The 113,941-nt window shown below is 57.1% G+C and carries 105 protein-coding genes, 1 tRNA gene and 9 pseudogenes (2 of these 115 running past the window's edge); 43 read left to right on the plus strand and 72 right to left on the minus strand.

Going from position 1 to position 113,941, the window contains the following annotated elements; genetic code table 11:
- The 3 genes in view from F3I21_RS07125 to F3I21_RS07135 are tightly spaced (at most 42 nt apart) and all read left to right on the plus strand, a layout consistent with a single transcriptional unit that may run on beyond the window.
- Window positions 1-1,363, plus strand: the 3' end of a protein-coding gene (locus tag F3I21_RS07125; RefSeq protein WP_150058599.1) for a type I restriction endonuclease subunit R. It extends 1,886 nt beyond the left edge of the window; only the last 1,363 of its 3,249 coding nucleotides appear in the window; its start codon lies beyond the left edge, outside the window; the stop codon is at window positions 1,361-1,363.
- Between the two features lie 42 nt (window positions 1,364-1,405).
- A complete protein-coding gene (kwaA, locus tag F3I21_RS07130; RefSeq protein WP_058701661.1) occupies window positions 1,406-1,999 on the plus strand; it encodes an anti-phage protein KwaA in 594 nt (197 codons plus the stop codon).
- 10 nt (window positions 2,000-2,009) lie between these two features.
- Complete coding sequence (locus F3I21_RS07135; protein ID WP_150058600.1) at window positions 2,010-2,981, plus strand: Kiwa anti-phage protein KwaB-like domain-containing protein; 972 nt, start codon at window positions 2,010-2,012, stop codon at window positions 2,979-2,981.
- A gap of 73 nt (window positions 2,982-3,054) precedes the next feature.
- Here F3I21_RS07135 and F3I21_RS07140 read toward each other — a convergent pair whose 3' ends face one another.
- Entirely contained in the window at window positions 3,055-3,630 is a 576-nt protein-coding gene (locus F3I21_RS07140; protein WP_058701659.1) for a hypothetical protein, read from the minus strand.
- Between the two features lie 98 nt (window positions 3,631-3,728).
- On the minus strand, window positions 3,729-4,013 hold the full coding sequence (locus F3I21_RS07145) for a zinc ribbon domain-containing protein (protein WP_058701658.1): 285 nt from the start codon (window positions 4,011-4,013) through the stop codon (window positions 3,729-3,731).
- Between the two features lie 522 nt (window positions 4,014-4,535).
- Here F3I21_RS07145 and F3I21_RS23570 point away from each other — a divergent pair.
- On the plus strand, window positions 4,536-4,718 hold the full coding sequence (locus F3I21_RS23570; protein ID WP_150058601.1) for a PAAR domain-containing protein: 183 nt from the start codon (window positions 4,536-4,538) through the stop codon (window positions 4,716-4,718).
- Window positions 4,719-4,737: 19 nt separating this feature from the next.
- On the opposite strand, the gene F3I21_RS07155 is transcribed toward F3I21_RS23570, so the two are convergent.
- The 22 genes from F3I21_RS07155 to F3I21_RS23180 form a co-directional block, all read right to left on the minus strand.
- Window positions 4,738-5,289: a replication/maintenance protein RepL gene (locus F3I21_RS07155; RefSeq protein ID WP_150058602.1), complete on the minus strand. Its 552-nt coding sequence runs from the start codon at window positions 5,287-5,289 to the stop codon at window positions 4,738-4,740.
- Between the two features lie 1,368 nt (window positions 5,290-6,657).
- Complete coding sequence (locus tag F3I21_RS07160) at window positions 6,658-6,945, minus strand: hypothetical protein (protein ID WP_058701655.1); 288 nt, start codon at window positions 6,943-6,945, stop codon at window positions 6,658-6,660.
- 65 nt (window positions 6,946-7,010) lie between these two features.
- Window positions 7,011-7,280, minus strand: a complete 270-nt coding sequence (locus F3I21_RS07165; protein ID WP_150058603.1) for a hypothetical protein — start codon at window positions 7,278-7,280, stop codon at window positions 7,011-7,013.
- The gene (locus F3I21_RS07170) at window positions 7,273-7,515 is read right to left on the minus strand and encodes an AlpA family transcriptional regulator (RefSeq protein ID WP_058701653.1); all 243 of its coding nucleotides are present in this window, start codon (window positions 7,513-7,515) and stop codon (window positions 7,273-7,275) included. Before F3I21_RS07170 ends, F3I21_RS07165 begins: the two co-directional genes overlap by 8 nt.
- Before the next feature lie 116 nt (window positions 7,516-7,631).
- Window positions 7,632-8,489, minus strand: a complete 858-nt coding sequence (locus tag F3I21_RS07175; RefSeq protein WP_058701652.1) for a DUF6387 family protein — start codon at window positions 8,487-8,489, stop codon at window positions 7,632-7,634.
- Between the two features lie 339 nt (window positions 8,490-8,828).
- Window positions 8,829-9,506, minus strand: a complete 678-nt coding sequence (gene ybiX / locus F3I21_RS07180) for a PKHD-type hydroxylase YbiX (RefSeq protein WP_150058604.1) — start codon at window positions 9,504-9,506, stop codon at window positions 8,829-8,831.
- Between the two features lie 51 nt (window positions 9,507-9,557).
- The gene (locus tag F3I21_RS07185) at window positions 9,558-11,843 is read right to left on the minus strand and encodes a catecholate siderophore receptor Fiu (RefSeq protein ID WP_150058605.1); all 2,286 of its coding nucleotides are present in this window, start codon (window positions 11,841-11,843) and stop codon (window positions 9,558-9,560) included.
- A 348-nt stretch (window positions 11,844-12,191) separates the two neighbouring features.
- On the minus strand, window positions 12,192-12,359 hold the full coding sequence (locus tag F3I21_RS23175; RefSeq protein ID WP_021313248.1) for a hypothetical protein: 168 nt from the start codon (window positions 12,357-12,359) through the stop codon (window positions 12,192-12,194).
- A gap of 286 nt (window positions 12,360-12,645) precedes the next feature.
- Window positions 12,646-13,836 (minus strand): cytochrome c biogenesis protein/redoxin, encoded by a 1,191-nt coding sequence (locus tag F3I21_RS07190; RefSeq protein WP_150058606.1) that lies wholly within the window; start codon window positions 13,834-13,836, stop codon window positions 12,646-12,648.
- A 136-nt stretch (window positions 13,837-13,972) separates the two neighbouring features.
- Window positions 13,973-15,283, minus strand: a complete 1,311-nt coding sequence (locus F3I21_RS07195; RefSeq protein WP_150058607.1) for a HAMP domain-containing sensor histidine kinase — start codon at window positions 15,281-15,283, stop codon at window positions 13,973-13,975.
- Complete coding sequence (locus F3I21_RS07200; protein ID WP_021509836.1) at window positions 15,280-16,020, minus strand: response regulator; 741 nt, start codon at window positions 16,018-16,020, stop codon at window positions 15,280-15,282. The genes F3I21_RS07195 and F3I21_RS07200 overlap by 4 nt, the downstream gene beginning before the upstream one ends.
- A 73-nt stretch (window positions 16,021-16,093) precedes the next feature.
- The gene (locus F3I21_RS07205; RefSeq protein ID WP_150058608.1) at window positions 16,094-17,089 is read right to left on the minus strand and encodes an alpha/beta fold hydrolase; all 996 of its coding nucleotides are present in this window, start codon (window positions 17,087-17,089) and stop codon (window positions 16,094-16,096) included.
- A gap of 17 nt (window positions 17,090-17,106) precedes the next feature.
- Window positions 17,107-17,559 carry a DUF6130 family protein gene (locus F3I21_RS07210; RefSeq protein WP_021509834.1) on the minus strand — a complete coding sequence of 151 codons (453 nt, stop codon included), beginning with the start codon at window positions 17,557-17,559 and terminating at the stop codon, window positions 17,107-17,109.
- A 236-nt stretch (window positions 17,560-17,795) separates the two neighbouring features.
- On the minus strand, window positions 17,796-18,140 hold the full coding sequence (locus F3I21_RS07215) for an aspartate/glutamate racemase family protein (RefSeq protein ID WP_255467565.1): 345 nt from the start codon (window positions 18,138-18,140) through the stop codon (window positions 17,796-17,798).
- Between the two features lie 43 nt (window positions 18,141-18,183).
- A complete protein-coding gene (locus F3I21_RS07220) occupies window positions 18,184-18,534 on the minus strand; it encodes a hypothetical protein (protein WP_150058610.1) in 351 nt (116 codons plus the stop codon).
- Window positions 18,486-19,901: an EmmdR/YeeO family multidrug/toxin efflux MATE transporter gene (locus F3I21_RS07225; RefSeq protein ID WP_150058611.1), complete on the minus strand. Its 1,416-nt coding sequence runs from the start codon at window positions 19,899-19,901 to the stop codon at window positions 18,486-18,488. The genes F3I21_RS07220 and F3I21_RS07225 overlap by 49 nt, the downstream gene beginning before the upstream one ends.
- A gap of 120 nt (window positions 19,902-20,021) precedes the next feature.
- Window positions 20,022-20,771: an ABC transporter ATP-binding protein gene (locus F3I21_RS07230; RefSeq protein WP_150058612.1), complete on the minus strand. Its 750-nt coding sequence runs from the start codon at window positions 20,769-20,771 to the stop codon at window positions 20,022-20,024.
- On the minus strand, window positions 20,764-21,639 hold the full coding sequence (locus F3I21_RS07235; protein WP_021509824.1) for an ABC transporter ATP-binding protein: 876 nt from the start codon (window positions 21,637-21,639) through the stop codon (window positions 20,764-20,766). Before F3I21_RS07235 ends, F3I21_RS07230 begins: the two co-directional genes overlap by 8 nt.
- Window positions 21,632-22,915 (minus strand): high-affinity branched-chain amino acid ABC transporter permease LivM, encoded by a 1,284-nt coding sequence (gene livM, locus F3I21_RS07240; RefSeq protein ID WP_150058613.1) that lies wholly within the window; start codon window positions 22,913-22,915, stop codon window positions 21,632-21,634. The genes F3I21_RS07235 and livM overlap by 8 nt, the downstream gene beginning before the upstream one ends.
- A 10-nt stretch (window positions 22,916-22,925) precedes the next feature.
- A complete protein-coding gene (locus F3I21_RS07245) occupies window positions 22,926-23,840 on the minus strand; it encodes a branched-chain amino acid ABC transporter permease (RefSeq protein WP_021509822.1) in 915 nt (304 codons plus the stop codon).
- 81 nt (window positions 23,841-23,921) lie between these two features.
- A complete protein-coding gene (locus tag F3I21_RS07250) occupies window positions 23,922-24,980 on the minus strand; it encodes a branched-chain amino acid ABC transporter substrate-binding protein (RefSeq protein ID WP_190286084.1) in 1,059 nt (352 codons plus the stop codon).
- A gap of 162 nt (window positions 24,981-25,142) precedes the next feature.
- Window positions 25,143-25,304 carry a hypothetical protein gene (locus F3I21_RS23180; RefSeq protein WP_155519940.1) on the minus strand — a complete coding sequence of 54 codons (162 nt, stop codon included), beginning with the start codon at window positions 25,302-25,304 and terminating at the stop codon, window positions 25,143-25,145.
- Between the two features lie 74 nt (window positions 25,305-25,378).
- On the opposite strand from F3I21_RS23180, the gene F3I21_RS07255 reads away from it, so the two are divergent.
- Window positions 25,379-26,833, plus strand: coding sequence for an AMP nucleosidase (locus tag F3I21_RS07255; RefSeq protein ID WP_021509819.1), 1,455 nt, complete (start codon window positions 25,379-25,381; stop codon window positions 26,831-26,833).
- A gap of 46 nt (window positions 26,834-26,879) precedes the next feature.
- On the opposite strand, the gene F3I21_RS07260 is transcribed toward F3I21_RS07255, so the two are convergent.
- The gene (locus tag F3I21_RS07260) at window positions 26,880-27,254 is read right to left on the minus strand and encodes a hypothetical protein (protein ID WP_223815644.1); all 375 of its coding nucleotides are present in this window, start codon (window positions 27,252-27,254) and stop codon (window positions 26,880-26,882) included.
- 260 nt (window positions 27,255-27,514) lie between these two features.
- Window positions 27,515-28,813: an NCS2 family permease gene (locus F3I21_RS07265; RefSeq protein ID WP_021509817.1), complete on the minus strand. Its 1,299-nt coding sequence runs from the start codon at window positions 28,811-28,813 to the stop codon at window positions 27,515-27,517.
- A 454-nt stretch (window positions 28,814-29,267) separates the two neighbouring features.
- Between F3I21_RS07265 and F3I21_RS07270 the strand changes: the two genes are divergently transcribed.
- A complete protein-coding gene (locus F3I21_RS07270) occupies window positions 29,268-30,014 on the plus strand; it encodes a response regulator (RefSeq protein WP_021509816.1) in 747 nt (248 codons plus the stop codon).
- Here F3I21_RS07270 and F3I21_RS07275 read toward each other — a convergent pair.
- The 6 genes from F3I21_RS07275 to F3I21_RS07300 all read right to left on the minus strand — a co-directional run bounded on the left by F3I21_RS07275 (window position 29,951) and on the right by F3I21_RS07300 (window position 36,257).
- The gene (locus F3I21_RS07275) at window positions 29,951-31,003 is read right to left on the minus strand and encodes a carbohydrate kinase family protein (protein ID WP_150058615.1); all 1,053 of its coding nucleotides are present in this window, start codon (window positions 31,001-31,003) and stop codon (window positions 29,951-29,953) included. The two genes, F3I21_RS07270 and F3I21_RS07275, sit on opposite strands and share 64 nt — an antisense overlap.
- Window position 31,004: 1 nt before the next feature.
- A complete protein-coding gene (locus tag F3I21_RS07280) occupies window positions 31,005-31,865 on the minus strand; it encodes a ketose 1,6-bisphosphate aldolase (RefSeq protein WP_150058616.1) in 861 nt (286 codons plus the stop codon).
- A gap of 12 nt (window positions 31,866-31,877) precedes the next feature.
- On the minus strand, window positions 31,878-32,561 hold the full coding sequence (locus F3I21_RS07285; RefSeq protein WP_150058617.1) for a D-lyxose/D-mannose family sugar isomerase: 684 nt from the start codon (window positions 32,559-32,561) through the stop codon (window positions 31,878-31,880).
- 57 nt (window positions 32,562-32,618) lie between these two features.
- Window positions 32,619-33,557 (minus strand): ABC transporter substrate-binding protein, encoded by a 939-nt coding sequence (locus tag F3I21_RS07290; protein ID WP_150058618.1) that lies wholly within the window; start codon window positions 33,555-33,557, stop codon window positions 32,619-32,621.
- A 200-nt stretch (window positions 33,558-33,757) separates the two neighbouring features.
- Window positions 33,758-34,741 carry a COG4158 family protein gene (locus tag F3I21_RS07295; RefSeq protein WP_021509811.1) on the minus strand — a complete coding sequence of 328 codons (984 nt, stop codon included), beginning with the start codon at window positions 34,739-34,741 and terminating at the stop codon, window positions 33,758-33,760.
- A gap of 10 nt (window positions 34,742-34,751) precedes the next feature.
- Window positions 34,752-36,257 carry a sugar ABC transporter ATP-binding protein gene (locus F3I21_RS07300; RefSeq protein ID WP_150058619.1) on the minus strand — a complete coding sequence of 502 codons (1,506 nt, stop codon included), beginning with the start codon at window positions 36,255-36,257 and terminating at the stop codon, window positions 34,752-34,754.
- A gap of 144 nt (window positions 36,258-36,401) precedes the next feature.
- Here F3I21_RS07300 and F3I21_RS07305 point away from each other — a divergent pair.
- Window positions 36,402-38,988: pseudogene (locus F3I21_RS07305) on the plus strand (ATP-binding protein).
- Here the strand turns inward: F3I21_RS07305 and phnE (F3I21_RS07310) are convergent.
- The 14 genes from phnE (F3I21_RS07310) to phnF all read right to left on the minus strand — a co-directional run bounded on the left by phnE (F3I21_RS07310) (window position 38,942) and on the right by phnF (window position 50,388).
- Window positions 38,942-39,826 carry a phosphonate ABC transporter, permease protein PhnE gene (gene phnE / locus F3I21_RS07310; RefSeq protein WP_150058620.1) on the minus strand — a complete coding sequence of 295 codons (885 nt, stop codon included), beginning with the start codon at window positions 39,824-39,826 and terminating at the stop codon, window positions 38,942-38,944. The pseudogene F3I21_RS07305 and the gene phnE (F3I21_RS07310) overlap by 47 nt on opposite strands.
- Entirely contained in the window at window positions 39,823-40,686 is an 864-nt protein-coding gene (gene phnE / locus F3I21_RS07315) for a phosphonate ABC transporter, permease protein PhnE (RefSeq protein WP_058757354.1), read from the minus strand. Before phnE (F3I21_RS07315) ends, phnE (F3I21_RS07310) begins: the two co-directional genes overlap by 4 nt.
- A 127-nt stretch (window positions 40,687-40,813) precedes the next feature.
- A complete protein-coding gene (gene phnD, locus F3I21_RS07320) occupies window positions 40,814-41,743 on the minus strand; it encodes a phosphonate ABC transporter substrate-binding protein (protein WP_031280167.1) in 930 nt (309 codons plus the stop codon).
- Between the two features lie 26 nt (window positions 41,744-41,769).
- Window positions 41,770-42,597, minus strand: a complete 828-nt coding sequence (phnC, locus tag F3I21_RS07325; protein WP_021509805.1) for a phosphonate ABC transporter ATP-binding protein — start codon at window positions 42,595-42,597, stop codon at window positions 41,770-41,772.
- A gap of 80 nt (window positions 42,598-42,677) precedes the next feature.
- Window positions 42,678-43,448 carry a phosphonate metabolism protein PhnP gene (gene phnP, locus F3I21_RS07330; RefSeq protein ID WP_150058621.1) on the minus strand — a complete coding sequence of 257 codons (771 nt, stop codon included), beginning with the start codon at window positions 43,446-43,448 and terminating at the stop codon, window positions 42,678-42,680.
- Complete coding sequence (gene phnN, locus F3I21_RS07335) at window positions 43,445-43,981, minus strand: ribose 1,5-bisphosphokinase (protein WP_104188816.1); 537 nt, start codon at window positions 43,979-43,981, stop codon at window positions 43,445-43,447. Before phnN ends, phnP begins: the two co-directional genes overlap by 4 nt.
- The gene (gene phnM / locus F3I21_RS07340; protein WP_058774782.1) at window positions 43,981-45,117 is read right to left on the minus strand and encodes an alpha-D-ribose 1-methylphosphonate 5-triphosphate diphosphatase; all 1,137 of its coding nucleotides are present in this window, start codon (window positions 45,115-45,117) and stop codon (window positions 43,981-43,983) included. Before phnM ends, phnN begins: the two co-directional genes overlap by 1 nt.
- Window positions 45,114-45,818, minus strand: coding sequence for a phosphonate C-P lyase system protein PhnL (gene phnL, locus F3I21_RS07345; protein WP_021509801.1), 705 nt, complete (start codon window positions 45,816-45,818; stop codon window positions 45,114-45,116). Before phnL ends, phnM begins: the two co-directional genes overlap by 4 nt.
- A gap of 167 nt (window positions 45,819-45,985) precedes the next feature.
- Window positions 45,986-46,747, minus strand: coding sequence for a phosphonate C-P lyase system protein PhnK (phnK, locus tag F3I21_RS07350; protein WP_021509800.1), 762 nt, complete (start codon window positions 46,745-46,747; stop codon window positions 45,986-45,988).
- Complete coding sequence (locus F3I21_RS07355) at window positions 46,737-47,585, minus strand: alpha-D-ribose 1-methylphosphonate 5-phosphate C-P-lyase PhnJ (RefSeq protein ID WP_021509799.1); 849 nt, start codon at window positions 47,583-47,585, stop codon at window positions 46,737-46,739. The genes phnK and F3I21_RS07355 overlap by 11 nt, the downstream gene beginning before the upstream one ends.
- The gene (locus F3I21_RS07360) at window positions 47,578-48,654 is read right to left on the minus strand and encodes a carbon-phosphorus lyase complex subunit PhnI (RefSeq protein ID WP_150058622.1); all 1,077 of its coding nucleotides are present in this window, start codon (window positions 48,652-48,654) and stop codon (window positions 47,578-47,580) included. Before F3I21_RS07360 ends, F3I21_RS07355 begins: the two co-directional genes overlap by 8 nt.
- The gene (gene phnH, locus F3I21_RS07365) at window positions 48,654-49,229 is read right to left on the minus strand and encodes a phosphonate C-P lyase system protein PhnH (RefSeq protein ID WP_150058623.1); all 576 of its coding nucleotides are present in this window, start codon (window positions 49,227-49,229) and stop codon (window positions 48,654-48,656) included. Before phnH ends, F3I21_RS07360 begins: the two co-directional genes overlap by 1 nt.
- Window positions 49,226-49,675, minus strand: a complete 450-nt coding sequence (gene phnG / locus F3I21_RS07370) for a phosphonate C-P lyase system protein PhnG (RefSeq protein WP_150058624.1) — start codon at window positions 49,673-49,675, stop codon at window positions 49,226-49,228. The genes phnH and phnG overlap by 4 nt, the downstream gene beginning before the upstream one ends.
- A complete protein-coding gene (phnF, locus tag F3I21_RS07375; protein ID WP_150058625.1) occupies window positions 49,672-50,388 on the minus strand; it encodes a phosphonate metabolism transcriptional regulator PhnF in 717 nt (238 codons plus the stop codon). The genes phnG and phnF overlap by 4 nt, the downstream gene beginning before the upstream one ends.
- A gap of 312 nt (window positions 50,389-50,700) precedes the next feature.
- Here phnF and F3I21_RS07380 point away from each other — a divergent pair, with 312 nt between their 5' ends.
- Complete coding sequence (locus F3I21_RS07380; protein WP_150058626.1) at window positions 50,701-52,866, plus strand: bifunctional diguanylate cyclase/phosphodiesterase; 2,166 nt, start codon at window positions 50,701-50,703, stop codon at window positions 52,864-52,866.
- 185 nt (window positions 52,867-53,051) lie between these two features.
- Entirely contained in the window at window positions 53,052-53,498 is a 447-nt protein-coding gene (locus tag F3I21_RS07385) for a transposase (RefSeq protein WP_150058627.1), read from the plus strand.
- 681 nt (window positions 53,499-54,179) lie between these two features.
- On the opposite strand, the gene F3I21_RS07390 is transcribed toward F3I21_RS07385, so the two are convergent.
- The 4 genes from F3I21_RS07390 to nac form a co-directional block, all read right to left on the minus strand.
- On the minus strand, window positions 54,180-55,961 hold the full coding sequence (locus F3I21_RS07390) for a thiamine pyrophosphate-requiring protein (RefSeq protein ID WP_150058628.1): 1,782 nt from the start codon (window positions 55,959-55,961) through the stop codon (window positions 54,180-54,182).
- Between the two features lie 126 nt (window positions 55,962-56,087).
- Window positions 56,088-56,927 (minus strand): GNAT family N-acetyltransferase, encoded by an 840-nt coding sequence (locus F3I21_RS07395; protein WP_150058629.1) that lies wholly within the window; start codon window positions 56,925-56,927, stop codon window positions 56,088-56,090.
- Between the two features lie 93 nt (window positions 56,928-57,020).
- Complete coding sequence (gene cbl, locus F3I21_RS07400; RefSeq protein WP_021509789.1) at window positions 57,021-57,980, minus strand: HTH-type transcriptional regulator Cbl; 960 nt, start codon at window positions 57,978-57,980, stop codon at window positions 57,021-57,023.
- A 272-nt stretch (window positions 57,981-58,252) separates the two neighbouring features.
- Window positions 58,253-59,170, minus strand: coding sequence for a nitrogen assimilation transcriptional regulator NAC (gene nac / locus F3I21_RS07405; RefSeq protein ID WP_058757341.1), 918 nt, complete (start codon window positions 59,168-59,170; stop codon window positions 58,253-58,255).
- Between the two features lie 185 nt (window positions 59,171-59,355).
- Between nac and F3I21_RS23185 the strand changes: the two genes are divergently transcribed.
- Window positions 59,356-59,505, plus strand: coding sequence for a hypothetical protein (locus F3I21_RS23185; RefSeq protein WP_190286080.1), 150 nt, complete (start codon window positions 59,356-59,358; stop codon window positions 59,503-59,505).
- A gap of 122 nt (window positions 59,506-59,627) precedes the next feature.
- Here the strand turns inward: F3I21_RS23185 and F3I21_RS07410 are convergent, their stop codons facing one another.
- Genes F3I21_RS07410 through F3I21_RS07420 form a run of 3 tightly spaced genes read right to left on the minus strand, consistent with a single transcriptional unit; the run spans window position 59,628 to window position 63,114 of the window.
- Window positions 59,628-60,659 (minus strand): ABC transporter permease, encoded by a 1,032-nt coding sequence (locus F3I21_RS07410; protein WP_058777949.1) that lies wholly within the window; start codon window positions 60,657-60,659, stop codon window positions 59,628-59,630.
- Window positions 60,660-60,673: 14 nt separating this feature from the next.
- Entirely contained in the window at window positions 60,674-62,158 is a 1,485-nt protein-coding gene (locus tag F3I21_RS07415; protein WP_021509786.1) for a sugar ABC transporter ATP-binding protein, read from the minus strand.
- 32 nt (window positions 62,159-62,190) lie between these two features.
- Window positions 62,191-63,114, minus strand: a complete 924-nt coding sequence (locus F3I21_RS07420) for a sugar ABC transporter substrate-binding protein (protein ID WP_058782055.1) — start codon at window positions 63,112-63,114, stop codon at window positions 62,191-62,193.
- 507 nt (window positions 63,115-63,621) lie between these two features.
- On the opposite strand from F3I21_RS07420, the gene F3I21_RS07425 reads away from it, so the two are divergent.
- Together F3I21_RS07425 and F3I21_RS07430 are read left to right on the plus strand one after the other, a co-directional pair.
- Window positions 63,622-63,697, plus strand: a tRNA-Asn gene (locus tag F3I21_RS07425).
- A 169-nt stretch (window positions 63,698-63,866) separates the two neighbouring features.
- Window positions 63,867-64,104 (plus strand): annotated as a pseudogene (locus tag F3I21_RS07430) (Arm DNA-binding domain-containing protein); the annotation flags it as partial.
- 214 nt (window positions 64,105-64,318) lie between these two features.
- Here F3I21_RS07430 and F3I21_RS07435 read toward each other — a convergent pair.
- Window positions 64,319-65,236, minus strand: coding sequence for a LysR family transcriptional regulator (locus tag F3I21_RS07435; protein ID WP_047955833.1), 918 nt, complete (start codon window positions 65,234-65,236; stop codon window positions 64,319-64,321).
- Between the two features lie 146 nt (window positions 65,237-65,382).
- Between F3I21_RS07435 and F3I21_RS07440 the strand changes: the two genes are divergently transcribed.
- The 10 genes from F3I21_RS07440 (at window position 65,383) to F3I21_RS07485 (ending at window position 74,789) form a co-directional block, all read left to right on the plus strand.
- A complete protein-coding gene (locus tag F3I21_RS07440; RefSeq protein WP_200900453.1) occupies window positions 65,383-66,150 on the plus strand; it encodes a 5-oxoprolinase subunit PxpA in 768 nt (255 codons plus the stop codon).
- 29 nt (window positions 66,151-66,179) lie between these two features.
- Window positions 66,180-66,431 (plus strand): acetyl-CoA carboxylase, encoded by a 252-nt coding sequence (locus tag F3I21_RS07445; RefSeq protein WP_047063028.1) that lies wholly within the window; start codon window positions 66,180-66,182, stop codon window positions 66,429-66,431.
- Window positions 66,432-66,447: 16 nt separating this feature from the next.
- Complete coding sequence (locus tag F3I21_RS07450) at window positions 66,448-67,845, plus strand: acetyl-CoA carboxylase biotin carboxylase subunit (RefSeq protein ID WP_047955834.1); 1,398 nt, start codon at window positions 66,448-66,450, stop codon at window positions 67,843-67,845.
- Window positions 67,835-68,725: an allophanate hydrolase subunit 1 gene (locus F3I21_RS07455; protein WP_047063026.1), complete on the plus strand. Its 891-nt coding sequence runs from the start codon at window positions 67,835-67,837 to the stop codon at window positions 68,723-68,725. The genes F3I21_RS07450 and F3I21_RS07455 overlap by 11 nt, the downstream gene beginning before the upstream one ends.
- Complete coding sequence (locus F3I21_RS07460) at window positions 68,706-69,533, plus strand: biotin-dependent carboxyltransferase family protein (RefSeq protein ID WP_223812790.1); 828 nt, start codon at window positions 68,706-68,708, stop codon at window positions 69,531-69,533. The genes F3I21_RS07455 and F3I21_RS07460 overlap by 20 nt, the downstream gene beginning before the upstream one ends.
- Before the next feature lie 111 nt (window positions 69,534-69,644).
- Window positions 69,645-70,319: a TetR/AcrR family transcriptional regulator gene (locus tag F3I21_RS07465; RefSeq protein ID WP_047063024.1), complete on the plus strand. Its 675-nt coding sequence runs from the start codon at window positions 69,645-69,647 to the stop codon at window positions 70,317-70,319.
- A 52-nt stretch (window positions 70,320-70,371) separates the two neighbouring features.
- Window positions 70,372-71,616, plus strand: coding sequence for a S9 family peptidase (locus tag F3I21_RS07470; protein WP_080346974.1), 1,245 nt, complete (start codon window positions 70,372-70,374; stop codon window positions 71,614-71,616).
- Between the two features lie 54 nt (window positions 71,617-71,670).
- Window positions 71,671-72,540: an aldo/keto reductase gene (locus tag F3I21_RS07475; RefSeq protein WP_047063023.1), complete on the plus strand. Its 870-nt coding sequence runs from the start codon at window positions 71,671-71,673 to the stop codon at window positions 72,538-72,540.
- Window positions 72,485-73,834, plus strand: coding sequence for an alpha/beta fold hydrolase (locus tag F3I21_RS07480; protein WP_223812791.1), 1,350 nt, complete (start codon window positions 72,485-72,487; stop codon window positions 73,832-73,834). The genes F3I21_RS07475 and F3I21_RS07480 overlap by 56 nt, the downstream gene beginning before the upstream one ends.
- 25 nt (window positions 73,835-73,859) lie before the next feature.
- Complete coding sequence (locus F3I21_RS07485; RefSeq protein ID WP_047063021.1) at window positions 73,860-74,789, plus strand: NADP-dependent oxidoreductase; 930 nt, start codon at window positions 73,860-73,862, stop codon at window positions 74,787-74,789.
- Between the two features lie 371 nt (window positions 74,790-75,160).
- On the opposite strand, the gene F3I21_RS07490 is transcribed toward F3I21_RS07485, so the two are convergent.
- Complete coding sequence (locus tag F3I21_RS07490) at window positions 75,161-75,811, minus strand: TetR/AcrR family transcriptional regulator (protein ID WP_052768068.1); 651 nt, start codon at window positions 75,809-75,811, stop codon at window positions 75,161-75,163.
- A 27-nt stretch (window positions 75,812-75,838) separates the two neighbouring features.
- On the opposite strand from F3I21_RS07490, the gene F3I21_RS07495 reads away from it, so the two are divergent.
- From F3I21_RS07495 to F3I21_RS07530, 8 genes are all read left to right on the plus strand, one after another.
- Entirely contained in the window at window positions 75,839-77,308 is a 1,470-nt protein-coding gene (locus tag F3I21_RS07495; protein ID WP_080346975.1) for an efflux transporter outer membrane subunit, read from the plus strand.
- Window positions 77,309-77,322: 14 nt separating this feature from the next.
- A complete protein-coding gene (locus F3I21_RS07500) occupies window positions 77,323-78,483 on the plus strand; it encodes an HlyD family efflux transporter periplasmic adaptor subunit (protein ID WP_150058630.1) in 1,161 nt (386 codons plus the stop codon).
- A 20-nt stretch (window positions 78,484-78,503) separates the two neighbouring features.
- The gene (locus tag F3I21_RS07505; protein ID WP_072208238.1) at window positions 78,504-80,051 is read left to right on the plus strand and encodes a DHA2 family efflux MFS transporter permease subunit; all 1,548 of its coding nucleotides are present in this window, start codon (window positions 78,504-78,506) and stop codon (window positions 80,049-80,051) included.
- Between the two features lie 18 nt (window positions 80,052-80,069).
- Window positions 80,070-80,729, plus strand: a complete 660-nt coding sequence (locus F3I21_RS07510) for a paraquat-inducible protein A (RefSeq protein ID WP_047955835.1) — start codon at window positions 80,070-80,072, stop codon at window positions 80,727-80,729.
- On the plus strand, window positions 80,726-81,349 hold the full coding sequence (locus F3I21_RS07515; protein WP_047063016.1) for a paraquat-inducible protein A: 624 nt from the start codon (window positions 80,726-80,728) through the stop codon (window positions 81,347-81,349). Before F3I21_RS07510 ends, F3I21_RS07515 begins: the two co-directional genes overlap by 4 nt.
- Complete coding sequence (locus F3I21_RS07520; protein WP_047955836.1) at window positions 81,346-83,007, plus strand: intermembrane transport protein PqiB; 1,662 nt, start codon at window positions 81,346-81,348, stop codon at window positions 83,005-83,007. The genes F3I21_RS07515 and F3I21_RS07520 overlap by 4 nt, the downstream gene beginning before the upstream one ends.
- Window positions 83,004-83,621: a membrane integrity-associated transporter subunit PqiC gene (locus F3I21_RS07525; protein WP_047063014.1), complete on the plus strand. Its 618-nt coding sequence runs from the start codon at window positions 83,004-83,006 to the stop codon at window positions 83,619-83,621. The genes F3I21_RS07520 and F3I21_RS07525 overlap by 4 nt, the downstream gene beginning before the upstream one ends.
- Before the next feature lie 146 nt (window positions 83,622-83,767).
- Window positions 83,768-84,808, plus strand: coding sequence for a hypothetical protein (locus F3I21_RS07530; RefSeq protein WP_047063013.1), 1,041 nt, complete (start codon window positions 83,768-83,770; stop codon window positions 84,806-84,808).
- Between the two features lie 139 nt (window positions 84,809-84,947).
- Here F3I21_RS07530 and F3I21_RS07535 read toward each other — a convergent pair whose 3' ends face one another.
- The 5 genes and pseudogenes from F3I21_RS07535 to F3I21_RS07555 all read right to left on the minus strand — a co-directional run bounded on the left by F3I21_RS07535 (window position 84,948) and on the right by F3I21_RS07555 (window position 92,610).
- On the minus strand, window positions 84,948-85,910 hold the full coding sequence (locus F3I21_RS07535; RefSeq protein ID WP_047955838.1) for an MBL fold metallo-hydrolase: 963 nt from the start codon (window positions 85,908-85,910) through the stop codon (window positions 84,948-84,950).
- 171 nt (window positions 85,911-86,081) lie between these two features.
- Window positions 86,082-86,918: pseudogene (locus tag F3I21_RS07540) on the minus strand (MipA/OmpV family protein).
- A gap of 258 nt (window positions 86,919-87,176) precedes the next feature.
- A pseudogene (locus tag F3I21_RS07545) lies at window positions 87,177-90,260 on the minus strand (efflux RND transporter permease subunit).
- Window positions 90,257-91,387 carry an efflux RND transporter periplasmic adaptor subunit gene (locus F3I21_RS07550; protein WP_047063006.1) on the minus strand — a complete coding sequence of 377 codons (1,131 nt, stop codon included), beginning with the start codon at window positions 91,385-91,387 and terminating at the stop codon, window positions 90,257-90,259. The pseudogene F3I21_RS07545 and the gene F3I21_RS07550 overlap by 4 nt, the downstream one beginning before the upstream one ends.
- Before the next feature lie 632 nt (window positions 91,388-92,019).
- Complete coding sequence (locus F3I21_RS07555; RefSeq protein ID WP_047063004.1) at window positions 92,020-92,610, minus strand: TetR family transcriptional regulator; 591 nt, start codon at window positions 92,608-92,610, stop codon at window positions 92,020-92,022.
- Window positions 92,611-93,053: 443 nt separating this feature from the next.
- On the opposite strand from F3I21_RS07555, the gene F3I21_RS23330 reads away from it, so the two are divergent.
- Window positions 93,054-93,254 (plus strand): helix-turn-helix domain-containing protein, encoded by a 201-nt coding sequence (locus F3I21_RS23330; RefSeq protein ID WP_052768067.1) that lies wholly within the window; start codon window positions 93,054-93,056, stop codon window positions 93,252-93,254.
- Between the two features lie 317 nt (window positions 93,255-93,571).
- Here the strand turns inward: F3I21_RS23330 and F3I21_RS07565 are convergent.
- Both F3I21_RS07565 and F3I21_RS07570 read right to left on the minus strand, forming a co-directional pair.
- A pseudogene (locus tag F3I21_RS07565) lies at window positions 93,572-93,787 on the minus strand (LysR family transcriptional regulator); the annotation flags it as partial.
- Window positions 93,788-94,045: 258 nt separating this feature from the next.
- A pseudogene (locus tag F3I21_RS07570) lies at window positions 94,046-94,254 on the minus strand (recombinase family protein); the annotation flags it as partial.
- A gap of 147 nt (window positions 94,255-94,401) precedes the next feature.
- Here F3I21_RS07570 and F3I21_RS23190 point away from each other — a divergent pair.
- Window positions 94,402-94,650: a helix-turn-helix domain-containing protein gene (locus F3I21_RS23190; RefSeq protein WP_072057116.1), complete on the plus strand. Its 249-nt coding sequence runs from the start codon at window positions 94,402-94,404 to the stop codon at window positions 94,648-94,650.
- Between the two features lie 156 nt (window positions 94,651-94,806).
- On the opposite strand, the gene F3I21_RS23195 is transcribed toward F3I21_RS23190, so the two are convergent.
- A complete protein-coding gene (locus tag F3I21_RS23195) occupies window positions 94,807-94,953 on the minus strand; it encodes a hypothetical protein (protein WP_154400831.1) in 147 nt (48 codons plus the stop codon).
- A 338-nt stretch (window positions 94,954-95,291) separates the two neighbouring features.
- Between F3I21_RS23195 and F3I21_RS07580 the strand changes: the two are divergent.
- The 5 genes and pseudogenes from F3I21_RS07580 to F3I21_RS07600 all read left to right on the plus strand — a co-directional run.
- Window positions 95,292-95,607 (plus strand): annotated as a pseudogene (locus tag F3I21_RS07580) (IS110 family transposase); the annotation flags it as partial.
- Window positions 95,608-95,827: 220 nt separating this feature from the next.
- Complete coding sequence (locus F3I21_RS07585; protein WP_047955839.1) at window positions 95,828-97,180, plus strand: MFS transporter; 1,353 nt, start codon at window positions 95,828-95,830, stop codon at window positions 97,178-97,180.
- Window positions 97,158-98,501, plus strand: a complete 1,344-nt coding sequence (locus tag F3I21_RS07590; protein WP_047062999.1) for an enolase C-terminal domain-like protein — start codon at window positions 97,158-97,160, stop codon at window positions 98,499-98,501. The genes F3I21_RS07585 and F3I21_RS07590 overlap by 23 nt, the downstream gene beginning before the upstream one ends.
- Before the next feature lie 9 nt (window positions 98,502-98,510).
- Entirely contained in the window at window positions 98,511-98,642 is a 132-nt protein-coding gene (locus F3I21_RS23505) for a hypothetical protein (protein ID WP_255467567.1), read from the plus strand.
- Window positions 98,643-98,803: 161 nt separating this feature from the next.
- Window positions 98,804-99,855 (plus strand): annotated as a pseudogene (locus F3I21_RS07600) (IS3 family transposase).
- A 120-nt stretch (window positions 99,856-99,975) separates the two neighbouring features.
- On the opposite strand, the pseudogene F3I21_RS07605 reads toward F3I21_RS07600, so the two are convergent.
- Together F3I21_RS07605 and F3I21_RS07610 are read right to left on the minus strand one after the other, a co-directional pair.
- Window positions 99,976-101,090, minus strand: a pseudogene (locus F3I21_RS07605) (IS30 family transposase).
- A 496-nt stretch (window positions 101,091-101,586) separates the two neighbouring features.
- Entirely contained in the window at window positions 101,587-102,477 is an 891-nt protein-coding gene (locus F3I21_RS07610) for an SDR family oxidoreductase (protein ID WP_150058631.1), read from the minus strand.
- Between the two features lie 99 nt (window positions 102,478-102,576).
- Between F3I21_RS07610 and F3I21_RS07615 the strand changes: the two genes are divergently transcribed.
- Window positions 102,577-103,509, plus strand: a complete 933-nt coding sequence (locus F3I21_RS07615; protein ID WP_058757337.1) for an AraC family transcriptional regulator — start codon at window positions 102,577-102,579, stop codon at window positions 103,507-103,509.
- A 24-nt stretch (window positions 103,510-103,533) separates the two neighbouring features.
- Here F3I21_RS07615 and F3I21_RS07620 read toward each other — a convergent pair whose 3' ends face one another.
- From F3I21_RS07620 to F3I21_RS07635, 4 genes are all read right to left on the minus strand, one after another.
- Window positions 103,534-104,295 carry an SDR family oxidoreductase gene (locus F3I21_RS07620; protein ID WP_150058632.1) on the minus strand — a complete coding sequence of 254 codons (762 nt, stop codon included), beginning with the start codon at window positions 104,293-104,295 and terminating at the stop codon, window positions 103,534-103,536.
- Between the two features lie 171 nt (window positions 104,296-104,466).
- The gene (locus tag F3I21_RS07625; protein ID WP_150058633.1) at window positions 104,467-105,120 is read right to left on the minus strand and encodes a methionine ABC transporter permease; all 654 of its coding nucleotides are present in this window, start codon (window positions 105,118-105,120) and stop codon (window positions 104,467-104,469) included.
- Entirely contained in the window at window positions 105,101-106,225 is a 1,125-nt protein-coding gene (locus F3I21_RS07630; RefSeq protein WP_150058634.1) for a methionine ABC transporter ATP-binding protein, read from the minus strand. The genes F3I21_RS07625 and F3I21_RS07630 overlap by 20 nt, the downstream gene beginning before the upstream one ends.
- 11 nt (window positions 106,226-106,236) lie before the next feature.
- Window positions 106,237-107,064, minus strand: coding sequence for a MetQ/NlpA family ABC transporter substrate-binding protein (locus tag F3I21_RS07635; protein WP_150058635.1), 828 nt, complete (start codon window positions 107,062-107,064; stop codon window positions 106,237-106,239).
- 212 nt (window positions 107,065-107,276) lie between these two features.
- On the opposite strand from F3I21_RS07635, the gene F3I21_RS07640 reads away from it, so the two are divergent.
- From F3I21_RS07640 to F3I21_RS07650, 3 genes are all read left to right on the plus strand, one after another.
- On the plus strand, window positions 107,277-107,918 hold the full coding sequence (locus F3I21_RS07640) for a TetR family transcriptional regulator (protein WP_125310083.1): 642 nt from the start codon (window positions 107,277-107,279) through the stop codon (window positions 107,916-107,918).
- Between the two features lie 78 nt (window positions 107,919-107,996).
- On the plus strand, window positions 107,997-109,379 hold the full coding sequence (locus F3I21_RS07645) for a D-arabinono-1,4-lactone oxidase (RefSeq protein ID WP_150058636.1): 1,383 nt from the start codon (window positions 107,997-107,999) through the stop codon (window positions 109,377-109,379).
- Window positions 109,380-109,401: 22 nt separating this feature from the next.
- The gene (locus F3I21_RS07650; protein ID WP_150058637.1) at window positions 109,402-110,229 is read left to right on the plus strand and encodes a glycosyltransferase family 8 protein; all 828 of its coding nucleotides are present in this window, start codon (window positions 109,402-109,404) and stop codon (window positions 110,227-110,229) included.
- Window positions 110,230-110,413: 184 nt separating this feature from the next.
- On the opposite strand, the gene F3I21_RS07655 is transcribed toward F3I21_RS07650, so the two are convergent.
- From F3I21_RS07655 to F3I21_RS07665, 3 genes are all read right to left on the minus strand, one after another.
- Entirely contained in the window at window positions 110,414-110,824 is a 411-nt protein-coding gene (locus F3I21_RS07655) for a type II toxin-antitoxin system HicB family antitoxin (RefSeq protein WP_058781997.1), read from the minus strand.
- An 18-nt stretch (window positions 110,825-110,842) separates the two neighbouring features.
- Complete coding sequence (locus F3I21_RS07660) at window positions 110,843-111,031, minus strand: type II toxin-antitoxin system HicA family toxin (RefSeq protein WP_058771102.1); 189 nt, start codon at window positions 111,029-111,031, stop codon at window positions 110,843-110,845.
- A gap of 120 nt (window positions 111,032-111,151) precedes the next feature.
- A complete protein-coding gene (locus F3I21_RS07665; RefSeq protein ID WP_058757329.1) occupies window positions 111,152-112,174 on the minus strand; it encodes an LLM class flavin-dependent oxidoreductase in 1,023 nt (340 codons plus the stop codon).
- Window positions 112,175-112,391: 217 nt separating this feature from the next.
- Between F3I21_RS07665 and F3I21_RS07670 the strand changes: the two genes are divergently transcribed.
- Window positions 112,392-113,459, plus strand: a complete 1,068-nt coding sequence (locus F3I21_RS07670) for a fatty acid desaturase (RefSeq protein WP_150058638.1) — start codon at window positions 112,392-112,394, stop codon at window positions 113,457-113,459.
- Window positions 113,356-113,941: the 5' portion of a phosphate/phosphite/phosphonate ABC transporter substrate-binding protein gene (locus F3I21_RS07675; protein ID WP_223815647.1), read on the plus strand. 200 nt of this gene lie beyond the right edge of the window; only the first 586 of its 786 coding nucleotides appear in the window; the start codon lies at window positions 113,356-113,358; its stop codon lies beyond the right edge, outside the window. The genes F3I21_RS07670 and F3I21_RS07675 overlap by 104 nt, the downstream gene beginning before the upstream one ends.

The following is a 113,941-nucleotide window of genomic DNA, read 5'->3' on the forward strand; positions in this document are numbered from 1 at the left end:
AAGCGATGGCGTGATCAAAGTCGTGATGACATCTTCCGCTGCTGATGGACCAGAAATCGCTAAACACCACACCACAAAAAAAGAACGTCAGGTTCTGGCTAACCGAATGAAAGACGACGACGACAAGCTGAAACTGGTGATAGTGCGTGATATGTGGCTGACAGGCTTTGACGCTCCTAGCATGCATACCCTTTATATCGATAAACCGATGAAAGGCCATAACCTGATGCAGGCAATTGCCCGCGTCAACCGGGTTTACAAGGATAAAATCGGTGGTCTGGTGGTTGACTATCTCGGTATTGCTTCTGATTTAAAAGAAGCCCTGTCGTTCTACTCCGATGCCGGGGGACGGGGTGATCCAGCTGAGGTTCAGGAAGAAGCCGTGACGCTCATGCAGGAAAAACTGGAAATCCTGGAAGGCATGATGCATGGCTACGATTACAAAGCCTACTTTACTGCAACGACTTCACAGCGCCTGACGATTATCCTTGAATCAGAAAACCACATTTTAGGGCTGGATAATGGCAAAGGAAAAATGCGTTTCCTTGCCGCTGTTGCAGCCATGTCTCAGGCATTTGCGCTGGCAACGCCACATGATAAAGCTATGGAAGCAGCTCCCGAAGTCGCATTCTTTCAGGCAGTGAAGGCTCGCCTGAATAAATTCACTGAAAACCCAGACGGCTCAGAAGAGGAACATAATGACAGTCTGGAAGTGCGGGTAAAACAGACTATCGATCAGGCACTGGTCACGGATAAAGTCGTTGATATCTTTGACGCAGCGGGAATACAGAAGCCGGATATCTCTGTACTATCTGATGAGTTTCTTCAGGAAATGAAGGATTATCAGCACAGAAATATTGCTCTGGAAACGCTTAAAAAGTTGCTTGCTGATGAGATCAAGGTTCGCTCGAACCAAAGTATCACCCAAGGTAAAAAACTGATTGATATGCTGACCTCTGCAATCAACGGCTACCAGAACAAGGTACTGACCGCTGCGGAAGTGATCGATGAACTTATCAAGCTTGCCAAGACTATCCAAGAATCCGACAGTCTTGCCAGCCAGTTAAATCTCAGTACCTACGAATACGCCTTCTATTCTGCTGTTGCGGATAACGACAGCGCTCGTGAGCTGATGCAAAAGGAAAAGCTACGAGAACTGGCAGTCGTTCTGACGGAAGCTATCCGCAACAATGTCAGTTTGGACTGGACAGTGAAAGAAGCGGCAAGAGCGAAAATTCGCGTGGTGGTAAAACGTCTGCTTAAAAAATATGGTTATCCGCCTGATATGTCATTGCTGGCTACGGAAACTGTTTTAAAGCAGGCGGAGATATTGGCGGGAGAACTAGGAAAAGGATTTCCCTAATTTACTATATATCAACTATTTTAAGTTACACAGGAGAAGCTAATGGATAGTAGGCCATATCTTAAAACAGCGCTATATATATTATCTCTATGGCTTCTATTTTTATCTCTATTAATAATGTCTTATGACAAGGTATTAGTACATAATGTGTGGGACTACTTTTATACTGAAAACTTTCCTTTCCCAGCTTCGTCATTACGAGTTAGGAATATTGTTTTTATACTCAGCCTAGCTTTTATTATTATCGGCACGATTATTTTGTTCCTTCTTGCAAATAGTTTCGGTTCGGGCTGGTCTGTTGCGTGTACTGTATCAGATATTAGCAATGAAAATCATGAGCATTTAGAGTTTTTAACTACATATATTATGCCCTTAGTTTTTACTGATGTAGATAGTAAGCGAACCGTATTAAATTTAGGATTGATGATATTTGTTATCGGTGCGATATACGTAAAAACAAATAGATTTTATTCAAACCCATCACTTGCAATACTCGGGTTCAGAATATACAAAGCTAGCGTTCATGACAGAGGTGTTAAAAAATGCACAGTTATATGCAGAGGTGTTCTAAAAGAAACAGATAGTATAAAGTATATAAAAATTGACGATGAAACTTATTTGGTTAAAAAAATATAGAGATCACAATATGTTTACTGACATTGAAAATATTTTACAATCTCAAGGTATTTCTGGTGAAGCTTTTTTTGTTGCTGATATTCAAGGTGCAATAGATATATTTAAGGTTAATCTTGAAACTAATGCCGAAGTAGATCTGACCACTTCATTCTCCAAAAGTCTCAGGGATAATGTCATTGAACCTAACAGAGGTAAGGCCGCAATCCCACTTGTGTCAACATTACTGGAGCGAGACAAACAAGTTTTCGAATATGACCATTTAGCAATCAATCACCTCCCTGTTGAATTTACTAAGATGAACGATGTGTTAAATTTCGGGGTTAATGGAAATGCAAAACAGTTTAATTTTGCCACGCAAAGTCTTACGTCGGTAAAGGCAGTAATTTATCACCTTTGTGATGGTAATGGAAACAGCGTAGTAATTTACCAACATAAATACCCCGTCTCCTTACATAAGAAAACGAAAAAATCCTTCTTGAGTTTAAATGGCAGAACATTAGATAAGATAACTCATGACAGCATTGATATAAATGATACTGTTGACTTTTTCCTCTTCCAGAATAAATATTACGCATTGAATATCAAACTGCTTGAAAGAATGTACGGTTTAGAGAGTGTAATAGATAATCTTGCAAACATTTCGACGCCTTTAATAATAAATCTTGGTATTGTTAACATACAAGGCATGCAAGCACCGCTAGATATTTTCAAGGACATGTATAAAGACCGAGCATTTATGCGTAGACTTGCTATGGTTTCAAAAGGAAGCTTGGTAACAACGGGTGTTTCCATTCCTCAAATACAGCAAGTCATACAAAGGTTCCCTGTATTTCAACGGAACATTGATTTATCAGGAGGACTAATAAATCTTAATACAAAAGACCAAAAAAGATACTTCATACGACTACTTAATAACGAAGCATCATTTGCCGCACTTGACAACTCTCCCTTCCTTGCTGTTGAGAAGGATTCTGCCGCCTAAATTGAGAAAAATATTAGGAGAAGCATCCTCAACTTGTTTATGATAGGAGGATGCTTTTCATTGAAATTAAAACTTATCGTATTACTCCACCTTTCATTTTAACCACCTTCGCTGCCATATTGCCATTGTTATGCGTGTTGAACGTCCTGTCGCCAATGTCATAGACAACACCTGTAATCGTGATCTTTTGTCCTTTCCTGATTCTCAGGATATCATCATCTTGGCCTGCATAGTAAGACAGCAATACAGCACCACCACAGTAGTTGGTATCAGGCGTCTGGAAGATAATAGCGTAGGTTTTATGGTCTCGTTGCGCACCAAGATACTTCATTGTGTCGTAGGCTTCCTGTGCTTCCAGTACCGTGGCATTGCTGATGCTTATCTTCTTACCAATCCAGTTCTTTTTACCTGCCATCGCGTTGGCTTCATAATCACGGCAAATAATGCCTAAACCGTTAACGGTTTTCACAGGAAGATTATCAGAGGCAAGAGTTGTGCTATTACTGTTTGATGGGCTTAAAGCTCCGCCCAGAGAAGTTAAGGAAGAGTTGATTGACTCCCCTACTTTCCCGGTTGCGTCGGACAACTGTTGACAACCTGCGAGCGTAAAAGCGGCAGATGCTAATAAAGCCGTGATCGTTTTTTTCATTTTAAATAACCTGCAAAGGATTATAAAAAACTCACTGCCCTGAGTTTGTCATTCTGAACAGTGAGTGGTGGTATTTTTCCCTGGTGTCGGCAAAGCCATTAACGTGCGGTCGGACGAATCCAACTGACTTTATCTTTGGTTTTAAATTTCAGAATAAGCAATGGGCCAAGCATTAACGCGAGCAAAGTAATCACCATGACTGGCGTGGATTTGGTGAGATAGGCCATGACAAATCCCGCAGGAATGCCAATAATCGTTCCAACAACTACCAGCCCCTTAATGGTCTGCTGACTGACGTAGCCTTTTACCCTCTCTGCACCACATCCCCTGCACACCGACACATGCTCCTGCACTTCTGTACCGCAAAACGGACATTCTGACATGCTCTTTTCCTCGCCAGTTCAACTCTAAGTAATTGATATAATTGATCTGAACAAAGGCAGTGTCATATCGTTTTTATCGATCAAATCCACAACATATGATAGTTAAAGACTATCAAAAAAACATTATCGATCGATTTAGACAATTAATAATCGATCGATATAGCTTTATTGATAGATAAAAACTATCAAAATAGATTAATTGATCGATTTAACAGATCAATAAGTTAATGAAATTTGTGATTAATTGAATGCTTTGCACTCCGGGATGGCAGGCATTTACTTAACAAGCCAGCTTCTGAAAAGGTACTTGACTCATAACACGTACCATTCGTCAGCGGTGGACTGATTGAAGCTGTGGAGGATCGCCACAGGCGCACTTATGGTGACTACTATCGGTGCATCCTGTCTCGACATTGGTGTGCTGTTTGTCGGAGCCAGTATGGCGGTGGGATATTCTACTGGCGAACTGGCGAACTGGCAACCAAGGCCAGGGACAACATTGCGGATGTCGGGCCCGCCAGTATGGAGAAGGAAGGCGTTATTGCCACCTGCTCTCATAACGTGTTCATTAATGGCAGACCCTCCGCCCTTGCCACCGGCAGCATGGTGGAATGCGCCAAAGATGCTGGCTCACAGCAAATGGCCGAAGCCTCCATACGTATGTTTATTTACCGCTTGCCAGATGTTCATAAATGGCAAGTTTAACGATGTTAGATGCGGCTATTTAGCTTTTACTGCTTATCATCTTAGTTTGCTTCGATTCCGTTAAAATATAGGATTTAACAAATGACAGACGATCACCATTGAACATAAAATCAGGATTAATGAAGTAATAGTTCTGGATCATAGTTTCCGCGATGAATCTCTTTTCCACAAGTTCTTTCATACCTTTAAAATAAGTTGTTCTGGATATTTTAACAATCGTTTTATCTACAATATCATACGACATTAAAATTGTGTCGGTGTCCTTCTGCTCCTGCATTGCTCTGTACAATATTTCGAAAACCTTTGTCCCTGCCGAGGATAATTCAGTAATCGCTCTTACACCATTAACATAGAGTTTCAAAAATTGTGTTTTATCCACTTCCTGGTATTGAAAAAAACCAGCCCCACCTAAACATTCTCCTGTGTTTTCATTAACAACCATAAGTCTGTCTTTCCCTGTTGATATTCTTTTTACTCCTCCTTTTGTATTGTTGCTCGCAGACATTAAAAATGGGTTTTTAACATGGCGCTGCAATCCTCTTCTTGATTTGTTGAATATTTCTTGTGTCATTTTATCTTCCTTTTTATTATTGTTATTAGCTTCTAATTAACACATTAACTTCATTAGTCAACGCTTAAAGTACATTTATTTTTAAATAAATAGTATTTCAAGTATCAAAGACCGACACTTGAAGTATCAAAATATTATTTAAAAATGAACTCACAGATTTTAAATGAGAATAACAATCGATTATAGTCCCCAAATCACGGACTTTAAGTTCCCGGATCGCGAACTTTGTTTCAAGCTATATCTGGTCTGAGGGCAGTTTCCTTCTTCATTATTAATATATAGCGAAGCGTCAAATGATCGTCATTGTGTTTTATGAGGTAAAAATATTTTATGATCTTTGTTCATCTTATGTAACCCTACACGGATTTTACTCCGCGTCATTAGGTTTCATTTTTTAGTTAAAGAACCAGCGCAACTTTTAGGTTGCGTCATTGGGTTCAAAGGATTTAATCATAATTCTTCTTTAATTTAAGCACACATAGTCCCTGACTCATGCTTCTTTGCCCTTTAAGGGGGCAACCAGCGGGTCAGGACGTAACTATTATCTTTTCTTTTTAGCTTTACAGACCATATCGAGCAAGCCCTCGATATGGTTACTATATTAATTTTTTCATACAGCATATTCGCCTGCTCATATGCTGCTTTAAAAATAAAACCTTTGATAAGGAAGCTGTCTTGATTTCGCTGCTCGCTCAATCGCTATGCGCTCACGCGCACTGATAACTTAAATGACATTGGTTTCAAAATGAGACTATTTTCTTCATCGTGTGAAGACTTTTCTTCATTTTAAGGCCGAAAAATGAAGTAATCACTTCATCAGGTGAAGAAAAAAGTTTTTAAAGTTAAATCAAAAGGGCGAGAGCCTAGGTTTTAGCGATTGAGCGCATTAGCGAAATCAAGACCAGCCATTTATCCAAGGTTTTTAATTTTCGCCTAGTGCGAGCAAGCGAGCATGTAGCTCAGAAAAAACGTTACCAATAGCAATCAGCCCATACCGGCATTGCTGGTTGCCCTTTGGAGGCAAATAAGCAAATGCCCTGTTATGTTGTTTGTTACTGAATAAAGAAGAACATATATTCCGAATGAACCTCAATGGCACAACAGAAACTTGTGCAGGGTTCTGTACATAATAAATCCAAGCAAATAGTTTTCCATAATTATCAAATCTGGCGAAACATCCAGTTTAAGAAAATTTTTTCCAGCACTCGAATACCCTTTATAGCAGCCGTTTCCAGAATTTTTCTGTACTGATACAGGATATGAAATTCGTGGACCATGTTTTCACCTAGTATTCTTTAAATTTTCATAAACAAACGCCTGCACAAGGCGCTCGTCTATTTGTGTTCGCTTTTTTAATCCAGACCTGTATTACTCAATACGAAAACACGTTACTTTTACTATGTTGCCATACTCTTTCCGAATTGCTTTCCTTATACAATCGTTTAACTCATCCTGGAGATTTTTATCTGTATGGTAATCTGCATAAATCCGTTTTTTTGATAAAACAAACCCAGTCGTAGTTTTCTGTATAAATTCATGCACCACAAGCTCCACATTCTTCATCAAACTCATATTGTTTGAGAACGCCCTGCGAAATTCCGGGCTTAACACAAACTGAGTAAATACACGCATACTATCATTATTCATATTTTTCATAATCTATCCTGTTTTTCAAGTTAAGATGAACTTTATTAAAACCTAATATTAATTCTATTTTTATTTCATAACGGTGCACTGTAATCAAAAAATGCATCTGTTATTGTATCGCCATAAAACTCACGCAATAACACCTCAATTGCTGTATTCATGGCTGTCATAGCACCATTCTTGTCATTTAAAATATCCTTCCTTTTATAACCAGACTTGGTAAGCTCTTTTTCATAATAGAAATAATATTCTACAATTAAAGCTTCCATTTCTTTATATGTAGCTATTTCATTACTATTAGTCCCAGAGCTTCTTTTAAATTCAATTACGTTATCTTTACTCATAGCTATCTCCTGTGCTTTTGTGTTTTATTGCGGCTGCTTTATTACGTGATTTATTAATTAAGTTAATAAGCCATTCATCTATTTCACTTTCAATAAATGCAACAGACCTCGCACCAATCTTCACTTGCGATGGGAATCGCTTCTCATTTATAAGCTCATATATTGTGGTTTTACTGATACCCGTTCTTTTAATCACTTCCGGTAGACGAATAAGGTTTTCTTTTCTTTCAGACATGTTGATTTCTCCTCTGCTGTGTCAACGAGGAGAATTATATGGTGAGTGAAGGTCAGAAATGAGTGACGATCCGGACAGGGAGTGACTGCAATTTCCTGTCCGGGAGTTTACGGAAGTTAATCAGCTTCTGTTTCCGAGAGTTTCATGACGTCTGAAACTCTCCAGTTTTTCATCTCATTGTTTTTATTGATATATAGATTGAACTGACGCAAAAAATCGACCTTTACAGCTTTCATCGCCAGCGGTCTGTCCGTGTCCTTGATATGGTGTGCATGTCGGATTCGGTTGTCGTCGTCGTCATCTGTATAAAGTAACCGTGAGAGACGGTCATCTGCCATCCGCAGATTGTTTTTTGCGGCCCATATAATAATGTCCAGCATAGGTATGATTCGGTAGTTAATGAGCTTTTTAATGGTGCCATGACCAAAGCGAACCGGATCAGGTGGAGATTCAGGTATGCCTTTAAACCTTCTCCATTGCGGTAAAGCGGCTTTTATAGACTCCGTGATTTCCTCATCGGTCCCATTAGCCAGATCCACTTCAAGAAGTATGCTTGTTGGAAATTTATCTTCGAGCACCTCTGTTATCACCTTTCCTGAGTGAGCCAGATTGATACGGTACGTGTTATCTCCAATCCAGTAGTACATCTCATTCAGCATGGCTGTCACGCTGATTTGTGCCAGCCTTTCAGTTGTTGTGAAAAAGAAATGCGGTGGCTGGTAGAGACGCACATCAGGATTCATGTTTTTTACCATCTGGGGTGTCACCAGAAATGGTTTCCCTGACACGATGTTTCCATAAAACATGCCTAAAAGCCGTGTTTCCTCCTCATCCGGATTCTCTTTAAAGAAAAGTGTTCTCACCCAGATTTCATAGTACAACTCCTGCAACGTCAGGGAGTCAAACTTCCGGTAAGTATCTATATCCAGCCACTTCCTGATTTTTTTGTTAAATTCCGAAGACCAGTTCCTCATCAAAACCTCACTTATATATTGTTCTGCACAGATACTATCAGTGAGGTGGTCATTCAACTACCGCTGTAAACAATCGGTGCAATTTGACAGAAGGTGGTAAAAAGAGTATTAGTTCGATAGCGTTCGCCAGAGAACGGTGAAGTAAACAATTGATTAAATTTGACTTTTTATCCCTCACAGATAAAAATGATGGCATAAATGATGTAACAAAATAACTATATAAATAAATTATCATTATTAAACAGGAGATTAAATTAGTGTTCGAGTCCAGTCAGAGAGCCAGATTTAAAGAAGCCCGCTCAGGGAAACCTGAGCGGGCTTTTTGTTATTGCGTGACGGCTAAACCTCCGTCCAGCCGCGCAGCAGGTTGTGGTACATATTCAGCAGCGACAGCAGCTCTTCGCTGTCACCGTGGCGCGCTTTCAGGCTTTGAATGTTGCGGTCCAGTTCAAACAGCATCGCGCGTTGCTTATCATCGCGCACCATCGACTGAATCCATAAAAACGAGGCGACCCGCGCGCCGCGCGTGACTGGCGTGACGCAGTGCAGGCTGCTGGAAGGATAAAGCACCAGGTCGCCCGCCGGCAGTTTTACGCGGTGCTGACCGTAAGTATCCTCGATCACCAGTTCCCCGCCCTCGTAACTGTCGGGTTCACACAGAAACAGCGTGGCGGAGAGATCGGTACGCATCCAGCCGGCCGCGCCATTGTGGCGTACCGCACCATCAACGTGAAAACCGTAGGTTTCCCCCTGCTGATAACGGTTGAACAGCGGCGCAGAAAGCGTGCGCGGCAGCGCGGCGGCAAAGAATAGCGGATGGCTATTCAGTGCCTGAAGCACTGCAGCCTGCAGCCGATCGTAAAGTGGCGTACCGGTGTCAATCTGCTGGTTATTTTTTACGGTCGCGCCCTGGCTGCCGACCGTCGCCCGTCCGTCAACCCAGTCAGCCTGCTGCAGCTGGGTGGTAAAGTGCGCCAGCTGTTCAGCGTTGAGCACGGCAGGAATGTGATACATCATCGCGGAGTTCTCGCCATTAAGCGTGGAGCGCGAACGCCCCACGGTTGACCATCAGAAATGCACGTTAGCCGTCAACAGGAAGGTACGCGGCTCGCCCGGATGATAGCGGTAGCCACTCTTGTTGATCGATGCCACATAGTTAGTATCAAACAGGTTATACACGTTGAGCTGCAGGTCGAGGTTATTGTTGACCTTATACCCAAGCTTCGCGTCAGCCACCCAGTAGCCTTCGGTGTGATCCGGCGTGCCCACGGCCCCATCGCTGCCGCGACGCAGGCTGCCAACGTAACGTGCGCCCGCGCCCACCGACAACGCATCAGTGGCCTGATAGTTGGTCCACAGCGTAAAGGCGTGCTTCGGCGTATAGGCCAGTGCAGATGAGCCATCCTGCGCCACGCTGGCACCTTCACGCACCGACGCGTGCTGCATGGTGTAACCGGCAATGATTTCCCAGTCCGGCGTTATGTTGCCGGTTGCTGAGAGTTCATAGCCTTCCACGCGCTTCTTGCCGGTTTGCGAGTAAGTGCCGTCATCATTGGCATCGACCTCATTTTCGATGTCGGTGCGGAACAGCGCGGCGTTCAGCAGCAGTCGCTTGTCCAGCACCTGCCACTTGGTGCCCACTTCGCTGGATTTGGCCTTCTGCGGTTTAAAATCGGTACGGTTGGCGCTGTTGCCACTGCCACCCGCCGCCAGCGCGAAGCTGCTGCCACCCGGCGGCTGCTGGGAAATGGCGTAATTCACATACAGGTTGCCCTGTTCGGTCAGACGATAGAGCGCCCCCGCTTTCCAGTTCACCAGATTGCCGGATTTCGCCGTGTCCACCGTGGTCACCGGCGTATTACGCGCCACGCCCGCCGGACAAGCCAGCGCGCCGCGTCCGGTGCCGCCACAGGCCGTCGCGCTGTCGTACTCGGTATGGTAGTTGTCGAGACGAATACCGCCGTTCAGCTCAAAGTCAGGGGTAATCGCCAGCGTATCAAATGCATAGATGCCAAACGTGTCAGTCTGCCCGTTAGCGTTCGCACCGTTGCGGTCCAGACCGCCAATCGAAATGCTGCTGATGGGATGGTAGATATTCACCGCAGGTGGGGTCAGCGCGTTGACGCCATAGGTGGTCTGGTTTTCACGCGTGAACTCTACGCCCGCACTCACATCATGCCCGACGGAACCGGTGGCAAATTTCGAGGTGATATTGGTCTGGTTGGTGAGAATACGGTTGCTGATATCTTTGGTGTTTGCCAGGCGCGACCAGCGCCAGCTGCCAACATCGTTCGGGTTGGGTGCAGTAATGTTACTGGCTCCGCCCATCACCGCCGTCAGCAGATACTCCTGCTTCACCCGTGACCAGCGCGTGGTGTTGCGCAGCGTGGTGTTATCGCTCAAATCGTGTTCAAAGCGCAGCGTGGCACTGTCGGTAGTCGATTTGTCGAAATCAGAATCGGTGCCGTAGTAGTTGCTGGTGGCGACCTTGCCGGAATTGTTCAGCGCAGCATACGCGGCAGACGGTGCCGAATAGCCTGGCAGGCCAACGGTCGGAATACCGCCGTCCGGTGTGTTGTTCTGGTGGACGTGCAAATAGTTGACGTACAGCCGCGTTGCGGTGTCCAGCCCCAGCGCCAGCGAAGGCGCGACGCCATAACGCTCGTTCTGGATGTGATCACGCGCCGCATCATGGGTTTTCTCACCCATCAGGTTAAGGCGAAACGCCGCATTGTCGTTGATTGCCTGGTTGTAATCGAGCGTGCCGCGGCGCATCCACGCGCTGCCGGCGCTGACTGACGCGTCAAGCCCGGTGTCCAGCCGCGGTTGTTTGCTGATCATATTGATCGAGCCGGATGGTGCGCTGCGACCATAGTCGGTGCCGGAAGGCCCTTTGATCACTTCCACCTGCTGCGTGTTGAAGGTGTCACGCGTGACGCTGGCGATGTCGCGAATGCCATCCACGTAAATACTGTTGGAGGTATCGACACCGCGCATGTACACCGCATCGCCGGTGGTTGAGCTGCCGTTTTCCCCGGCATAAAACGCCCCGACGCCCGGCACGTTTTTCAGCGCGTCGGTCAGATTGGTGACACCCTGATCTTTAATGACCTGATCCGGAATCACCGTCATGGTGCGGGTGGTATCCACCAGCGGACGGGTAAATTTGGGATCGGCCGAGGCATTTGGCGCGTACAGCGACGGCGTGCGCGCTTCAACCACTAATGTATCATCAGATTTTTTGCCGGAGTTATCGGCACCCAGCGCCGCAGCCGGCGAAATACCAATACAAAGCCCGGTGAACAGGGTCAGCGAATTGAAGCTACCAAACGGCAGCTGGCGATTTTTATCCATGTTAAAAGGTGAGTTTCTTATCGTTATTAACGCACTCATTGTCTTAACCGCACCTGCCATTCAGGCATAGCACTGAATCAACACGGTTTTCCCAGACAACACCTAAATGATAACGCCAATGGTTATCATTTACTTTTATATTCTTACACGCGCGCTGCCGCTTGGGAATACTTTTCTTTACGTTAAAATTACGAAATCAATACAATTGAACAAACCGGCGGGACGTTACGGCAATTTTTTCATCAGGCGGGTAAACAGCATAAAAAAACCCGCTCGGCGTGAGCGGGTTTTTAGTCTGGCGTGCACAGTTCATTCCAGTAGCAATAGCGCATGCGCTGGTGGCGGCGGTTATCGTTCATAGTAGCGATACACGGAAGGATGAAACTCCACGCCGTACAGCTGGCTGATCGGGATCAGCAGATCGATATGCTCACCGGGGTCGAATTCGCGCCCGTCAGGGGTGGCGGCTTTGCTGGCTGCCAGACGCGCCAGCCACTGCTGCAGGATCTTCTTCATTGTCAGCTTCTCCAAAAAAGGTTAACGCTGACAGTAAACCCCAGCCTGGACGCGGAACCAAACGACAAGTTATGCGTTGGATTACTGCATTTTGCATATCGGGGTGGTAAGGGGGGCTGCGCCATGACGGTCACCCTGAAGAGTGACCTACGGGCTGGGAGGTCCTGGCAATGCCGCACGCTGTTTACCTGATAGTCCCTGTGTCACCCCCGGCTTCCAAAGTCGTACCCCGCGAACCACAACCTAAATGAGAAGCAGTGGCGGCCCGGGCGGGCCGCCTGACCTGTCATGCACGCGCCTCTTTCAGCAACTGCTGAATTACCCTCTCCTGCTCTTCATAGTTGCCTTCACCAAACGCGGTGTAGCGCAGCTGGCCGTGTGCATCAAAGATGTAGTGCGCGGGCCAGTACTGATTACCAAAACGGTTACAGATGCTGTAATGGTTATCCGCCACTACGGTGTAGGGCAGCTGCCAGCGCGTAATCGCGCGCTTCAGCGCCTTTTCATCGCGCTCCCACGGGTACTCCGGCGTGTGCACACCCACAACGACCAGCCCGTCACGTTGATACTTACTGGCCCAGTCGCGCACGTATGGCAGCGTATGCTGGCAATTAATGCAATCCCAGGTCCAGAAATCGACCAGTACCACTTTGCCCTTTAACGTGGCAGGCGTCACCGGTGCCCCGTTCAGCCACGCTGTGCCCCCCTCCAGCGACGGCAACGCGCTGCTGGTTTGCGGCAGGCTAACCGGCTCCAGGCGCACTTTGGGTGCCGGCGTGGTCAGCCACTGGCTCAGCTGCTGCTCCAGCTTCAGGGCAAAAGCGGGCGCTGCCTGCAGCTGGCTCTGTGAGCCGGTAACAATCACGCCCACCGAGGCAAGCATCAGCACGCCCGCCGCCTGACGCAGCCGCGCACTCATCGCCAGCCCCGGACGCAGTCGCGCTACCAGCGAGCGTCCGGCGAAATAGAGCAGCGCCAGCATCAGCGCGGCACCGCTGCCATACGCCAGCAGCAACACGCCAACCGACAGTGGATGATCGCCCACGACGGCCAGGCTGAGGATCGCGCCCAGCACCGGTCCGGCACAGGGCGACCACAGCAGACCGGTTGCCAGGCCCGCCAGCAGCGCGGCGAGCACCCCGCTACGCCGCTGGCTGGCATCGTTGAGGCGGTTACCCAGCGCGACAAACGGCCGGGTAACGCGTTGGGCGATGCGCGTGGAGATTAACGTCAGTGCGACTATCGCCAGGAACAGCAGCGCCAGGTCGCGACCAATGCTGGTGACCTGACTGACCCAGTGGCTGGTAAGTGATACCAGCAGTGCCACCAGCGTGAACATCAGGACCATGCCGCTCAGCAGCGCCAGCAGCTGTCCGCGACGGCCGCGGACGCTGGCAAATACAAAAGGAATAATCGGTAAGGTACAGGGGCTGAGCAGCGTCAGCATCCCGGCGAGAAAAGCGATAAGCAGTGTCATAGGGAACCTCATACGGTGGATAAACGTCTGCGCGTCCGGCAGTACGTCTATTACATCCACCGCATGTGTTCAGGCTGTGTCGGGGAAACGCCGTTTTGTCGGGTTATGTATGTAGCGGACAGGCAGATACATCAGGTTACACATCCTGCTGCTGCAGGATGATGCACGCTTCCAGCCCACCAGCTGCCCGGTTACGCAACTGCAGGCTGCCCGCCATCTGGCTCACCAGCTGGGTGGCGATCGCCAGGCCGAGCCCGGTCCCGCCGGTGTGACGATTGCGCGAACTCTCAACGCGATAGAAGGGCTCCAGCACCGCCTGTAACGCCTCCTCCGGGATGCCGGGCCCATTATCACGCACCCGAATCTCTACGCTGTCACCCTGGGGTGAACAGAGTTCAACCTCCGCTTCGCCGCCAAACTTGAGCGCATTGTCGATCAGGTTGGTCATGATGCGCCGGAGTGCCTGCGGCCGCACGGCGAAGGTGTCATGGCCGGTGCACGGCACAAAGTTCACCGCTTTACCGACATCCTGATAGTCACAGACTATGCTATCCAGCAGCGCGTTGAGGCTGACGCTCTGGCGCTTCTCCTCCAGCACTTCCGATGAGCGGGCATAGGCGATGCCCTCGCGCACCAGACGGCTCATGTTATCGAGATCGCTCAGCAGTTTGTCGCGCAGCTCAGGCTGCTCCGCCATCTCCACCCGCAGCTTCATGCGCGTGATCGGGGTTTGCAGATCGTGGGAGATGGCCGCGAGGATTTGCGCACGCGCTTTGAGGTGATCCTGAATCCGCAGCTGCATAGCGTTAAACGCACGCGCCGCCTGCTGCACTTCATCCGGGCCGTTCTCTGCCATCAGCTGTGCGTGGCTGGCGGCCGGTTTGAGCGCATCCACCGCCTGGGTAAAGCGCACAAACGGTCGCACTACCTGCCGCACCGCCAGCCATGCGCAGCACAGCAACAGCAGCAGCTGACCCATTAGTACCAGCGGCAGCCAGCGCGCAATCGCCGGCATGCGCGGCCAGAGATCGAGCGTGAGCGGCGCGCCGTCATGCAGCGTCAGATGCACCTGAATATGCTCCCGCGGCCCCGGAATCGCATGAATGCTCATCTGATAGCGCCCGCCAAGCGTCTCCTGCAGTGAACGTACCGCGTCGCGCGTGCGCCAGCCGGAGGGATACGGCCCCGCTTCGCCCGGCGACAGACTGTAGCGATAGTTGCCGCGCGCCAGCTTCGCCAGCCAGCCCGGACGCTCGTCCGCCGGCAGACGATCGAGGATTGCCACGCTGGTCGCCACATCGTACTCCAGGTTGCCCAGCATCACGCTTTTAGCGCTGCTCATGCGCTCAATCAGCAGGCTTGCCAGCGTGAGAGTATTTGCCAGCAGCAGCCCGCCCAACACGATAATCAGCAGGCGTGACAGCAGCGATCGCGGCCATAGCCTCATTGATGCGCCTCTTTGATCACCACCGTGCTCGCCAGTACGTAACCTTCGCTGCGTACCGTTTTGATGTAGGCCGGTTCACGGGCATCTTCGCGTAACCGCTGGCGCAGCCGGCTAACCAGCAGATCGATCGAGCGCTCAAACAGCTCCGCGTCGCGGCCCTGCGTCAGGTTGAGCAGCTGATCGCGATTCAGCACGCGCTGCGGATGGTCGAGAAACACGCGCAGCAGGCGGTACTCTGCGCCACTCAGCGCCACAATCACGCCGTCGCTGTCCAGCAGATGGCGCGCGGAGGTGTCCAGCTGCCACTCGCCAAAGGCAATGATGCGGCCGGCCCCGGTAATATGTAAATTTGGCGGCAGCGCACGGGTACGGCGCAGGATCGCTTTGATGCGCGCCAGCAGCTCACGCGCCACAAAGGGTTTGATCAGGTAATCATCCGCCCCCATCTCCAGCCCGAGAATGCGATCGGTCTCTTCGCTGCGGGCAGTAAGCATCAGTACCGGCAGGTTCTGCCGGGGATCGCTGCGCAGCTGACGGCACAGCGTCAGGCCATCGTCACCCGGCATCATGATATCCAGCACCACCAGATCCACCAGGCTGCTGCTCAGCACGGCGCGCATCTCGCGGCCATTGGCCGCACCGGTGGCGCGGTAACCGGACTTAATCAGATAGTCGGTTATCAGTTCGCGGATATCCCGGTCATCATCCACCACCAGAATGTGATCAACGTGCTCCAAAACAGCCTCCTGTCAGCCACTTATGCAAAAAAGACCGGCACGCGATGGCCGGTCAGGGTCGTGAATTACTCCGCTACAGTGCGGCCGCATCCTCAACGGCTTGCACAAACGCCTGCGGTGCTTCCGCTGGCGGATTGTGTCCGATATTGCCCGTGAAGGTGCGATGCTGGTACCCGGCGCTGAACCTGGTGCGGTACGTCTCCGGTGCCGGGTGCGGCGCCCCGTTATTATCCCCTTCGATGGTGATGGTGGGGACGCGAATTGTCGGTAACGTGGCTAATGTTTTCTCATAAGCGGCATATTTTTGCTCACCTTTTTCCAGGCCCAGGCGCCAGCGGTAGTTGCTGATAGTGATCGCTACCTGATCCGGATTATCCAGCGCTTTGGCGCTCTGATTAAAGGTGGCATCGCTGAATTTCCAGCCGGGCGATGCCTGCTGCCAGATCAGTTTCGCAAAGTCGTGGGTATGGGCGGCATACCCCTGCTGACCGCGCTCAGTGGCGAAATAGAACTGATACCACCACTGCTGTTCGGCCTGTGGCGGCAGCGGTTTTTTACCCAGCTGCTGGCTACTGATCAGATAGCCGCTGACCGACACCAGCGATTTTACCCGTTCCGGCCATAGCGCCGCGACGATGTCCGCCGTGCGTGCGCCCCAGTCAAAGCCGCCCAGCACGGCCTGTTTGATATTGAGCGCATCCATCAGCGCCACGACGTCCGCTGCGATTGCCGAAGGCTGGCCGTTACGCGGCGTTTTATCCGACAGGAAGCGCGTGCTGCCGAAGCCGCGCAGATACGGCACGATCACCCGATACCCTTTTGCCGCCAGCGCCGGTGCCACCTGAGCATAGCTCTGGATATCGTACGGCCAGCCGTGCAGCAAAATCACCGCCTGACCATCACGCGGACCGATGTCCACATAGCCGGTGTTCAGTACGCCCGCGTTGATCTGCTGCACGTGGCTGAAGTCAGCAGCGTAATCGTGTGAGGCCGGGGTGGCGGCAAACGCGGTGCCTGCCGCCGTGATAACCAGCGTTGCCAACAGAGTCTGACGTAACAGTGTTTTCATAATTTATCTCCGGGTCATCAGTGCGGTGCAATCTGTACGGGCACGTTAAAGGTGATGGTTTTGCTGTCGATCGGTTTATGCGTGGGATCGGCAAGAATAAGGGTGACCTTGTGCGGCCCGACAGGCAGACCGACCAGAATCACCGGCTCACCGCTGGTGTCCGCCCAGTGCCACGGGTTGTCATCGACGATGACGTGAATGTGGCCGATGCGCGGCGTGATTTTCAGCGCTTCCTGACCAAACACTGGCTCAATGCGCAGGTTTTCTGCCCGGTACTGGATAAACACCGCGCCCTTGCGCAGCGGTCCGGCCAGCGGGGCATCGACAATTAATCGCGCAGGCGGCTGGGGATGATCCAGTGGCGCCACGGCCGCCGGGCCGAGCACGTCAGCAGCGCTCAGTCGCTCCGCCCAGGCGCAGGTCGCAGAGGCGCCCATCAGTAACGTTGAAATAAACAGTCGGGTTAACATCGTGGTATCTCCATGTATTCAGTTGATGCGTACAGAAGACCACGGCGATGTATAGCGGATATGTACAGACTGGCGGGTTATGCAACGGCGTGTGTGCTGTGTGGCGGCAGATACAGTGTGATACAAATTGGTGTTTACCCCGCCCGGGGGAAAATCAAAGCAGGATTTTCACAGGCCCGGGGGCGGGAAAATTAATGAGATAAGAGGCCCTTCGTCGTTGAAATAATTCGTCCGCCTTAATCACGCAGGCGGCGAAATGATATGGCGCGCAAAGCGGCACGCGCGAGAGCTTCGCTCGAATCAATTAACGTCATTTCCTGCCAGATCGCGCTGTGTTTTAGCAAACTCAACTCTGTGCAAGCCAGAATATTGTGCGTAGCACCCTGTTGCTTCCAGCTATTTACAGCGTCCGCTAGCTGCCGCATTGAGAGTTCAGACACGCTTTTTGTGGCTTTTATCTCGTTAATGCAGCGTGTCACTAGCTGTTGGGTGGATGCAGCGACATTGACGATCTCGGCGTACTGTTGCGTAAGCGCATCCTGATACAGCCTGCTCTGGTACAACATTTGCGAACCGAGCACAACGACCCGCTTGCCCTGAGGCGCAATATGCTCAAGTGTGGCATCAATAATCGCGCTGAATCATCGTAGCTGGATGTATAAGCGCCACGATGAAGGCAAGCTTTGTGTACTGTATTGCCCGGCCCGCCTGCGTATGCGTGGCAAGGCGTACAGTTGTCGCATCACGTTCGAATGCACGAAAGCGCTGAGTTAGGTTGCCAGCGGAAAGGCAGCGGTCAGCACGAAAATAGCCGTGCGGCTTGAGGCGGGGCCGGGTATGGCAGGCATAGGGTGCGATCTGTTTTTGCTGGCGCAATAACCCGATCATAAAACCCTGTGCCTGTCTTTTTGTGGGATTTCTCAGCCCTATGGGCCACTGCTCTTCGCGAGCATTTTGCGGTAATTGTTCAGCCATTTGCCGCTGGTTAAACGCCACCAGAAGCAGACACCGCGCACCGTCCAGTCGAGGAACATGCCGAGCCAGACGCCAATCACCCCCATGCCCAGCACAATGCCGAGCAGATAACCGGCCACCACGCGCGCGCCCCACATACTGAACATTGATACATACATGGTATACCGTGCGTCGCGCGCGCCTTTTAGCCCGGCCGGCAGCACCCAGGAGGCGGTCCAGATAGGCATAAAGGCAGCATTCAGCCAGATCAGGTGTTTGGTTACCTCAATCACCTGCGGATCGCGGGTGTAGAATCGCGCCAGCGTGCCCGCCAGCGGCACGGTGATAAACGCCAGCGTGCACAGCCCAATCATCGCCAGCCAGAATACGTGCTTGATCTGCCGCTCCGCCTGCATCACCTGATTTTTCCCTAAGCGTCTGCCGGTGATAATGGTCGACGCCGAACCCAGCGCGTTGCCCGGCAGGTTGATCAGCGTGGCGATGGAGAAGGCAATAAAATTACCGGCGATCTCATTGGTGCCCATGCCGGCGACAAAAATCTGCGTCAGCAGTTTGCCGCCGTTAAACAGCACTGATTCGATACTGGCCGGTACGCCAATCCCCAGCACTTCCATCAGGATGTTGCGATCCCAGCGGCGGAAATAGCTGGCCAGCGTGATTTTCAGCGCCGGGCTGATGCCGCGATACAGCACGTAAATGGCCGCCGCCGCGCCGATATAGCGTGAAATGGTTAATCCCAGCCCGGCACCGACAAATCCCATCCCTTCCCAGCCGAGCGCACCGTAGATCAGCACGCTACTGATGATGATATTCAGGATATTCATGCCGCCGTTGATCAGCATCGGAATTTTAGTGTTGCCGGCACCACGCAACGCGCCGCTGCCTATCAGCGCAATCGCCGCTGCCGGGTAGCTCCACGCGGAGGTTTGCAGATAGCTGAGCGCCAGCTCTTTGACCTGCGGCTCGGCGTTACCGGCAATGACATACACGATCAGATGCCCCCAGAACTCGATAGCGATGACCAGCACAAACGCCAGCACCGTCATCAATCCCAGCGACTGCCGCGTCGCCGCACGCGCACGCTTGCCGTTGCGTTTGGCCAGGCTGAACGCCACCACCACCGTGGTGCCGAGATCGATGGCGGCAAAAAAGGAGATGATCACCATGTTGAAGCTGTCGGCCAGCCCCACGCCCGCCATCGCCTCTTTGCCCAGCCAGCTCACCAGAAAGGTACTGAGAACCCCCATCAGCATCACGCACAGGTTCTCAATAAAGATGGGCACCACCAGTGGGGTGATTTCACGCCACAACAGCGTGCGATAAGCACGGCGTTTGGGATACCACGCCGTGTTTCTGATCGCCCGCATTACTGCTACGCCAGGATTTTGCAAGGGAGTACCAAATCACTTTGGTTAAGAAGTAGAGTAATAATGATGATAGGCTGCTAACGATTATGCAAAGTGTTTCCCGTCACCATTTAATCATTATTACAAACTTTTTGCTGACTCCCCGCCCGCGCCGACGCTGCCGCCCAGATAGGCGCTGCGCACCTCTTCGTTGTGCAACAGTTCGCTGCCGCTGCCGCTCAGACGAATTTCGCCATTGACCATCACATACCCGCGATCCGCCAGTTGCAGCGCGTGGCGCGCGTTCTGCTCCACCAGAAACAGCGTTATGCCCTGCTGCGTCAGCTCGCGCAGGATGCTGAAAATCTGCTTTACCACCAGCGGGGCCAGACCGAGGCTGGGTTCATCCAGCAGCAGCAGACGCGGCCGGCTCATCAGCGCGCGGGCGATCGCCAGCATTTGCTGCTCGCCGCCGGAGAGCGTCATTGCCCGCTGTTTTCGCCGCTCCAGCAGGCGTGGAAACAGCGTGTACATGCGTTCTTTATCCTGCTTCATGTAGCGCTCGCCGATGGCGATGGAGCCCATCAGCAGGTTCTCTTCCACCGTCATATCCGGAAAGATGCGCCGTCCTTCCGGCGCCTGGGCAATACCGCTGGCGGCGATAAAATGGGTCGACCGCTGGCTGATGGCTTCTCCGCGCAGGCGAATTTCACCGCTGGCAATGCGCGGCTGACCAAAAATCGACATCAGCAGCGTGGATTTTCCCGCACCGTTGGCCCCAATCAGCGCCACGGTTTCCCCTTCCGCCACGGTCAGCGACACCTGCTTCAGCGCCTGCACCGGGCCGTAAAACACATCCACCTGTTCAAACGCCAGCATTGCTTCAGCCATGCTCGCTCTCCTCTTCCGCGCCGAGATAAGCGGCGATCACCTTCGCATCGTGTCGAATCTGCTGCGGCGTGCCCTGGGCGATCACGTCACCGTGATCCAGCACGACGATGTGATCGGAAATGCGCATCACCATCGGCATATCGTGTTCAATCAACAGCACGCTGATGCGATGATCGGCGCGCAGCTGATGCAGAATCTGGCTCAGCGCCTCGGTTTCGACCGGATTAAGCCCCGCTGCGGGCTCATCCAGGCAGATCAGCTCCGGCCGGGTGCACATGGCGCGCGCAATCTCCAGCCGGCGCTGCTGGCCGTAAGAGAGCGTACCGGCCAGCCGGTTGGCACTGCTGACCAGATCAACGCGCTCCAGCCAGTAAAAAGCGCGATCGAGCGCGCGACTCTCCGCTGCCCGATAGCCGCGGGTATTGAGGATGCCGGCCAGCAGCTGACGGTTGACCTGCATATGCTGCGCCACCAGCAGGTTCTCCACCACCGACATCTCGCGAAACAGGCGGATGTTCTGAAAGGTACGCGCCAGACCGGCGCGGTTGACCAGATGTGCGCCGCCAAACATCTTGTACCAGATACGCGAGCCCAGCCGCGCCGGCCGCAGCCAGTCACCCGGCTGAATCTTCTGGCCCAGCACCTGGATCACATCGGTGCTGCGCTGATGGGCATTGAGCACAATGCGCCCGCCGCTGGCGCGATAAAATCCCGTCAGGCAGTTAAATACCGTGGTTTTGCCCGCGCCGTTGGGGCCAATCAGCGCGGTGACCGAGCCGCGCTCCACGCGCAGGCTGACATCATTCAGCGCTTTGATGCCGCCAAAGCGCATCATCAGGTTATCCACCTGCAGGATGGCATCACTCATGGCGTACTCCTTTTCTCAGCGGCACCCCAACGCGTGCGGTGCGCACCAGGCCGCGCGGACGCCAGATCATCATCAGCACCATCAACATGCCAAACAGCAGCACGCGGTACTCGGCAAAGCTGCGCAGCAGCTCGGGCGCCACCGTCAGCACAAACGCGGCCAGCACTACGCCGAGCGTCGAGCCCATTCCGCCCAGCACCACGATGGCCAGAATCAGCGCGGACTCAAAAAAGGTAAACGAGGTGGGATTAACGAACCCCTGATAGCTGGCGAAAAATACCCCGGCGATACCGGCGGTTGAGGCGCCGAGCATAAACGCCGACAGCTTCACCAGCACGTGATTCAGCCCCATGGCGCGACAGGCAATTTCATCTTCACGCAACGCTTCCCACGCCCGGCCAATCGGCATGCGCGTCAGCCGGTGCTTGATAAACAGCACCAGCAGCACCACCATTACCAGCACCACGTAGATAAAGATGAACTTCATGTTGGGGTTGTAATCGAGATGCAGAAACTGGTGGTACGGTATGCCGCCCTCCTTTGCCCGGCGGGCGAATTCAAGGCCGAGAAAGGTCGGTGACGGCACCGAGACGCCGTTCGGCCCCCCGGTGAACGACAGCCAGTTGTTCAGCACCAGCCGGATAATTTCACCGAAGCCGAGCGTGACGATAGCCAGATAGTCACCGTGCATGCGCAGCACCGGAAAGCCGAGCAGCGCACCAGCCAATGCCGCCAGCAGCGCAGCGATGGGGATCATGCTCCAGAAACCCAGCCCGAGATACTGATAGCCCAGCGCCAGCCCGTAAGCACCAATGGCGTAAAACGCCACATAGCCCAGATCGAGCAGCCCGGCGAGGCCGACCACGATATTGAGCCCGAGTCCCAGCAGCACGTAGATCAGCCCGAGAATCGCCACCGTCAGCAGATACTTGCTGGAGAGAAACGGAAACGCCAGGGCCACAACCAGCAGCAGCGGTATTATCCAGCGCAGGCGCGAACGGTAACCGGGTTCACGCACATATACGCCGTCATCGTTGCCCTCAAAGTTGCGCAGAAAACGGCGCCCCGCGGCGGTATGCAGAAACAGCCCCAGCAGTAAACGTCCTGCCATCACCACCGCCACCAGCAGCGCTACGCGCAGCGGCGACAGCGTAAAGCTATAGCCGCTGAGCACCACGCCCACCACCGGGCCGAACACCACCAGCGCGACGGCACCGGCCAGCAGCGTGTCGAGCAGCACCTGACGGATGCCGCTTGTTTGCGTCATTGCCTTCATTCTGGCTTCCTCACACTTTGGCGACCAGCGGCCGGCCCAGCAGTCCCTGCGGACGGAAGATTAAAATCACCACCAGCAGCGAAAACGAGAACACATCTTTGTAATCGGAGTTCACCAGCCCGGCGAACTGCGCTTCAGCCACGCCCAGCAGTAAACCGCCCAGCATCGCACCGGGCAGCGAACCGATGCCCCCCAGCACCGCCGCGGTGAAGGCTTTGATGCCGATAATGAAGCCGGCGTAGAAATCAAACGTGCCGTAGTTCATGGTAACCAGCACCCCGGCCAGCCCGGCCATCGCCGCGCCGATGACAAACACCAGCGAAATCACCCGGTCGGTATTGATACCGAGAATCGACGCCATGCGCCGATCCTGCTGGACCGCACGGCAGATACGGCCCAGTTTGGTGTACTGGATAATCCAGGTCAGCAGCGCCATCCCGCACAGCGCTGCCACCAGGATAAACACTTTGGTCCAGGTGATTTGCACCACGCCGCCGTCGATCTCCATACGCAGCACGCCACTGAGCAGAGTAGGAATGCCCTGCTGATTCGGTCCCTGACTGAGCTGCACATAGTTTTGCAGGATCAGCGACATGCCAATGGCAGAGATCAGCGGTGCCAGCCGGGTGGAATTGCGCAGCGGACGATAGGCAATGCGCTCAATGGCCCAGCCGTAAGCGGCGGTGACCACGATGGTGAACAACAGCGTGCCAAAGATCAGCAGTGGAAAGGAGTGAATGCCAAAGTAGCTGAGCAGCGCCAGCCCGATCGCACACAGATAAGCAGAGATCATGTACACCTCGCCGTGGGCGAAGTTGATCATGCCGATAATGCCGTAAACCATGGTGTAGCCGATGGCGATCAGCCCGTAGACCGCGCCCAGCGTCAGGCCGTTAATCAGCTGCTGTATAAAGAAGGCGTCCATATTGTCTCTCGCAGGTGGAAGGCGTGCACAGGACACGCTCAGATGCGAACGGCCCCGCTGCGCGCGGGGCCGCAGAGCGAATTACAGCTGGTGATATTTGCCTTTGTCATCCCACTGATAGACCACGTAATCCGAGACTTTAAGGTCGCCTTTTTCGTCCCACGCCTTCTTGCCCATCACGGTGTCAACGCTGTTGGCCTTCAGCCAGTCGCTGGCTTTGGCATTGTCTTTACCTGCCGCTTTGTAGGCGGCGGCCAGAGCCTGAATGGAGGCGTAGGCGTACAGCGTATACCCTTCCGGCTCAAAACCGCTGGCGCGGAATTTTTCAATCACCGCTTTGCCATCCGCGATGGTGCGCGGATCATTGCCGAAGGTCATGTACACGCCTTTAGTGAACTGCGGACCGCCGGCGGCAGTCACCAGTTCTTCCGTCACGATGCAGTCGCCGGAGAAGAAAGCCGCATTGACGCCCTGCTCGCGCATCTGACGCACCAGCGGACCCGCCTCCGGATGACAGCCACCGAAATAGACCACATCCGGTTTCACCGCGCCGATTTTGGTGACCAGCGCGTTAAAGTCTTTTTCACCGCGCGACACCCCCTCATACAGCACCTCTTTGACGCCGCGTTTCTCCAGCGCCGCTTTGGTGGCATCCGCCAGCCCCTGACCGTAAGTATCTTTATCGTGGATCACCGCCACCTTCTTCGCTTTCAACGTATCGAGAATATAGTTAGCGGCAATTGTCCCCTGCTGGTCATCCCGCCCGCACATTCGGAACAGGGTCTTCATGCCGCGCTCGGTGATTTGTGGATTAGTTGAACCGGGCGTAATCGCCAGTACGCCCGCCTCGTCATACACCTCTGAGGCTGGCATGGTCGAGGACGAGCAGAAATGGCCCACCACCGCCATCACTTTGTCCTGATCCACCAGCCGGTTGGCAACGGCCACCGCCTGCTTGGGTTCGCAGGCGTCATCGCCCTGCACCAGCACAATTTTTTCACCGTTTATGCCGCCCGCCGCGTTAATGTCCGCCGCAGCCTGGCTGGCGCCCTTCCAGTATTGTGTACCGTACGTAGCATTCGGTCCGGTAAACGGACCGGCCACGCCAATCTTTATGTCAGCCTGCGCGTAGAACGCCATGCTTAAACAACCTGCCATCACCACCTTCAATGGGTGTTTTATGAATTTCAAAGACATGCTTTCAATCCTCAACGGGTCAGGAACGGAGCCATACCACGGCCTGGGAGAAATCAATCTGAAACACTTCGAGAGCAGTGTGGCCTGTGCGACCACGGTTGAAATTTAAGCAAAAAGCTCGCCAGAGAAGACAATCGGTGACAATTTTTTTGCAGCGGCATCGCAGCCGGGCGGAAAACGTGCGATGTGGCCTCCCTGCACCTGATAAACATAGCCAGCCTTTTGCCGCCTACCAGCACCGTGATGGTGCAGAATGCGGTCGATCACAGATTCTTCATCGTGATGAGAGGTTTATCCGCTATGCTCTGGTCAAATCGGTCCAAATTGCTGAAGGAGAATCTATGAATACGCAACGGAACGGATTGACCACTGAGCAGGCGCTGGATCAACTGGAGCGTCTGTATGACGACGCGGTTGAAGCGCTGCGCAACGCCATTCGCACGTTCACTGCCAGCGGCACACTGCCGGACGCCGGACTGCGCCAGCAGGGGCTGTTTGTCTATCCGGAGCTGCGCATCACCTGGCAGGGTGAAGGCCCGCAGCAAAATCGCACCCGCGCCTGGGGGCGTTTTACCCACACTGGCCGCTACAGCACGACCATCACGCGCCCGGCGTTGCTGCGTCACTATCTCAGCGAACAGTTGCAGATGATCGAAAAAGAGTACGACGTGCTGATTGAGGTGGGCCCGTCACAGCAGGAAATCCCTTATCCCTATGTGATTGATGGCTCCGACCTGTCGCTGGACCGCTCCATGAGCGCCAGTATTGCGCGCCATTTCCCGACGACCGAACTATCGCAGATTGGCGATGAAACCGCTGATGGCCTGTTCAACGCCGACGCGCTGTTCCCGCTGTCGCATTTCGACGCGCTGCGCACCGATTTCTCCCTGGCGCGCCTGCGTCACTACACCGGCACCGCGGTAGAACACTTCCAGCCGTTTGTGCTGTTCACCAACTACACGCGCTACGTCGATGAGTTCGTGCGCTGGGCGATTGAGCAGGTGCAGGATCCCAGCACGCCGTACGACAGTCTCGCCTGCGCCGGCGATGTGGTGATCACGGCGGAGACGCAGGACCCAACGGCGATGATGTCGGATCTGGCGTGGAAGAAGCATCAGATGCCCGCCTGGCATTTAACCTCGCCCAACCGTCGCGGCATCACGCTGGTGAATATTGGCGTCGGTCCGTCGAACGCCAAAACCATCTGCGATCACCTCGCGGTGGTGCGCCCACATGCGTGGCTGATGATTGGTCACTGCGGTGGCCTGCGTGAAAGCCAGAGCATCGGCGATTACGTGCTGGCACACGCCTATCTGCGTGACGACCACGTGCTGGACAGCGTATTACCGCCGGATATCCCGATCCCGAGCATTGCAGAGGTGCAGCGTGCCCTGTACGACGCCACCAAAGCAGTCAGTGGTATGCCCGGCGAAGAGGTGAAGCAGCGCCTGCGCACCGGTACGGTTGTCACCACAGACGACCGCAACTGGGAGCTGCGCTACTCCGCATCTGCGTTACGCTTCAACCTGAGCCGCGCAGTGGCGGTGGATATGGAGAGCGCCACCATTGCCGCACAGGGCTATCGTTTCCGCGTACCGTACGGCACCCTGCTGTGCGTCTCGGATAAACCGCTGCACGGTGAGATCAAGCTGCCCGGCCAGGCCAACCGTTTCTATGAGGGCGCGATCTCGGAACATCTGCAGATTGGCATCTGCGCCGTTGAGCTGCTGCGCGCCGAGGGTGACAAACTGCACTCCAGGAAACTACGTACCTTCAACGAACCGCCCTTCCGCTAAATCCGCTGTTCCGGCCCATGGACGGGCCGGATTTCTGCTGGCAACCTTAAATTTTAAGCACCGCCACTTTTACCAACCATGCCAGTACGGCGAGGATAGCCGGCAACATGAGGGTCCAGATCAGTCTGTCATTTAACCGTTCGAACTTTTTATCGATGCGTTTCTCCACCTGACCGATCTCATTCATCAGTTGATTGCACATCAGCCCCTGTTCGGTACGCACGCGTTCCACGTCCGCTCTGGTGGCAAGGTTTTCAAAACGCGCGGTCAGGACCGCAACATCCTGCTGTAACAGCTGGGTGGTGTTCGCAAGCTGTTCTACGTGTTGGGTTAATCGTACCATTAGCGGTGCTCCCTGATTTCTTAACGCCAGAAGGCGAGGCGGCAACCGATGCGGCAGCGTGCAAACGGGATAATCCATTATCTTGTCCTTCTTCAACAACCTTGTGTCATCGCCTCACTCCACCGCTATTTAAGCAGAGCGGCAGCGATTAAACATTCCACGATCCCGCCACAGCAGGCAAAAAATTTGCGCATGGCAGAATTTACGGAAAGACAGTAAACAACAGGCCTGAAAGTGAAAAGTGGCGACGGGCAGGAATTGCGAGACATCACGCAAACAATCATTACGCGAATGTAACAACTTACACGGAAGCCCGGGCGGGCTTCCGTTACACAGCATCAGGCACTCAGCCAGCCGAGTTTAATCACAAACAGAATCGACAGAATCACCAGCGCCGCATTGACCTCTTTGGTGCGGCCACTCAGCAGTTTCACCACCGTCCAGGTAATAAAACCAAAGGCGATACCGTTGGCGATCGAGTATGTCAACGGCATGGTCAGCGCGGTCACGGTGACCGGTGCCGCCGTGGTGACATCTTTCCAGTCAATTTCTGCCAGACCGGAGGCCATCAGCACCGCGACGAACAGCAGCGCTGGCGCCGTGGCGTAGACCGGCACGCTACCCGCCAGTGGCGAGAAGAACAGGCTGAGCAGGAACAGAATGGCGACCACAATCGCCGTCAGACCGGTACGACCGCCGGCGCTGACGCCCGCAGCGGACTCCACATAGCTGGTGGTGGTTGAGGTACCCAGCAGTGAACCGAACAGCGCAGCGGCGCTATCGGCGATCAGCGCACGGCCCATTTTCGGCACGTTGCCCTGCTCATCGGCCAGACCGGCGCGTTTCGTCACGCCCAGCAGCGTGCCGGTGTTATCAAACACGTCGACAAACAGGAACGCAAAGATCACGCTCACCAGGCCAACGTTGAACGCGCCGGCGATATCCAGCTGCATAAAGGTCGGCGCAATCGACGGCGGCGCAGAGAACACGCCCGCGAACGGCGTCAGGCCAATGCCCATCGAGATAAAGGTAACAACCAGAATGCCGATCAGTACGGCTCCGGTCACGCGACGCGCTTCCAGCACCACAATGATAAAGAAGCCCAGCAGCGCCAGCAGCGGACCCGGTTTGGTCAGGTCGCCCAGACCGACCAGCGTAGCCGGGTTATCCACCACGATGCCCGCCCCTTCCAGCGCAATCAGTGCGAGGAACAGGCCAATGCCTGCCGCAATCCCGGCACGCAGCGGCAGCGGAATGCTGGCAATAATCCATTCGCGAATTTTAAAAATCGACAGTGCAAAGAAGATCACCGCCGAGAGGAACACCGCACCCAGCGCGATCTGCCAGGTGTAGCCCATATGCAGCACCACGGTGTAGGTGAAGAAGGCGTTCAGGCCCATGCCCGGTGCCAGCGCGATCGGATAGTTGGCGATCAGGCCCATCAGAATCGAACCGATGGCCGCGGCCAGACAGGTGGCGACAAACACCGAGCCTTTATCCATACCGGTCGCCCCGAGGATGCTGGGGTTCACAAACAGGATGTAGGCCATTGCCAGAAAGGTCGTGATACCGGCAATGATTTCGGTGCGCACCGTGGTGTGGTGAGCTTTTAACTTAAAAAGTTTTTCTAACATCATCATCTCTCATCAGCGGAGACGGCCCGCAGGCCTGCTCTCTCTTGCCAAGGCGTTTTCCCGCTATTCCGCGCGTGGTGGCTAAGCTGACGCGGAAAAAGTGAGGAAAATTATTTTTTTATGCCGACGTTTTGCCACCGCTGGCAGCAGAACGTCGTGTGCTATCCCCTGTCCACATAGCAATTGCTATGCCACTCCCTGACGCAATCGTTTCCGTTTCAGCGTGCCGTTGCGGCTAAGAAAATTCTGAACCAGAACGAGGCGCGATTATGGTGCATTGCACCACCTGCGCGCAAACGTTTTCCCGCCGTGCGCAGCCGGGGGTGAAATATTGCGGTAACGCACGCTTTCACACTCTGCCAGGCGATGGCGCTCACGTTTCTGCTGCGCGTTTCAGCAGCTTAAAAACGCCGGGTTACACTGCGTTTAACCCTTTCGCAACAAAAGAGGCAGTGCAATGAAGCCCGCGATTCTGGTCGTTGATGATGATCGTGCCATCTGCGAATTGCTGCACGATGTGCTGAGCGAACATGTGTTTACCGTTTATAGCTGTCATCAGGGGCGCGACGCCCTGGCGCTGCTGGCGCAGCATCCGGAAATCTCCCTGGTGATGCTGGATATGATGCTGCCCGATACCAACGGCCTGCTGGTATTACAGCAGATGCAGCGTCAGCGCCCTGAGCTGCTGGTGATCATGCTGACCGGCATGGGATCGGAAGCCGATATGGTGGTTGGGCTGGAGATGGGCGCCGACGACTATATCGCCAAACCCTTTAATCCCCGTGTGGTGGTGGCGCGGGCCCGTGCGGCGCTGCGCCGCTGCGGGCGACTGGCGCAGCCGGAAACGGTGATTGATGAGGGCTGGCAGTTTAATGGCTGGCGGCTGGATGATGTGCGTTGTCAGCTGTTCAATCCGCAGCGTGAAAGCGTGCCGCTCACTCAGGGCGAATACAGTCTGCTGCGCGCGCTGGTCGGCCACGCGCGTAAAGTCCTGACGCGCGACCAGCTGCTGGAGCTGACCCACAGCGAGAGCCTCGACGTGTTCGATCGCACCATTGATGTGCTGATTATGCGCCTCAGACGCAAAATCGAGGCTAATCCGCATCAGCCCATCCTGATCCGCACCATTCGCGGACTGGGCTATGTTTTTTCCGCCGATGTGATGCGCCCGTCCGCCGCGGCGCGCGAAACGCAAATCGCCTGATCCATCCAGCGCTGCATCTCGCTCAGTGGCCGGATGCCGTCCAGCGCGTTGGCCGCATGCAGATTAAAGCTGGCGCAGGTATGGGCCAGCTTTAACGTCTGTTGCAGGCTGTAGTTCTGATGGCTGGCGTACAGCACGCCGGCGCAGAAGGCATCGCCCGCCCCAACGCTGCCGACAATCTCCTCTGCCGCTAAGCACCAGGCGGGCTGCCACAGGCCGTCGCCCGCTGGCTGCTGGCCCCAGGCACCTTCCGGTGCATGAATCACCACGCGCTGGCGCACACCCTGCGCCAGCAGCCAGCGTGCCGCCGCAGCAAACGCCGCCGGTGACGCCAGCGTGCCACTGCTGCGCAGCTCGATGCCGGTGAGCGCCTGCGCTTCCAGTTCGTTAATCACCAGATAATCGAGCCAGCGCAGTGCCGGCTTCACCAGCGCCTGATACTCGCCGGCGCGCGAAACCAGATCGAGCGAGGTGAGATAGCCGCGCTGCTGCATCTCCGCCAGCAGCCGGGCGCTGCGGGTACCGTACTGCGCATCGGGCTGGTCGAGCTTATCCAGTAACAGCAGATAGCCGAGGTGGAAGATGCGGTGCGCGGTGGCGAGGTGAGCGAAGTGCGCCACATCGAGCTGCGCATTAGCCCCGCGCGCGTGAAAAAAGGTGCGCTGACCGTCCGGCGCGGTCATCACCTGCGTCATCGCCGTGGCTGCCGCACCGGTACGCTGTACGTGCTGACGATCCACATGATGTTCATCCAGCAGCTGCAGCAGGTAATCGCCGTCGCTGTCCTCGCCCAGCATCCCCACGGCGGCCAGCGGCAGATCGACCTGCATGCGCGCCAGGGTAAACAGCACATTCAGTGCCGCACCGCCGCTGCATTTCTCGCTGTGGCTAATCTCCGCCAGCCAGCCCTGTTCTGGCCAGTGGCTGATGCGCTGCACGTGATCCACCAGCATGTTACCCGCCGCCAGAATGCCGTTGCGTGCTGCCATGTCAGGCCCTCCCGGCGCTGCCAAACACCTGCATCTGCTGGGCCACAACGCTGGCGATGTCGCGTTCAACCGCCATTAACAGTTCGGCGAACGAGTCGTAGCGCGCGTCGCGCTGGGTGATTTGCGTTTCAATCGCCCCGAGCGCCGCCTGCGACATACCGGTGTAGAAGTTGATTTTGTGGATGCCGAGGCTGATGGCGCGGCGGAAATCGGCGTCGCTGATGCCGGAACCACCGTGCAGCACCAGCGGAATGCCGGCCGCTGCGCGAATTGCCGCCAGACGGTCAAAATCAAGCCTGGGCTCGCCTTTGTATTTGCCGTGCGCGTTGCCGATGGCCACGGCGAGGCAGTCGATGCCGGTTGCCTGGACAAATTCCGCCGCCAGCGCCGGGTCGGTGAATTTATTGCTGTCCGCTTCGCCAAACAGCGCGCCCCCCTCATCGCCGCCCACGGCGCCCAGCTCAGCCTCGACCGAAATGCCCAGCGCGTGACACATTTTCACCACTTCCCGCGTCTGGCGAATGTTCTCGTCATAGCTCAGGGTTGAACCATCGAACATTACCGAGGTGAAGCCGAGGCGAATTGCCCGCATCACTGCATCAAAATGCAGGCCGTGATCGAGGTTGAGCACCACCGGGATGGCGTGCAGCGCCGCTTCGGCACGGATAGCGGCGATCAGCGGTTCCAGGCTGACGTATTTAAAATGCACCTCGGCAATGTTGATGATAAACGGCGAACGCTGCTGTTCCGCCGCATGGAACAGCGCGCGCAGAAAGTGGGTGTCGAGAACGTTGAACGCGCCGAGCGCGTAACCGTGCTGCTGCGCATGGGCGAGGCCCTGCGCCAGAGAGATCAGTGCCATGGAACACTCCTGTTATGCCAGCCAGCGGTGATATTCGTTACACAGCAGCCAGCGCGGCGCTTCATCCTCATCAATCGGATTAAAGCGCGCCAGCGGGGTAAGAAAGACGTTGTCGTGCTCATCGTCATTGGGCATGGAGACTTCGCCCACCAGCACATCGCCGTAGCCGGTTTCGCCCCAGAAGCTGTGCCAGACACCGGGCAGTAACGTGACGCTCTCGCCGGGTGACAGCCGCAGCTGGGAACCGGCGGCATGGGTCTGGCAGATGCCATCCAGCGTGACCTGTACCGGCGAATCCGCCAGCCGATCGCCGTCGCGATTGTGTAGCGTGACAATCAGGTTGCCACCGCCGCGGTTGATAATGTCTTCCATTTTTTGCGGATGATAATGCATCGGCGTCACCTGCCCTTCGCGCACGTGCATGATCTTCTCCGCATACGGTTTGCCCCACGGCTGTCCGCCGCGTGAACCGTTGCGCAGGGTAAACAGCGTCAGGCCGGTCTGGCTGAAATCATCGGCACCAAAACTGGTGACATCCCAGCCGAGATGCAGCGCCAGCAGTTCGGCAGCGGCTGAGGTGTCCAGCTCGCGCCACTGGCTGAGACCGTAATCGGCCCACGGCGGCAGATGCACATCCTGCCGCAGAAAGAATTCGCGGGTCAGTTGCAAAATCGCGTTAACTTCGGAACGTTGCATAGCTGCGTCTCCGGCGGGCGTCGCGGCGCGCAGTGTGCACCGCGACGCCCGTGTGGCTTATTTCACCGTCCAGCCTTTGTAGCTGCTGACATTGTTACGATCGATCAGCGTTACCGGAATCAGCACCGGCTTATCCGGCGCTGGCTTGCCCTGCAGGATGTCATAGCCAATCTCAACTGCTTTGGCCGCCATCACCTGCGGATCCTGGGCTGGCGTTGCGACAAACAGCGAGCCTTTGCGCTTCAGCGCCTCTTCGCCGTCTGGCGATCCATCGACGCCGACGATAAAGAATTCGCTACGCTGCGCCTGTTTCGCCGCCAGATCGGCACCGATAGCGGTAGGATCGTTGATGGCGAACACGGCATCAATCTTCGGATTGGCCGACAGCAGACCGGTCATCACTTCCAGTCCGCCTTCGCGACTGCCTTTGGCGTTCTGGTTGTAAGAGAGCAGTTTGATATCCGGGTGGGTTTTCAGCTCATTCATGCAGCCTTCCACGCGGTTCTGCACCGCTGACACCGGTGGTCCGTTGATGATGACCACGTTGCCTTTGGCTTTCAGGCGGTCGGAGATGTATTTACAGGCCATGGCCCCGGCCTGGGTGTTGTCAGAGGTGATGGTGGCATTGGCACCGTCCGCGGCCACGTCCACCGCTACTACCACGATGCCGGCATCACGCGCCCGCTTCACCGCCGGCGCGATGCCTTTGGAGTCGGCGGCGTTGAGGATGATCATGTCCACTTTAGCGGCAATGAAGTTGTCAATCTGCGCCACCTGCTGGCCAAGATCATAGCCGCTGGAGACCAGCGTCACGTTGACCTTATCGCCCGCCAGCTGACGCGCCTTGAGCTCCGCCCCTTTGGTGATCTGGACGAAGAACGGGTTAGCCAGATCGCCCACCGTCACGCCGATGGATTTCAGTTCTTTGGCCTGCACAAATGGCGCACTTAACAGTGTCGCGGCCAGCAGTCCGGTGATAATCGGATTAAAACGCATAGTCGATGTTCTCCTGCTTTTTTGGTTTTATGCCCTGATTGCCTTTGCCCTCACCCTGGCCCTCTCCCGCCCGCGAGAGAGGGAACCGTTCTGCGTGGTGTTCAGGTGAAGCACTTGTTTTCTAAATCTTCTCTCCGGACAGCCCCCTCTCCCGCGAGCGGGAGAGGGTTGGGGTGAGGGCCAGGGCCAGCGCCCGCCACTCACCCCACGTGATGCCGTGTACGGTACTTATCGATCAGCACCGCAATAATGATCACCCCGCCCTTAATCACCAGCTGCCAGAAGTACGACACGCCCATCAGCGTCATGCCGTTGTTCAGCGTGGCGATAATCAGCGCGCCAATCAGCGTGCCGGTAATGGTGCCAATGCCGCCGACAAAGCTGGTCCCGCCCAGAATCACCGCGGCGATCGCGTCCAGCTCATAGCCCACGCCAAGGTTGCCGTTAGCGCTGTACAACCGCGATGCGCTCATCAGGCCACCCAGCCCGGACAGCAGGCCGCTCATGGCGTAGACAAACACCAGCACCGCACCGACTTTGATGCCGGTCAGGCGCGCTGCCTGCATGTTGCCGCCCACCGCATAGATGTGCACGCCAAGCGTGGTGCGACGCAAAATAAACCAGCACAGCGCAATCACCGCAAACGCAATGATAATCAGCCACGGGATCGGTCCGAGATAACCGTTGCCTATCCACTCAAAGTTGATGTCTGAATTGATTACCGTGGTGCCGTTAGCCAGCAGATAGGCCGCCCCGCGCAGCGCGGTATAGGTGCCCAGCGTGACGATAAACGGCGGCAGGCCCGCCCAGGCGACCAGAATGCCGTTGAACAGCCCCATGATCAGCCCGGCTCCGAGCGCGGCGGGGATGGTCAGCCCGGCAAACGCCGGATCGAGCGACACCACCATCGCCACCACCGCCGTGGTGCCCAGCATTGAGCCAACCGACAGGTCAATACCGCCGGTGAGAATGACAAACGTCATGCCCGCCGCCAGCACAATGTTGATGGAGGCCTGACGCGTGATATTCAGCAGGTTAGCTTCGGTAAAAAAGTTCGGAGCGACAAAGCCAAATACCGCCACGATCAGGATCAGAATCGGCAAGATACCCACGGTTTGCAGCAGGTCACTCATCAACGCACGTTTTAGCGTTGGACTTTTTACGCGTGCGGTTTCACTGGTCATTCCCGTCTCCTCAGGCCTGGACCGGCTGCGCGCCGGTGGCCAGTGTCATTATGTTTTCCTGGCTAATCTGCTCGCCGCTCAGCTCGCCGGCGATGGTGCCTTCGCGCATCACGTATACGCGGTCACTCATGCCCACCACTTCCGGCAGCTCGCTGGAGATCATCAAAATCGCCACGCCCTGCTGCGCCATCTGGTTCATCATGCGGTAGATTTCACTCTTGGCGCCGACATCTACGCCGCGCGTCGGCTCATCCAGAATCAGGATGCGCGGCGCTATCGAAACCCAGCGCGAAATCAGCAGCTTCTGCTGGTTGCCGCCGGATAAGCCGCCAGCGCGCACCTGGGCGTGCGGCACGCGGATATTCAGTGATTGAATCGCCTCGCTGGCGATCTTCTGCCCTTTGCGCCGGTTAAGCAGGCCGTAGCTGGCATCGCGCTCAAGCGTGGCCATCACGATGTTTTCCTGCGCCTCCAGTTCCAGAAACAGCCCCTGCTCTTTGCGGTTTTCGGTCAGGAAACCGATGCCGCGCGCAATCGCGTCTCGCGGCGAGTGAATCTGCACTTTTTCACCGTCGATCCAGATTTCCCCGCCGGCTGGCTGATGCACGCCAAAAATCAGCTGCGCCAGCTCGCTGCGGCCGGCACCGACCAGTCCGGCCAGTCCGACGATCTCCCCGGCGCGCACCGCGAGGCTGCTGGGATGCACTTTGCGGTTGTCGGTCAGATGATTTACCGCCAGGCGAATTTCGCCGAAGGTAATGGCGCGATCTTTGTTGAACAGATCGCTGAGCGGACGGCCGACCATCATGCGCACCAGTTCGCTGGCGTTCAGCTGTTCGCGCGTCAGGCTGCCGACGTACTGGCCGTCGCGCAGCACGCTGACGCGATCGGAGAGTTCATACACCTCCGCCATGCGGTGGCTGATGTAGATGATCGCCATGCCTTCGCTGCGCAGGCGTTTGATCAGCGCAAACAGCTGTTCGGTTTCGCGATTCGAGAGCGCAGCGGTGGGTTCGTCCATCACCAGGATGCGGCTGTTGCGATGCAGCGCGCGGGCAATTTCCACCTGCTGCTGTTCGGCGATGCTCAGGCGACTCACCAGATCGGTGGCGCTGAACTGCGCGCCAAGGCGGTTAATCACCTGCTGCGCTTCTTCCGCCATCTGGCGACGCTTCACCAGCCCGCCACGGGAAATTTCACTGCCGAGAAAGATGTTTTCCGCCACCGTCAGATTCGGTGCCAGGTTGATTTCCTGATAAATCAGGGTGATCCCTGCCGCCAGCGCCTCTTTCGGGCCCCGGATGGCGTAGGGTTGACCATCGATAAGAATTTCCCCGCTGCTGGCGGTATACGCGCCGGCCAGAATCTTCATTAAGGTACTTTTACCGGCACCGTTTTCGCCCATCAGCGCGTGCACTTCACCCGGCCAGACGGTCAGGTCGACGCCTTTCAGCGCATAGAAGCTGCCGAAGCGCCGGGTAATTGCCCGCATTTCTAATATCGGTGTCGCCGCCATCTTCAGGCTCCTGCTGCCAGTGGATAGCCGCGAGTTAAGCAACGCCAGATAAATGGAAAATGTCAGACGCCGTTCATATTTGTCATATTGCGCCCCGGCCGCGCTTCTATACTCGCCGGAGTTGAGCGGTGAGGAGCGGCAGCAATGAGTCACAGTCTGCACTGGCACGCCGGCGCGCGCGGGCGCCTGCTGATGTTTAACCTGCTGGTGGTGAGCGTTACGCTGGCGGTGAGCCTGGTGGCTATTTTCGGTTTTCGCCACGCCGGTCACATTCAGGAGCAGGCGCAGGCACAAACGCTGGCCGATATGAACGGCAGCCTGGCGCTGGCGCGTGATACGGCCAATGTCGCCATCGCCGCGGTGCGGCTGGCGCAGGTGGTGGGCGCGCTCGAATACCAGAGCGAGTCGGCGCGTCTGCAGCAGACCCAGCAGGCGCTGCAGCAGTCGCTGAGCCAGCTGGCCAGCGCGCCGCTGGCCGCACAGCAGCCGGCGCTGCTGGCACGCATCCGCGAGCGCAGCCAGATGCTGGAGCAAAGCATCAGCCAGCTGCTGCTGGAGGGGCATCAGCGCCATTTACAGCGTAACGTGATGCTCAGCGGCCTGTGGCAGGCGCAGCTGCTGCTCAACCGTATCGACCTGCTGGCCAGCGACGGCGCGTTTCTGCCGCTGCGCCAGCAGACGGCCGCGCTGTTAACCGTGGCAATTCAGTCCGCCACGCCGCAGGCCGCAGTGCAACAGCTCAACAGCGTGCTGCCGATCTGGTCTGCGCTGCCGCTGCAGGGCGTGCTGGCGATGCAGCGCGCGCGGCTGGTCAGCACCTGCCAGCAGCTGCTGCCGGTGGCCGATCAGCTGGAGCAGAGTGATATCGCCATCGCCTACGCCACGTATCGCATCAAGGCGCTGGTGGCGATGCTCAACGAAGACATCACCCACTACGTTCAGCTGGTGGCGCAGCAGAGCGATGCGCGCAGCGCCACCGCTCATCAGGAACTGGATTCGATCATCGGTTTCATCGGTCTGTTTATGCTACTGGCGCTGCTGATTACCGGTTACGCCGGTTACTACATCTACCGCAATCTCGGTTCCAGCCTTACCGCCATCGCGCACGCCATGACGCGGCTGGCGCAGGGGGAGAAAAGCGTCAGCGTGCCCGGCCTGGCACGGCGCGATGAGCTGGGCGATCTGGCGCGCGCCTTTAACGTGTTCGCCCGCAACACCGCTTCGCTGGCGCACACCTCGCAGCTGCTGAAAGAGAAAAGCAACCAGCTGGAATCGACCTTCCTCGCCATGCGCGACGGCTTCGCGCTGTTTGATAACAGCGGGCAGCTGGTGGTGCGAAGCCCAGCAGTACGCCGAACTGCTGGGCTTCGCACCGCGCGAGCTGCATCGCGGCATGCACTATCAGCGTTTGCTCGATCGCGTCGATGTGCAGCTCAGCAGCCTGCACGACGCGCAGGAAGTGAGGTTACCGGATGGCCGCACGCTGGAACTGCGCTTCAGCCCGGTGCCGCGGCGCGGCATGGTCAACACGGTGCTGGAGCGCACCTCGCGTAAGGCGCTGGAAGCGGCACTGCTGCACAGCCAGAAGATGAAAGCGGTCGGTCAGCTAACTGGCGGCCTGGCGCACGATTTCAATAATTTGCTGGCGGTGATCATCGGCAGCCTGGCGCTGACCGTCGATCAGCTGCCGCCCGGCACGCTGGCCAGCCGCATTGAGCGCGCGCGGCTGGCCGCCGATCGTGCCGCTCAGCTGACGCAGCGTCTGCTGGCCTTCTCACGCAAGCAGGCGCTTTATCCGCGTGCCGTTGCGGTGGTGGAGCTGGTGGAAAATCTGCAGTCGCTGCTGCAGCACTCCCTGCTGCCCGGCCAGCATCTGGTGGTGGATGCGCAGCGCCCCGGCTGGCCGGCGTGGATTGATGCCGGCCAGCTGGAGAACGCCCTGATGAATCTGGTGGTGAACGCGCGCGATGCCATGGAGCGCCAGAGCGGCGAGATCCGCCTGCGCATCTGGAATCAGCGAATTCAGGAGGCTGATGGCAAGCGCGACCGCGTCACCATTGAAGTGATTGACCACGGCTGCGGCATGTCCGCCGAGGTGCGGGAACAGGTGTTTGAACCCTTCTTTACCACCAAAGCCACCGGCAGCGGCAGCGGGCTGGGGCTGTCGATGGTGTACGGATTTGTGCGCCAGTCCGGCGGACAGATCGAACTGGAGACCGCGCCGGGCCAGGGCACCACGGTGCGGCTGCTGCTGCCGCGTGCGCCGGAAGCCGCGCAGCCGCTGGTGAGCGCGCCGGTGCTGACGCCACGTGCCAGCCGCGATCGGCTGATCCTGGTGCTGGATGACGAGCCGGCGGTGCGACAGACGCTGTGCGAACATCTGCATCAGCTGGGTTATCTGACGCTGGAGTGTGCTGACGGCGAGAGTGCGCTGACGCTGCTGCGCCAGACGCCGGATATCGATTTGCTGATCAGTGACCTGATGCTGCCGGGTGCCCTGAACGGTGCGGATGTGATTCGTCAGGCGCAGCAGCAGTGGCCACAGCTGGCCACCCTGCTGATCAGCGGTCAGGATCTGCGCCAGACGCCGGTGACGCTGCCGCTGTGTGAACGGCTGGCGAAACCCTGGCAGCAGGCGCAGCTGGTGCAGGCGCTGGAGCGCGCCTGGCAGCGCAGTGAACGGCTCAGTCGCGCGCGGCAGGCTGCCACAGCGGCACCCCTTTCCCGGTGATGTAGCGTTTACGCAGCCGGCTGGAAATGGCGTCCATCACCATCACCACGACCACCAGAATCACGGTCAGGAACATCACCACATCCCAGTTCCACAGGCGCATGTTTTCGGCGTAGACCAGCCCGACGCCACCGGCGCCGACAAAGCCCAGCACCGCCGCCGAGCGGGTGTTGGACTCAATCTGATACAGACTCAGCGCGAGAAAGGTGGGAAACGATTGGGTAAAAATGCCGTAACGGTGTTTTTGCAGGCTGTTGGCCCCCACTGCGCTCAGGCCGCGACTGGGTGAGCGTTCAACCGCTTCATGCCCTTCGGCATACAGCTTGCCCAGCAGGCCGATGTCCTGCATCACAATCGCCAGCACCCCGGCCAGCGGCCCCATGCCTACCGCCCGCACGAAGATCAATCCCCAGATGGCCATGTCGATGCCGCGCAGCACATCCAGCAGCCGGCGCACCAGCAGCGATATCGGCCGCGTCAGCGGATCGTGCATCACATTGCGCGCCGCCAGAAAGGAGACCGGCAGCGCGATGGCGGTGGCGGTGAGCGTGCCGGCAAACACGATAGCCAGCGTGATGCCGACCTGCGAGAAATAGTAGCCAAACGGCCAGTTGACGAAATCCTGCCAGACGAACATGCGCAGGAAATAGCGTCCGAGCTGCTGGCAGCCGATGGCAAAGCGCTGCCAGTCGATGCCGAACACGCTGAAGAAGAACAGATAGTAGAGCACCAGCGCCAGCGCAATCAGCGCGATGCGGCGCAGATAACGGTTTTGCGCGGCAAACAGTGCAGCGTGCTGCTGTTTCAGTTTCGCCACGTCGGGCGCTAAGGCGATCATTTTACGTCTCCTTCTACCACACGGCGGCGCAGCCAGCCGGATAGCGTATCCAGCAGCGACACCACCACGATGATCAGCAGCAGCGTCATGCTGACCTGATCGTAGCGATCCAGTTTGATGTTGGTCATCAGCTCCTGACCGATGCCACCCGCGCCCACCAGCCCGAGGATGGTGGAGGAGCGGAAGTTAATTTCCAGCCGCATAAAGCTGTAGGAGAGAAAGGTCGGTTTCACCTGCGGCCAGAAGGCGAAGCGCATACGCTGCAGCTTGCTGGCACCACAGGCGGCGAGACCGCGCACCGGTTTATCGGAGGCGCTCTCAATTGATTCGTAGAACAGTTTGGTCAGACTGCCGATGGTGTGCAGCGCCAGCGCCAGAAAGCCGGGGATGGCACCGATGCCGAACGCCATCACGAACATGACCGCCCACGCCAGCTCCGGCATGGTGCGCAGGAAGGCAACAAAGGCGCGAATCGCCATGCGCAGGCTGCGCGGCGTCTGGGTGTTATCAGCGGCGAAAAACGCCAGCACGGCGGCGATCAGTACCGCAATCAGGGTGGAGGACAGCGCCAGCTGCAGGGTTTCCCAGATCAGCGGCAGCTGAAAGTGCAGGCGATAGCCCCAGTAAGCCAGCGAACCCTCGGTTTTGACGTCCGCGAACAGCAGCGGCAGGTGCAGCACCGGCAGCGTCGCGCCGATGTAGTCAAAGAAGTGAGGCAGCGATTGCCAGACCGTGACCAGGTTGAATTCCGCCACGTTGCCGGCCGCGAGATAGAGCGCCACCAGCAGCAGCGACCACAGCAGCGTGTCGCGCTTTTGCTGGCGGCGAATACGTTGGTAGTAGTGTTCGAAATCGGTCAAGGGAGAGATCCTTTGTTGATGCCAGCAGGGTAATCAGGTCGCCATAAATGGCGACCCTACAATATTGTCTGCATGGCGTCGTAGGGTGCGCATTGATGCGCACCTTGCCACGCGTTGCCCTGAGCGGTTACCCGCGAGCACCCTTCATCAGGTCGCGCTTCATATCGATGATATTCTGGTAATCCGCGACGCTGGCGGCGCCGATGTGCTGGGCGCCGCCCACCGCTTTAACAAAGCAGCTGTGATCTTCTTTATCCAGCTTTTTGATCGCGGCCACCACTTTCGCTTTGAAGTCAGCGGGCAGGTTATTACTCACCAGAATCGGGCCGTTAGGAATCAGCGGCGACTGCCAGATGATGCGGATCTGCTTCATCAGATCCGGGTGATCCATACGAATCAGACGACCAAAGGCCCCCGAGGTATAACCACTGTTGTAATCGCCAATCAGCGACGTCCAGGTCACCGCGCCGTCGAACTGGCCGTTCAGCACGCCGAGGATGTCCTGCTCGTGGCCACCGGAAAACGTCACGCTGGAGAAGGTGTTGTTGTACTTATCATCCACCGTACCGCCAAACTCTTTCTTAAAGGCCTGATTCGGCATCAGGAAGCCGGAGGTGGAATCCGGATCGGCCATGCCAAACGATTTACCTTTCAGATCTTCCAGCTTCTTATACGGGCTGTCGGCTTTGACGATCACCACCGAGTGGTAACCTTTCGAGCCATCTTTGTCATCCACCACGATACCGACGATATCCACGGCCTTCGGGTTTTGCAGATAGACCGAGGCGTAAGACGCCGGCGACATGCTCAGCACCATATCGATCTTGTTGCCCAGCAGTCCCTGAATCACGCCGGCATAGTCAGACGAGTTGCGCAGTTGCGTATCCACGCCCAGTTCTTTGTCGAAGAAGGTTTTCACACACTGGTTATCGCCAATCTGCTGGGTGGCGTTCTGCCCGCCCAGAATTCCCAGGTTCAGCTGTTTCGGTGCATCCGCTGCGTTAACGCCAAAAGCCATCAGAGCGCCTGTCAGTAAAGCTAAAGCAGTCAGTTTCATTGTGAGATTTTCTCTTGCCGTGGGAGTTAGTGGAGCTGGTTAATTTCGTCGCCGTACAGCGCATGCAGCAGGCTGTCGGTCAACTGAGCGGGATGGCCGTCAAACAGCACTTTGCCGCGCTGGATGCCGATCACCCGGGTGCAATACTGCTGCACAAGTTCAATTGAGTGCAGGTTGACCATCACGCTGATGCCCTGCTCGCTCACCTGGCGCAGCACATCCATGATGCGTTTGGTATTTTTGGGATCGAGTGACGCCACCGGCTCGTCGGCCAGCAGGATTTTCGGGCGCTGCATCAGCGCGCGGCAGATGGCGACGCGCTGCATCTGGCCGCCGGACAGATTCTCCGCCCGCTGCAGCGCCTGCGGCAGCATGTTCATCCACTGCAGCAGTTCAATCGCCTGCGCACGGTCGGTGTCGGAGAAGATTTTGAAAAAGGATTTCAGCGTTGAAGTCTGGCTGAGCCGGCCCAGCAGCACGTTGGTCAGCACGTCGAGGCGCGGCACCAGGCAGAAGTCCTGAAAGATCATGCCGCACTCGCTGCGCCATTCGCGCATCTGCCGGCTGTTGAGCGTCACCACATCGCGGTCCGCCTCGCCGTGACGCATGCTGAGAATCGCGCCTTCGCTGCTGGCAATGGTGCCGTTCAGCATATGCAGCAGGGTCGATTTGCCTGCGCCCGAGCGGCCGATTACCGCCACCAGCTCGCCCGCATGCAGATCGAAACTGACATCATCCAGCACGCGGTTATCACCGAAGGCTTTGCACAGCCCCTGCACCGACAGCACCTTGTCGCCATGGCGCTGGGCAGGATGTGCATTGTCGACGACGGTTTTGAGTAGTGCCTGTGCCATGTTGCGCTCCATCTCTTCTGAGGTGTTGATTGCCCGTTATTACGGACACTGGCGATGAAGGTCTGATGACAGAACCATGATTAAACGGTGACAGCGTCGCGCAAACCGACAGCAAACTGCTGGCCATCGAACGGTAGGCTGACGTTTTCCGGTAACCCATTGTCCAGCAACCAGTTATCCATCTCATGTGACAGGTGCACCAGCCATGCCTGGCGCGGAGCCAGCCGGGCCACGATGTCCAGTGCGCGGGTAACGTCGTTGTGATTACCCGCCGCGGCGCGCGGCGCATCGTTACAATCGATCACCAGCTGATCAAGCGGCTGGCCCTGCAGGAAATCGGCGGTGTCCGGCGGCAAACCACAGGTGTCGCACAGCCACGCCAGCCGCGTGCCATGCCAGTCGAACAGGTAGCCGTAAGTCAGCCGCGAATGCTGCAGTGGCAGCGCCGTCACCTGCAGGGTGCCGAAGCTGTGCGCGACAAAAGGCGTCAGCGCCGGGCGAAACGCCAGCAGGCCGGGATGCTTAAACAGATCGTCGCAGCCCTTTTCATCCGGTGGCGCCCACACCGGAATCGGCGCGCCCCGGCCCCAGCGCAGACTGAACAGGCCGGCCACGTGATCCATATGGAAATGCGTCAGCAGAATGCGGTTCAGCTCACCGGGCTGGAAGCGCTGATGCAGATCGGGCAGACCGGCATCGAGCAGGATGCGCTCGCGACCGGTGTCGATCAGCGCGCTGGTGGCGTGACGCGCATAGCGTGGCTGCTGCCGGGCGCGTTCACAGGCGCGACAGTCGCAGCCGAACAGCGGCGCGGCCTGCACGCCGCCCGTACCGAGAAAGGTCAGATTCATGGCGGATGCTCCAGTAACTGGCGCAGCTGATGGAGCGTGTCGATCAGCGCGCCGTCGTTGTTGAGCGCGTGGCAGTGGGCGGGCAGCGGTTCTGCCGCACGCGCCAGCCGTCGCTGAATGTCAGCTTCACTTTCGCGTCCGCGCTGGCGCAGCCGTGCCGCCAGCACGGCCGGCGAGACCTGCAGCACCAGCGGCAGCAGCTGCTCGCCGTAGTGCTGACGCACGACTGGCAGATGCAGACGTGAACCGTTGACCAGCACGTTGAGACCGCGCGCCAGCCAGTGGTCAATCTCCTCGCCGAGCGCGTAGCTCAGGCCGTGTGCGCGCCAGCTGATGGCAAACAGGCCGAGCGCTTCACGCCGGCGGAATTCGGCTTCGCTCAGCGCCACGTGGTTTTCACCGCCGGCATCAGCCGGCCGCGTGATATAGCGATGGGCGATCACCAGCTTGTCCGGCGGCGCCTCGCGCAGCGCGTTCAGCAGGCTGTCTTTACCCGAGCCCGAGGGCCCGGTCAGCCAGATGAGGCGCGCCATCAGAACACCAGCCTGCCCTGTGACCAGACGTGGCGAATGTGCACATGACCGTGATCGGTGTGTGCCAGCACCAGGTCGGCGCGCAGCCCTTCCGCAATCGTGCCGCGATCGTGCAGGCCAATCGCCTGTGCCGGGTTGCGCGTGACCAGCGCCGCCGCCTGCGGTAGCGTCAGCGCATTACGCTCGTCGGCCACCAGGCGGAATACCGCATCCAGCAGGCTGGCCGGATAGTAATCCGACGAGAGGATGTCCAGCAGGCCGTGGCTGGCCAGCTGCCACGCCGCGACATTGCCGGAGTGCGATCCGCCGCGCACAATGTTGGGCGCGCCCATCAGCACCCGCATGCCGCAGTCGCGCGAGGCGCGAGCCGCTTCAAGCGTGGTGGGAAACTCGGCAATGGCGCTGCCCACCGCGTGTGACTCCGCGACATGCGCCGCCGTGGCATCATCGTGGCTGGCAACCGGAATACCGCGCGCCTGGCACAGGCCAGCGATGGCGTTGCGGTTCGGCGTGGAGAATTCGGCAGCCAGCGCCAGCTGTTCGCGCTCAAACTGATCCATCTGCTCATCGTTGAGCTGATATTTGCCCTGATAGTAGGTGCGGTACATCTCCAGCGACGCATACTGGCGCTGACCCGGCGAATGATCCATCAGCGACACCAGCGACAGCTCCGGGGTGCTCATCAGCGCTTCGAACAGCGGCAGCGTGGTGTGGTGCGGCAGCTCACAGCGCAGGTGCAGCTGGTGGTCGGCGCGGTTAATGCCCTTGCGGTTGCTGTCCTGAATCGCCGTAATCATTTTGCTCAGGTTTTCAAGGCGATGACCGCCGTCGCGCACGTCACCGACGCCGATGGCATCCAGCACCGTGGTGATGCCGCTGGCGACCATCAGTGCATCGTGGCTGCTCATCGCCGAATGCGCCGGCCAGTCGACTTTAGGCCGTGGCGTAAAGAATTTATCGAGGTTGTCGGTATGCAGCTCGACCAGCCCCGGCAGCAAAAACGCGTTCCCGCCGTCCAGTGCGCCCGGCTGCTGACTGCCGCTGTCGCTGAAGCTGGCGATCCGGTCGCCGCGCATCTCCAGCGATCCGCTGACGACCTCATTTTCCAGCACCAGCCGGACATTATTCACGATCATGCCTGTTCTCCTGTGTGCAGCGGCTGCATGACGTGCAGGCGGTCGGCCACCCGGGCGCGCACCGCTTCGTCATGGAAAATACCTACGATAGCGGCGCCGCGGGCGCGCGCCTGTTCAATCAGCTCCACCACCGCCGCGCTGTTAGCGCTGTCGAGTGACGCCGTGGGTTCATCCAGCAGCAGCACCGGATAGTCAGCGATAAAGCCGCGTGCGATGTTGACGCGCTGCTGTTCCCCGCCGGAGAAGGTCGAGGGGGCCAGCGACCACAGGCGCTGCGGCACGTTAAGACGCGTCAGCAGTTCGCGGGCGCGCTGTTCACAGCGGGCGCGTTCGACGCCGCGCTCCAGCAGCGGCTGCATCACGATCTCCAGCGTCGGTACGCGCGGAATCACGCGCAGAAACTGGCTGACCCAGCCGACGGTGTCACGGCGGATCGCCAGCATCTGACGCGCCGGTGCCTGTGCCAGATCGACCCACTGGCCGTGATGCTGCAGCCAGATGTGGCCGCTGTTGGCCTGATAGTTACCGTACAGCGCACGCAGCAGCGTGGATTTACCGCTGCCGGAACGCCCGTGCAGCACCACGCATTCGCCGGCGGCCACCTCAAGGCTGGCGTGCTGCAGCACCGGCAGCTCGGCGCTGTTCTGGTTGTGCAGCACAAAGGTTTTGCTGAGATTCTCTACGCGCAAAATGGGTTGCATGTTGATGTCCTGATAATGATTCGTGCAGCCGCACGTAACCGTAGCGGCGCGATTTATCGCGCATTTAACAGCAACGCTCGCTGTTCAACTGAGCGCAATAAATTGCGCCGCTACGATTGGTGCACACCTCATGAGTAGTGCGCATTAATGCGCACCGCCAGCGTGTTCTATGCCAGCACCGATGAAACCAGCAGCTGGGTGTACGGATGGTGCGGATCGTCGAGCACCCGGTCGGTGAGCCCGCTCTCCACCACTTTGCCCTGCTTCATTACCAGCAGGCGGTGCGCCAGCAGACGCGCGACGCCCAGATCGTGGGTGACGATAATCACCGCCAGATTCAGCTCGCGCACCAACGTGCGCAGCAGATCCAGCAGGCGCGCCTGCACCGAGACATCCAGCCCGCCGGTCGGCTCATCCATAAACACCAGCGTCGGCTGCGTCACCAGGTTGCGCGCAATCTGCAAACGCTGCTGCATACCGCCGGAAAAGGTGGTGGGCAGATCGTCGATGCGGTTAGCCGGGATTTCGACGTCCTGCAGCCAGCGCAGCGCCTCGTTGCGGATGTCGCCGTAATGGCGCTGTCCAATCGCCATCAGACGCTCACCAATATTGCCGCCCGCCGTCACCTGCGGACGCAGGCCATCCAGCGGATGCTGATGCACCACGCCCCACTCGGTGCGCAGTAACCGCCGGCGCTCGCTCTCGCTGAGCTGATACAGATCGCGGCCGCGGTAAAGAATGTTGCCCTGCTGGGGCGCCAGACGCGCCGACAGGCTGCGCAGCAGCGTGGTTTTCCCCGAGCCGGATTCACCGACAATCCCCAGCACCTCTCCGGGATAGAGCGCAAAACTGACGTCTTCAAAACCTTTGCCCGGCGCGTAGAGGTGCGTCAGGTTATTGACCGCGAGCAGCGGCTGTTCACTGTGCATGCTGTTGTTCCTGCTGCTGGTGGCAAAAATCGGTATCGGAGCAAACAAACATGCGCGTACCGGCATCATCCATCACCACTTCGTCGAGATAGCTGTGGCGCGAACCGCACAGCGCACAGGGTTGTTCCCAGCTCTGCACGCTGAACGGATGATCGTCGAAATCAAGACTTTCCACTTTGGTGTAGGGCGGCAGCGCATAAATGCGTTTTTCACGTCCGGCACCAAACAGCTGCAGTGCCGGCATCATGTGCATCTTCGGGTTGTCGAATTTGGGAATCGGCGACGGATCCATCACGTAGCGATCGTTAACCTTCACCGGATAGGCATAGGTGGTGGCGATATGGCCGTAGCGGGCGATATCTTCATACAGCTTGACCTGCATGATGCCGTACTCCTCCAGCGCGTGCATGGTGCGGGTTTCGGTCTCACGCGGCTCAATAAAGCGCAGCGGCTCCGGGATCGGCACCTGGAAAATCAGCACCTGATCCTCTTCAAGCGGCGTCTCCGGAATGCGGTGCCGCGTCTGGATCAGCGTGGCGTCCTTAGTGGCTTCGGTGGTTGCCGCCCCGCTGACGCGCTGGAAGAAGCGCCGGATAGAGACCGCGTTGGTGGTGTCATCCGCGCCCTGATCGATCACTTTCAGCACGTCGCTGTCGCCAATAATGCTGGCAGTGATTTGAATGCCGCCGGTGCCCCAGCCATACGGCATCGGCATTTCGCGGCCGGCAAACGGCACCTGATAGCCGGGGATCGCGACCGCTTTCAGAATGGCGCGGCGGATGGTGCGTTTAGTCTGCTCATCCAAGTAGCCGTTGTTGTAGCCGGTTAACTCACTCATCATTCTGCTCCTGATGCTGTTGGCGCAGCCGCTGTAGCAGCTCCAGCTCCGCCTGGAAATCCACGTAGTGCGGCAGTTTCAGGTGCGAGACAAAGCCGGCGGCTTCGACGTTATCGGCGTGCGACAGCACGAACTCTTCGTCCTGTGCCGGCCCGGCAATGCGCTCCTGATACTCGGGTGCCTGCAGCGCACGGTCCACCAGCGCCATCGCCATCGCCTTACGCTCTGCGCGTCCGAACACCAGACCATAGCCGCGGGTAAAGTGTGGCGCGCTGTCGCCCTGGGTGGTGAAGCCGTTGACCATTTCGCATTCGGTCAGCAGGATCTCGCCGATTTCAATCTCAAAACCCAGCTCTTCGGGGCAGATCGACACGCTGAGATAGCCGGTGCGGATTTCACCGGCAAACGGATGGTTGCGGCCATAGCCGCGCTGGGTCGAATAGCCAAGCGCCAGCAGAAACCCCTCGTCGCCGCGCACCAGCTGCTGTAAGCGGGCGGCGCGTGACGCCGGATAACCGGGCGGCTGGCGCGTGATGTCGCACGGCTCGCTGCCGTCATCCTCTTCACGCGCTGCCAGCCCTTCACGCATCATCATGCTGAACACATGCGGGCAACGCTGCGCCAGCGCCTGATCGTCACGCGCGGCGGCCGGCGTTTCGCCGTTGGCCAGCAGGGTAAAATCCAGCAGGCGGTGGCTGTAGTCATAGGTCGGGCCCAGCACCTGGCCACCGGGCAGATCTTTGTATACTGCCGAGATGCGGCGCTCGATGCGCATTTCCGCGGTTTCCAGCGCCAGGCTGTCCGCGAGGCGCGGCAGCGTGGTGCGGTAGGCGCGCAGCAGGAAAATCGCCTCGACCAAATCACCACTGGCCTGTTTGATGGCTAAGGCCGCCAGCTGTGTGTCAAAGATGCCGCCTTCGGTCATCACCCGGTCCACCGCCAGCCCCAGCTGTTGCGCCACCTGGTCGCAGCCCAGCTCCGCCACGCTGCGATCGCCACGGCGCAGATCGGCCTGCAGCTGATGGGCGCTGGCAATCGCCTTTTCGCCCCCTTTCACGGCTACATACATCAGCACACCTCCACGTCGGTGGTGCGTGGCAGCGCCATCATCGCTTCACCGCAGGTGAAAATCAGATCCACCCCCTGCGGGAACGGATGCGGGCGCTCACGCAGGTAGGTCATAATGGCGGCCGGCAGCTGCGGCGCGATGGCGCGCGGCTCACGCAGGCCGGGCCCGGAGAGGCGCAGCGTCAGCCCGCCGTTGAGCGACGGCACTTCGACAATCAGCGTGGTGCTCTTCTCAGGGGACAGATTGTCACCGGCGGCGAAGCAGGCGGGATCGGGATTGGCCGCCGCGTGGGTCAGCGCAAACGGGGCATCGCGCTCATCGACAATCGGTACGCCGGTGTGAAAGCGCAGGTTGCTGCGCACGATATCGCTGTCCACACGGCGATCCAGCCACAGCGCGCTCTCCTGATCGACCAGCGTCAGCAGCACCGCCGTTGCGGCCGGGGAGAGATCGCCCCAGCCCTGCGCCAGCGGCAGCGAGACCATCACGCCCGGGTCGCTCATCGCTTTGAGAATGCGGCGGAAGGCGCGCTGGGCGTCGGCAACCGGATGGTTAAAGCTTGCCAGTAATGTCATTCGTTATCTCCGCGAACCAGCGTAAAGAAATCCACTTTGGAGCTGGCGATTTCCCGTGCGCGCAGCTGGCGCTGCTCTTCACGCAGTGCCGCCAGCGGGGCAATAATTTTTTCCTGCAGCAGCGCCTGGGTTTCCGGCTTTTGCAGCAGCGCATCAATCAGCGCGCAGCGTTCGGCATGCGCCTTATCGCGCCCCAGCACATAGCTAAAACCCAGCGTGCCATCGTGCAGTCTGATCACCGCGCGGGTGACGGTGGCATCGCCCATGACGAAGCGTTTCCCGCTGCCGCCCATGCGCGCCTGCAGACGGGTTAAACCGGTTTCCGCCGGGCGCAGGCGCTCGAAGGCGGGTGTAAGCTGTAGCGACTGCCAGTGGCTGGCCAGCGCGCTGGCTTCACTGTGCGCCAGCACCGAAAGCCAGTGCTGACGGGCGGTTTGCTGTTTCATTGGTGCTCCAGGGTGAGTTCAATCATGTCGCCACGCGTCAGGCTGACGGAGTACTCCGCCACCTGACCGTCCGGCTGTGTATTCAGGGTGCGCACGCACAGCAGCGGCGCGTGCAGCGTAATCTCCAGCTGTTTGCACTCTTTGGCCTGTGCGCGGCGGGTACTGATGCGGGTCTGACGGCGGCTCAGCTGCAGGCCGAGCTGCTGCTGCATGAAGTCGTGCAGGGAACCGTGCTGGAACGTCTGCAGCGCCGGCCACCAGCGCAGGTCGGGCAGATAGTGGTTGATCACGCACACTGGCACGCCGTTGACGCGGCGCAGGGTGCGTAAATGAATGACGCTGGCGCCCTCGTCACTGCCCAGCGCGGCAGCCACGTCGCTGCTGGCCGGACGCAGTACCGCCAGCAGCCGTTCGCTGGTGGGATGACTGCCCTGCTCCAGCAGGTTCTGGCTAAAGCGCGCCTGGGCATGCAGCGGGTAGTCGTACGGGCGCATCAGCACCAGGATGCCGACGCCATGGCGCCGCTGCAGCAGGCCTTTGTTCACCAGCTCATCCACGGCCCGGCGCAGCGTGTGGCGATTGACGGCATAGTAATCGGCCAGCTGCTGTTCAGACGGCAGATAATCGCCGCAGCGATAGCGCTCCTGCAGCGCCTGCTCCAGCTGGGCGGCAACCGCCTGATAGACAGTGGTCGGATGTCTGGATATCTCCATCACGCTCAATACCTCATTCGCTTCAGGTTGAGGGGCGCAGCAAAAGAGGCTGCGGAATGGCGACTACAGTGCGGGAGACAGATGACAGTGCCGTGACGGCTCAGTGACGTGCGGATGAATTTGCTTTAAGGCAGCAGGATGGCAGCCAGACGGCGACCAATTCAATAAAATCCACTTAACTGTTGCCTGTGTGACTATGCGCAAAAAAATTGCGTGCAGTTTCACGCCTTTAACGCTTCCCTTACCGGATGCAGGCTGCGTAAATTCTGCTAATTTAATCAGTAAGCCCTGCCCGGAGCGCGAAACCTTAAAATGATAAACACCTTCAAACTTTCGCACGGTTTTCGCCGCAATTTTTTGCGCGAAGTGATCCTGCCGCTGGTGGCGATTTTGCTGCTGACTTTTCTCGGTGCCGGTTTTGGCCTGTTCTGGAGCACCTCGGCCACCAACCATGAGGCGCGCGAGCAGCAGCAGCGGATGATCGCCGCCTCGTTCAATCAGAGCCTGAGTGAACATCTGCGCCAGCTGCGCAGCCTGACGCGCTGGTCCCCACTCGCCGATCAACTGGCGCAGCCGCAGACGGACAGCGACTGGCTGAATCAAAACGTCGGTAGCTGGCTGTACGATATGTTTGATCATCAGCTGATTGTGCTGCTTGACCGCACCAATCAGCCGACCGCCGTGTGGCGCAACGGCCAGCCGGTGGCGGATCTGCGCATCGGGCCGTACCTGCGCGATCTGTTGCAGACGCCACTGGTGCAAAGCAGTGATGAGGTACCCGGTCCGGCCGACCGCGCGGATTTTGTGCGCATCGGCCAGCGTGCGGCAGCGCTGGCGGTGGGCGATATCAGCAGCACGCGCGAGGCCGGGCGCTACCGGCTGGTGAGTATTAAGTTTCTTGATGATGGCTATCTGCGCAACCTGTCTGAACGCAGTCAGCTGCGGCAGCTCTTCTTTAGCGATGGCGTACCGCAGAACGAACACAAAGCGCGCTATTCGCTGACCTCGCGTCAGGGCGATATCGTCGGCTACCTCAGCTGGGATCCGGACAAGCCGGGCGCGCAGATGTTGCGTACCCTCGGCCCTTCCACGCTGATTTCGGTGCTGCTGATCACCCTGCTGTGTCTGTTTATGGTGCGGCGCATCTGGACTTCCTCGCTCGATTTATCGCAGTCGCTGCTGAAGCTCGGGGCCAGCGAGGCGCAGGCGCAGCATCTGGCGTTTCACGATGTGCTGACCGGACTGCCGAACCGGGCGCTGGTTGAGGATCGGCTGACTCAGGCACTGGCCGCCGCGACCCGTCACGACCAGCGCGTGGCGTTGCTGCTGCTGGATCTGGACCGCTTCAAAATCATTAACGATACCTGGGGCCATCACGCCGGCGATGATCTGATTATCGAGGTGGCGCGCCGCCTGAGCCACCTGGTGCGCGCCAGCGATACCGTCGGGCGTATTGGCGGCGATGAATTTATCATCGTGATGCCGGAGGTAGAGAATATCGGTCAGGTGCAGGCGCTGGCGCAGCGCATCATCGCCGCGCTGGGCGAGCCGTATCAGCTGGTGGGCAACGAGCTGTGGGTTGGCGTCAGCATTGGCCTGGCGCTGGCACCCCGCGATGGCATTGACCGGCTGGAGCTGATGCGCAAAGCCGACATAGCGCTGTACGAGGCGAAAAATGGCGGACGCGGCCAGTATCGCCAGTTTGAAAAGGTGATGGATGAATCGCTGCGCACGCGGCAGCAGATAGCGGCGGATCTGCGTCAGGCGCTGGTCACGTACGACGGTCTGGCGGTGTGGTATCAGCCGCTGATGGAGATCAGCGGCCAGCAGATTGTCGGACTGGAAGCGCTGCTGCGCTGGCATCATCCGCAGCGCGGCGATGTTTCGCCTGCGGACTTTATCGCCATCGCCGAAGAGACCGGCATGATTATTCCGCTGGGCGAATGGGTGCTGCGCGAGGCCTGCAAAACCGCCCTGAAGTTACCGCAGGTGATTGTGGCGGTGAACGTTTCGCCGGTGCAGTTCCGCGCCAGCGGGTTTGTCGAACGCATCATTGAGATTGTGCAGTCGGAAGGTGCCGATCCGCAGCGGCTGGAGCTGGAAATCACCGAAGGCGTGTTGATTGAGGATGAACACGAAGCGCGCAACAGTATCATCGCGCTGCGCGACGCCGGGTTCCGTATCGCGCTGGATGATTTCGGTACCGGTTATTCGAGCCTGAATTATCTCAGCACGTTTCCGGTCGACAAGATTAAAATCGACCGGTCGTTTACCCAGTCGCTGGGCGTGGCGGAGAACTCCACCGCGATTGTTGAATCCGTGGTGCGCCTCGGCCACGCCATGGGCCTGACCGTCACCGCCGAAGGCGTCGAAACCGAGGGCCAGAAAAACGCGCTGGCCGATGCCGGGTGTAATGAGCTGCAGGGATATTTGTTCAGCCGGGCAGTGCCGTTGAGCGAGATTGAGCGGATGGTGTGAGGATGCAGAAGAGACGCGATAAACTGCGTCGCTACGATTTGTACGGGAATGTATTTACGTGCAGATCTATGACGGACATCGTAGCGGCGTTATTTGTCGCGCTTTTCTGAATCTGGATCGGAGAAGTTAAAAAACAATCTGAAAAATCGATTCGGATAGCAGATGCTGTGTGAAAGGAGGCTGTTATGCAATTCAGAAAACAATTACGACTGTTGCATTACGATTACGCTGCAGCGGGAGCTTATTTCATTACCCTCGTTACGCGACAACGGTTATGTCTGTTTGGCCGAATCAGGCAGGCGCAACTGATTCCCAGTAAAACAGGGAATGTTGTATATCAGGAATGGCTTAATCTGTCGTTACGTGTTCCAGGATTGATGACAGATGCATTTGTTGTGATGCCAAATCACCTACACGGCATTTTGTGGCTGTGTGGCGAGAACAATAATTCCTTAAGCAGAATCGTAGCTGGTTATAAGGCAGGCGTTAGTCGGGTTATCGCAAACAGAGTGTGGCAACACAATTTTTATGAGCGGGTTATACGCAATGAAAAAGAGCTGTTTTTCGCACGGCAATATATTGAGCAAAACCCGTTGAGGTGGGAGCTGGATCATTATTATCAACAAGAGTGATGCCGATTATAAAGCGCAATAAATTGCGCCGCTACGATTCGTGCGGCATTGTAGTTCTGCACTACCATCCTGCACACATTGTAGCGGCGCGATTTATCGCGCTGAGTGAAACACTGCACTGCTGCCCGGATGCGCAATAAATTGCGCCGCTACGATTCGTGCAACATATTATTTCTGCACCGCCATCCTGCACACGTTGTAGCGACGCGATTTATCGCGCTGAGTTAAACACTGCACAGCTGACCGAATGCGCAATGAATTGCGCCGCTACGATTCGTGCAACATTTTATTTCTGCACCGCCATTCTGCACACATTGTAGCGGCGCGATTTATCGCGCTGAGTGAAACACTGCACAACTGCCGGAATGCGCAATGAATTGCGCCGCTACGATTCGTGCGGGATTGAATTTTTGCACTACCATCCTGCACACATTGTAGCGGCGCGATTTATCGCGCTAAGTTAACCATTGCACAGCTGCCCGAATGCGCAATGAATTGCGCCGCTACGATTCGTGCGGGATTGAATTTTTGCACTACCATCCTGCACACATTGTAGCGGCGCGATTTATCGCGCTGAGTGAAAGATTGCACAGCTGCCAGAATGCGCAATGAATTGCGCCGTTACGATTCGTGCGGCATTGAATTTTTGCACCCCCATCCTGCACACATTGTAGCAGCGCGCTAACCCTTGCTGTGCAGCAACTGACTGGCGGTGTCGCTAATCACCTGCGCCATGCCGCGGTCTCCCTTCGCCATTGACGACATAAAAGCTTTGGCCTGCTTAAGTGTGATATGCGGCGGCAGCGGGGCCACTTCCGGATCGGTTTTCACCTCCAGCACTACCGGTCGGGTGGCGCTGAGCGCCTGCTGCCACGCCGCCGCCAGGTCTTCGGGCCGGTCGACATAGATGCCCTGCAAACCGAGGCTGTCGGCAAAGCGCGCATACTGCACATCCGGCAGCTGCTGCGAAGCTTCAAAGCGCGGATTGCCTTCCATCACCCGCTGTTCCCAGGTGACCTGATTGAGATCCTGATTATTGAACACGCAGACAATCAGGCGCGGATCGGCCCACTGCTGCCAGTATTTCTGAATGGTGATCAGCTCGGCCAGGTTGTTCATCTGCATCGCCCCGTCGCCCACCAGCGCCACCACTGGCTGAGTGGGAAAGGCAAATTTCGCGGCGATGGCAAACGGGACGGCGGCACCCATGCAAGCCAGCCCACCCGACAGCGTGGCGCGCTGGCCCTGCTTCACCCGATAATCGCGCGCAAACCAGTTGGCGCAGGAGCCCGAGTCCGAGGTGACAATCGCATCTTCCGGCAGCTGCGGGGACATCTCCCACACCACGCGCTGCGGATTGACCGGGTTAGCGGGCGCCATGGCGCGCTGTTCCATCAACGTCCACCAGTCGCGCACCTGCACCGCGATCTCCTCCTGCCAGTGGCGATCCGCTTTATGGGTCAGTAACGGCAGCAGCGCGCGCAGGGTTTCTGCCGCGTCGCCGTGCAGGTTGACCTCGCACGGATAGCGCAGCCCCAGCATCGCCGGATCGATATCGATTTGTACCGCGCGCACTTTGCCTTCCGGCGGCAGAAATTCGGTCCACGGAAAACCGCTGCCAATCATCAGTAAAGTATCGCAATTCTGCATCAGCTCCCACGACGGTTTGGTGCCGAGCAGGCCGATCGAACCGGTGACAAAAGGTGCATCGTCCGGCAGCACGTCTTTGCCCAGCAGCGCTTTGGCCACGCCCGCGCCGAGCACATTGGCAATTTGCACCACTTCGACCGCAGCACCGCGTGCACCGGCACCAATCAGTACCGCAACTTTTTTGCCGGCGTTAAGCACCTCTGCGGCGCGGCGCAAATCCTCGTCGTAGGGCACAATCTTCGGCCGCTGATAGCCCGGTCCGGAATGGGTAAATCCGTGCGCATGCTGCGGTGGCTGCCAGTTTTCATCCTGCAGATCTTTCGGCAGGATGATCACCGCGACGCCGTTCTGCGCTTTGGCAATGCGCACGCCGCGATCGACCAGATGCTGGACCTGCGCCGGGGCTGCCGCTTCCTGCACAAAGTTCGCCACATCGGCGAAGATGCGGTCTAAATTCATCTCCTGCTGGTAGCTGGCGCCGCGCGCAGTAGTTTCTGCCTGGCCGGCAATCGCCAGCACCGGCGCGTGATCCATTTTGGCATCGTACAGGCCGGTAAGCAGATGGGTGGCGCCAGGCCCACCGGTCGACAGACAGACGCCGAGCTCACCGGTAAATTTGGCGTGACCGGCAGCCATAAAGGCCGCCATCTCTTCATGTCGCACCTGAATAAATTCGATGCCTGCACCGGCTTTATTGGCCCGCTGAATAGCGCCCAGCACGCCGTTGATGCCATCGCCCGGATAGCCATAAATGCGCGTGATGCCCCATGCCTGCAGGCGTTCAACAAAGAAATCGCTGGTTTTCTTGCTCATGACGGGCTCTCCCTTAGACGTTTGCAATAAACGTTAAGGGTAGCCGACGAAATGGAATGTGACAGATTACGCCTGTTCGGCGACGTTCGCCGCGTCTGGCTTAGAAATCGCCGCCGTTACGCTTAGTTAACCCAGCGCAGGCGAGACCAGCGCAAAGGTCTGCGGCCCGTTCGGTGCCGCCCGCCACGCTGTGCCGTGTACCATCGTGAAAGGCGCATCGACCTGCGCCAGCCCAAGGTTGAGCAGCCACGCGCCGAGCCGGGCATCGGGCGTGTCCAGCCGGACAAACTGCTGCGTCAGATCCTGCATCAGCTGCGACACCAACGCCTGCGCCGCCGCAACATCGTCAGCAATCACCGGGCCGATGGTCCAGCCGTGCCCAAAGCGGCGGCGACTGGCAAACCCCTGCAACGCGCCCTGTGCATCCTGCAGCACCACGCTTTGCGCCAGCAGCTGCTGGTGCAGACGCGTTCGCCGCAGCCCGTTCGCCTGATAATCCAGTGCGTCGATGGCGGCGGCATCCGCTTCAACGGTCAGCCGCAGCGTCATGCCATCCGGTACGATTACCGCAGGCTGCTGCGCCAGCGCGCGCGTCTGGTGCTGCGCCACGCGATCGCAGGCCTGGAAGCCGAGCTTCTCATACAGCACCTGCCCCATATCGGTGGCGTGCAGCCGCACGTTGCAGCCGGAGAATTTTTCCAGCATTGCCTGCATCACCTGGCGGCCAATACCGCGTCCGCGCGCCTGTTCGCTCACAATCACCAGACCAATAGTGGCGGCATCCGGCCCCCAGCGCCAGCCAATCGCCCCGCCGAGATAGTCGCCCTGCGCCTCAATCACCACGCCTTCACCCAGGGCGATGAGCTGCTGCCAGTCTTCGCGGCGGTGCGCCCAGCCCAGTTGCTGAGTCAGGCGATAACCCGCTTCGGCGTCCGCGAGGGTCATGGCGCGCAATATCGTATTCATGCGGTTCTCCCTGAAAAACATTGTGCCCGCCAGCTTGCCACGTCCGTTTGGGGAAGCAAATAAAAAAGGCCCGCACCGGGCCAGAGAGGAAACTCAGATTTGGAAATCGATGGCGGGTTCGTCGTCGGTTTCGTAAGAGAGCGCCTGCCGTTTGATCTCTTCCAGTGACAGGTTAGCGTTACACAGTTCAAGGAACTGCCAGACGTAGTTGCGCTGGAGCTGGCCGCGCTTCAGCCCGAGCCACACGGTGTTGGCATCAAACAGATGGTGAGCATCGATCTTCACCAGGTCTTCGCCATCGTAAATATCGCACGCCTGATCGGCGAGGATACCGACGCCCAGCCCGAGTTCGACATAGGTTTTCACCACGTCAGAATCCTGCGCGCTGAGCACGATATCCGGGCGGAGGCCAGCAGCCTGGAAGGCGCGGTCCACGCGCGAGCGACCGGTAATCCCCTGACGATAGGTGATCAGCGGATGGCGGCTGAGGCTGGCGAGCGTGACCGGCTGATTCGCCAGCAGTTCGTGATCGTGCGGCACCAGCAGCGAGTGGTGCCAGCTGAACCATGGGAATGCCGCCAGGCTGGTGTTATTCACCAGCTGCTCCGAGGCGATGCCGACATCGGCCTCACCGGCCAGCAGCATGGCGACGATCTCCTGCGGTGAACCCTGATTGAGTTCCAGCCGCACGTTGGGATAGAGCTGGCGAAACGCTTTGATGACGCGCGGCAGGCTATAGCGCGCCTGGGTGTGCGTGGTGGCGATGGTCAGCACGCCGCTGGTCTCATTGGTAAACACATCCGCCAGCCGGCGCACTTTGCCGGCCTCATCAAGGATGCGTTCAGCAATGGTCAGCAGCGCTTTGCCCGGTTCGGTCATGCCTAACAGCCGCTTGCCACGACGAATGAAGATTTCCACGCCCAGTTCATCTTCCAGATCGCGAATATGCCGGCTCACCCCCGATTGCGAGGTAAACAACGTATTGGCGACTTCTGTCAGGTTGAATTCGCAACGGGCCGCTTCGCGTATAATTTTAAGTTGCTGGAAATTCACACCCTTTTCTCCTGTTTCCTGCCCCTGTTTCGTCCATGTTATGAAGTTGGTGTGATTGCAACAAATAATAAAAAACGGTGTGTTATGCGGAATAGTAATAAGCGTGAGGTTGGGGATGGGTGCGCTTTGCCGCCCTCACCCCGGCCCTCTCCCATAGGGAGAGGGAGCGGATCGCGCGAGATTGAGATGGCGTACCGGGATGGATGGCTGCGCCAGACGGTTCCCTCTCCCGCGGGCGGGAGAGGGTTAGGGTGAGGGAAAAAACCTCTCTATCAACCCACTAACATCAGCTCGCGCTCTTCCACCATCGGCTTATTCAGCAGCGACAGCAGGATATTTTTGACCGCCTGCGCCGATGGCGACAGCGGCAGGCGCGCTGAGACGTTCAGCGACAGCGGCAGATTCAGCGACGGACTGTTAATGCGTGCCATCCACGCATGCGTTGAACTCACCAGCGCGCGTGCTGCCGACTCCGGCAGTACGGTAACGCCCATGCCGCTCGACACCGCCGCGGTCAGGGTTGAGATCGACTCAATTTCACCGATGATTTTCGCGCTCAGACGACGCAGCGAAAACGCTTCGTCCACGCGTTTGCGCACGGCGCTGTAGTCACGCGGCAGGAACAGGTTCATCTGCGCCACGTCAGCCAGATCCACCGTAGCACCCGGACAGGCCGTCGCCCCTACCAGATACAGCTCCTCTTTCATCAGCGGAATGCTGTTGATACCGGCAGTCGGCGCGCGATCGTACAGCACGGCCATATCCAGCTGGCCATTCATCACTTTCTCATTGAGTGAAGTGCCGCTGTTCTCATGCAGATAGACCAGCACATCAGGATATTGCTCGCGCACCGTTTGCAGCAGCGGCATGGTGAGCGAAGAGGCCGCCGTGCCCGGCGCGAGGCCAATCGATACCTGACCATTAAGCGCCTGGCCAGCGTTGATCACCGCTGTCTGCGCCTGTTCGCACTGGCGCAGGATGGTGCGTGCGTGAGCATAAAGAATTTTACCGGCTTCGGTTGGCGTTACGCCGCGCTTGGTGCGGATCAGCAACTGCTGGTCGAGTTCGTTCTCCAGCGTCGCCACCTGTTGGCTGAGTGCAGGTTGTGCGATATGCAGGACTTCTGCTGCCTGCGTCAGGCTGCCGATATCGACGATTTTTACAAAGTATTTCAGTCGTCTTAAGTTCATATTGCCTCCGTCACGGATCCCCGAATGCCCAAATGATGAGTTCTCAGCCTGCTGGCTTGTGACAAAGAAATTGCAATATGCAGGCCAGGTTTGATCTTTACCCGGCGGGCACTGACCAGAATTTTCCTAACGAACGGGAAAATAAGCGTTTCTGATTACCCCGAATGGGTTAATAAGTGCCACACATGACCCATAACGTTTATCCGCTGGCGATGACGCACCCTGATGGTGCAACATTTGCGAGGCAGATGTGCAAAAAAGTGATGACTCCGCGTGCTGCAGTGGTGCAAAACTGGCAGAAAATGTACGGATTGCGGGGGCAGAAAGGAGAATAAAGAGAAATTGCGCGGTGGCTATCAGTGGGAAAACTTATTGTGTCTGACGATGCCGGCAGCCCGGCAGCGTGCAATTACCGCCTTAACCCTGCTCCTCTCCCGAAAGAGAGGAGCAGAACGGGTTAGCGTTTTTTGCGGTTGCGGTGCATATCAATTGAAACCGCCGCGACGATGATCATCCCTTTGATGATGTCCTGCACGTAAGCATCGACGCCAACAAAGGTAAAGCCACTTTTGATTAAACCGAGGATCACTGCGCCGATCAGCGTGCCGGTAATCCGCCCGACGCCGCCCATCAGGCTGCTGCCACCGATAACTGCGGCGGCGATGGCGTCGAGTTCATACGCCATGCCCATGCTCGACTGGCCGCTGCTGACGCGCGCCGCCAGCACCACTCCCGCCAGACCCGAGAGCGCCCCGGCGATGGTATACACGATGATCAGGTATTTATTAACGTTAATGCCCGACACTTTGGCAGAGGTCATGTTGCCGCCAATCGCATAGACATATTTGCCGTAGCGGGTGTGTTTGAGTGCGATGTGGAACAGGAAGGCGACCACCAGGAAGATAATCACCGGCATCGCGCCCTGACCGATGGAGGTGAAACCGTCCGACAGGAAGCTGATCGGGTTGCCCTGGGTATAATATTGTGCCAGACCGCGCGCCGACACCATCATACCGAGCGTGGCGATAAATGGCGGAATGCCGGTTTTGGTGATGAGCACGCCGTTGACCACGCCGCACAGCAGGCCGACGCCGATGCCGGCGACGATTGGGATGGCGGCAGGCAGATTGACCAGCGACGGATACATCGGCGACAGGCTGTCAGACGTCTGCGCCAGGCTGGCGGCAACCACCGCCGTCAGGGCGATAACCGAACCGGACGACAGGTCGATACCGGTCGTAATAATCACCTGGGTGACGCCGACGGCGATGATACCGATGATCGCCACTTGCAGCACAATCAGCACTAAACGGTTGGTGTTGAGCAGAAATGACTGGTCACGCACGTACCAGCCGGCTATTTCAAAGATCAGCGCAATGCCCAACATCACGACAAAGATGCCGGTGTCTTTCGGCAGTTTATGGCGCAGATTGCCGAAGAAAGAACTCTGTTCGGTGGCCTGCGGGGCCGTTACTTTTACGTTACTCATAGGGGTCTCGTGCCTCACTCGGATGCCAACGACAAAATGGTTTCCTGGTCGGCCTCTTCTTTATCGAGGATGCCGGTTATACGTCCGCCGTGCATCACCATCACCCGGTCGCTCATGCCGAGAATCTCCGGCAGCTCAGAGGACACCATGATGATGGCCACGCCACGGTTAGCCAGTTCACTGATCAGGCGGTAGATTTCGGCTTTGGCGCCAACATCAATGCCGCGGGTTGGTTCATCGAGGATCAGAATCTTCGGTTGCGCCAGCAGCCAGCGCGCAATCAGCACCTTCTGCTGGTTACCGCCGCTGAGGTTATTGATGATCTGATCCATGGTCGGCGTTTTAATATTGAGTTTGCGGATCTGCTCCATGCAGTCCTGCGCCATCTTCATGTGGCTAACGAAACCGCTTTTGCCGATGTAATCGGGCATGTTGACGATGCTCATGTTCTCCAGCACCGACAACACCAGAAACAGCCCGGACTTTTTGCGGTCTTCGGTGAGAAACGCCATGCCCTTCTCAATCGCCGTTGACGGCGAATCGATTTTCACCGGCACACCATCAATCAGCACTTCACCGCTGTCGAAGCTTTCCATGCCGAACAGGCTCTCCATCACCTCGCTGCGTCCGGCACCCACCAGCCCGGCCACGCCGAGGATCTCGCCTTTGCGCACGCTGAAGCTGACATCGGTAAAGCGGTCTTTGCAGGTCAGATTGCGCACCGTCAGCACTTCTTCCCCGATGGCACTGTTGAATTTAGGGAACAGCTGCGTCAGTTCGCGTCCCACCATCTGGGTGATTAGCGACTGACGGGTAAAGGCGGTGGTGCTGTTACTGCCGACCCAGGTGCCGTCGCGGAAGATGCTGATCTCATCGGTGATGGCGAAAATTTCATCCATTTTATGGCTGATATAGATGATGGCTTTGCCCTGGGCACGCAGGTCACGGATGATGGTGAACAGATGCGCCACTTCAGTTTCCGTCAGCGCCGAGGTCGGTTCATCCATAATCACGATGTCGGAGTTCCACGACACCGCTTTGGCAATTTCCACCATCTGCTGGGACGCAATGCTGAGCTCGCCGACCAGCCGATCGGCTTTCAGACGGATATTCAGCTTGTTAAGCAGTTCCTGCGTCTGCTGATTGAGCTTGCCGTGATCGACAAAGCCGTATTTCATCGGTTCACGACCGAGCCAGATATTCTCCGCCACGGTCATGTAAGGCACCAGATTCAGCTCCTGGTGAATCATGGAAATGCCGGAACGCAGCGCGTCCATGGTGTCCTGAAACTGCACCGGCTCCCCTTTAATGCGGATGGTGCCCTTATCGGGACGATACATCCCGATAAGGCATTTCATTAAAGTGGATTTGCCCGCGCCATTTTCACCCATCAGGGCATGTACCGACCCCGGCTTAATACGCAGTGAGACATTGTCGAGTGCCTTCACTCCGGGGAAGAACTTGCTGATGCCTTCGGCTTCAAGCGCAAAAGCGGTCATACATCACCTCCGTACGGCTTAAGGGGGAGCGATTATTTCTGGTTACGGTTTTCGAACTGCGCCATGTTGTCTTTGGTGATCAGCTGGTAAGGGATGTTGATGATTTTTTCCACTTTTTCGCCGTTCGCCAGTTTCACCGCAGTCTGTACGGCACCTTCGCCCTGACCTTTCGCATCCTGGAATACAGTGGCAACCATTTTGCCATTCTTCAGCATTTGCAGCGCATCAGGCGTACCGTCCACGCCGGCAATCAGGATGTGGTTCGGGTTTTTACCCAGCGCCTGCAGCGCACCAATCGCCATTTCATCGTTGTTTGAGGCAATGGCCTGGATATCGTCACCGGCGGTCATCCAGTTGCTCACCACGTCTACCGCATCGTTACGCGTAAACTTCGCGGTTTGCTTCTGTACCACCTTAATGCCCGGATATTTGGCGACCACCGCTTCGACGCCTTTAGTACGGTCACGGGTTGATTCGTTCGCCAGGTCGCCCATCAGGATCGCCACGTTGCCTTTGCCGTTCATCGCTTTGGCCAGTGCTTCCATCTGCAGACGGCCCGCCAGTTCAGAGTCGGAGCCGACGTACGCCATCTTGTCGGTCAGCTGACCCGCCGGTTTGCGGTTGACAAATACCAGTGGAATACCGGCTTTGGTCGCGGCATCCATGATCGGTTTCACCGCGTTAGTATCGACCGGGTTAACGACGATGGCGTCGACTCCCTGGCCGATGAAGTTTTGTACCTGCTGCAGCTGCTGAGAGACGTCGCCTTTGGCATCTTCCACCTGGCCTTTCACGTTGTCTTTTTGCATCTCTTTTTGCATGGCTGTGCGCAGGATAGTGAGGAAGTTGTCATCAAACAGCGCCATAGAAACGCCCAGCTGGATATCTTTTGCCATCACAGCGGCAGGTAACATGCAAGCTAACAGGGAAGTCACTAACGCTTTTTTGAATTTCATAGGTAACCCTTCTTATTTGTTAACGTGCTCAGGTTGGCTGAGTCCGCGAATGAAAAATATCTTTTACATTCACTCAACGTCGCTGGCGTTTTTTTTCTGTTCGTAGAGGTAAGGCTTCTGGTCTGACGCTATCGGTACCGTGCTGCTCCTTTTTTCAACATCTTCCTTATCAATATGTTACTTTCGAAAGAAGCGTTGAGCGGACAAAACTCGTTTCGGGCGTGATGATAAGCAGTTCATTTGTTTCATCATCTCTTCTTTTGAAATTTTCATCATAAAAGCACTGAAACGATTGTTTTAAAATCGGCAAATAACAAAACTTTGACACGCATCTAACATCTCAAAGGAAATGCGTTTAAAGTGAGATCTTGCTGGCAGTTTGAAATCTGCCCATTCAAGGCAGAAAAGCAGCAATCCGCTGCTTTTACGCGCACTTAAACCAGAAGTGTGCGATCGGGCTTTGACAACGGGGATCGGCATCGCTAATATTCGCCTCGTTCCAACGATTCCTCTGTAGTTCAGTCGGTAGAACGGCGGACTGTTAATCCGTATGTCACTGGTTCGAGTCCAGTCAGAGGAGCCAATTTCCTGTTTTCATGCCTCCTTGCGAATCTTTATCTGATACTGATTCAAGAGGTTAGCGTGAAAATTCTTCCCGGTGTATTTTGATTTAATCCTCCGCATCGGGAAAAATTGGTGGTCAAATCTGGGGTCAGGTTAGTTCGATTGTGGAGTGATCGCCAAATGCCCCCCTTAACGACACGAAAACCCGCAGCCTCAAACCTTCTTGTAAAGCCTCTGATTGGTCTGTAGCTGCGTGTCCATCCAGACGGTTCACGTCTTTGGTATCCCAAATACCGTATCAACGGTAAAGCATCCCGTCCTGGCTTAAGTGCTTACCCTGTTATGTCGCTGGCTGGTGCCCGACAGCAACGCGAGGGGATCCGTAAGTTACTGGCTCGGAACATTAATCCCGCTCAACAACGCATTTTCGGCCACGGAATAACTACGTTCGATTATCTGGCGGACAGCCTCTTCTTAATTCGGGAGTAAAACGCGGTGTACCCATAGATTTCTTCAGTGCTCAAACTACAGGGCAGATTTGTCTACGGCTCGGGGCGCTCCAGTCTTGTCCATTTCTCAAATGCCAAAACTTTTGGTTATTAATAGGGAAAGGTTTACTCACGTCGGGCGCAGAGAGGTGTTAACGTCGCACCATATTGATTTGCTGCGTCACGAATGCGCTGCGGAAATACTCGCGCAGCGCCGCCATCGCCGGGGTTAAGTGGGCGTCATGACGCCATGCCAGGCCGACGCTCATCGGGTGCACATGGTTCACCAGCGAACGGGTCTCAATGCGCCGCCCTTCCAGCGACCACGGGCGATAAACCAGGTCCGATAAGATAGCAATCCCCGAACCATTAGCCACCATGCTGCGCACCGCCTCGACCGAACTGGTGCGCAGGATGACGCTCGGGCTGGCTCCGGCCTCTTCCCAGTAGCGCATGGCACTGTCTGCGGCTTCATCCACCGTGAGCATAATGAAAGGTTCCCCGGCCACATCCTCCAGCGTCACGTGCGATTTTTCACATAACGGATGCCGCGATGGCAGCCACAAGCGGCGCGTAGAATTAAACAGGGTTTCGGCATAAATCGACTGATGGCGTAAATTGCCAGTCAGCACCAGTGCCATATCCAGCTTCTGGTCAACCAATCCTTGTTCAATATCCTGCCGCTCATACTCAAACAACTGGATATCAATGTGCGGGTAATCCTGCGCCAGCCGTTGCAGATGGAACGGCAGAAAATAGCCAATCACCGTGTAACTTGCCGCCAGGCGCAGCGTGCCTCGCACACCCGTGTCATTAACCGGCATACTACGCACGGCATTATCCACGGTCTGTAACACGGTATAGGCATGGTTAAGAAAATGGTTCCCGTAGTCGGTCAGCATCATGCCGTGCACCGAGCGGGTAAACAGCTTCTTGCCCAATAGCTGCTCCAGCTCCTGAATCGCCCCGGTGACCGCCGACTGAGAAATATTGAGATGCAAGGCCGCCAGCGAGATCTGCCCCATTTCGGCGGTGGCAACAAAATAACGAACCTGGCGTAATGTCAGCATCTCTGCCCCTCTTTTTATTTAAGCAAAATGTTTGCCCATGAGCGTTCTGTTTTTCTGATATCAGACTATCTAAAAATAATACTTTTCGGATACAAATAAATCTTCATATAGTGAATTGACGTCCCCAACGGAAATAAGAAATTATTATGATGAAAACGGTCGATATCAACTCCGATATAGGAGAAAGTTTTGGCTCATGGATAATTGGCGATGATGTTGATAATGAACTTATGACGATAATCAGCTCCGACAATATTGCCACCGGGTTTCACGCTGGTGATCCCAGTATTATGCGAAAAACTGTCGAGTCGGCCAGAAAAAATGGCGTAGCCATTGGCGCACATCCGGGATTTAATGATTTACAAGGATTTGGTCGCCGCCATTTATCTATTCCGATGGACGAACTGGTTAACGACATTATTTACCAACTGGGTGCATTGCGGGAATTCGCACGTTTATACTCCTTGCCATTACAGCATATTAAACCGCACGGCGCGTTATATATGCACCTGGCGCGGGATGAAACGGCAGCGCAATGTTTTGTTGCCGCCCTGCATCAACTCGACGCCGGCCTCTATCTTTACTGCATGGCGGGCTCCGCCGTCTGGCAGGCAGCGCAGCGGCTGGAGCATCCGGTAGTCACCGAGTTTTACGCCGACAGAGAGTATGACGATCAAGGGCTTATTGTCTTCACCCGCAGTACCGGACGTCTTAATGTGCAGGCGATCACCGAGAAAGTGTTAATGGCCTGTCTGGAGGGGAAAGTCAAAACCGTTACCGGCAATACCATCCCGATTCGTTTCGATTCTATTTGTATCCACAGTGATACGCCCGGCGCACTGGAAATTATCAGCTCGGTAAAAATGGCGCTCATTAATGCAGGTATAAACGTCTGCTCACCGGGTATGGTTTAATCATTCCCGCTTATCTGGAGAGAAATACGATGTCTGATATTGAAATTTTTTCGCCATTGCCAGGTATTTTTTACCGGCAACCCTCACCGGAGGCTGCACCTTTTGTTAAGGATGGCGATAAAGTCGAACCCGATACCATTATTGGTTTAATTGAAGTGATGAAGCAGTTCAGTGAAATATTCGCCGAGACTCGCGGCATAATAAGCGCCATCACCATACAAAATGGTGATGCCGTCGAACCCGGACAGGTGATCGCCATAATAAAAACCGATAACGAATAATCACTGCGGAGGATTTATGACGGGGAAAATAAAAAAATTATTGGTCGCTAACCGTGGGGAAATAGCGGTGCGTATTATTCGTGCTGCGCAAACACTGGGGATCCCAACGGTGGCGGCATGCAGCGAGGCGGACAGCGAAAGCCTTGCGGCAAAACTGGCCGATGAGGTGTGCATTATCGGCCCGGCACCTGCCGCGCGCAGTTATCTCAACATTAATGCCTTACTGGATGCCGCCGCGCAAACCGGTGCAAATGCGATCCACCCTGGCTACGGTTTTCTGTCGGAAAATGCCCAGTTCGCCGAGCGGGTTGAACAGGCCGGGTATATTTTCGTCGGCCCCGACGCGCAAACCATTCGCGTGATGGGCGATAAAGCCGCAGCCCGCCGCACAGCAGCAGAAGCCGGTGTGCCGGTCGTTCCCGGCTCCCGGGTGCTGGAAACGGTACAGGCAGCGCAAGTTCGCGCCAGCCAGATCGGTTATCCCTGCCTGATTAAAGCCGCAGCCGGTGGCGGTGGTCGTGGTATCCGCGTGGTAGAAAATGATGAGGCACTGGCGCGGGAATTCCCCGTTGCCCAGAGCGAATCGAAAGCCGCTTTTGGCTCAAGCGCAGTCTATCTCGAGCGTTTTATCGCCCGCGCCCGTCATGTTGAAGTGCAGATCCTCGGCGATGGCGAGCGGGTGATCCACCTGTTCGACCGCGAGTGCTCGTTACAGCGCCGTCGGCAGAAAATCTTTGAGGAAGCGCCCTCGCCTGCCCTGAGTCCTGCCCAGCGGGCCGCGCTCTGCGACAGCGCAGTGCAACTGGCGCGGCACCTACGCTACCGCGGGGCAGGCACGCTGGAATACCTGTTTGATGAAACGCGCGGCGAGTTCTGGTTCATTGAAATGAATACCCGTATCCAGGTGGAACACCCGGTAACCGAGATGGTAACGGGCATCGATCTGGTGCAGTGGATGTTACGCATTGCCAACGGTGAACCGCTAACGTTGGCGCAGTCGGATGTGCACCTGAGCGGCAGCGCTTGCGAAATGCGCATTAACGCCGAAGACCCCGACAAGAACTTCTTCCCTTGCCCTGGCCGGATAGACGCAGTGGTGTGGCCGGGTGGCGAAGGGATCCGTGTCGACAGCCATGTCTTCAGCGGTTACAGCGTTCCCCCGTGGTATGACTCCTTGCTGGCGAAGGTAATTGCCTGGGGCCCCGATCGCGCCGACGCGCTGGCCCGCGCCCGCCAGGCACTCGGCGGGCTTGAACTACGTGGCATCAAAACCACCGCCCCGCTGCATCAATGGCTGCTGCAACACCCGCAATTGCAGGCGGGAGAATTTACCACCACCACCCTTGAGCAGTGGCTGGCGGAGCGCGACAGTGCAGCCACGCCGCCGCTACAGGAGAGGCGCTATGGCCAATAATCCGATTCGCTACTCGTTTGGCGGAGATGAGCATCTTTTTGCCGAAATTGACCAGTCAATGTCGTTAAATGCTTTTTTCCACGGCCTGACACTGACACGGGCACTGGAGGCATGCCAGCTCCCCGGTGTGCTGGATATTTGCCTGGCGAACGCCTCTTTCCAGGTACGCTTTAACCCGGACGTGCTGGCACCGCAAACGCTGCTCGACAAGTTGCAGGCGCTGGAAGCCGATAGCGAAGCCGACGCAACGCTGGCGACACGCATTATTGAGGTGCCGGTGCTGTACAACGATCCGTGGACACACGAGACGTTAATGCGTTTTCGCGATCGCCATCAGGCACCGGAAGGCAGCGACCTCGACTATGCCGCACACATCAACGGTTATGCGGATAAAGACGACTTTATTGCCGCGCACAGCGGTACGCCGTGGTTCGTGTCGATGGTGGGTTTTGTCGCCGGATTGCCGTTTATGTACCAGATGGTCGGGCATGACAAACAGCTCCAGGTACCGAAATACCTGCGCCCGCGTACCGATACGCCCGGGTTATCCCTCGGTCATGGCGGCTGCTTCGGCTGTATCTACTCGGTGCGTGGCGCTGGCGGTTATCAGCTGTTTGGTATCACGCCAATGCCGATCTATGATCCGGCGCAACGTCTGCCGTATCTGCAAAGCGAAATGGTGTTCTTCAAAGCGGGCGACATTGTGCAGTTCCGCGCCATCGATCATCAGACTTATGACGACATCAGCGAACAGGTGAAAAAAGGCATATTTTCCCCGCGCATTCGCGATGTGACATTTGTGCTTGCAGACTTTGTCGCCGATCCGCAGGGCTATCCTCAGTTATTGAAAAGGGGGTTGTATGACCATCAATGTGATTAAGCCTGGCCTTGCCACCACGGTACAGGATGCAGGGCGTGAAGGCTATTACCACCTGGGCATTCCCCCCTCCGGCGCATTGGATCCGTATTCAATGCAGATGGCGAACCTGCTGGTGGGTAACGCAGCCGATGATGCGGTGCTGGAGATGACGCTGCTCGGCCCGGAGTTACATTTTTCCACCGATGCGCTGATCGCGGTGTGCGGCGCGGCGATGACGCCGATCGTTGACAATCAACCTGCTGCTGCGCACAGCGCGCTGTATATCCACGCCGGGCAACATCTGCGCTTTGCCCCGGCCCGCCAGGGATGCCGTGGCTATCTGGCGATTGCTGGCGGCCTTGATGTGCCGCGCGTCCTGGGAAGCGGCTCGACCTATACGCTGGGGGCGCTGGGGGGCTTTCAGGGGCGGCGACTGGCAGCGGATGATGTGTTGAACGTGCATCCAGTAAACGCAGATCGCTTCCGCCGCGAGGGGAACACTGTTCCTGAGGCATTACTGCCGGTGCTGGAGAAATCCGTCACTCTGCGACTGGTACCGGGCCTCTATATCCACCGACTGACGGATGCCGCGGTCGATACCTTCTTTGCCGACGACTGGTATGTCAGTACCGAAGCCGACCGCACGGGCTACCGTCTGAAAGGCGGGCAGCCGCTGGCGTTTAACCCACGGACGCCACCGTTTGGCGCAGGCTCTGATCCCTCCAATATTGTCGATGCCTGCTACCCCATTGGTTCCGTTCAGGCACCGGGTGGGCTTGAGCCAATTGTCCTGCTGCGCGATGCGGTGGGCATTGCATTCACTGCCTGACAGTCTGATTGCGCTCTTACTCCTTCCAAAATCTTGCGCTTTGCCATTTGAACTGCTGCTATTTGTACTGTATAGTACAGTACAAATATCTATCCAGACCGGAAGAATAAAATGGTAGCTGACGAAAGAACCTCCGCTCCTAAGCACAGAACTGCCAGAGGAGCCCAACGTGTCCGTGACCTGACTGAGGCCGCCGCCGAGTTGTTCCTTGAACGGGGCTTTGATGCAGTCGCTGTTGATGACTTGATTGCGCGTGTTGGTGGATCACGAAGCACCATTTACAGCCACTTTGGAGGAAAAGAAGGTCTTTTCAGGCATGCAATGATCGACCTCTGTACCGAGGTTGCCAGGCCGCTGGAGCAACTGAACATCGCGGACGGAGAGCCAGGCGAGGTGCTGCCAGTTCTTGGCCGGCAACTACTGAGATCTGCCCTGTCTTCACGCACCCTTGCGTTGCATCGACTTCTGGTCAATGAAGGCCGGCGCTTTCCGGACGTTGCCAGAGCTATGTGGGACGTCAGCTACGGTAAAGCCATCCAAATTCTTTCAGTCTGGATTGCCGCTCAACAGCAGCCGGGAAAAGGATTAGGCCGCGACGTCCCCGCCAAAGCGCTGGCGGAACATTTTGTCAGTCTGGTGGCCGCTAACACCAAGCTTCAGGCTGCGTCTGGACTTCGATCACCAACATTGACTGATGCTGAAATCGAGGAAATCGTTGGTCATGCTGTACAAATTTTTCTTCATGGCGCAGCGGGTGGGCAAACGGACGAAGACAGTAAGAAATGAAACATTTTTTTAACCACGTAGCAACCAGCAAGAAGAATGGAGGTAGAAATGTATGAATACTCAAAGTAGTCAGTCCGGAAAAGAGCAGGCTAATACGAATGCGGCCAATGTAAAAGTTGCCAGCCCGGAAAAAAAACACTGGGCACAACCGAGTTTCTTTAACGACAACGTGCTGCTCGATGCGCTGATCAAGCACATCCTGGGCCTGATGCCCTATGGCATGACCGACTTCGGCGAGGTCATGGACGTGGTGCACCAGCTCAGGGGCAGCGACGAAGAGACCTGGGTCAGTGCCTGGGCCGCGCTGGCGACCCGGCTGCAAGACAGGGCCGAAGATGCGGACAGAAATAACAGGTCTGTCACCGCGGCCAGTGCCTACCTTCGCGCTTCGACGTACTGGCGCTGCGCGTTGCTTTATTTCAGCGACTTCGGGGACAAGCGTATGAAGGAGTACGCAGTCGCCAGCGCATCGTGCTACGAGCGACACATCTCTCTGTCCGGCTATCCCGCCGAACGCATCGAAATCCCCTACGAAGGCAGCTTCCTTCCCGGCTATTTCTACAGATCACCTCATGCTGACGAGAAAGCCCCGCTACTCATCGTCACACCGGGCCGGGATACCTGGGCCGAGGACACCCGGTGGGTTTGCGAAGGTGCGCTTCAGCGGGGCATTCACTGCCTGACCTACGATGGCCCTGGCCAGGGGTTCGCGCTGCGTCTGAACAACCTGACCTTCCGCCCCGACTGGGAGAAGGTTGTCAGCCCGCTGATTGACTTCGCGCTGGAGAAGTTTACGGAGATAGACGCCTCCAATATCGCGCTGATGGGCCTGAGCTTCGGTGGCTATCTGGTGCCTCGCGTGGCTGCGTTCGACAAACGTATCAAGCTCTGCATCACTGATCCGGGCAACATCAGTTGGGGACGTCAAATCATCGCGCAGCTGGAGCGTTTCGCCGACCGGCCGCTGGCCGAGCTTCCTGATCAGTTACGGAATCTGGTGAGTGATTACGCCTGGAAGCATGGCGTGCCCAACTCGATCAAAGATGTAGTGCAGGCCCTCCAGCCCTATGACAACTCAGCCATCCTGGACCAGGTGACCTGTGAAACGCTGGTGCTGGATGGAACCGGCGAGGTCTTCCACGGTGCCAGGCCGTTCTTCGACGCCTTGAATTGCCCCAAGGAGTATCTGTTGTTCGATGAGTCTTCGACGGCGCAGTCGCACTGCCAGATAGGAGGCTATGCCACGGCCACCGAATTCATCTTCGACCGGATTGCAGACCGGCTTGGGCGCGGGTAAATCGCGCGTCTCGCTGAACCTTGTGGTCTTCTCAAATTTTCCCAGGAGCATGACATGGACTCATCCGCTACCCCCTCCCCTGAATTCCGTCTCGGCGGGGATCTGTCGATCAACCGGCTCGGCTTTGGCGCCATGCGCCTGCCTTGCAATGGTTTCCGCGGTCCGGCTCGCGATCCGGAGACCGGCCGCGCGGTGCTGCGCCGCGTGGTTGAACTTGGCGTCAACCTGATCGACACGGCCGATTTCTACCAAAGCTCCGATGGTGTAGTACGAGCCAATGCGCTCATTCGTGAAGCGCTGCATCCCTATCCTTCAAATTTGGTGATTGCAACCAAGGTCGGTGTTGTATTCAACCCGGATGGCAGCCACCGGCCCGCCACGGGCGGAGACATGCGTAAGCTTGTCGAGGAGAACCTGGCAAGCCTCGGCGTGAACCGCCTCGACCTGGTGTACCTGCGCATCGGTGAGATGACGGTACCGCACGGCGAGTCGCTTGCAGAGCGCTTCGGGGCGTTGGCCGCACTTCGCGAAGAAGGCCTGATTCGCCACCTCGGCATCAGCAATGTCGATATCGGGCATTTCAATGAGGCCCGCGCCATCGCTCCGGTCGTGGCCGTGCAGAACAACTTTCACTTCGCCCGGCGCGAGGATCGGAGCCTGTTGCAGACCTGCGAAGAATCCGGCATCGCCTTCTGCCCGTTTTTCCCGCTTGGCGGAGGTGTGGGCGAGATCGACGACGGGCGGCTTACCCGAGTGGCAAAGCGGCACGGTGCCACGCCTGTTCAGGCCGCGCTGGCCTGGTTACTGGCGTCCTCACCGGCCATGCTGGCAATCCCTGGCACAGGGTCGGTCAGGCATCTTGAAGAGAATGTCGCCGCTGGCGGCATCCGGCTCACTGAAGAAGATCATGCCGAACTCGCGTGAAGCGGTTTGCCGCACGATACCGGGCCACCCGAGGCACCGTTTTATACTGATCGCAGCGACCCTTGTTACAGCGGGCATATTGACCGGCTGCGCCAGCGTAAAACTGAGCGCCCCGCCCGCTGCAGCAGTGAGCTTCGAGGACTATCGACGCGAAACAATCCAACATATACAGGCTGGTCGCCATTTTCAGCTTGCCGACCACGATGCCGAACTGACGTGGAATACACCTCAGGAGTGGCGACCCGCGTCGTCGGAGAAAGGAAGTTATCCCCGCAAAGGGATCCTGCTCGTGCATGGCCTGGGCGACTCGCCGTGGTCATTCCGGGACCTTGGCCAGCCGCTGGCAATGCAAGGGTTTCTCGTGCGAACGGTGCTTCTCCCCGGACACGGAACCCGCCCCGAGGATCTGTTGCAAACCACAGCAGAGCAATGGCAGCAGGTCGTGTGGGAACAGGCCAACGCACTGCAGAAGGATGTCGAAGGACCAGTCTACCTGGGGGGCTTCTCCACGGGCGCCAATCTGGCTCTCGACTACGCTTACTCCCATCCAGAAATCGCAGGGCTGGTGCTGTTTTCGCCAGGGTTCAAGAGCATGCCATTCGACTGGCTTGCGCCACTGGCAGCCCGTATCAGGCCCTGGCTCATCACACCGGACGGCAACGTTCCGATGCAGAATGCCGTCAAATACTTCAATGTACCGGCCAACGGTTTCGCACAATTCTACCGGACCAGCGCCAACGCGCGCCGGCTATTGCGAGAGCGGGCCTATGACAGGCCGGTATTCATGGCGGTCGCCGGGCATGACTCGGTGCTGGATACTGGTTATCTGCTCGACGTTTTCCAGCGGCGCTTCACACACCCGGACAGCCGCCTGATCTGGTACGGCAAGGCACCGGACAGTCTGGTGGATATGCAACGCGTTCTAGTTCGTCCCGACAGGCTCCCCGCATGGCGCATCAGTCAGTTTTCGCACATGAGCCTGACATTTGCCCCGGCCAACCCCGTGTATGGCGAAGGCGGAATTATTCGTATCTGCCTGAATGGCTTTAGTGCAAAAGACACGCAGGCCTGCGAGCAAGGCGTACCGGTCTGGTATTCGGACTGGGGCCACCGTGAGCAGGGAAAAGTCCACGCGCGGCTGACTTTCAATCCCTATTTCAACTGGCAGAACTCGGTTATGGCGACCGTTCTGGGCAGGTCGCAGACAGCTGATGCCTCTGCCGAAAGGCCGGCGGCTGCCAGCGTCAAAGACATCGACATCAATACTCCGCCGCGCGACGCGGTGACGTTCTAAATCCCATTGTCATTACGAGGCATCCATGAAGAGAGTCCAGTTCAGCCGCTACGGCGGCCCCGAAGAAATGTCGCTTGCAGAATATTCGCTGCCAGCCCTTGAACCCCGGCGAGTCCGCGTGCGCGTAAAGGCCGCAGCAATCAACCCGCTCGACTGGAAGATTCGCCGTGGCGTCATGAAGTTCGTTACTGGCAACCGGTTTCCCCAGGGCATGGGCTCTGACTTTGCAGGCATTGTCGACGAGGTTGGCACCGCCGTGACAGACGTCCGGGTTGGCGATGAGGTGTTCGGCACGGTAGAAATCAAAAGGCAGGGTGCGTTTGCCGAGGTCGTCGATGCTGACGCGAGGCTGGTTGCCCCCAAGCCCGCCGCGCTGTCATTCAGTGAAGCTGCGTGCTTACCCATTCCATTCGCCACCGCCTGGGCGGCCATTGTGGGCGCAGCGCGTGCTGGCAGCGAGTCGCGGATATTCATTCACGGCTGCAGCGGCGCGGTCGGCAGCAGTGCTGTGCAACTGGCTCAGGCCTGTGGAGCACAGGTTTCCGGCGCCTGCGGCGAAGCCTCGCTGGCAAGCGTGGAGCTGGCCGGTGTCCGCCCGGCCTTTACCTACCCGGACAAAACGTCCTTCGCCGCTTATGGCCCGTACGACGCGGTGTTCGACACGCTCGGCACGCTCGACGTCGCCGAGGGTCTGGCGATGCTGAAGTCCGGGGGACGCTTCATCGACATTAATCCGACACCTGGCAGAATGCTGCGCGGCTTTATTTCAGGGCGCTACCGGATGGTGTTCGCAACAGGGGGATTCAGGAACCTGCGGGAGATAGCCCGACTGGCCTGTGAAGGCAAAATCCATGTATCCATTGGACTGGAAGCGCCGTTCACCGACGCGCTGACTGTCATCAGGAACGCAGAACTCGGCCGGCGGCCTGCCGGGCGGATTGTGCTGATCATGTAATCAGCGACGGACCTGTCTCAGGAACCCGGCAATGGCAGAAAACGGCCATTGCCGAACATGATATCAACTGAAACTCAGTGGCGATCATGACGGGACATGGCGACTCTGGTTAAACAAGATTGTTCATGTATAGCTATGCCACAGCAATATCGCATGGACTGAAGCAACGAAACGACTCCAGCCTAGCCCGGGCGGCAAGGTACACGGATCGCCAGTGGTGCACGAGAATACGGGTTTTACAGCGACACAGGTATCAGTGCCTCCTGCTTTGCCGTGACGAAGGAGCCGGGCAGCATGTTGCCGGTGGTGACCTGTGCTCCATCGCTCTGGATTTGGACTTTGCGATGAGAAGGTCAGACCGAGAACAATAGTTACTGTCCCCCGCCGTTGCTGACATAAGCCCGAAGGAACGCATCGACCGCTGTTGCTACAGCTTCCTTTGGCGTAAACCAGGGTTGAGCACCAAATAACAACGGTTCAATAAATCCGATTTCGAGCAAACCCTTTAGATGCGCCGCGGCAACGCGGGCGTCTACCGGACGAATCACACCATTCTCCTGCTGACGGGCAATATAGTTTGTCATATGTTCCCACGCCCGCCCGGCCCCCATCTCGTAGAGCGTGGCTCCCAGCGTAGAACTTGCGCCTTCGGCAATGGCAGCTCGCATGATGGCAAGCGTATCTGCAGAAGTCAGCAAAGCAAGCAGGGCCTCACCAAAACGCCGAAGTGCCAGTGAAACATCCGGCTCGGACAGATCAAGCAGTCCCATAATCTCATCTGCTTGTTCTTCCATCACTGCCATCATGGCAGCAGCGAATAACGCTTCCTTGGATTTGAAGTAGCCATACAGGGTGCCTTTCGATCCTCCGATCCGCGCTGAGATCATCGCCATGCTGGCGCGCGCATAACCGACATCGCGAAATACCTCGATTGCCACATCAAGGATCGCCTTACGCCGATCGTCTGTCTTTACTCTCATTCGAAACCTCACTTTTTCATACAGCACTGTACGATTTTGCATTGACACCTGCAAGAACATATATCTAAAATGACCGTACAGTATGGTTATGTAGGGCATGTTATGGGGTCATCAAATTTCCAATGGCGGACCACGGCGTCGGGAGGTGTCACCGCCTTTGTGGTTGTGCTCATGCTAAGCAGCTGTGCTCCCCTGCCACAAAAAAATGACGTGGTGCCTGCAGGACCAGAAAGCTTCGCGAGTGCTACAAGCTTTTCCGCACCCGGGAGGGCCTGGCCCTCGGATCGCTGGTGGGAAGAATTTGGCGACGCCCAGCTCAATGCACTGATCACCGAGGGGTTGAAGGGAGCGACCGATTTGCGCGTGGCTTCAGCACGTTTTGCCCGTGCCGAAGCACTGGTTCAGGAGACCCGGAGCAGGTTGCTTCCCGCCATCACAGCAAATGGTGAGGTCGGATCGACCAAGCAAAGCTACAACTATCTTTCCCCGGCAAGTGGGCTGCCCGAGGGCTGGCGTGATTATGGTCAGACAACCCTCAATCTTACCTGGGAGCTCGACTTCTGGGGCCGCAACCGGGCGGCATTAGCAGCAGCGCGTTCACAAGCCGAAGCAACAGGTGCCGAAGCTGCGGCCACTCGTCTGGCTGTGTCAGCAGGCATCGCCAGCGCCTACGGAGATCTGGCCGGAGATTACGCCGAACATGATGCCGCCGAACATGCTATTAAAGTGCGTAAGCGCACACTGGAACTGATAGAGGGTCGTAATAAGCAAGGGCTGGAAAATAAAGGTGCGGTTGAGCGCGCCCGTTCAGCACTCGCCACAGCTCAGGGCGATCTGGCTGAACAGAATGAATCCCTCTCCCTCACTCGTCACCGGATTGCAGCACTGATTGGGGCTGGCCCTGATCGCGGACTGACTATAGCGCGTCCGGGCGCGACCATTACTGGCAGCTTCGGCCTGCCAGCCAATCTACCGGCCGAATTAATCGGACGACGCCCTGACATCATTGCCGCACGGCTCCGGGCAGAAGCTGCTGCGAGCCAGATCAAGGAAGCCAGGGCGGCCTTCTATCCAAACGTCAATCTGACAGGTCTGATTGGCCTGCAGGCTCTCGGCATCGGAAATGTGTTTGAGTCAGGGTCCGATTTTGGAACAGTCGGCCCGGCCATCAGCTTGCCGATCTTCGACGGCGCGCGTTTGCGCGGACAGTACCGTGCCGCCGAAGCCGATTACCGGGTGGCCGTCGCCCAATATGACGGCGCATTAACGCAGGCGCTGCGAGATGTGGCTGATGCAGCCACAAGCACACGCGCGCTGGACCTGCGGCTTGAACACGCACAGGAAGCAGAGCGCTCTGCCAGTGCCGCATGGTTCGTTGCCAGCAATCGTTATCGCGGCGGCCTTGCGACCTATCTTGATGTGCTGGCTGCCGAAGACGCCCTCATCAGCACCCGCCGCACGGTCGCGTCTCTGAAAAGCCGCGCCCTTGTCCTCAAGATCGCCCTCATCCGTGCGCTCGGTGGCGGCTATCGCGCATAAAGGAAATCCGAGCCATGTCTGAATCCACCAATACCATTGAACAAGATGTTCCCGTTGCCAACAATACTGCTGCGGATAGCAGAGCGCAAAACGCCAGGCGAAAGCGGCTATTTCTGGCCCTGCTGGCGAGCGTCGCTACGCTCGGGGGTGGCTATTACGCATATGATCTTTTCGTCGCATCCCGCCATGCTGAAACCGACAATGCCTACGTCGGGGCTAATATCGCTCAGGTGACCCCTCTGATTGGGGGGCCTGTGCGCGAAGTCCTGGTGGATGATGCGCTGCACGTGAAACAGGGGGATGTTCTCGTTCGACTGGACGATACGGATGCCAGGATAGCGCTAAAGCGCGCCGAAGCTGAGCTGGCGTTGACTGAACGCCGCGTGCGCGGTCTTATCGCCACGGATGGCGGTCTTGACGCGCAAATAGCGGCACGGGCTGCCGACGAAGTGCGCGCCCAGGCGCAGGTCTCTTCTGCACAGGCTGATCTTGCCAGAGCGAAAATCGATCTTGACCGCCGCAACGCCCTGGCTGAGTCGGGCTCCGTCTCAGGCGAAGAGTTGACCACAGCGCGCAATGCCTACAGCACTGCGCTCGCCAGTCTGAGAGTTGCTGAAGCAGCCCGTACGCAGGCCGCGGCCAATCGTGCCACTGCCATCGGGAGCCGTGACGCCAACCGGGCACTTATAGACAAGAGTACACCTGACACCAATCCCGAGGTGCTGGCAGCACGTGCTGCACGGGAGCAGGCTCAGGTCGACCTCGAACGCACCATTCTTCGTGCACCCGTTGATGGGATCATCTCCCGTCGCCAGGTGCAGGTTGGTCAGCGTGTGCAGCCTAGCGCAATGCTGATGGTCGTGGTCCCGATCCACGCCAGCTATGTGGACGCCAACTTCAAGGAGGGTCAACTCAGGAAGGTTAAGCCAGGCCAGTCGGTTAAGCTCACCTCAGACCTCTACGGTAATAGCGTTAAGTATGACGGCAAAGTCGTCGGTTTCTCCGGCGGTACCGGCTCGGCCTTTTCTGTAGTGCCGGCGCAAAACGCAACCGGCAACTGGATCAAGGTCGTCCAGCGCCTGCCAGTAAGGATTGCACTCGATCCCCAACAGCTTGCAGAGCATCCTCTTCGTGTCGGTCTGTCTATGACCGCCGATATCGACGTCTCCAACTGATTGTGAGGAACCAGACGATAATGGTTGATTCCATCTCTCAGCATGAAAATCCAGCCGCCCGGTCATTAAGGGGCGGGAAACTCATCCTCGCCGCTATCCTGATCGGGCTGGGCAATTTTTTGGTCGTGCTGGATACCACTATCGCCAACGTCTCGATCCCCCATATCGCCGGCGGGTTAGGGGTCTCGTCCAGCCAGGCAAGCTGGGTTATCACCTCCTACGCAGTGGCCGAAGCGATCACTGTGCCGCTTACCGGGTGGCTCATGCGCCGCTTCGGTGGTTATCGTGTGTTCATTACCTCTTATCTGGCCTTCGGCGTGCTCTCGCTAGTGTGTGGCCTGTCGGGCACGCTTGGCATGCTCGTCGCCGGGCGCATATTCCTGGGTTTGGCCGGTGGCACGATCATTCCCCTTTCGCAGACCCTTCTGCTGCGTATCTTCCCACCTGAGAAGGCGACAATCGCGACAATCATATGGGCGATGACAACCACAGTCGCACCGATCGCCGGTCCCATTCTTGGCGGCACGATCTCCGATAACGTCGGGTGGGAGTGGATATTCTTCATCAATGTGCCAATTGCTGCCGCCGGTGGCCTAGGACTTCTGTACCTGATGCGAGGCCAGCAGGAAACGGTCACCCGGTCTCCGATTGATGTAGTGGGTCTTGGCCTGCTTATTGTGTGGGTCGGTGCGCTCCAAATCATGCTTGATGAAGGCCGCAACCATGACTGGTTCGCTGCAACAGAAATCCGCGTGCTTGCAGTGATTGCAGTAATCGGCTTTGTCGCCTTCCTGATGTGGGAACTGACCGAAAAGAATCCCATCGTTAATCTGCACGTGTTTCGCCATCGCGGCTTCGTTGCGGCTTCCATTACCTACTCGGTTGCGTTTGGTGCGTTCTTCGCCAGTATTGTTCTGATCCCGCTCTGGCTGCAGCAGAACATGGGCTACACCGCCACGTGGGCAGGATATGCCACCGGGATCATGGGGATTCTCGCAGTAATTAGTTCCCCCATCATCGGTCAGGTAGCGGCAAGGCTCGATCCACGGCTGATTGTATCGGTCGGATTGCTGGGACTTGGTGGCATATCTGCGTGGCGGGTGGGATTCACGCCGGATATTACCTTCATTCAGATGGCCTGGCCGATGCTGCTGACGGGCCCATTCCTGATGATGTTTTTCATCCCTGTAACCGGTCTGTGTATGGCGAGCGTCACAACAGCAGAACAGGCCGACGCGGCCGGGATCTCAAATTTCATGCGAACGCTCGCCGGCGCGTTTGCGACTTCAATAGTTCAGACCGGGTGGGCCAACGCGACACGTGAGAACCAGACTGAACTGGCAAGCGCGATGACTCAGGGACAAACCACCCTCGACAGCATGATGGCCAGTGGAATGTCGAGAGAGGTTGCCACATCTACGCTGAGCAGCATCGTTGAGGGCCAGAGCGTCATGCTCGCAACACTCAACATGTTCGCTGCGATTGCTTTCTGCTTCGCCTTCGCCGCCGCATTAATCTGGTTCTCTCCAAAACCAAAGGGACCCATCGACATGAGCGGCGGTCACTAAACAACAGGGCATAAAACCATGGCAAAGAAACTGAGTCTCTCCGCTAAACTCATCGTGTTTCCAGACCTCGTTGTCTGCGAGCACTGCGACAGGGTGTACCGGCGCATCGCGCTGGCCCCGGGCGAGGTTGCACGCTGCGAGCAATGTACTGCCATCCTCTATCGCGCCAACCGTCTGGATGTCGATCGTTGGCTGGCGCTGACCGTCGCCGCAGCAATCGTGTTCGTGATCGCCAACGTCTGCCCGGTCGTTCGCATCAGTATGCAGGGGTTGCACAACGAGACCACGCTCTGGCAGTCGACGGCGGCGCTCGCCTACGGACCTGGCGCTCCCATTGCAGTACCAACTGCAATATCAATCATCGTGGCACCACTTCTACAGATCACTCTGCTGGCCTGGGTGCTGGCTTTTGCCCGCACTGGTCGGCGTGCGCCAGGCTTCGCGCAGGCGATGCGGATGCTGGTCGCGTTGCGCCCCTGGAGCATGATTGAGGTCGGTCTGCTCGGCATTCTGGTGGCGGTCATCAAACTGTCAAGTTTCCTCCAGGTAGCACCCGGACCGGGGATCTGGGCCACGGCCGTGTTAGTGCTGCTGATTACGCTGATCGCGAGCCGCGATATCCACTGGCTGTGGGAGCTGACCGAATACAACCAGCAACGGCAGGCGGGCCGCACATGAATCTGCCTCCCCGCGCGTGCCACCTGGGTGTCATCGGCTGCCATATCTGTAGACTCGTTTGCCAGGACAAGCTCGACGAAACGAAGCACGTACACTGCCCTCGCTGCGGCGCATCACTGCATCGTCGGCGCCCCGACAGCATTGTGCGGGCCTGGGCCTTGTTGATCGCTGGCTTGATTTTCTACATTCCGGCCAACGTGCTGCCGGTTATGTATACCAGCCTACTCGGCAGTGGCAGCGGTAGCACCATCATGAACGGCGCTATCGAGTTCTGGAAATCCGGGTCTTATGGCATCGCTCTGGTGATTTTCATTGCCAGCGTGGCAGTTCCCTGCACCAAGTTTCTTGTCCTCACACTGCTGCTGATAACTTCACAACGACGCAGTAACTGGGCGAGACGCGAGCGAGCCAGACTCTACCGGCTCGTTGAGGTGATCGGCTACTGGTCAATGCTCGACGTACTGGTGGTGGCTGTAGTTGCCGCGCTGGTCAAGTTCCAGGGCCTGAGTGATATCGAGCCACGAGTTGGCATCTTCTTCTTTGGCGTGGTGGTGATCCTTACCATGCTCTCAGCTATGACCTTCGACCCCCGTCTGATATGGGATGATAAACCGGAATGAATAACGAACCCGAACATATCCACCAGCCCGGCAATCCTGCAGTGGCCCGCCGTCGCTGGCGTATTTCCCTGGTATGGCTGGTACCAGCCATCGCTGCACTGGTCGGGCTGTCAATGCTGGCGCATACCTGGCTGTCAGCTGGTCCTGAAATCACTATAGCTTTCCGTACAGCGGCAGGACTGGAGGCAGGCAAAACACCGGTCAAGTACAAGGACGTGACCGTGGGCACAGTAACGGCAATCACACTCAGCGACGACGGCTCGCACGTTGCCGCCACGGTCTCGTTGGCCAGGAGCGCGGAAAGTCTGACCCGCAGCGACACGCGGTTCTGGGTCGTGCGCCCGCGTATTGGCACCGGCGGTATATCAGGCATCGACACACTTCTCTCCGGCGCCTATATTGCGGCGGATGCTGGATCGGAACATGCATCCAGCAAAGTCTTTACTGGCCTTGAAACGCCGCCAACGGTTATTGGTGGTATGCCCGGAAAGTCATTTGTCCTGCATACCGAAGATCTGGGGTCGCTGGATGTTGGCTCGCCGGTCTACTTCCGGCGTATCCAGGTGGGCCGGGTAGCCTCCTACAAGCTTGATGATGATGGTAATCACGTCAGCCTGCAGGTCTTCATCGACAAACCCTACGACAGCTTTGTCACTACCGATACCCGATTCTGGAATGCCAGTGGGATGGATGTTTCGCTGGGTGCTGACGGACTCAAGCTCAAAACGCAATCCGTGGCCACAATTGTGGCGGGAGGAATTGCTTTCGCCGCCTCTGCACGCGGCAAAGATCACACGCAAAAGGCACCTGAAAATACCCAGTTCAGTCTTGCACCGGATCAAGCCAGCGCCATGGCTGAACCCGACGGGCCGGAGCAGTTCGTCCAGCTACGCTTCGACCAGGCACTACGCGGTTTATCTGTAGGTGCTCCGGTTCAATTCTCGGGGATGGATCTGGGCAGGGTGGTATCAATAAACCTCGACTACGATCCAAGTACGCTCCGATTCCCCACAACCGTTGGCATCGTGGTGTATCCACAACGTCTTGGGCGTCTGTTGGATAAATTGCCTGGTACAAATACAGAGCAACAAGCCGCTCAATTTCTGAGAGAACTGGTCGAACATGGCCTGCGCGCGCAGGCGAGATCAGGAAATCTGCTGACCGGACAGCTCTATGTTTCGCTGGAATTTGTTCCGGATGCACCGAAAAGAACCATAGACATATCGGCACGCCCACTAAGCGTTCCCACAATCAACGGCAGTTTCGATCAGTTGCAGGGGCAGGTGGCCAGCATCGTCGGCAAGATAGAGAAGATGCCCCTCGACTCAATCGGGCGAAACCTCGACAGCACATTAGCAGAACTTGACAAGACCCTTAAGCAAGTCAACAGCCAGACGTTACCGCAAACCACGCAGACCCTGCTGCAGGCCCGGCAGGCCTTTGGTGCGGCACAAGGTGTGCTGGCCGAAGATGCGCCATTACAGCAAAACCTGGGCCAGACGCTACAGGAAGTTCAGCGGGTATCTCGCTCACTACGGGTGCTGACAGACATGCTTGGCCGGCATCCTGAATCACTGTTGCGCGGACGCCCGGAATCTCCCTCGCCTCCTGCCACAGGAAAAGACAACACAGTAAGTCAACAGGAATCGCATCAATGAAAAGTTACCGTTTTTCTGGGCTTCTCGTGCCGGTCTTCTTTCTGAATGCCTGCGCGTCTCCGCCAGTACATTACTACTCACTTCTCGCACCGTCCGGGGAAACAATAACGACGAAGCCACCGGCCCCCTTCATGGTTGATGTATTGCCGGTCGGTATCCCGTCACAGAACGATCAGTCACAACTGGTCGTACGACAGGGCGCCGCTGGTGCCGTTGTCCTTGATAACGAGCGCTGGACTGGCCCGCTGGATGACGAAATTCGTAGTGCCTTATCGTCAGTACTGACGCATGAGTTGGCCACCCAGGATGTGGCCGGGCTGCCACAGACCTCTGCCAGGCCTGTACTCAGAATCAAACTCCAGTTGCGTCGGTTTGATGCCTGGCCCGGACAACGGGTTCAGCTTGATGCCGACTGGAGTTTGGGATTCGCGAATGAGGCGGGAAAGCCACGGCTGGTCTGCCGGGGCTATCTGGATGAGCCCGCGCCAGGAGGCTATCCGGAAATGGTTCAGGCCCAACAACGACTGGTCGCTGCGTTAGCCAGGAGGATAGCGACAGATGCACGAGCCTGGGCACATTCTCGTCAGGCAGCTTGCGTGGACCCACAGGAGTAACCCCGGGAGTATTGCGCGTCCTGCCCGTGATCGACGGAGGATGTGATCGGGAGTCCGACGATAGTAGATTGATAGACAGCATCCGCAATCGCGAGAGGGTGGACCTCGCCTTCTTGAACCACCTCCCCATAAACATTGAGGGTTGAATGACAATGGATACACCCAAGAACCTGACAAACGGTGCAACGCAGGTAGCGCCGGTGGGATCAATCGAAGCCTCTGAAGACCTGACTGGAATTCCAGGCACGCATTGGCTGATCGTGAGCGTGAGAGCGTTGGCACCCGATGGCGAAGGGCGACTGGATTTGGTGAACACATCCACGCATGCAATCCGTGCCCTTTATCCCTCTCCGGAGGCGCAGGTACGCTTCGACGCGCACACCTTTCACGGCCAGCCCGACCGGCCGCCAGAGCGCTTCAATCCACACGGACTCACCATTCGTCGTGGCGCGAACGGTGTCCACCAGCTCCTCGTCGTGCATCACGGCGTCCGCGAATCCGTGGAGATTTTCACTGTCGATACCCGTGACGTTCTGCCCCGCATCCACTGGCGGGGTTGCGTGCTTACACCGGGTTCTGTGACCGGCAACGGGGTCGCACCAATGCCCGACGGATTCGTGATGACGCAGACCACGCTGCCCATCCCCAAGAAGGGAGGTCGTGCGCTGAATTTCGAGGAAATCGAGGGTGGGCGCAGCATCGGTGAGGTGCTGGCCTGGAGTTCCCGTTCCGGATGGAGCAAGGTCGATACCGGAGGCGACCTGATGCCGAACGGAATCGAAACGTCGGCTGACGGAGAATGGCTCTACTACGCAGATTCTGTCCGCCAGACCTTTAACCGCTTTTCGTTCAGAGCCGGTGCCGCGAAGAAACATGTAATTCAAACCGGTTTCCACAGCGACAATGTACACTGGGCGCCGGACGGTAGTCTTTTGCTCGCGGGCCAGCAAGGCACCCTACGGGAAATCGTTGAGTATTTCTCCGGGAAGGAAGGTGCTGCGTGCGGGAATGCGCGCGTGCTACGCATTGACCCACAAACAATGAGCGTGCAGCCGCTGGTTGACTGCGCGGATTTTCCTCTGGCGAGCGGCGCAGTCGAAATTCAGGGCACCCTGTGGCTGGGACGCATCAGGGGGACAATCGGCCGGGTGGATTTACGTCAGGTGCATACCGCATTGCCAGACTAGCGTGGGACGCCAGGGCTTGCAGGATCCACCCAGGCTTCCGCCAAGAAAGCGTGGGGACCGGGCTGCCAGCGGAAATCGTCAAGGCCTTACTCATTTTCTGTCTGTACGACAATGCGCTGACTGCCCGGCGGGTATGAGATTAGTCATTCGGATAACGCCACACGTCCGCGGTTTCGCCAACGGCAAGAACCCGCTTTTCCGATGCGGGAAGTCCAAGGCGCTCCCACTCTGCTGCCAGGCGAACCGGCGGTTCGTCTAGCGGCTCGTAGGTCAGCTTGAAAGTCCCCCAGTGCATGGCGAAGAAGCACCCGGCACCAAGATCCCTGTAGGCCCGGGCAGCCTCCTCGGGGTTCATGTGCTGGCGGCGCATGAACCAGGACGGCTCATAGGCGCCGATGGGCAAAAGTGCAGCATCGATCACCGGGAAACGGCGGCCGATTTCCCGGAACCCGTCAAAGTAGCCCGTATCGCCCGAATGGTAGATGCAGGCGGAAGCTCCCTCGAGAATGAATCCGCCCCACAGCGTTTCGTTTACGTCGGTCAAGCCGCGACGGCTGTAGTGCTGGGCGGGCACGAAAGTCACCCTCACGGGGCCGATGTCGATGGACTGCCACCAGTCCAACTCGCTTGCGGAAATCCCTTTTTTTGCGAGGAACGACGCCATGCCCAGGCCGGCGATCACCGGGGCATCGACGCTCTTCACGGATGGAAGGTCGAGATGGTCGTAGTGGTTGTGACTGATCAGCACCGCGTCGATGGATGGCAGATCCTCGGGGCGCAGGCCAGCCGGAACATTCCGCCCCCCTGGCCCCAGGGCAAGCTCACCGAAGACCGGATCGACGAGGAACGACTTCCCTTCGATCTGCACCAGCCAGCTCGCATGCCCGATCCAGGTCAGGCGCGCGCCTTCACCCGTGCCCGGTGGAGTGGCGATCGCGACGAGATCGGGCACCACACACGGCACCGAAGCCTTTCTCGGTACACCACGGCCCCGGCCTGCAAGACTATCGACGACCAGCATCCGAAATGCCGGCACCACGGTGCCGGGAGCTTCGCTCCCGTCAAGATTCCTGAAACGTCTGGATTTGCCGAAAATTGCCATAGCCACCCCTTCCACATTGACGATGAGGATGAACGCCTATGGCATGAGTCGCTCGATGAACACACCAATCGGTGTTCCAGAAGACCTTCCCAATACGTTGCATCCCCCTCATTTCGAGTCGAATGCGATACCCGGCAAACGCCAACAACGGGCGATGCCATCAATCGCTTCTCAGAACCGATAGAGGTAGCCGAGACCAAGGCCATACTGCGTGCTCTTTTCCACCAGCGGGCTGTTGCGGATCGAGCTGCCCATGTGCTTGGCGCCCATGTCGAGGAACATGGTGTGACTGGACACGGGCTGCCAGTCCACGCGAAGCCCGATTTCGGTATTGAGCGCGGAACTACCGCCGTAGGCCGGGCGCCAGCTCCGTGCCTCGTCTGACCTTACGCCGTATTAATAGTCCACGTACTCGCCATCCACCCACTCGGCCGCCAGCCGCGGGGCCAGCCCGATTGTGCCTGCGGTAAATCGCCTGTCGATCTGCAGCGTCGTCCGCATCCCCCCGCTGTTGCTCATGGCATCCGTGAGCACTTCAGCAGAGAAATTGGCAATGCCGGTACGCCAGATGGCGGCGGCGCCGAGCCAGAAACTGGAGTCTCGATCGCGCATGCCCGCGAAATATGGGGAATCGCCCGAATCGAAGCCTTCCCCGATGTACCGACCACGCAGCCTGAATGACACCGGCCCGACCGACGGAAGCTTGACGTCCAGGACAGGCCCGGCCACCTGAATCCATTTGTTCTCATAGGTAATCATTGGCAAGCCTCGAACGCGGTCGTCGAAGTCGCGGTAGACGCGGTACTGTATGCCACCGGCAACGCCAATCCCCCACGTCGGTTCACTGCGTCCGGCTTCGGGCATCGCCTGACCTCTCGCCGACTTATTCGTATCGTCGGTCTGAGCCCATGCAACGGGTGTTGAAAAAATGCCAGCGACCAGGATCGGTAGCGCAGCGTAAGACGGCTGCCGGCGCAGGCGGACTGCGCATTGAGGACGAGATGACATGATTGATCCCTTTTAAGGAAAACGTGAAAATGCCTCCCCTGTACTGGGGAATGGCAGCTCGCGGACCACGCCATCGGGCCATCTCGATGAGTTCGCGGACCATCACCAGCAGACGGCCGCACTGCACCGTCTGCCTGATTTCCATACCGTCCGGACGACACTGGGTCGTCCCGCACGGGTCAGTGCAGGCGCTGCGCATCAAGTTTCGATGTGACGAGTGAATTGCAGGACTGTTGAGTCGTGACGAGGTTAGTTGCGTCATCGCTCAACCTCGTCAGCGGTAGCGCGTACGGTGTGTCGAAAAAAACCAAGCGATGCCAGCCATTTCTCGATCCTGTCCACATACAGGAACACGGCTGGCACGACCAGCAGGCTCAAGGCAGTCGATGTGATAAGGCCGCCGATAACCGCCATGGCCATCGGCCGGCGGAAGCTAGAATCCGCACCTAACCCCAGCGCGATAGGCAACATGCCGGCGATCATCGCGATGGTGGTCATCACGATGGGACGGGCACGCTTGTGGCACGCATCCAGCAGCGCCTCGTGAACAGGCAATCCGCGCTCGCGTATACCGATAACCGCGTACTCGACGAGCAGGATGGAGTTCTTGGTGACGATACCCATAAGCATCACCAGACCGATCATCGAAGGCACACTCAACTAGCTGCGCGTGACCAGAAGCGCGAGGAACGCGCCACCTATGGACAGAGGAATGGCAGAGAGGATGGTGATGGGCTGAAGGAAATCCCTGAACAGCAGCACCAGAACGCAGTAGATGCACAAAACACCGACCACGAGCGCCATGGCAAAGCCCCCGCCGAGTTCGGCAACGATCTCCGCGTCGCCGGCCTCAATCACCTTCACACTGGACGGAAGGGACTTGATCGAAGTCAGGTTGGCCACAGCCGCCTGCGCCGTCCCGAGCGCGGTACCTCCCAAATCGGCCGAAATGGTGACGTTGCGAAGACGGTCATGGCGGTCGATCTGCGCGGGGCCACTTTGCACAGTCAGGCTGGCGACACTTGCCAGCGGCACCGACCCGTCGCGCCCCGGCACGCGCATGTTGCCGAGCGTGTCGATGTCCTGCCGCGCGGCATCGGGAATGCGCGCGCGGATATAGACCTGGCGGTTGTCGAGGTTCAGGCGCGCCACCTGAGCGTCGAAATCGCCTCTGGTTGCCACCCGCACTACGTCCCCGATCGCCTCGGTCGTCACGCCGCGCTCGGCGGCGCGCTCCGGGTCGGGACGGATGATGATCTCCGGGCGCTCCAGGCTGGCCGTCGAGGCAATGCCAGTAAGGCCCTTGACGTCGCGCAGTTCGGCTTCCACCGCATCCGCGCTCGCCTTAAGTGCCTCGGCATTGTCGCTGGCGAGGATGATCGTAAGCTTTTCGCCCGGCCCGCCGCCGCCGATGGCAAAGCGCGCCCCGGGAACATCGAGCAAGCGTTCCCGCACGGCTTTCTCGATGACCTGCTGCGAAGGGCGATCATTACGCGGCCCCAGCGTGAGCGTGAGCGACGCGCGCCGAACTTCGCCCGCCTGCGCCCCACCGGGGCCGGCACTTTGCGCCTTGCCCACCGTGGCGAAAACATGGGCGATGCCGTCAACATCGCCGATGGCTTTGCGGGCCGACCCGGCGACCGCCAACGTGTCCTCCAGCGAGCTGGCTGGCGGCAATTCGATGCTCAGGGTCGTGCTGCCGCTATCAGAGGCGGGGATAAAGCCCGTCTCGATGAAAGGCACCAGGGCGAGCGAAGCCGCGAGAAAGATGACCGCTCCGCTCAGGGTCGTCTTGCGATGCTTCAGGCACCAGCGCGCCGTTGCCATGTACCAGCGCATGACCCGGCCATCTTCCTTCTCGGGGATCGGCTCGGGCTTGAGCAGGTAGGCCGCCATCATGGGTGTGAGCAGGCGCGCCACCAGCAGCGAAGCGAGCACGGCGATCACGGCGGTCCAGCCAAACTGTTTGAACACCAGGCCGCCGATACCACTCATCATGGCCGTCGGTAGGAAGACGACCACCAGGCTCATTGTGGTCGCCATCACCGCCAGGGCAATTTCGGTCACGGCGTCCTCTGCGGCTTCCCGGACCGACTTGCCCCTGTGCCGGTGGCGCTCGATGTTCTCGATCTCCACGATGGCGTCATCGACCAGGATGCCGACGATCACCGCCAGCGCCAGCAGCGTCACGGTGTTGAGCGTGAAGCCCAGCCAGGCCATGGCCGCGAATGCCGGAAGGATGGACAGCGGCAGAGCGGTCGAGGCTATCAGCGTCGCCCGCCAGTCGCGCAGGAACAGCCAGACGACGATCATCGCGAGGATGGCCCCCTCGTACAGCATCGCCATGGAGCCCTCATACTGCTCAAGCGTCTGGCCGACCGACCCCGAAATCTCAGTCAGGCTGAGCGCCGGGTCGGCCTGTTGAAGGCCGGCCAGGGCCTCGCGAACGCCCTCGGCCAGCCGTACCTCGTCAAAGCCCCTGGCGCGGTACACGCTGAAGCCGACCACATGCTCGCCATCGAGCAGGGCCGCCTGCGTGGGGTCGGCCTGACCATCGACGATGGTCGCGATTTGGTCCAACCTGAAGCTCTTGCCGTTGGACAACGCGATTCGCAGGTCCGCAAGCTCCGATGCCTGGCGAACCGTGGCAATCGTGCGAACCGACTGCTCCTGGCCGCCAAGCTGACCACGGCCGCCGGAAGATTCCTGCTGAACCTGGCGCAGTGCACGGGAGACATCCGCCGCCGTGATGCCGAGGGCAGACATGCGCGACGGATCGAGCTCAATCCGAACCTCACGTTCGATTCCGCCAAGCCGCTCGAACCGACCGACTCCGGGAAGCGAGAAAATAGTCTTGGCAATGGTGTCATCCACAAACCACGAAAGCTGCTCCTCATTAAGCCGGGACGACGATATGGCGTAGGTCAGAACGGGCGAACCTACGCTCGTGGAAGCACTGACGGTCGGTTGCAGAAGATCATCCGGCAGATCAGACCGGATGCTGTCAACCGCGTTCTTGGTTTCGATCAGCGCGTCCGACAGGTTCTTCTCCAGCACGAATTCGACCTGGATTGAAACCAAACCATCCGTGATCGATGTGCGCAGATGGTTCAAACCACTCAAGGTCGCAAGTGAATCCTCGACCTTGCGCGCGACCTCCGTCTCCAGCTGCGCAGGAGCCGCCCCCGGCTGCGTCAGCATGACCGTGACCATTGGTAGATCAAGGTCTGGAAGATCCTGCGTAGGCAGCTTCTGGAACCCCCATAGCCCTGCGAGTGCCAGCAGTGCGAACAGCAGGATCGAGGGGATCGGATTGCGAATGGACCAGGTAGCGAAATTCATGGTCTGCCCGCCCCAGCAGGCTGCCCCTGCGAAACCCGGACCAGATCGCGATCCTTGAGGAAGCCGGCTCCCCGGACAACAACACGCTCGTCCTTGCCAAGCCCCTCGGTGACCTCGACCTCACGGCCATTACGCCGGCCGACGCTGACGCTTCGCAGCGACACGCGGGACGTGGCACTGGTGTCGGCCAGCACCAGGACGTGGCTGCGCCCATCGCGGATGACAACGCTCTCGGCGGGCACGACCAGCGCCGGCTCTGTCCCGAGTCCGAGCCTGCCGTTGGCGTACATACCAGCCCGTGCCGTGCTTCCAGGGTGGATGTCGGCGTAAACAGTGGCCAGGCGAGAGGTGCTATCCAGAATCGGCGAGGTCTGGCGAACCGTCGCCTTCGCTGTCTTGCCGTCGGGAAGGTCTAATGTTACCTGCTGCCCGATCTCGACCTGAGCGAGTTGCTCGGCGGTCAGTTCGCCACGCCACTCCAGGCGCCCCCGGCGAATCATGCGAAACAGTTCCTGGCCCACCGTAACGACGCTGCCGAGCGTTGCAGTCCTGTGGCTGATGACACCATCGTCCGGCGCAGTGACGTCGGTGTAACGCAGCCGCAACTGATTGGCAGCGAGCAGCGCATCCGCGGTCCTGGATTGAGTCACCAGCTGGAGCACGTCCTGTTCACTCATCGCGCGGCTGCTTTGCAACGCGAGCGCGCGCTGCCGGTTGGCGGCAGCCTGATCGGCATTCGCTTTCAGTTCCGCGCGTTCCGCCAGCAACAGATCCGGGTCAAAACGAGCGATAATCTGTCCCTTCCTGACGATATCGCCGACATTGACGCGAACATCGATGAGCTGATAACCACCAATCTGAGCACCGATGCTGGCTTCTTCCCATGCGGCAATCGCACCCGAAGCCCTGATCTCTATGGGCCACGAGACTTCCCGGGGGATGGTGCATGTGACGGTCAGCGCCGGCGTCGCCGCGGCAGTCGCTTCCTCCAGCGTCGTATCGCCCCTGCCGACGACTATCGCCAGCGCCGTCACAACGAGGGCCACTCCCCCCACGAAATACGCGATCCGGTGCCGCCGGAGGTGTCCCCGGGTGGGCTGGTTACGGTGTTCTTGTTCCTGACTCATGGCGATAATTTTCCTTACGGGCGATACAGGGGTGGCAGACGGAGCGTCGTCCATTTGCTCAGTCGTTGTGGGCTGCGGTACTGCGGCCCATAACGGCGGGTTCCCTGCGGCGCGCACAAGGAGACCCGGGATGGGTGCGATCGTAAGCAGCGGCGATGGCGCTTTCCTGCGCGCCCCTGAGCTGTCAACCCGGGCCTTCCTGCCCGAATAAGGTGATTACATCCGCCTTATACCGGACTTCGTTCGCGTGCGCGCAACTGCAGACGCATCGGCGGTCTGGAGAGAGGTATCCGCATCCAGCCACGCGGGGAACATAGCCGTCAGGGAACTCACGTCATTGGCGTTGCGCGCATCAGGCTCACTGCGGGCCACTTCTTCTGTCGCAGGGGCATCTCCCCACAGGTCTGGCTCTCACAAGAACCTGGCGCCAGAGAACCCCGAAGTGGTGCTGATCGTGTCTGTGCCACCTGTCTGGGTTTGCGATTTGTCTCGCGACACCGCGCCGTTGACCCCGGGCCATTGAGCGCATCTGGTCTGGCTGGGACCAGGGCCAGGCGCAGCGACCAGCACGCTCGTCATGAGCCGGGGACGATAGCGTTGCTGATGGCCCGACAAGACGTGCATAGCTGCCATCACAGTTCGCCCACCAATGAAAACGCCCTGGCCACGATGGAGCGCAGGTTCTGCCTGCCGCCATCCGCATACCACTCGTCAAGGGCAGCCGTCCATGCGGACGTCACCGCGCCCACGATGATGCGCGCTTTGAGCATGCTCAGCCCGGTCTCGCTTTCTCGTTCCACGAGTGCGGCAGCGAGCGACACCTCCCGATCCATCCGCTTTTCGCATCCCTTGGCGAGCAGAGCCGGCGTTTCCTTCAGCAGGCGCACCAGTGCAAAAGCCATGTCAGGATTGGCGTCATACCGCAGGAGCGTCGTGGCCAGCGTCTCTCTGACCGCATCCAGTGGCCCCTCGTGGTCGGGACGCCCCCGCAATTCATCGACCAGCTCATGCGTCTTCTCGTCGTGCCACAGGAAGATCAGATCTTCTTTAGTCTTGAAGTAGCGAAAGAACGTACGCCTAGCCACACCAAGCGGCTCGACGATGTGTTCGATGGTCGTGTGGGTAAAGCCCTGTTTCAGAAACAACTCAAGCCCGAGGTTGGATAGCTCCCTCCGGGTGCTCTCTTTGTGCCTTTCGCGAAGGCCGGGATTTTTATTTGCCATGAGAGTATTCTGTCATATCTGGCACCAAGTGACAATAAGGCACTTAGTGCCATAAGGCATCTGGTTTGCTCTAAACCGACGCTTCGAAGCGCTTCATTGCTGCCATATAATGAAGGTTTATAAAGACCGACCGGGAGACGCGGCTAGCACCAGAGATCAATGTGCCGGGAGGCTTCTTTCACAAGATCTTGGCCGCAGGTATAATCGAATGCTAAATCGCCTACATCAACTCAAGCGCTGCTTCGAGTCTTCCGTCGAAGTTCTGCACGATATCTGCGACACCATTGTTACGTGAGCTAGTGATCCGCTCCGCAAGTTTCTCTATGTTCTATCCAGAGGGCAGAAACACATCTGATTAGTTTACTTTTAGGTGAAATTTAGGTGGTACCAAGGGGGAATCTTCGCCTGCCAATGCCGCCCGATGTGCGACTGCAGAAGATCTCATGGAAGCCCCAATACACCGCGGGACCGTCCGCACTTGGGCTATTCGTGTCGGCCTGAGTGAACGCACTCTCGCACGGTTGCTTATTCAGGAAACCGGTATGAGCTTCGAACGCTGGCGCCAGCAGATCCAAGTCATTCTTGCGGTGAAATGGTTGAGTACTGGAATGTCGGTTCGACAGGTCGCCGATAGTCTGGGTTAAGAAAGTGCCGGTAACTTTGTGACTATGTTCCGCAAATCACTCGGCACTTCACCGAGGCGCTACATAGCTGAACGCAACCTCCGGCTCAGTTGATCGAGAGCAACGGCATCTTCGAGTGCCGTGGATGGATAGAATGATCTGTTTTATCGGGGTACCGCACGTTACTCCGACCGCGCATGACACTTCATGGCTGTGGAATGTGGCAGTGGTTTCCCGCCCCAGCCGTGGCTCGTTCACCGGCCTCCGTGGCAACAGCGAGAAGCTCGAAAAGGAATACACAGTCTGCTGCGGATTCTTGAGACCGGTTTGCAGGAAATTTATTCGCCCAAGCCATCGCGCAGACGATCGATAAGCCACTCTAGTGAAACAGACAAGCGGTTGTTCTCGGAGCGAAGCAAGTAAATAGTCAAAGCCGATTCGACTGCCAGGTGACGGATAACGACATCCGATCGTTGGCTTACCGGGATCTTGGTCGCAGTCATCAAGCCGATGCCATAGCCTGCGCCGTCCAATGTAAGCATCAGATCCAGCGAGGGACACTTCCCTCGATTAATCCTACCCTGCAATAGTGGACACGGGACTAAGTGAGAAAACTCTCAACCAGAGGGACTCATGACAAGATCATTATCAATAAGCAAAAAGCCCCGTAAATTACACACACCTGAATTCCTCAATGAAGCTCTGATTGTAGTGGCATAGAAAATTTGGCCACCTGATTAAAGGTTATATTCTCATTCAACACAAAACAAATGACTTAATGAGCAAGAAAACTAAGCGTACTTTCACCCCCTGAGTTCGTGGCATAATGTACTGACTTTCGTTTCTGGCCGTCCTATTAATGCCATTGCCGGTAGCGATTTTATTGGCGTCATTTTTTAGGCCGCCCCTTCTTCCCTCGGGTCCCTTCTGAGGCCTGACCTGCTGTTGTTCGCTCGGCAATCAATTCTCGCTCAAACTCCGCCTGTGCGGCAAAGATTCCAAAAACAAGCTTGTCACTGGCTTCCCTGAGGAATACACGAACCCCCTTCTGACGCTGCTGGGCTATGAAACACTCCGTTGTCGGGAATTGCCGCTGGCGCTGAAGCTGCCAACAGAACGCAGGGCGCGCAGCGTTGCAGACAAGCTGCTGAGCCAGCCGGCCTGCATAATGGATCAGCAACAGCCTGCCCATGAAGCGGGGCTCAGCATCAGAAGCATCAACTGTCTATTCAGTCAGCAGACCGGGCTGAGTTTCAGTCATTGGCACCAGCAGGCAAAGGTGGTGGCTTCACTGCGCTGGGTGTCAGAGGGATTGCCAGTCAGTGAAATCGCATCGCTGAGCGGTTATAGTAACGTCAGCGCCTATATTGACGTATTCCGTCAGAGCTTCGGTAAAACGCCCAGTCGGTTTAACTGAGAGCACGGCAGTACGGTGCATATCCGGTAAACATAAGTATATTCCCTGATTAACGAGAATTTACATACAGCCTTATAAAGCCTGAACAGAGCTTTGTGACGTGCATATATTAACCGCGCGCCTTATGCCGACTGACAGAGCGGCTGCATCCGTTACTCATCTGAATCCTGCTGCATCAACCAACGCGCGCACGTTGTCAAAGACATCGTTACCTTTATAATCACCTTCGTCTGGAGTTGTTGATAAAGCCTGCAGCGATACGCTCAGCGCCAGTATCAGTTTAGCGCGTTCTTCAGTTAGCATCGCTCTGGCTCAGTAAGAACAGTCCCCATGATTTCACTTTGACTAGGCTTAAACGTAGCTTTAAGACTCGCCTCCCGTTGTTTGCCAGGCATTGTACTTGATGACGGACAGGACGATTGCCGGCCTTAATGCAGCAATTGTTCTGCCGCGGGCCTTAATGAAATCCGCTGGCCCACATCTCACAATTACCTCAGCGAACTCAACGTTCGGAAGTCTTATCAGGTTTGGTGAACCACGGTCTGACCTGTTTTGGCATTACATTACACTGCCTGCACAACCTGTTGACATTCTCTTTGTACTCCCAAGCTCCGAGGCTTTGTGTTGCCAACTGTTCAGTTATGGGACCGCGCATGCTTGCCGCACTGGATGATAACCGCGACCGCTTCAACAGCGCCGAAGAAATTCAAAACTACGCTGGCGTTGGCAGTGTGCGAAGTTCGTCCGACAGACATTCGTGGAATGGACTGCGAAGACGGTTAACTCATCGTACTGGGCCAGCGAGAAAAAGGAAAATCGCATCAATCCGCTATCCGAGCTCTGGCGTTCAAATAGATCCGGATAATTTATAGCTGCTGGAAAAACAGAACCTGTTACGACGAAGCAAAGTATTTGCTGGCTCTCCAAGCGCGAAACTCGCCCTTACTGAAGCCATAAAAAGCTTGTCGAATGTCTCAGCGCGTGAAGCGGACATCACCTCCTGAGTGAGCCAGCGCACAAACCCGCACGAAACTCTTCGACGTGAATTTACATAACCTTATGAAATTTTATAACTGTATGGCATTTGCCTAACCCTTCCAGGGCAAAAATACATAACTACTCACCAACCCTGCTGCGTATAACTATAGCGGTGTTTTTCTCTCACTGAAGGTGACGCATGACACAACAACGCCATGAATTATCAGCCGATCATGAGGCGCATATCGCTTCTGCGATTGGCAAATTCTTCCGCCGCATTATCCCGATGCTGGCGCTGATGCTTATTATTAACCAGATTGATCGCGCCAACATTGGCTTCGTCAAAGCCCAGCTGCAAACCGATGCCGGAATCAGCGCGGCGGCCTTCGGCTTAGGCGCAGGACTGTTCTTTATCGGCTATGCGTTGTTTGAAGTGCCCAGCAATATGATGCTGAAGAAGTTCGGCGCAAGGGTGTGGCTCACGCGCATTATGATCACCTGGGGAACGGTGGTGGTACTTACCGGTTTCGTCAGCACGCCAATGCATTTTTATATGCTGCGTTTCCTGCTTGGCGTGGCGGAGGCGGGCTTCTTCCCTGGCGTGCTGTTCTATTTTCGTCAGTGGGTGCCCAATGCCTGGCGAGGCCGCGCAACCGCAATGGTATTGAGTGCAACCGCAAGCGCGTTTCTATTCTCTGGCCCGCTCACCGGCGCAATCCTGATGATGCACGATGTCGGCGGACTTGCGGGTTGGAAATGGGTCATGTTTCTGGAAGGCGGCGGATCGATAGTGATCGGCCTGCTGGCGGCGTTTGTACTGGTATCGAAGCCAGAAGGGGCGAAATGGCTCAGCGACGCGGAAAAACAGGCGCTCGCGCAGCAACTGGCAATTGAAGACGCGACGCGTGACGAGCGTGCCGTCACACAGGGACGCTGGGGATTGATCACCGATCGCAGCCTTATATTCTACTGCCTGATCTTCTTCACCATGACCATGACCGGTTACACGCTGGTGTTCTGGTTGCCGCAAATTATCCAGCGTATTCAGGGGTTCAACAGTTTCGAATCCGGACTGCTGACCGCCATCCCGTGGCTCTTCGCCATTGTTGCGCTGTTTCTGCTGGGCAAAGCCACCGACCGTTATCGCGATAAGCTGGAGAAAGGGCTGGGCATCGCCATGCTGATCGCCGCATGCGGCACCTTTATGGCCACGCTTGGCACGCCGTGGTTTGGCTTTGTGGCGATGATTGTGGCTTGCATCGGTTCCAAAGTCAGTGCCGCGTTCTTCTGGCCGATGCCGCAAAGCGAACTGCCCGTCTCGATAGCGGCACCGGGCATTGCGATGATCAACTCTGTCGGCAACCTTGGCGGATTCTTCGCACCCACGGTGTTTGGCTATCTGGAGATGCACACCGGCAGCACCACCGGCGGCCTCTACGCGCTGACCAGCGTGTCCGTGGTGACCGGCCTGTGGCTGTTGCTGCGCACCAAACCTGTTCCCCCCGCTTTAGGTCACAAGGAGAGACTTCATGTCAGACAGTCCAGTCATTAATACCATGCGCATCGTCCCAGTTGCTGGTTATGACAGCATGCTTTTGAATATCGGCGGTGCCCATAACTGCTTCTTCACGCGCATTATCGTGATCCTCACCGATTCTGCCGGGCATACCGGGGTGGGCGAAACGCCCTGTCATGCCTCGACGTTGCAGTTGCTGGAGCAGTTTCGCCCGCTGATTGTAGGCAGCTCGCTGCTGCGCCTGAATGCCACGCTGAGCCAGCTTTTCAACAGTGAGGCGCGTCAGAAGCACACTTCACACACCAACGACATCCACATTCCGCAGATGAATCCGGAGAAGTTTTATAACGCTGCGGCGGCGATTGAGGCCGCGCTACTAGACCTGCAAGGCAAGCTGTTTAACCTGCCGGTCGCCGATCTGCTTGCCAGCGGCAAACAGCGTGAGCGTATTCCGGTGCTGGGTTATCTGTTCTATATCGCCGATCGCAAGCGCACCACAATGCAGTACCGCTCGGGCGATAACGCGGCGGATGGCTGGTTCCGTCTGCGTCATGAGGCGGCAATGGACAGCGCTGGCGTTCAACGGCTGGCGGAAGCGGCAGTGGAGCAGTACGGCTTTCGTGACTTCAAGCTAAAAGGCGGCGTGCTGGCAGGCGAAGCGGAAGTGGAAACGGTTGAAGCGCTACTGGCGCGGTTTCCCGGCGCGCGCGTCACTGTCGACCCCAATGCCAGCTGGTCGCTGGATGAGGCGATTCGCTTTGGTAAACAGTTGGCAGGAAAGGTGCCCTATCTGGAAGATCCCTGTGGTGCTGAGCAAGGGTATTCAGGGCGGGAAACGCTTGCCGAATTCCGTCGCGCCACGGGCGTGGCGGTCGCGACCAATATGATTGCTAACGACTGGCGCCAATTACATCATGCGCTGCAACTTAACGCCATCGACATTCCGCTTGCCGATCCGCACTTCTGGACGATGCGCAATGCCAACGTGATAGCGCAATTGTGCAACGAATGGGGGCTGACCACCGGCTGCCACTCCAATAATCATTTTGATATCTCACTGGCAATGGTGGCGCACCTGGGCGCAGCGGCGCCTGGCGATCGTCAGACCGCCTTTGATACTCACTGGATTTGGCAGGATGGCCAGCAACTGACGCATCAACCGCCGCAGATCCGCGATGGCTATCTGGAATTACCGCCAGGCCCGGGTTTTGGCATCGAATTGAATATGGAACGCGTCGAGGAGGCGCATGCGCTTTACAACGCGCTGCCGGATAAGAACCGAAACGATGCGCTGGGGATGCAATTTTTAATTGATAACTGGCGCTATGATGCCAAACGTCCGTCAATGGTTCGCTAAGGAAGCGAAATGAAGAGAATATTACGTGCGGTGGCGCTCATGGCATCGATTGCCGCCAGCGCGCCACTGCTGGCGCAAACTTTTGTCTACATATTAGAAGCCAGTGATGGCACCATCGCACGCTACGCGCTGAACGAGTAAACCGACGCGCTGCAACTGCTGGGGTGACACTGACCCAAAATCCTGCTCCATTCAGAAACAGAATTCCGGCATGATAAACACTCCCCTGAACGGAGGTGGTGCCGATGAAAAAGTCACGATTTACCGAAGAGCAGATTGTCTTTGCCCTGTAGCAGGCCGAGCTGGGGATGTCCGTACCGGACGTCTGCCGCAAGCTGGGCATCTCCGACGCCACGTTTTACACCTGGTGTAAGAAATACGGTGGCATTTCACCCTCAGAACTAAAGCACATGCGCCAGCTGGAAGAGGAAAACCTGCGTCTGAAGAAACTGGTGGCCGATCTCAGCCTCGACAAGGCTATGCTGCAGGACGTGCTGGCAAAAAAGAACTGACGCTGGCACGCCTGCGCGAATGGATCAGGGATTTACAGGCCCGATACGGTGCCAGCGAAAGACAAATCTGTTTTGCGCTATGGCTCAGCCGCAGCTCGTTCCGGTACCATTCCGTTGCGGCAGACGACAGTGCGCTGCGCCTGCGCATCAGGGAGATTACCTAAACCAGGGTTCACCATGGCTACCGCAGGGTACACGTGATGCTCAGGCGGGAAAGCTGGCGTGATAACCACAAACGCATTTGCCGCCTGTACAGTGAACAGGGCCTGTCGCTGCGCCCCAAGCGTCCACGCCGTAATAAATCCGCACAGCGGCGACAGCCGCAGCCTCAGGGGCTGTATCCGAATCACGTCTGGGGCATGGATTTTGTCTCTGATGCGTTGTTTGACGGAAGGCGACTACGCCTGCTGACGGTTATAGACCTGTACACCCGCGAATGCCTGGGGATCTGCGTGGTGCAGAATCTGCGTTCAACAGAAGTGGCGGAAATGCTGAACAGCATAGAGCTCAGGCGTCCGTTACCTCAGATGCTGAAAACCGACAACGGCTCTGAATTTGCGGGGAAAATGCTGGACAGCTGGGTGTATGAACGGGGTATCCGTATCGACTTCTCACGCCCCAGAACGCCGACGGACAATGCGACGGTAGAGTCCTTCAACGGCAGGCTGCGACAGGAATGTCTGAACGAGAGCTGGTTCATGTCCCTGGAGGATGCGCGGTGCAAAATCGAAGCCTGGCGCATACACTATAACCAAAGTCGTCCCCATTCTGCGCTGGGCTGGATGACCCCCTCCGAATTTGCCGTAAAATCTGCCGGTTGCCAGAATATGCAGCCAGAATGAAGCCAGTTATTCCTGATTATGAATGGATCACATACGGGGAGCGGTTCAACAAACCGACATTATGGACTGACGGTTGTATCTAATACCGGGGGCAGGTCAAATCCTCTATGAGCTGTGAGTTCAACTGATGGATGCAACACACTGATTGAACCGTTCTGCGGGTGATTCATAGTCTAGCGTTTTTCTCGGTCTTTCGTTGAGCTGTCTGGCAACGCTGTTTAGTCTCTGCTGGCTGTGAATCGATAAGTCAGTTCTCTTTGGAAAATATTGTCTGAGCAACCTATTCGTATTTTCATTTGAGCCACCTGCCAGGGAGATTGAGGATCACAGAAGTAAATCTGGATGTCTGTAGCTACAGTAAATCGGGTGTGGCTGGTCATTTCAGCTCCTCGATCCCAGGTTAATGTTTTATAAAGCTCAACAGGTAATCCCCGGGCTTGCCTGATGAGTGCAGATATAACGGTTATGGTCTTGTTGTCCCTGATTTTGGCCAACATAACAAAGCGGGAATGGCGTTCTACGAGGGTGACGATACAGGAGTTTTTCGAGCCCTGGATCAGGTCACCTTCCCAGTGACCCGGTATGGCTCTGTCTGCGGCTTCAGGTGGCCTCTCGCTTATCTGTACCGCATTCGAGATTGATCCTAATCCTTTCCCTTTAAGCGATGACGTTCTGGATCTACGCACGGCTCTTCCGCTTCGGAGGCATTGCTGCAGTTCTTTTTTTAATGCCCCCCGAGTTTGTATGAAAAGCGTTTTATATATCGTTTCATGTAACACATGCATTTCCTGATTATCCGGATAACAGCGTTTCAGCCAACCGGCGATTTGTTCCGGCGACCAGTCCTGATGCATCTTCTCTGCGATGATTTTACAAAGTGTAGGTCTTTCAATTAGCTTGCAAGGTTTTGGTCTCAGAGCATTTTCCCACGCAGCAGCATCCGCTTTTGATGCACGATATTGTTTTGCACCACCGTGCCTCTTAATCTCGCGGCTAATCGTTGAGGGAGCTCTCGATAGTTTGTTTGCGATCGCTCTGATGCTGATTTTTGCTACAAGCGCTCTGGATATTTCCTCTCTTTCATCAAGTGAAAGCGCTAACGGGTGCCGCTTTCCGACAGGGGGACGGTATCCACCAGTCTGGTGGATAGTGGGCATAATAGAAGAATGATATCTGTCGAACATTCTGGCGATATCATGCACGGAATCACCTTGTTTGTATCTGTCTTGGATAATCGCTTTCTGTTCCGACGTTTAGTAAATCCGCGTTCTTCGTTTCATGGCAACGTCCCCCTTGATTAAGGATAGCGTTGCATCGACCCGTTGAACTCACAGCAAAAAGCGAACAAACCGCTTTTTGCTAACAAGTCTTATTGGCCTCAGTCAGTACTATTTTTATAGCAGGTACGACCGCACAAGTAGGCTTCCCAGCGCCACAATTAGGGAACATTGAATGCCTATAAACAGATTTATTTAACCCACAACTAATGGTGGTCATTTTGGTGGTCTTGACAGGATGAAGATTCAAGTTTAGCTTCCTTATTAGCCAGTTACTGGCAAAGGTGATCCCAGTCAGAGGAGCCAGATTTAAAGAAGCCCGCTCAGGGAAACCTGAGCGGGCTTTTTGTTGTGGTGAGTTTGCTGGGCGATGGAGGGTGTCACGCGCCGTAACGCGCCGCAGCGACGGCCGTGCCCTGCGCATAACTAAGGAGGCTGCTGTGCCGCTATGGTGTTACGCTAATCTGAAGTAGCGTTCCAGATCCTGCAGTAAACCCGGATGCGAAGGTTGCCAGCCGGTACGCTGCCGGGTTGATTCTGCTGATGCACGCATATCCATGGTAACGAACAGCGCCAGCCAGCCAAAGTGGGCACTGGCTTCTTCGCGGGTCAGTTGCACGACAGGAACACCCAGGCTCGCTCCGATGTCTTCGGCTATGTTGCGCAATGAAATACCCTGTTCCGCAACGGCATGGTAACGCTGGCCAGGCAGCGCTTTCTCAAGCACTATCCGATAAAGTGAGGCAACATCAGCAACATGCGCCGCAGCCCATTGATTGTTTCCCTCTTCCACATAGGCTGAAACGCCTTTTTCTCGCGCCAGCTGGATTAACGCTGAGACGAACCCCTGTTTTACCTCGTTGTGCACTTGAGGCAACCGGATGATGGAAACATTGACGCCACTGTCTGCGACCTGGGCTGCCGCTATTTCGGTCGATTTGCGCGGATTTTGCGTCGACGGGTCGTAAAAATCCTCGCTGGCAAGCTGACCCGGTGCGGAACTGCCCATGGCCGCAACTGAAGTGATAAGTAATGGTCGCGTCGAATCCAGTAACCCCTTACCTAAGGCTGCAATTGCCTGCATTTCCTGCATTGCCGTGTCCTGCGGGTGAGCAAAAGCGTGGTCATAAGCGCAGTGGATCACCGCGTCAGCGGCGCGGGCACCCACGGTCAGACTCAGAAGATTCTTCAGTTCGCCCCGGTGCGCGTCCGCGCCAATACGATTGAGACGCTGGACAGTCTGCTCCGAACGAGCCAGTCCGGTGACATGATGACCCGCCTGAATCAGCTCAGCGGCGATCGCCATACCGATAAACCCGCTTGCACCTGTTATGAACACATTCATTACAATCCCCTTATCGATGGTCTGGGACAAAAACGTCCCGGTGATAAGCAGATTAAAATATGAATAATGGTACGGTCTCTGCTATAACGAGGTAATTTTATGCAGATCGTACGGAATTTTATGGATCCCCTTTCCGAAGTGCTTACTCTGCTCAGATTGCAGGGGGCTATCTCAGGCGGTTTTCCAGTGGAAGCACAGACCGCGCTGGTGTTTGCGCCTCATCAGGGCATCAAATGCTACTGTGTTGTGGAAGGTTGCTGCTGGGTAGCGGTTGATGGAAACCAGCAGCCTCTGTTACTGGAAACCGGCGACTGTGTATTTCTCACCTCTGGCAAATCCTTTAGTCTGGCCACCCATCCCACAGCGAAAAGACAGCCTTTTGTACCGCCCGACAGCGAAACGGGCGCGCTGACGCAGGTCACGCCCGATCAGGGTGCTTTTATTCTCGGCGGTCGATATACCTTCGATAGCGCACTGGCAGATATCCTGCTGCAGGCTCTGCCCGCGATCATTCCTGTCAGGCAGGGCACGGGAACCAACATTATGCGCAGTGCGATGGAATGTCTGAGAGAGGAGATACAAACTTCGCAGCCAGGCGGCGTTTTACTCTCGCAGCAACTGGTGCAGATTATGCTGGTGCAGGCGCTCAGGGTATTTCTTCAGCAGGAAGGTGAAGAACGCATTGGCTGGCTATTTGCCCTTTGCGATCCTCAACTCAAAGCCGCACTAAATTTAATGCATGCCGATCCCGCGTTCCCGTGGACGTTACAGGAACTGGCCCATCGGACGGGGATGTCGCGTACGGTATTCGCGAAAAAATTTAAATCCCGGGTGGGGATGACGCCGATGCGATACCTGTCGAGATGGCGAATGCTGCTGGCAGGGGAGCGCCTGAGAAGCTCGCGCGAACCCATTTCGCAGATTTCATTTTCTGCCGGATATGATACTGAGAGCGCATTTGGACGCGCGTTTAAAAAAGAGTGGGGATGCTCTCCGCGAGAGCATCGTCAACAGCAACAAAACGCCACGTAGTGAGTGGATATTGCACTATCAGGCTTAATTATTTTGCCCCGCGAGGCGATCGTTAAATGCCTGATAAAAGGCAGTATAATCTCCGCGAGCGGCAAAGCGCTGAGGCTTAACCCTTTCAACCAGCACCTCGGCAGTGTCCGGCTGTTCCTGCAATATTTGCAGCGTTTCCTGTATATACTCAGCCAACGGCATCGCTGCCGGATTCGTTGCGTGCTGCCTGCCCATCAATTCAGTTTGTACCAGCGGTGGAACCAGTTCCGTTACCTGAATAGCGGTATCACGCAATTGATAGCGCAGACTCTGCGTCCAGGAGTGAATTGCCGCTTTGGTGGCACTATACGCAGGGGTAAGCGACAGGGGCACAAAAGCGAGACCGGAAGAAACGGTCAGAATAGCGGCGCGGGGTTGCGCCAGAAAATGTTCAATTAGCGCAGCCGTTAAGCGAATCGGCCCTAATAAATTGGTGGTGATTTCTGCTTCAGCCACAGTGACGTCACCCCTTTTCAGATCTTCCCTGCGCATAATGCCGGCGTTATGGATCACCCCATTCAGTGCCGGCCAGCGCTGAATGACAGTTTGCGCACCGCTGAGAATTGCATCATGACTATCCATATCCATTACGATGGCGTGCATGCCAGGATTGGCTGCGATAGTTTCATCCAGTACCTCTTTTCGCCTGCCAGCAATAATAACGTGATTACCTGCAGCCAAAAGCGCTTCAGCCATAGCACGTCCTATGCCTGAACCGCCGCCGGTGATCAAAATGGTGTTACCGGTTAATTCCATAAAACTCTCCTTAACGTGCAATTAACGATCCGAACGGATATTTGCGATGCGATAAGGAGAGTATATTCAGGTTGCCGATCGGCTACTCTTCAGAAGGTACGTAATACTATGCTGAGAATACCTGCCTGACATGAAAATGTGCCCCGCGCAGAGGAAGCGGTAAGATTCCGTTTACCGCCGGTCAATGCGCTGCACCAGCCGATCGCCGAGCCACTGGATACCGCACACCAGCACGATCAGTACGGCGATCACCGCCACCATCACCGCCGTGTCAAAACGCTGATAACCGTAGCGAATTGCCAGGTCGCCCAGACCGCCCGCCCCGATGGCACCCGCCATTGCCGAGGCGCCGATCAGCGCCACCAGCGTGACGACAAAACCGGAAAGAATGCCCGGTAGCGCTTCAGGAATCAGCACCTCCCAGACAATACGTAATTTGCTGGCGCCCATGGCACGCACCGCATCAATCAGCCCGCGATCGACATCGCGCAGTGAAACTTCCGCTACCCGGGCAAAATACGGCGTGGCGGTGATCGATAACGGCACAATTGCGGCCCAGGTGCCCAGAGAGGTGCCGACCAGCAGACGGGTAAAGGGAATCAGCGCCACCAGCAGAATAATGAACGGCAGCGAGCGAAAGCCATTGATCACCACACCCAGCAGGCGGTTGATGCTCCGGTTTTCAGCAATGCCGCCGGGGCTGGTGGTCACCAGAATCAGTCCCAGCGGTAATCCGGCCAGCAGCGAAAACAGGCCGGCCACCGTCGTCATCAGCAGCGTTTCACCCAACGCGTTGAGCAGTAAATCAATCATCACTGGCGACATAACCGACCAACTCCACCTGTGCCTGCTGCGCACGCAGCCAGCTGAGAACCTGATACTCATCGGCAGCGTTGGCGGCCGGGAGCGCAATAAAGAAACGCACTACCGCGTAGTGCTGAATGTGGTCGATGCCCCCCTGCAGCAGGCGAAATTTACCCTGCAGAGCGCTGGCAAACTGCGTCAGCAAATCCCCCTGCGCCGCCACACCAGCAAAGTGAACGCTATAGATCGCCTCACCTTCACGCTGTTCGCTGAGCCGCGCTGCGAGATTCTCCGGCAGCTGCGGCAGCAGCCCGCGCAGCAGCGTGCGCGTCAGCGCGGATTGCGGATGGGCGAACACCTGCCACACCGGGCCCTGCTCGACAATCTCCCCGGCGTCGATGACGGCCACGCGATGCGCCACGGATTTGATCACCTCCATCTCATGCGTGATCAGCAGAATGGTGATACCAAGCTGCTGATTGAGCGATTTCAGCAGCGCGAGAATCGAGCGGGTGGTTTCCGGATCGAGCGCCGACGTGGCTTCGTCACACAGCAGCAGCGCCGGGCTGGCGGCCAGCGCGCGGGCAATGCCGACGCGCTGTTTTTGTCCGCCGGAAAGCGCCGCCGGATAGTGTCCGGCCTTGTCGCTCAACCCCACCAGCGCCAGCAGTTCCGCTACGCGCTGGTTGCGCTGTGCCTTTTCCATGCCAGCTATTTTTAGCGGCAGCGCCACATTCTGCGCCACGGTTTTTGCCGACAGCAGATTGAAATGCTGAAACACCATGCCGACGCGACTGCGCACCGCCTGCAGCTGCTGTTCTGACAGACCGGTAATACGCCGCCCTTCAATCTCGATTACGCCTTCGTCGGGCTGCTCCAGCCCGTTGAGACAGCGAATCAGCGTCGATTTTCCGGCGCCGCTGCGCCCAATCAGGCCAAGGATTTCGCCTTTTTGCACCGTCAGTGAGACATTGCGCAGCGCCTGTGTCTGGCCGAAACGGCGCGACACGCCCTGCAAACGCACCACGTTGCTGTGCTGCGCCACGCGCTCGCGTACTGTTGCCTCTTCGATCACGCCGCGCGCCACGGCGGTCAGGGGCACGGTGGCCTCGGAAAATAGCGTCATGGATGGGTTCCTTACCAGGCGGTTTCGCCCGTGCCTTTGTAGACCTTGTCAAACACCGTTTTGACGGCATCGTTCTGGTATGATGCCACCAGGGTTTTCACCCACGGGGCGCTGGCGTTCTCTTTTTTCACCGCGATAAAGTTGTTGTACGGATTGTCTTTCACCGGCTCCTGCGCGATACGATCCGCCGCGGTCAGGCCGCTTTTCAGCGCCCAGTCGGTATTGACCACTGCTGCATCAAGATCCGGCACCGAGCGACCAATGATGCCGGAATCCAGCTCTTTGATTTTCAGGTGATGGGGATTGTCAGTGATGTCGGCCGTGGTGGCGGCAATGCCGACGCCCGGTTTGAGTTTGATCAGCCCCTGTTGCTGCAGCAGCACCAGACCGCGCGCCTCGTTCGACGGATCGTTAGGCACGCCGATTACCGCTCCCTCTTTCAGAGCGGCGGCGCTTTTCACTTTCTTCGAATAGAGACCGATCGGCCAGACGGCGGTATCGCCGACGCGCACGATATCGTAATGATTGACCTTGATTTGATTATTCAGGAACGGCTGATGCTGGAAGGCATTGGCATCCACTTCACCATTCTGTAACGCTTCGTTGGGCTGATTATAATCATTGAAAATCACGGTCTTCACCGTCAGCCCTTTCGCGGCGGCCTGTTTTATCACTTCACGCCAGACGTCTTCGTCCTCGCCGCTCATGATACCGACCTTCACCGCGGTTTTATCCGCTGCCTGCGCCACTGAAAACGGCGCGACCACGCTGCCGGCAACCAGTAACGCGCCGACGGTTAACAACAATTTATTTTTGGCTGATACAAAGCGCGTGTGCATAAATTATTTCCTGAGTGTTATTATTACGCGAGTCAAAATAAGCTGCCGTGATCGACAGATACGCGCAGTATACGCAGTTGCTTATTCCAGCATTATGATTTATCCGGGAATGCTATTCCTGAAATGAATAAAGCCATGCCGCCGCTCATCGCGCCAAAAGGCCCCGGGCGGCTGTGCTACCATGCCTGTTTGATTGACCGTTATTGAGCGCTATGTCGGATACCACACCCAAACGTAAAAATGACCCGGAAGGGTTGAAAAAACGCATCCTCGCGGGTGCGCTGCAAACCTTCGCCGAATACGGTATGCAGGGCGCGCGAATGGAGCAGATTGCTGAACTGGCACAGACCACCAAGCGCATGGTGGTGTATCACTTCATCAACAAAGAGAAGCTGTATATTGAGGTGCTGGAGCAGGTGTATCAGGCGATCCGCCAGCATGAAACCGGCCTGAATCTTACTACGCTGGAACCGGAAGAGGCGATGATCAAACTGGTGGAAGCCAGTTTTGACTATCACGTCACGCATCCCGATTTTATGCGCCTGGTGTGTACAGAAAACCTGCTGCGCGGGCGTTACATCATGCAGTCGGATCGCATCAAAGCGATGAACAAAAGTACCCTCGATTTGCTGGATGACATCCTGTCCCGCGGCCAGCGTCAGGGCATCTTTATCGACGGTCTGGATACCGTGGACGTACACCGCCTGCTCAGCAGTATTTGTGTGCATCACGTCTCCAACCGCTACACCTTTCACACGCTGTTTACCCCCCACGACAGTGAAGAGGACAGTATTCGCCGCAACCGTCAGCTGGCGGTGACGGCCACGCTGCGCTATATCCGCAAAGCCCCGTAATCTGCGGGTTCGCTGTGATGGTCTACGCTTGATCAAATAACCGGGACCGTGACAGACCTCAGATTAAGGAACGCTGTAGTGAAGAAAGATGCTCTCCTCTATCCGTTACGCAACACGCAAAATACCGATGACACGCCTGCGCTCTGGAACTGGGCGCAAAATTCGGTAGTTGGCCAGCGCCAGCAGTTGCATCAGCCGCGCAGTGAAGCTGAGTTGCAACAGCTGTTGCGTGACTCGCACGGCAAAGTGCGCGTGCTCGGCAGCCGTTTGTCGCCCGGTCGCATGCTGTGCGTACAGCCGCAGGACGTACTGCTGGATCTCAGTGCGCTGCGCGGCATCCTCGCTCAGGATGAAGAGAGCGTAACGTTTGCCGCGGGCACGCCGCTGCAGCAGGTGTATGACAGCCTGACAAAGATGGAGCGCATGCTCGCCTCCTCGCCCGGCGTGATTGCGGTGCAGACGCTGGCCGGCGCGCTGGCAACCGGCACCCACGGTCAGGGCCTGGCACAAAGTTCGCTGGCGGACGAAGCACTGCATATCCGCATGGTGCTGGCCGATGGCAGCGTGCGCGAGTTTCAGCGCGGCGACGCCGATTTCCCGGCGGCGATGGTGTCACTTGGCGCGCTCGGCATCGTCACCGCCATTACCTTGCGCACTCAGCCATTTCGCCTGTTTACCTGCCATAAATTCGCCGCGTCTGCCGATTCACTGGAGCAGGATTTGCTGACGTGGAATGAGCAGCACGAACTCAGCAAAGCCTGGTGGTTTGTCGATGACAACCTGATGCATGTCTGGAACGCCGATGTCGCCAGTGCGGAAGACACCCAGGCGTGGTACGACCATCAGCGCGAAGTGATTGAGCACGGCGATCAGGCCGACAGCAGCCTCAACGACACCATCGATCAGACGCTGGAACACATGCATCGCGACACGCAGATTCACGGCAAAGGCGGCAAACAGTTCCGTACCGTCACCCGCTTCCGTGATTTCACCGACATCAGCGGCGATATCTACCAGCTGTTTTGTCGTGGCATCGCTGTACCGCAGATCAACGTTGAGATTGGCGTGCCGCTGGCCAAAATGCCGCAGATTATCAGTAAGATCAAAGCCTGGTACGCACAGAATCGTCCGCACATGCACTATCCCATCATCCTGCGCTGCACCGGCGCTTCACAGGCGTGGATGAGCCCGGCGCATCAGCAGCCGACCTGCTTTTTTGGTTTCGTGGTGTATTACGCGGATGACGGCTCGCTGTCGCAGGACGGACTGCATTTCCTCACCGAAGTGGAAAAACTGCTGGCGGCAGAAGGTGGACGTCCGCACTGGGGTAAATATTACGATCCGCAGCGCTATCAGTGGCGCGCCATCTATCCGCAGTGGGATGCGTTTCGTGCAGTGCGTGAACAGCTGGATCCGACGCACCGCTTTAGCAATGACTATGTCACGGCTTTGTTTGATTGATTGAGTTTGATGGGGAGAATTTATGTACGCCTGGGTAACGCTGTTAACGCAGCCGGAATATTATGTCGGGGTGAAAGCGCTGCATCGCTCACTCAAACGCAGCGAAACGCGCTGGCCGCTAATTGTGATGGTCACCGATGCCATCGACCTGAGCATGCGCGAAGCATTACAGGCGCTGGGCTGTGTGATCCATCCGGTCCAGCCGCTGATGCCGGACACCGCGCTGGAGCAGCATTATGCCTCGGCACAGTTTGGTGAAGTGTGGAGCAAGCTGCGCGCCTGGGAGCTGACCGGCTGCGAGCGCGTGGTGTTTCTTGATGCCGATATGCTGGTGCTGCGCAACATGGATGAGCTGTTTACGCTCGACCTCGGCAAGCATGCGCTGGCGGCCTGTCACGCCTGCCGCTGCAACCCGAATCAAATCGCCAGCTATCCTGACAGCTGGCAGCCGGAGCAGTGTCACTACACCTGGCAGGCGCGCGGTGAGACGCCTCCCGCCGATCTTGATAACTATCTCAACGGCGGTTTTCTGGTGCTGCAGCCGGATCAGGCGGTTTTCGACTGGCTGCAGCAGAAAGTGGCTGAGATTGACGACCTGCGCCGCTATCCGTTCTCCGAACAGGATTTGCTCAATGAAGTGTTTGCCGGACGCTGGCTGCCGCTGCCGTATATTTATAACGCGCTGAAAACCCTGCCGTTCCAGCACGCCGGCTTATGGCATGACGACGAGGTGAAGAATCTGCACTACATTCTCGCCAAACCGTGGAAGCGCGATCTGAACCAGCCAGAGGCGCAGCGCGACCGTTATTACGCGCTGGATAAGCTGTGGTGGGAATTGGGCGCGGATTAATGGCTGGTCGCGGCGCGATTTATCGGGTAATGGTTGGTCGCCATCAATGGCGACCCTACAGAATCTAAAACGGGTCAAAGCCTTTGCTGAATTTCCCAGGGTGCGCATTTATGCGCACCTGGTAGCGGCGCGCTTTATCGCGCAATGGTTGTCCGCTGCAGAAACTGCCATCGCCCTTCCTGCTTCAGCGCGTTTTTGCAATACGCTCCAGCGCAACCTGCGCCAGAAATCCTGAACGGGTTTTAAATTCCGGATGGGTCGCCACGCAACGGTCAATGCGATCAATCAGTAACTTCGGCAGAGTGACATTGATTTTTTCCGAGCCGCCCAGAATCCGGGTCACATCAACATCCACCAGCACCCACACATAACCAGCAAACTCCGCCGATTTCATCAGCGATTTAAGGTCGGAGACCGCCGGAATATCCTGGCCGAGCTCAACCATTAACTCCAGATGTCCGGTAATCGCCTCTTTGGCGTTTTTTACGGCCTCCTCCAGCGTATCTCCCGCGGAAAAACAGCCGGGTAAATCCGGCACCGTAACGCCGTACGCGGTGGTTTCATCTCCCGCTTCGATTGCGATGGGGTAAAACATAAGTGTGCCTCTTGCAAATTAATGGACGGTCAATCCAGCCTGTTTTCTGATACTTTTTACCGTTTTAATCGGCAAATCCTTTTTTGGATGCGGTATCGTGACCAGGCCTTTTTTCGTCGGATGGACAAAATGATGGTGGCTACCGTTAATTCGTATCAGTTCCCAGCCGTCGGCTCTGATTTCGGCCATTAGCGATCGGCTATCCATGCGCGTGTCCTGCTACGTCCTCAAAGCAATAAAATAACCCCAATAACCCTGAAATGCAATATTCAGAGTTATTGGGGTTATTAAATTTCATTAATTGTGCGCTTCCCTGCGCACTGTCGCTTAACGCCAGCCGAGCTCTGGCGCGACGTGGGTCAGAATGCTGTCGATTACGTGCGCACAATAATCCACGCCAAGCTGATTAGGGATGGTCAGCAACAGGGTATCGGCTTCCGCAATCGCTTCATCCTGTGCCAGCTGTTTGACCAGCTGCTCCGGCTCTGCAGCATAGCTACGCCCAAAGATGGCGCGGGTTTTCTCATCGAGGAACCCGACGGAATCCTGCTCCTGTCCGCCGCGACCGAAGTAAGCGCGGTCGGTGTCGTTCATCAGGGCAAAAATACTACGGCTGACCGACACGCGCGGCGCACGCTGATGCCCTGCCGCCTGCCAGGCTTCTTTATAGGCGCGAATCTGCTTCGCCTGCTGCACATGAAACGGTTCGCCGGTCTCGTCATCCTTCAGCGTCGAACTCTGCAAATTCATCCCCAGCTGGGCTGCCCAGATCGATGTGGCGTTCGAGCCGGAGCCCCACCAGATACGCTCGCGCAGGCCTTCGGAATAGGGCTCGAGGCGCAGCAGTCCCGGTGGATTCGGGAACATCGGCTGCGGATTGGGTTTGGCAAACCCTTCGCCACGCAGCACTTCCAGCAGCTCTTCGGTGTGACGACGTCCCATATCCGCATCGGTTTCCCCTTCGCGCGGATTAAAGCCAAAGTAGCGGTAGCCTTCAATCACCTGCTCCGGCGAGCCACGGCTCAGGCCGAGCTGCAAACGGCCGTTGGCGATCAGGTCCGCTGCTCCGGCGTCTTCCGCCATATACAGCGGATTTTCGTAACGCATGTCGATCACACCGGTACCAATCTCGATGCGGCTGGTTTTGGCACCGACCGCCGCCAGCAGCGGAAACGGTGAACTCAGCTGGCGGGCAAAGTGGTGTACGCGGAAATAGGCACCGTCGGCACCCAGTTCTTCGGCGGCGACGGCCAGGTCAATCGACTGCAGCAGCACATCCTGCGCCGAACGGGTGGCCGAGTGTGGTGACGGGGTCCAGTGACCGAAAGATAAAAAACCAATTTTTTTCATGCTAAATGCTCCTCGCGGGCCAGAACGGCGCCGGCGTCATCAATCAGAATTCGATGAGGTAAGGTTACGCCTGTGCGAAGAGGACTGATAGCCAATAGTTTTCGCGCGCTTCTTCAACTTTTTTGCATAACAAAGCAATTTTCCGTCTTTGTGTTTATCACGCGTATCGCGCATCGTGAGCGCATCTTTTCCCGTCTCGCTGACTGAATTCATGAACATGGTCAAAGGAACCTCCGCCTACCTCAGTACCCAACAGCGCGAAGTGGTGCACCAGCTGGCGCGCAGCTGGCTCTGGCGCAGCGAATTGCCGACCTGGCTGTTAATCATTACTGTTTATAGCGGCTGGTTCGCCAGCGTGCTGTACTGGCAAACGCTGGGCCTGCCCCTCGCCACGCTGCTGCTGATCCTGTTCACCACCTGGTATTTGTCGCTGCAGCATGAGCTGATTCATGGCCATCCGACGCGCCTGCCGCGCCTTAATCAGCTGTTTGGCACGCTGCCGCTGGCGGTGTGGTATCCGTATGGTCTGTACCGGGATTCGCACCTGGCGCATCACCGCAACCACTCCCTGACCGATCCGCATGATGATCCGGAAACCTATTATCTGTCGCCGGCGCACTGGGCACGGCTCAAACCCTGGCAACAGCGCGTTATCCATCTGCGTAATACCTTTCCGGGTCGTCTGCTGCTGGGACCGCTGCTGGATATCCTCGCCACGCTGCGCGCGCTGACGCAAAGCGTGGTGCAGCGCGACATGCCGGCGATAATGATGTGGCTGGTGCACCTGCTTCTGCTGGCCGGACTGTTTTACTGGCTCAGCCTGCGCGGCTTTTCCCCGCTGTGGCTGGTGCTGGCGGTGAGCTATCCGGCGCTGATGCTGACCAAGGTGCGCTCATTTTACGAACATCGTGCCGATGAGGCGCCGCTGGCGCGCTCGGTGAATAACGAAGCGGCCTGGCCGTGGCGCCTGCTGTTCCTGAATCTCAACTATCATTCTGTACATCACGATCTGCCCGGTTTACCCTGGTACGGTCTGCGCAAAGTCTATTTGCTCTACCGCGACGGCTACTATCAGCGTAATCAGGGTTTTCGCGTTGCCGGTTACGGCGAATGGATGAAGCGCTTCTGGCGTCAGCCGATCGACGTTAACGCCCACCCGGGACACCACAAGGACGCACAGAATGCACATCATCTCTTTACCGATGTACGACATCGACCACCCGAGCACGCTGGCCATGACCTCAGTGCTGACGCGGCTGCTGGCGAAGCGCGGCGTGCAGGCTGAGGTGCAGTGGCACGACGACCTGCTGCCACACTGGCGTGATGACAATCTGCTGCTGAGTCAGACCTGCGGCTATCCGCTGGTCGCGCTATTGCCTGACGTGCAACTGGTGGGCACGTTTCAGTCCAATGCGCCTGGCTGCCATGATCTGCGCTATCGCAGCTGGCTGGTGGCACGGCAGGAAGATGAGAACCTGAGCCTCGCCGATTTCCGCGGCCGTCGCGCAGTGTGCAACAGCAATGACTCACACTCCGGATACAATTCGCTGCGCTACGTGGTCGCGCCGCTGGCCCGGGACGGCAAATTCTTCGCCACTACCCGGTTCAGCGGCAGCCACCGCCAGTCGCTGGCCGCGCTGCGCGCCGGACAGGCCGACCTCGCCGCCATTGATTGCATCACCTGGGCGCTGCTGCGCAAATACCGGCCGCAGGAGCTGCAGGGCTTAGCCATTATCGGTGAAACCCCGCTGTGTGCCGCGCTGCCGC

Source organism: Pantoea sp. B_9 (assembly GCF_008632015.1).
GTDB lineage: Bacteria > Pseudomonadota > Gammaproteobacteria > Enterobacterales > Enterobacteriaceae > Pantoea > Pantoea dispersa.

What these genes read in the sequence shown, in the direction of transcription:
- kwaA (WP_058701661.1), top strand. Translation starts at nt 1,406, where the DNA reads ATGGATAGTAGGCCATATCTTAAAACAGCGCTATATATATTATCTCTA.
- F3I21_RS07135 (WP_150058600.1), top strand. Translation starts at nt 2,010, where the DNA reads ATGTTTACTGACATTGAAAATATTTTACAATCTCAAGGTATTTCTGGT.
- F3I21_RS07140 (WP_058701659.1), bottom strand. Translation starts at nt 3,630, where the DNA reads ATGAAAAAAACGATCACGGCTTTATTAGCATCTGCCGCTTTTACGCTC.
- F3I21_RS07145 (WP_058701658.1), bottom strand. Translation starts at nt 4,013, where the DNA reads ATGTCAGAATGTCCGTTTTGCGGTACAGAAGTGCAGGAGCATGTGTCG.
- F3I21_RS23570 (WP_150058601.1), top strand. Translation starts at nt 4,536, where the DNA reads ATGGAGAAGGAAGGCGTTATTGCCACCTGCTCTCATAACGTGTTCATT.
- F3I21_RS07155 (WP_150058602.1), bottom strand. Translation starts at nt 5,289, where the DNA reads ATGACACAAGAAATATTCAACAAATCAAGAAGAGGATTGCAGCGCCAT.
- F3I21_RS07160 (WP_058701655.1), bottom strand. Translation starts at nt 6,945, where the DNA reads ATGAAAAATATGAATAATGATAGTATGCGTGTATTTACTCAGTTTGTG.
- F3I21_RS07165 (WP_150058603.1), bottom strand. Translation starts at nt 7,280, where the DNA reads ATGAGTAAAGATAACGTAATTGAATTTAAAAGAAGCTCTGGGACTAAT.
- F3I21_RS07170 (WP_058701653.1), bottom strand. Translation starts at nt 7,515, where the DNA reads ATGTCTGAAAGAAAAGAAAACCTTATTCGTCTACCGGAAGTGATTAAA.
- F3I21_RS07175 (WP_058701652.1), bottom strand. Translation starts at nt 8,489, where the DNA reads ATGAGGAACTGGTCTTCGGAATTTAACAAAAAAATCAGGAAGTGGCTG.
- ybiX (WP_150058604.1), bottom strand. Translation starts at nt 9,506, where the DNA reads ATGATGTATCACATTCCTGCCGTGCTCAACGCTGAACAGCTGGCGCAC.
- F3I21_RS07185 (WP_150058605.1), bottom strand. Translation starts at nt 11,843, where the DNA reads ATGGATAAAAATCGCCAGCTGCCGTTTGGTAGCTTCAATTCGCTGACC.
- F3I21_RS23175 (WP_021313248.1), bottom strand. Translation starts at nt 12,359, where the DNA reads ATGAAGAAGATCCTGCAGCAGTGGCTGGCGCGTCTGGCAGCCAGCAAA.
- F3I21_RS07190 (WP_150058606.1), bottom strand. Translation starts at nt 13,836, where the DNA reads ATGACACTGCTTATCGCTTTTCTCGCCGGGATGCTGACGCTGCTCAGC.
- F3I21_RS07195 (WP_150058607.1), bottom strand. Translation starts at nt 15,283, where the DNA reads ATGAGGCTATGGCCGCGATCGCTGCTGTCACGCCTGCTGATTATCGTG.
- F3I21_RS07205 (WP_150058608.1), bottom strand. Translation starts at nt 17,089, where the DNA reads ATGAAAACACTGTTACGTCAGACTCTGTTGGCAACGCTGGTTATCACG.
- F3I21_RS07210 (WP_021509834.1), bottom strand. Translation starts at nt 17,559, where the DNA reads ATGTTAACCCGACTGTTTATTTCAACGTTACTGATGGGCGCCTCTGCG.
- F3I21_RS07220 (WP_150058610.1), bottom strand. Translation starts at nt 18,534, where the DNA reads ATGGCTGAACAATTACCGCAAAATGCTCGCGAAGAGCAGTGGCCCATA.
- F3I21_RS07225 (WP_150058611.1), bottom strand. Translation starts at nt 19,901, where the DNA reads ATGCGGGCGATCAGAAACACGGCGTGGTATCCCAAACGCCGTGCTTAT.
- F3I21_RS07230 (WP_150058612.1), bottom strand. Translation starts at nt 20,771, where the DNA reads ATGGCTGAAGCAATGCTGGCGTTTGAACAGGTGGATGTGTTTTACGGC.
- F3I21_RS07235 (WP_021509824.1), bottom strand. Translation starts at nt 21,639, where the DNA reads ATGAGTGATGCCATCCTGCAGGTGGATAACCTGATGATGCGCTTTGGC.
- livM (WP_150058613.1), bottom strand. Translation starts at nt 22,915, where the DNA reads ATGAAGGCAATGACGCAAACAAGCGGCATCCGTCAGGTGCTGCTCGAC.
- F3I21_RS07245 (WP_021509822.1), bottom strand. Translation starts at nt 23,840, where the DNA reads ATGGACGCCTTCTTTATACAGCAGCTGATTAACGGCCTGACGCTGGGC.
- F3I21_RS07250 (WP_190286084.1), bottom strand. Translation starts at nt 24,980, where the DNA reads ATGGCGTTCTACGCGCAGGCTGACATAAAGATTGGCGTGGCCGGTCCG.
- F3I21_RS07255 (WP_021509819.1), top strand. Translation starts at nt 25,379, where the DNA reads ATGAATACGCAACGGAACGGATTGACCACTGAGCAGGCGCTGGATCAA.
- F3I21_RS07260 (WP_223815644.1), bottom strand. Translation starts at nt 27,254, where the DNA reads ATGGATTATCCCGTTTGCACGCTGCCGCATCGGTTGCCGCCTCGCCTT.
- F3I21_RS07265 (WP_021509817.1), bottom strand. Translation starts at nt 28,813, where the DNA reads ATGATGTTAGAAAAACTTTTTAAGTTAAAAGCTCACCACACCACGGTG.
- F3I21_RS07270 (WP_021509816.1), top strand. Translation starts at nt 29,268, where the DNA reads ATGAAGCCCGCGATTCTGGTCGTTGATGATGATCGTGCCATCTGCGAA.
- F3I21_RS07275 (WP_150058615.1), bottom strand. Translation starts at nt 31,003, where the DNA reads ATGGCAGCACGCAACGGCATTCTGGCGGCGGGTAACATGCTGGTGGAT.
- F3I21_RS07280 (WP_150058616.1), bottom strand. Translation starts at nt 31,865, where the DNA reads ATGGCACTGATCTCTCTGGCGCAGGGCCTCGCCCATGCGCAGCAGCAC.
- F3I21_RS07285 (WP_150058617.1), bottom strand. Translation starts at nt 32,561, where the DNA reads ATGCAACGTTCCGAAGTTAACGCGATTTTGCAACTGACCCGCGAATTC.
- F3I21_RS07290 (WP_150058618.1), bottom strand. Translation starts at nt 33,557, where the DNA reads ATGCGTTTTAATCCGATTATCACCGGACTGCTGGCCGCGACACTGTTA.
- F3I21_RS07295 (WP_021509811.1), bottom strand. Translation starts at nt 34,741, where the DNA reads ATGACCAGTGAAACCGCACGCGTAAAAAGTCCAACGCTAAAACGTGCG.
- F3I21_RS07300 (WP_150058619.1), bottom strand. Translation starts at nt 36,257, where the DNA reads ATGGCGGCGACACCGATATTAGAAATGCGGGCAATTACCCGGCGCTTC.
- phnE (WP_150058620.1), bottom strand. Translation starts at nt 39,826, where the DNA reads ATGATCGCCTTAGCGCCCGACGTGGCGAAACTGAAACAGCAGCACGCT.
- phnD (WP_031280167.1), bottom strand. Translation starts at nt 41,743, where the DNA reads ATGAAACTGACTGCTTTAGCTTTACTGACAGGCGCTCTGATGGCTTTT.
- phnC (WP_021509805.1), bottom strand. Translation starts at nt 42,597, where the DNA reads ATGGCACAGGCACTACTCAAAACCGTCGTCGACAATGCACATCCTGCC.
- phnP (WP_150058621.1), bottom strand. Translation starts at nt 43,448, where the DNA reads ATGAATCTGACCTTTCTCGGTACGGGCGGCGTGCAGGCCGCGCCGCTG.
- phnN (WP_104188816.1), bottom strand. Translation starts at nt 43,981, where the DNA reads ATGGCGCGCCTCATCTGGCTGACCGGGCCCTCGGGCTCGGGTAAAGAC.
- phnM (WP_058774782.1), bottom strand. Translation starts at nt 45,117, where the DNA reads ATGATCGTGAATAATGTCCGGCTGGTGCTGGAAAATGAGGTCGTCAGC.
- phnL (WP_021509801.1), bottom strand. Translation starts at nt 45,818, where the DNA reads ATGCAACCCATTTTGCGCGTAGAGAATCTCAGCAAAACCTTTGTGCTG.
- phnK (WP_021509800.1), bottom strand. Translation starts at nt 46,747, where the DNA reads ATGCACAGTGAACAGCCGCTGCTCGCGGTCAATAACCTGACGCACCTC.
- F3I21_RS07355 (WP_021509799.1), bottom strand. Translation starts at nt 47,585, where the DNA reads ATGAGTGAGTTAACCGGCTACAACAACGGCTACTTGGATGAGCAGACT.
- F3I21_RS07360 (WP_150058622.1), bottom strand. Translation starts at nt 48,654, where the DNA reads ATGTATGTAGCCGTGAAAGGGGGCGAAAAGGCGATTGCCAGCGCCCAT.
- phnH (WP_150058623.1), bottom strand. Translation starts at nt 49,229, where the DNA reads ATGACATTACTGGCAAGCTTTAACCATCCGGTTGCCGACGCCCAGCGC.
- phnG (WP_150058624.1), bottom strand. Translation starts at nt 49,675, where the DNA reads ATGAAACAGCAAACCGCCCGTCAGCACTGGCTTTCGGTGCTGGCGCAC.
- phnF (WP_150058625.1), bottom strand. Translation starts at nt 50,388, where the DNA reads ATGGAGATATCCAGACATCCGACCACTGTCTATCAGGCGGTTGCCGCC.
- F3I21_RS07380 (WP_150058626.1), top strand. Translation starts at nt 50,701, where the DNA reads ATGATAAACACCTTCAAACTTTCGCACGGTTTTCGCCGCAATTTTTTG.
- F3I21_RS07385 (WP_150058627.1), top strand. Translation starts at nt 53,052, where the DNA reads ATGCAATTCAGAAAACAATTACGACTGTTGCATTACGATTACGCTGCA.
- F3I21_RS07390 (WP_150058628.1), bottom strand. Translation starts at nt 55,961, where the DNA reads ATGAGCAAGAAAACCAGCGATTTCTTTGTTGAACGCCTGCAGGCATGG.
- F3I21_RS07395 (WP_150058629.1), bottom strand. Translation starts at nt 56,927, where the DNA reads ATGAATACGATATTGCGCGCCATGACCCTCGCGGACGCCGAAGCGGGT.
- nac (WP_058757341.1), bottom strand. Translation starts at nt 59,170, where the DNA reads ATGAACTTAAGACGACTGAAATACTTTGTAAAAATCGTCGATATCGGC.
- F3I21_RS23185 (WP_190286080.1), top strand. Translation starts at nt 59,356, where the DNA reads ATGACCCATAACGTTTATCCGCTGGCGATGACGCACCCTGATGGTGCA.
- F3I21_RS07410 (WP_058777949.1), bottom strand. Translation starts at nt 60,659, where the DNA reads ATGAGTAACGTAAAAGTAACGGCCCCGCAGGCCACCGAACAGAGTTCT.
- F3I21_RS07415 (WP_021509786.1), bottom strand. Translation starts at nt 62,158, where the DNA reads ATGACCGCTTTTGCGCTTGAAGCCGAAGGCATCAGCAAGTTCTTCCCC.
- F3I21_RS07420 (WP_058782055.1), bottom strand. Translation starts at nt 63,114, where the DNA reads ATGAAATTCAAAAAAGCGTTAGTGACTTCCCTGTTAGCTTGCATGTTA.
- F3I21_RS07435 (WP_047955833.1), bottom strand. Translation starts at nt 65,236, where the DNA reads ATGCTGACATTACGCCAGGTTCGTTATTTTGTTGCCACCGCCGAAATG.
- F3I21_RS07440 (WP_200900453.1), top strand. Translation starts at nt 65,383, where the DNA reads ATGATGAAAACGGTCGATATCAACTCCGATATAGGAGAAAGTTTTGGC.
- F3I21_RS07445 (WP_047063028.1), top strand. Translation starts at nt 66,180, where the DNA reads ATGTCTGATATTGAAATTTTTTCGCCATTGCCAGGTATTTTTTACCGG.
- F3I21_RS07450 (WP_047955834.1), top strand. Translation starts at nt 66,448, where the DNA reads ATGACGGGGAAAATAAAAAAATTATTGGTCGCTAACCGTGGGGAAATA.
- F3I21_RS07455 (WP_047063026.1), top strand. Translation starts at nt 67,835, where the DNA reads ATGGCCAATAATCCGATTCGCTACTCGTTTGGCGGAGATGAGCATCTT.
- F3I21_RS07460 (WP_223812790.1), top strand. Translation starts at nt 68,706, where the DNA reads ATGACCATCAATGTGATTAAGCCTGGCCTTGCCACCACGGTACAGGAT.
- F3I21_RS07465 (WP_047063024.1), top strand. Translation starts at nt 69,645, where the DNA reads ATGGTAGCTGACGAAAGAACCTCCGCTCCTAAGCACAGAACTGCCAGA.
- F3I21_RS07470 (WP_080346974.1), top strand. Translation starts at nt 70,372, where the DNA reads ATGAATACTCAAAGTAGTCAGTCCGGAAAAGAGCAGGCTAATACGAAT.
- F3I21_RS07475 (WP_047063023.1), top strand. Translation starts at nt 71,671, where the DNA reads ATGGACTCATCCGCTACCCCCTCCCCTGAATTCCGTCTCGGCGGGGAT.
- F3I21_RS07480 (WP_223812791.1), top strand. Translation starts at nt 72,485, where the DNA reads ATGTCGCCGCTGGCGGCATCCGGCTCACTGAAGAAGATCATGCCGAAC.
- F3I21_RS07485 (WP_047063021.1), top strand. Translation starts at nt 73,860, where the DNA reads ATGAAGAGAGTCCAGTTCAGCCGCTACGGCGGCCCCGAAGAAATGTCG.
- F3I21_RS07490 (WP_052768068.1), bottom strand. Translation starts at nt 75,811, where the DNA reads ATGCAAAATCGTACAGTGCTGTATGAAAAAGTGAGGTTTCGAATGAGA.
- F3I21_RS07495 (WP_080346975.1), top strand. Translation starts at nt 75,839, where the DNA reads ATGACCGTACAGTATGGTTATGTAGGGCATGTTATGGGGTCATCAAAT.
- F3I21_RS07500 (WP_150058630.1), top strand. Translation starts at nt 77,323, where the DNA reads ATGTCTGAATCCACCAATACCATTGAACAAGATGTTCCCGTTGCCAAC.
- F3I21_RS07505 (WP_072208238.1), top strand. Translation starts at nt 78,504, where the DNA reads ATGGTTGATTCCATCTCTCAGCATGAAAATCCAGCCGCCCGGTCATTA.
- F3I21_RS07510 (WP_047955835.1), top strand. Translation starts at nt 80,070, where the DNA reads ATGGCAAAGAAACTGAGTCTCTCCGCTAAACTCATCGTGTTTCCAGAC.
- F3I21_RS07515 (WP_047063016.1), top strand. Translation starts at nt 80,726, where the DNA reads ATGAATCTGCCTCCCCGCGCGTGCCACCTGGGTGTCATCGGCTGCCAT.
- F3I21_RS07520 (WP_047955836.1), top strand. Translation starts at nt 81,346, where the DNA reads ATGAATAACGAACCCGAACATATCCACCAGCCCGGCAATCCTGCAGTG.
- F3I21_RS07525 (WP_047063014.1), top strand. Translation starts at nt 83,004, where the DNA reads ATGAAAAGTTACCGTTTTTCTGGGCTTCTCGTGCCGGTCTTCTTTCTG.
- F3I21_RS07530 (WP_047063013.1), top strand. Translation starts at nt 83,768, where the DNA reads ATGACAATGGATACACCCAAGAACCTGACAAACGGTGCAACGCAGGTA.
- F3I21_RS07535 (WP_047955838.1), bottom strand. Translation starts at nt 85,910, where the DNA reads ATGGCAATTTTCGGCAAATCCAGACGTTTCAGGAATCTTGACGGGAGC.
- F3I21_RS07550 (WP_047063006.1), bottom strand. Translation starts at nt 91,387, where the DNA reads ATGAGTCAGGAACAAGAACACCGTAACCAGCCCACCCGGGGACACCTC.
- F3I21_RS07555 (WP_047063004.1), bottom strand. Translation starts at nt 92,610, where the DNA reads ATGGCAAATAAAAATCCCGGCCTTCGCGAAAGGCACAAAGAGAGCACC.
- F3I21_RS23330 (WP_052768067.1), top strand. Translation starts at nt 93,054, where the DNA reads ATGGAAGCCCCAATACACCGCGGGACCGTCCGCACTTGGGCTATTCGT.
- F3I21_RS23190 (WP_072057116.1), top strand. Translation starts at nt 94,402, where the DNA reads ATGGATCAGCAACAGCCTGCCCATGAAGCGGGGCTCAGCATCAGAAGC.
- F3I21_RS23195 (WP_154400831.1), bottom strand. Translation starts at nt 94,953, where the DNA reads ATGCTAACTGAAGAACGCGCTAAACTGATACTGGCGCTGAGCGTATCG.
- F3I21_RS07585 (WP_047955839.1), top strand. Translation starts at nt 95,828, where the DNA reads ATGACACAACAACGCCATGAATTATCAGCCGATCATGAGGCGCATATC.
- F3I21_RS07590 (WP_047062999.1), top strand. Translation starts at nt 97,158, where the DNA reads ATGTCAGACAGTCCAGTCATTAATACCATGCGCATCGTCCCAGTTGCT.
- F3I21_RS23505 (WP_255467567.1), top strand. Translation starts at nt 98,511, where the DNA reads ATGAAGAGAATATTACGTGCGGTGGCGCTCATGGCATCGATTGCCGCC.
- F3I21_RS07610 (WP_150058631.1), bottom strand. Translation starts at nt 102,477, where the DNA reads ATGAATGTGTTCATAACAGGTGCAAGCGGGTTTATCGGTATGGCGATC.
- F3I21_RS07615 (WP_058757337.1), top strand. Translation starts at nt 102,577, where the DNA reads ATGCAGATCGTACGGAATTTTATGGATCCCCTTTCCGAAGTGCTTACT.
- F3I21_RS07620 (WP_150058632.1), bottom strand. Translation starts at nt 104,295, where the DNA reads ATGGAATTAACCGGTAACACCATTTTGATCACCGGCGGCGGTTCAGGC.
- F3I21_RS07625 (WP_150058633.1), bottom strand. Translation starts at nt 105,120, where the DNA reads ATGTCGCCAGTGATGATTGATTTACTGCTCAACGCGTTGGGTGAAACG.
- F3I21_RS07630 (WP_150058634.1), bottom strand. Translation starts at nt 106,225, where the DNA reads ATGACGCTATTTTCCGAGGCCACCGTGCCCCTGACCGCCGTGGCGCGC.
- F3I21_RS07635 (WP_150058635.1), bottom strand. Translation starts at nt 107,064, where the DNA reads ATGCACACGCGCTTTGTATCAGCCAAAAATAAATTGTTGTTAACCGTC.
- F3I21_RS07640 (WP_125310083.1), top strand. Translation starts at nt 107,277, where the DNA reads ATGTCGGATACCACACCCAAACGTAAAAATGACCCGGAAGGGTTGAAA.
- F3I21_RS07650 (WP_150058637.1), top strand. Translation starts at nt 109,402, where the DNA reads ATGTACGCCTGGGTAACGCTGTTAACGCAGCCGGAATATTATGTCGGG.
- F3I21_RS07655 (WP_058781997.1), bottom strand. Translation starts at nt 110,824, where the DNA reads ATGTTTTACCCCATCGCAATCGAAGCGGGAGATGAAACCACCGCGTAC.
- F3I21_RS07660 (WP_058771102.1), bottom strand. Translation starts at nt 111,031, where the DNA reads ATGGATAGCCGATCGCTAATGGCCGAAATCAGAGCCGACGGCTGGGAA.
- F3I21_RS07665 (WP_058757329.1), bottom strand. Translation starts at nt 112,174, where the DNA reads ATGAAAAAAATTGGTTTTTTATCTTTCGGTCACTGGACCCCGTCACCA.
- F3I21_RS07670 (WP_150058638.1), top strand. Translation starts at nt 112,392, where the DNA reads ATGGTCAAAGGAACCTCCGCCTACCTCAGTACCCAACAGCGCGAAGTG.